The 110088-nt window shown below is 67.8% G+C and carries 111 protein-coding genes, 1 tRNA gene and 1 pseudogene (1 of these 113 cut by a window edge); 43 read left to right on the top strand and 70 right to left on the bottom strand.

Annotation, left to right across the window (positions count from 1 at the left end; all coding sequences use genetic code 11):
* Together FZ983_RS11960 and FZ983_RS11955 are read left to right on the top strand one after the other, a co-directional pair.
* Window positions 1-945 carry the 3' portion of a polysaccharide deacetylase family protein gene (locus FZ983_RS11960; protein ID WP_149223777.1) on the top strand. The gene continues 108 nt to the left of window position 1, outside the view, so 945 of the gene's 1053 nt are visible here — the last part of the coding sequence; its start codon lies off the left edge, out of view; the stop codon is at window positions 943-945.
* A 136-nt stretch (window positions 946-1081) separates the two neighbouring features.
* Complete coding sequence (locus tag FZ983_RS11955) at window positions 1082-1627, top strand: hypothetical protein (RefSeq protein WP_247883720.1); 546 nt, start codon at window positions 1082-1084, stop codon at window positions 1625-1627.
* A gap of 54 nt (window positions 1628-1681) precedes the next feature.
* Here FZ983_RS11955 and FZ983_RS11950 read toward each other — a convergent pair whose 3' ends face one another.
* Window positions 1682-1885: a hypothetical protein gene (locus tag FZ983_RS11950; protein WP_014249133.1), complete on the bottom strand. Its 204-nt coding sequence runs from the start codon at window positions 1883-1885 to the stop codon at window positions 1682-1684.
* A gap of 622 nt (window positions 1886-2507) precedes the next feature.
* Here FZ983_RS11950 and dnaK point away from each other — a divergent pair.
* The 3 genes from dnaK (at window position 2508) to FZ983_RS11935 (ending at window position 7145) form a co-directional block, all read left to right on the top strand.
* The gene (dnaK, locus tag FZ983_RS11945) at window positions 2508-4424 is read left to right on the top strand and encodes a molecular chaperone DnaK (protein ID WP_149223776.1); all 1917 of its coding nucleotides are present in this window, start codon (window positions 2508-2510) and stop codon (window positions 4422-4424) included.
* Between the two features lie 150 nt (window positions 4425-4574).
* Window positions 4575-5726: a molecular chaperone DnaJ gene (gene dnaJ / locus FZ983_RS11940; RefSeq protein ID WP_149223775.1), complete on the top strand. Its 1152-nt coding sequence runs from the start codon at window positions 4575-4577 to the stop codon at window positions 5724-5726.
* Between the two features lie 228 nt (window positions 5727-5954).
* Window positions 5955-7145 carry a GGDEF domain-containing protein gene (locus FZ983_RS11935; RefSeq protein WP_149223774.1) on the top strand — a complete coding sequence of 397 codons (1191 nt, stop codon included), beginning with the start codon at window positions 5955-5957 and terminating at the stop codon, window positions 7143-7145.
* Here FZ983_RS11935 and thpR read toward each other — a convergent pair.
* The 4 genes from thpR to FZ983_RS11915 form a co-directional block, all read right to left on the bottom strand.
* Window positions 7142-7684: an RNA 2',3'-cyclic phosphodiesterase gene (gene thpR, locus FZ983_RS11930; RefSeq protein WP_149223773.1), complete on the bottom strand. Its 543-nt coding sequence runs from the start codon at window positions 7682-7684 to the stop codon at window positions 7142-7144. The two genes, FZ983_RS11935 and thpR, sit on opposite strands and share 4 nt — an antisense overlap.
* A 211-nt stretch (window positions 7685-7895) precedes the next feature.
* The gene (locus tag FZ983_RS11925; RefSeq protein WP_149223772.1) at window positions 7896-8939 is read right to left on the bottom strand and encodes an NADP(H)-dependent aldo-keto reductase; all 1044 of its coding nucleotides are present in this window, start codon (window positions 8937-8939) and stop codon (window positions 7896-7898) included.
* A gap of 28 nt (window positions 8940-8967) precedes the next feature.
* Complete coding sequence (locus FZ983_RS11920) at window positions 8968-10119, bottom strand: FIST N-terminal domain-containing protein (RefSeq protein WP_149223771.1); 1152 nt, start codon at window positions 10117-10119, stop codon at window positions 8968-8970.
* A gap of 6 nt (window positions 10120-10125) precedes the next feature.
* Complete coding sequence (locus FZ983_RS11915) at window positions 10126-10746, bottom strand: arylesterase (RefSeq protein ID WP_149223770.1); 621 nt, start codon at window positions 10744-10746, stop codon at window positions 10126-10128.
* Window positions 10747-10858: 112 nt separating this feature from the next.
* Between FZ983_RS11915 and FZ983_RS11910 the strand changes: the two genes are divergently transcribed.
* From FZ983_RS11910 to FZ983_RS11900, 3 genes are all read left to right on the top strand, one after another.
* Window positions 10859-11641 carry an ABC transporter ATP-binding protein gene (locus FZ983_RS11910; RefSeq protein WP_014249143.1) on the top strand — a complete coding sequence of 261 codons (783 nt, stop codon included), beginning with the start codon at window positions 10859-10861 and terminating at the stop codon, window positions 11639-11641.
* Window positions 11642-11840: 199 nt separating this feature from the next.
* Window positions 11841-14366: an FtsX-like permease family protein gene (locus FZ983_RS11905; protein ID WP_149223769.1), complete on the top strand. Its 2526-nt coding sequence runs from the start codon at window positions 11841-11843 to the stop codon at window positions 14364-14366.
* Between the two features lie 145 nt (window positions 14367-14511).
* Window positions 14512-15237: a Bax inhibitor-1/YccA family protein gene (locus FZ983_RS11900; RefSeq protein WP_149223768.1), complete on the top strand. Its 726-nt coding sequence runs from the start codon at window positions 14512-14514 to the stop codon at window positions 15235-15237.
* Between the two features lie 80 nt (window positions 15238-15317).
* On the opposite strand, the gene FZ983_RS11895 is transcribed toward FZ983_RS11900, so the two are convergent.
* From FZ983_RS11895 to FZ983_RS11860, 7 genes are all read right to left on the bottom strand, one after another.
* The gene (locus tag FZ983_RS11895) at window positions 15318-16046 is read right to left on the bottom strand and encodes an SAM-dependent chlorinase/fluorinase (RefSeq protein ID WP_149223767.1); all 729 of its coding nucleotides are present in this window, start codon (window positions 16044-16046) and stop codon (window positions 15318-15320) included.
* 145 nt (window positions 16047-16191) lie between these two features.
* Window positions 16192-16896, bottom strand: a complete 705-nt coding sequence (gene phoB / locus FZ983_RS11885) for a phosphate regulon transcriptional regulator PhoB (RefSeq protein WP_063635613.1) — start codon at window positions 16894-16896, stop codon at window positions 16192-16194.
* Between the two features lie 96 nt (window positions 16897-16992).
* Window positions 16993-17835 (bottom strand): phosphate ABC transporter ATP-binding protein PstB, encoded by an 843-nt coding sequence (pstB, locus tag FZ983_RS11880; protein WP_149223766.1) that lies wholly within the window; start codon window positions 17833-17835, stop codon window positions 16993-16995.
* 7 nt (window positions 17836-17842) lie between these two features.
* The gene (gene pstA, locus FZ983_RS11875; protein WP_149223765.1) at window positions 17843-19168 is read right to left on the bottom strand and encodes a phosphate ABC transporter permease PstA; all 1326 of its coding nucleotides are present in this window, start codon (window positions 19166-19168) and stop codon (window positions 17843-17845) included.
* The gene (gene pstC, locus FZ983_RS11870) at window positions 19161-20543 is read right to left on the bottom strand and encodes a phosphate ABC transporter permease subunit PstC (protein ID WP_149223764.1); all 1383 of its coding nucleotides are present in this window, start codon (window positions 20541-20543) and stop codon (window positions 19161-19163) included. The genes pstA and pstC overlap by 8 nt, the downstream gene beginning before the upstream one ends.
* A gap of 28 nt (window positions 20544-20571) precedes the next feature.
* Window positions 20572-21615 (bottom strand): PstS family phosphate ABC transporter substrate-binding protein, encoded by a 1044-nt coding sequence (locus FZ983_RS11865; RefSeq protein ID WP_149223763.1) that lies wholly within the window; start codon window positions 21613-21615, stop codon window positions 20572-20574.
* Between the two features lie 107 nt (window positions 21616-21722).
* Window positions 21723-23381: an ATP-binding protein gene (locus FZ983_RS11860; RefSeq protein WP_247883719.1), complete on the bottom strand. Its 1659-nt coding sequence runs from the start codon at window positions 23379-23381 to the stop codon at window positions 21723-21725.
* A 159-nt stretch (window positions 23382-23540) separates the two neighbouring features.
* Here FZ983_RS11860 and FZ983_RS11855 point away from each other — a divergent pair, with 159 nt between their 5' ends.
* Both FZ983_RS11855 and FZ983_RS11850 read left to right on the top strand, forming a co-directional pair.
* A complete protein-coding gene (locus FZ983_RS11855) occupies window positions 23541-24146 on the top strand; it encodes an XRE family transcriptional regulator (RefSeq protein ID WP_149223762.1) in 606 nt (201 codons plus the stop codon).
* A gap of 68 nt (window positions 24147-24214) precedes the next feature.
* On the top strand, window positions 24215-24727 hold the full coding sequence (locus FZ983_RS11850; RefSeq protein ID WP_211102894.1) for a GNAT family N-acetyltransferase: 513 nt from the start codon (window positions 24215-24217) through the stop codon (window positions 24725-24727).
* 140 nt (window positions 24728-24867) lie between these two features.
* Here the strand turns inward: FZ983_RS11850 and FZ983_RS11845 are convergent, their stop codons facing one another.
* On the bottom strand, window positions 24868-27132 hold the full coding sequence (locus FZ983_RS11845; protein ID WP_149223760.1) for an NADP-dependent malic enzyme: 2265 nt from the start codon (window positions 27130-27132) through the stop codon (window positions 24868-24870).
* A 331-nt stretch (window positions 27133-27463) separates the two neighbouring features.
* Between FZ983_RS11845 and rph the strand changes: the two genes are divergently transcribed.
* Genes rph through FZ983_RS11825 form a run of 4 tightly spaced genes read left to right on the top strand, consistent with a single transcriptional unit; the run spans window position 27464 to window position 30511 of the window.
* On the top strand, window positions 27464-28183 hold the full coding sequence (rph, locus tag FZ983_RS11840; RefSeq protein WP_149223759.1) for a ribonuclease PH: 720 nt from the start codon (window positions 27464-27466) through the stop codon (window positions 28181-28183).
* 27 nt (window positions 28184-28210) lie between these two features.
* Complete coding sequence (rdgB, locus tag FZ983_RS11835) at window positions 28211-28810, top strand: RdgB/HAM1 family non-canonical purine NTP pyrophosphatase (RefSeq protein WP_149223758.1); 600 nt, start codon at window positions 28211-28213, stop codon at window positions 28808-28810.
* Window positions 28798-29982, top strand: a complete 1185-nt coding sequence (gene hemW / locus FZ983_RS11830) for a radical SAM family heme chaperone HemW (protein WP_149223757.1) — start codon at window positions 28798-28800, stop codon at window positions 29980-29982. The genes rdgB and hemW overlap by 13 nt, the downstream gene beginning before the upstream one ends.
* A gap of 34 nt (window positions 29983-30016) precedes the next feature.
* Window positions 30017-30511: a dihydrofolate reductase gene (locus FZ983_RS11825; RefSeq protein WP_149223756.1), complete on the top strand. Its 495-nt coding sequence runs from the start codon at window positions 30017-30019 to the stop codon at window positions 30509-30511.
* Window positions 30512-30539: 28 nt separating this feature from the next.
* On the opposite strand, the gene FZ983_RS11820 is transcribed toward FZ983_RS11825, so the two are convergent.
* The 7 genes from FZ983_RS11820 to FZ983_RS11790 form a co-directional block, all read right to left on the bottom strand.
* The gene (locus tag FZ983_RS11820) at window positions 30540-31451 is read right to left on the bottom strand and encodes a ParB/RepB/Spo0J family partition protein (RefSeq protein WP_149223755.1); all 912 of its coding nucleotides are present in this window, start codon (window positions 31449-31451) and stop codon (window positions 30540-30542) included.
* The gene (locus FZ983_RS11815; RefSeq protein ID WP_149223754.1) at window positions 31448-32245 is read right to left on the bottom strand and encodes an AAA family ATPase; all 798 of its coding nucleotides are present in this window, start codon (window positions 32243-32245) and stop codon (window positions 31448-31450) included. Before FZ983_RS11815 ends, FZ983_RS11820 begins: the two co-directional genes overlap by 4 nt.
* A gap of 65 nt (window positions 32246-32310) precedes the next feature.
* Window positions 32311-32925, bottom strand: a complete 615-nt coding sequence (gene rsmG / locus FZ983_RS11810) for a 16S rRNA (guanine(527)-N(7))-methyltransferase RsmG (protein ID WP_149223753.1) — start codon at window positions 32923-32925, stop codon at window positions 32311-32313.
* Complete coding sequence (gene mnmG / locus FZ983_RS11805; RefSeq protein ID WP_188092302.1) at window positions 32922-34817, bottom strand: tRNA uridine-5-carboxymethylaminomethyl(34) synthesis enzyme MnmG; 1896 nt, start codon at window positions 34815-34817, stop codon at window positions 32922-32924. The genes rsmG and mnmG overlap by 4 nt, the downstream gene beginning before the upstream one ends.
* Before the next feature lie 118 nt (window positions 34818-34935).
* Window positions 34936-36264 (bottom strand): tRNA uridine-5-carboxymethylaminomethyl(34) synthesis GTPase MnmE, encoded by a 1329-nt coding sequence (gene mnmE / locus FZ983_RS11800; protein ID WP_149223751.1) that lies wholly within the window; start codon window positions 36262-36264, stop codon window positions 34936-34938.
* A gap of 10 nt (window positions 36265-36274) precedes the next feature.
* Entirely contained in the window at window positions 36275-36634 is a 360-nt protein-coding gene (locus tag FZ983_RS11795; protein ID WP_149223750.1) for a (2Fe-2S) ferredoxin domain-containing protein, read from the bottom strand.
* Entirely contained in the window at window positions 36631-36882 is a 252-nt protein-coding gene (locus FZ983_RS11790) for a DUF6489 family protein (RefSeq protein ID WP_014249167.1), read from the bottom strand. The genes FZ983_RS11795 and FZ983_RS11790 overlap by 4 nt, the downstream gene beginning before the upstream one ends.
* Window positions 36883-37065: 183 nt before the next feature.
* On the opposite strand from FZ983_RS11790, the gene FZ983_RS11785 reads away from it, so the two are divergent.
* From FZ983_RS11785 to FZ983_RS11775, 3 genes are read left to right on the top strand one after another with little or no spacing between them, the layout of a single operon-like run.
* Entirely contained in the window at window positions 37066-39117 is a 2052-nt protein-coding gene (locus FZ983_RS11785; protein WP_149223749.1) for a thioredoxin domain-containing protein, read from the top strand.
* An 18-nt stretch (window positions 39118-39135) separates the two neighbouring features.
* Window positions 39136-39648, top strand: coding sequence for a methylated-DNA--[protein]-cysteine S-methyltransferase (locus tag FZ983_RS11780; protein ID WP_149223748.1), 513 nt, complete (start codon window positions 39136-39138; stop codon window positions 39646-39648).
* Window positions 39649-39689: 41 nt separating this feature from the next.
* The gene (locus FZ983_RS11775) at window positions 39690-40664 is read left to right on the top strand and encodes a quinone oxidoreductase (protein WP_149223747.1); all 975 of its coding nucleotides are present in this window, start codon (window positions 39690-39692) and stop codon (window positions 40662-40664) included.
* A 135-nt stretch (window positions 40665-40799) separates the two neighbouring features.
* Here FZ983_RS11775 and dnaQ read toward each other — a convergent pair whose 3' ends face one another.
* The 5 genes from dnaQ to FZ983_RS11745 are packed head-to-tail and all read right to left on the bottom strand — an operon-like array spanning window position 40800 to window position 44431.
* Window positions 40800-41483 (bottom strand): DNA polymerase III subunit epsilon, encoded by a 684-nt coding sequence (gene dnaQ / locus FZ983_RS11765; protein ID WP_149223746.1) that lies wholly within the window; start codon window positions 41481-41483, stop codon window positions 40800-40802.
* The gene (gene coaE, locus FZ983_RS11760; RefSeq protein WP_149223745.1) at window positions 41476-42120 is read right to left on the bottom strand and encodes a dephospho-CoA kinase; all 645 of its coding nucleotides are present in this window, start codon (window positions 42118-42120) and stop codon (window positions 41476-41478) included. The genes dnaQ and coaE overlap by 8 nt, the downstream gene beginning before the upstream one ends.
* A gap of 9 nt (window positions 42121-42129) precedes the next feature.
* Window positions 42130-42996, bottom strand: coding sequence for a shikimate dehydrogenase (locus tag FZ983_RS11755; RefSeq protein WP_149223744.1), 867 nt, complete (start codon window positions 42994-42996; stop codon window positions 42130-42132).
* Window positions 42993-43595, bottom strand: coding sequence for a Maf family protein (locus FZ983_RS11750; RefSeq protein ID WP_149223743.1), 603 nt, complete (start codon window positions 43593-43595; stop codon window positions 42993-42995). The genes FZ983_RS11755 and FZ983_RS11750 overlap by 4 nt, the downstream gene beginning before the upstream one ends.
* A complete protein-coding gene (locus FZ983_RS11745) occupies window positions 43592-44431 on the bottom strand; it encodes a pyruvate, water dikinase regulatory protein (protein ID WP_149223742.1) in 840 nt (279 codons plus the stop codon). The genes FZ983_RS11750 and FZ983_RS11745 overlap by 4 nt, the downstream gene beginning before the upstream one ends.
* A 502-nt stretch (window positions 44432-44933) precedes the next feature.
* Here FZ983_RS11745 and hemE point away from each other — a divergent pair.
* The 4 genes from hemE to rho all read left to right on the top strand — a co-directional run bounded on the left by hemE (window position 44934) and on the right by rho (window position 49249).
* On the top strand, window positions 44934-45959 hold the full coding sequence (gene hemE, locus FZ983_RS11740; RefSeq protein WP_149224037.1) for a uroporphyrinogen decarboxylase: 1026 nt from the start codon (window positions 44934-44936) through the stop codon (window positions 45957-45959).
* Between the two features lie 91 nt (window positions 45960-46050).
* On the top strand, window positions 46051-47154 hold the full coding sequence (gene hemH / locus FZ983_RS11735; protein WP_149223741.1) for a ferrochelatase: 1104 nt from the start codon (window positions 46051-46053) through the stop codon (window positions 47152-47154).
* 27 nt (window positions 47155-47181) lie between these two features.
* Window positions 47182-47610, top strand: coding sequence for a protoporphyrinogen oxidase HemJ (hemJ, locus tag FZ983_RS11730; protein WP_149223740.1), 429 nt, complete (start codon window positions 47182-47184; stop codon window positions 47608-47610).
* A 382-nt stretch (window positions 47611-47992) separates the two neighbouring features.
* Window positions 47993-49249: a transcription termination factor Rho gene (gene rho, locus FZ983_RS11725; protein ID WP_014249179.1), complete on the top strand. Its 1257-nt coding sequence runs from the start codon at window positions 47993-47995 to the stop codon at window positions 49247-49249.
* A gap of 175 nt (window positions 49250-49424) precedes the next feature.
* Here the strand turns inward: rho and secB are convergent, their stop codons facing one another.
* On the bottom strand, window positions 49425-49913 hold the full coding sequence (gene secB, locus FZ983_RS11720) for a protein-export chaperone SecB (protein WP_063635637.1): 489 nt from the start codon (window positions 49911-49913) through the stop codon (window positions 49425-49427).
* A 184-nt stretch (window positions 49914-50097) separates the two neighbouring features.
* The gene (locus FZ983_RS11715) at window positions 50098-50736 is read right to left on the bottom strand and encodes an FxsA family protein (protein WP_149223739.1); all 639 of its coding nucleotides are present in this window, start codon (window positions 50734-50736) and stop codon (window positions 50098-50100) included.
* 272 nt (window positions 50737-51008) lie between these two features.
* Between FZ983_RS11715 and FZ983_RS11710 the strand changes: the two genes are divergently transcribed.
* Window positions 51009-51689 carry a Tim44/TimA family putative adaptor protein gene (locus tag FZ983_RS11710; RefSeq protein ID WP_149224036.1) on the top strand — a complete coding sequence of 227 codons (681 nt, stop codon included), beginning with the start codon at window positions 51009-51011 and terminating at the stop codon, window positions 51687-51689.
* Between the two features lie 17 nt (window positions 51690-51706).
* Window positions 51707-52921, top strand: a complete 1215-nt coding sequence (locus FZ983_RS11705; RefSeq protein WP_149223738.1) for a murein transglycosylase A — start codon at window positions 51707-51709, stop codon at window positions 52919-52921.
* Between the two features lie 50 nt (window positions 52922-52971).
* Here the strand turns inward: FZ983_RS11705 and hslU are convergent, their stop codons facing one another.
* From hslU to FZ983_RS11690, 3 genes are all read right to left on the bottom strand, one after another.
* Window positions 52972-54315 (bottom strand): ATP-dependent protease ATPase subunit HslU, encoded by a 1344-nt coding sequence (gene hslU / locus FZ983_RS11700; protein WP_149223737.1) that lies wholly within the window; start codon window positions 54313-54315, stop codon window positions 52972-52974.
* Window positions 54316-54320: 5 nt separating this feature from the next.
* Complete coding sequence (hslV, locus tag FZ983_RS11695) at window positions 54321-54884, bottom strand: ATP-dependent protease subunit HslV (RefSeq protein ID WP_014249186.1); 564 nt, start codon at window positions 54882-54884, stop codon at window positions 54321-54323.
* A 100-nt stretch (window positions 54885-54984) separates the two neighbouring features.
* Window positions 54985-56499: a serine protease gene (locus FZ983_RS11690; RefSeq protein ID WP_247883718.1), complete on the bottom strand. Its 1515-nt coding sequence runs from the start codon at window positions 56497-56499 to the stop codon at window positions 54985-54987.
* A gap of 210 nt (window positions 56500-56709) precedes the next feature.
* On the opposite strand from FZ983_RS11690, the gene hisB reads away from it, so the two are divergent.
* The 7 genes from hisB to FZ983_RS11655 are packed head-to-tail and all read left to right on the top strand — an operon-like array spanning window position 56710 to window position 60905.
* Window positions 56710-57333 (top strand): imidazoleglycerol-phosphate dehydratase HisB, encoded by a 624-nt coding sequence (gene hisB, locus FZ983_RS11685; RefSeq protein ID WP_044550958.1) that lies wholly within the window; start codon window positions 56710-56712, stop codon window positions 57331-57333.
* Window positions 57334-57387: 54 nt separating this feature from the next.
* A complete protein-coding gene (gene hisH, locus FZ983_RS11680) occupies window positions 57388-58032 on the top strand; it encodes an imidazole glycerol phosphate synthase subunit HisH (RefSeq protein WP_149223735.1) in 645 nt (214 codons plus the stop codon).
* A 4-nt stretch (window positions 58033-58036) separates the two neighbouring features.
* A complete protein-coding gene (locus FZ983_RS11675) occupies window positions 58037-58579 on the top strand; it encodes a GNAT family N-acetyltransferase (RefSeq protein WP_149223734.1) in 543 nt (180 codons plus the stop codon).
* A 31-nt stretch (window positions 58580-58610) separates the two neighbouring features.
* Window positions 58611-59357 (top strand): 1-(5-phosphoribosyl)-5-[(5-phosphoribosylamino)methylideneamino]imidazole-4-carboxamide isomerase, encoded by a 747-nt coding sequence (gene hisA / locus FZ983_RS11670; protein WP_149223733.1) that lies wholly within the window; start codon window positions 58611-58613, stop codon window positions 59355-59357.
* Complete coding sequence (gene hisF / locus FZ983_RS11665) at window positions 59357-60154, top strand: imidazole glycerol phosphate synthase subunit HisF (RefSeq protein WP_149223732.1); 798 nt, start codon at window positions 59357-59359, stop codon at window positions 60152-60154. Before hisA ends, hisF begins: the two co-directional genes overlap by 1 nt.
* Window positions 60147-60506 carry a phosphoribosyl-ATP diphosphatase gene (locus FZ983_RS11660; RefSeq protein ID WP_149223731.1) on the top strand — a complete coding sequence of 120 codons (360 nt, stop codon included), beginning with the start codon at window positions 60147-60149 and terminating at the stop codon, window positions 60504-60506. Before hisF ends, FZ983_RS11660 begins: the two co-directional genes overlap by 8 nt.
* A gap of 30 nt (window positions 60507-60536) precedes the next feature.
* Window positions 60537-60905 carry a histidine triad nucleotide-binding protein gene (locus FZ983_RS11655; RefSeq protein WP_149223730.1) on the top strand — a complete coding sequence of 123 codons (369 nt, stop codon included), beginning with the start codon at window positions 60537-60539 and terminating at the stop codon, window positions 60903-60905.
* Window positions 60906-61126: 221 nt separating this feature from the next.
* Here FZ983_RS11655 and FZ983_RS11650 read toward each other — a convergent pair whose 3' ends face one another.
* The 12 genes from FZ983_RS11650 to FZ983_RS11595 all read right to left on the bottom strand — a co-directional run bounded on the left by FZ983_RS11650 (window position 61127) and on the right by FZ983_RS11595 (window position 70110).
* A complete protein-coding gene (locus FZ983_RS11650) occupies window positions 61127-61525 on the bottom strand; it encodes a helix-turn-helix transcriptional regulator (protein WP_149223729.1) in 399 nt (132 codons plus the stop codon).
* Between the two features lie 24 nt (window positions 61526-61549).
* Window positions 61550-62125, bottom strand: coding sequence for a Smr/MutS family protein (locus tag FZ983_RS11645; RefSeq protein ID WP_149223728.1), 576 nt, complete (start codon window positions 62123-62125; stop codon window positions 61550-61552).
* A 138-nt stretch (window positions 62126-62263) separates the two neighbouring features.
* Window positions 62264-63667, bottom strand: coding sequence for a c-type cytochrome biogenesis protein CcmI (gene ccmI, locus FZ983_RS11640; protein WP_149223727.1), 1404 nt, complete (start codon window positions 63665-63667; stop codon window positions 62264-62266).
* Window positions 63667-64149, bottom strand: coding sequence for a cytochrome c-type biogenesis protein (locus FZ983_RS11635; RefSeq protein ID WP_149223726.1), 483 nt, complete (start codon window positions 64147-64149; stop codon window positions 63667-63669). The genes ccmI and FZ983_RS11635 overlap by 1 nt, the downstream gene beginning before the upstream one ends.
* On the bottom strand, window positions 64149-64688 hold the full coding sequence (locus FZ983_RS11630) for a DsbE family thiol:disulfide interchange protein (protein WP_149223725.1): 540 nt from the start codon (window positions 64686-64688) through the stop codon (window positions 64149-64151). Before FZ983_RS11630 ends, FZ983_RS11635 begins: the two co-directional genes overlap by 1 nt.
* 13 nt (window positions 64689-64701) lie before the next feature.
* On the bottom strand, window positions 64702-66696 hold the full coding sequence (locus FZ983_RS11625; protein ID WP_149223724.1) for a heme lyase CcmF/NrfE family subunit: 1995 nt from the start codon (window positions 66694-66696) through the stop codon (window positions 64702-64704).
* 7 nt (window positions 66697-66703) lie between these two features.
* Window positions 66704-67168 carry a cytochrome c maturation protein CcmE gene (ccmE, locus tag FZ983_RS11620; protein ID WP_149223723.1) on the bottom strand — a complete coding sequence of 155 codons (465 nt, stop codon included), beginning with the start codon at window positions 67166-67168 and terminating at the stop codon, window positions 66704-66706.
* The gene (gene ccmD, locus FZ983_RS11615; protein ID WP_149223722.1) at window positions 67165-67398 is read right to left on the bottom strand and encodes a heme exporter protein CcmD; all 234 of its coding nucleotides are present in this window, start codon (window positions 67396-67398) and stop codon (window positions 67165-67167) included. Before ccmD ends, ccmE begins: the two co-directional genes overlap by 4 nt.
* Before the next feature lie 19 nt (window positions 67399-67417).
* Window positions 67418-68164, bottom strand: coding sequence for a heme ABC transporter permease (locus tag FZ983_RS11610; RefSeq protein ID WP_149223721.1), 747 nt, complete (start codon window positions 68162-68164; stop codon window positions 67418-67420).
* 235 nt (window positions 68165-68399) lie between these two features.
* Window positions 68400-68867 carry an EVE domain-containing protein gene (locus tag FZ983_RS11605; protein ID WP_149223720.1) on the bottom strand — a complete coding sequence of 156 codons (468 nt, stop codon included), beginning with the start codon at window positions 68865-68867 and terminating at the stop codon, window positions 68400-68402.
* Complete coding sequence (locus FZ983_RS11600) at window positions 68864-69298, bottom strand: VOC family protein (RefSeq protein WP_149223719.1); 435 nt, start codon at window positions 69296-69298, stop codon at window positions 68864-68866. Before FZ983_RS11600 ends, FZ983_RS11605 begins: the two co-directional genes overlap by 4 nt.
* 125 nt (window positions 69299-69423) lie before the next feature.
* Entirely contained in the window at window positions 69424-70110 is a 687-nt protein-coding gene (locus FZ983_RS11595) for a YafY family protein (RefSeq protein WP_149223718.1), read from the bottom strand.
* Between the two features lie 115 nt (window positions 70111-70225).
* Here FZ983_RS11595 and FZ983_RS11590 point away from each other — a divergent pair, with 115 nt between their 5' ends.
* The gene (locus FZ983_RS11590; RefSeq protein WP_149223717.1) at window positions 70226-70960 is read left to right on the top strand and encodes an SDR family oxidoreductase; all 735 of its coding nucleotides are present in this window, start codon (window positions 70226-70228) and stop codon (window positions 70958-70960) included.
* Between the two features lie 75 nt (window positions 70961-71035).
* Here the strand turns inward: FZ983_RS11590 and pnp are convergent, their stop codons facing one another.
* From pnp to FZ983_RS11495, 19 genes and pseudogenes are all read right to left on the bottom strand, one after another.
* A complete protein-coding gene (gene pnp, locus FZ983_RS11585; protein WP_149223716.1) occupies window positions 71036-73147 on the bottom strand; it encodes a polyribonucleotide nucleotidyltransferase in 2112 nt (703 codons plus the stop codon).
* Window positions 73148-73500: 353 nt separating this feature from the next.
* A complete protein-coding gene (gene rpsO / locus FZ983_RS11580) occupies window positions 73501-73770 on the bottom strand; it encodes a 30S ribosomal protein S15 (protein WP_085090536.1) in 270 nt (89 codons plus the stop codon).
* 14 nt (window positions 73771-73784) lie between these two features.
* Window positions 73785-74726, bottom strand: a complete 942-nt coding sequence (truB, locus tag FZ983_RS11575; RefSeq protein ID WP_149223715.1) for a tRNA pseudouridine(55) synthase TruB — start codon at window positions 74724-74726, stop codon at window positions 73785-73787.
* Between the two features lie 142 nt (window positions 74727-74868).
* A pseudogene (gene rbfA / locus FZ983_RS11570) lies at window positions 74869-75336 on the bottom strand (30S ribosome-binding factor RbfA); the annotation flags it as partial.
* A 48-nt stretch (window positions 75337-75384) separates the two neighbouring features.
* A complete protein-coding gene (locus tag FZ983_RS11565; protein ID WP_149223713.1) occupies window positions 75385-75762 on the bottom strand; it encodes a type II toxin-antitoxin system VapC family toxin in 378 nt (125 codons plus the stop codon).
* Window positions 75759-76067, bottom strand: coding sequence for a type II toxin-antitoxin system prevent-host-death family antitoxin (locus tag FZ983_RS11560; RefSeq protein ID WP_149223712.1), 309 nt, complete (start codon window positions 76065-76067; stop codon window positions 75759-75761). Before FZ983_RS11560 ends, FZ983_RS11565 begins: the two co-directional genes overlap by 4 nt.
* Before the next feature lie 122 nt (window positions 76068-76189).
* Entirely contained in the window at window positions 76190-79048 is a 2859-nt protein-coding gene (gene infB / locus FZ983_RS11555; protein WP_149223711.1) for a translation initiation factor IF-2, read from the bottom strand.
* A 21-nt stretch (window positions 79049-79069) separates the two neighbouring features.
* Complete coding sequence (locus tag FZ983_RS11550; protein WP_149223710.1) at window positions 79070-79870, bottom strand: RNA-binding protein; 801 nt, start codon at window positions 79868-79870, stop codon at window positions 79070-79072.
* 74 nt (window positions 79871-79944) lie between these two features.
* Window positions 79945-81504 carry a transcription termination factor NusA gene (nusA, locus tag FZ983_RS11545; protein WP_149223709.1) on the bottom strand — a complete coding sequence of 520 codons (1560 nt, stop codon included), beginning with the start codon at window positions 81502-81504 and terminating at the stop codon, window positions 79945-79947.
* A gap of 128 nt (window positions 81505-81632) precedes the next feature.
* Entirely contained in the window at window positions 81633-82133 is a 501-nt protein-coding gene (gene rimP / locus FZ983_RS11540; protein WP_063635668.1) for a ribosome maturation factor RimP, read from the bottom strand.
* A gap of 264 nt (window positions 82134-82397) precedes the next feature.
* Window positions 82398-83120, bottom strand: coding sequence for a tRNA (guanine(46)-N(7))-methyltransferase TrmB (locus FZ983_RS11535; protein ID WP_149223708.1), 723 nt, complete (start codon window positions 83118-83120; stop codon window positions 82398-82400).
* 108 nt (window positions 83121-83228) lie between these two features.
* The gene (gene metK, locus FZ983_RS11530; protein WP_149223707.1) at window positions 83229-84398 is read right to left on the bottom strand and encodes a methionine adenosyltransferase; all 1170 of its coding nucleotides are present in this window, start codon (window positions 84396-84398) and stop codon (window positions 83229-83231) included.
* Window positions 84399-84635: 237 nt separating this feature from the next.
* Complete coding sequence (locus FZ983_RS11525; protein WP_149223706.1) at window positions 84636-85130, bottom strand: helix-turn-helix transcriptional regulator; 495 nt, start codon at window positions 85128-85130, stop codon at window positions 84636-84638.
* Between the two features lie 130 nt (window positions 85131-85260).
* On the bottom strand, window positions 85261-86874 hold the full coding sequence (gene lnt / locus FZ983_RS11520) for an apolipoprotein N-acyltransferase (protein ID WP_247883717.1): 1614 nt from the start codon (window positions 86872-86874) through the stop codon (window positions 85261-85263).
* A 284-nt stretch (window positions 86875-87158) separates the two neighbouring features.
* On the bottom strand, window positions 87159-88115 hold the full coding sequence (locus tag FZ983_RS11515; RefSeq protein WP_149223704.1) for a hemolysin family protein: 957 nt from the start codon (window positions 88113-88115) through the stop codon (window positions 87159-87161).
* Window positions 88112-88618, bottom strand: coding sequence for an rRNA maturation RNase YbeY (gene ybeY / locus FZ983_RS11510; RefSeq protein ID WP_014249225.1), 507 nt, complete (start codon window positions 88616-88618; stop codon window positions 88112-88114). The genes FZ983_RS11515 and ybeY overlap by 4 nt, the downstream gene beginning before the upstream one ends.
* A complete protein-coding gene (locus FZ983_RS11505; protein WP_149223703.1) occupies window positions 88615-89709 on the bottom strand; it encodes a PhoH family protein in 1095 nt (364 codons plus the stop codon). Before FZ983_RS11505 ends, ybeY begins: the two co-directional genes overlap by 4 nt.
* The gene (gene miaB / locus FZ983_RS11500; protein ID WP_149223702.1) at window positions 89706-91100 is read right to left on the bottom strand and encodes a tRNA (N6-isopentenyl adenosine(37)-C2)-methylthiotransferase MiaB; all 1395 of its coding nucleotides are present in this window, start codon (window positions 91098-91100) and stop codon (window positions 89706-89708) included. The genes FZ983_RS11505 and miaB overlap by 4 nt, the downstream gene beginning before the upstream one ends.
* A 192-nt stretch (window positions 91101-91292) precedes the next feature.
* On the bottom strand, window positions 91293-91997 hold the full coding sequence (locus FZ983_RS11495; protein WP_149223701.1) for an N-acetyltransferase: 705 nt from the start codon (window positions 91995-91997) through the stop codon (window positions 91293-91295).
* A 455-nt stretch (window positions 91998-92452) separates the two neighbouring features.
* Here FZ983_RS11495 and apaG point away from each other — a divergent pair, with 455 nt between their 5' ends.
* From apaG to ybaK, 3 genes are all read left to right on the top strand, one after another.
* Window positions 92453-92845 carry a Co2+/Mg2+ efflux protein ApaG gene (gene apaG / locus FZ983_RS11490; RefSeq protein WP_149223700.1) on the top strand — a complete coding sequence of 131 codons (393 nt, stop codon included), beginning with the start codon at window positions 92453-92455 and terminating at the stop codon, window positions 92843-92845.
* 425 nt (window positions 92846-93270) lie between these two features.
* Window positions 93271-93906 (top strand): GTP cyclohydrolase I FolE, encoded by a 636-nt coding sequence (gene folE / locus FZ983_RS11485; RefSeq protein WP_211102896.1) that lies wholly within the window; start codon window positions 93271-93273, stop codon window positions 93904-93906.
* 74 nt (window positions 93907-93980) lie between these two features.
* Window positions 93981-94463 (top strand): Cys-tRNA(Pro) deacylase, encoded by a 483-nt coding sequence (ybaK, locus tag FZ983_RS11480; RefSeq protein ID WP_188092301.1) that lies wholly within the window; start codon window positions 93981-93983, stop codon window positions 94461-94463.
* Between the two features lie 28 nt (window positions 94464-94491).
* Here ybaK and FZ983_RS11475 read toward each other — a convergent pair.
* Window positions 94492-94568, bottom strand: a tRNA-Arg gene (locus tag FZ983_RS11475).
* A 72-nt stretch (window positions 94569-94640) separates the two neighbouring features.
* Complete coding sequence (locus tag FZ983_RS11470; protein ID WP_211102893.1) at window positions 94641-95354, bottom strand: sulfite oxidase-like oxidoreductase; 714 nt, start codon at window positions 95352-95354, stop codon at window positions 94641-94643.
* A 275-nt stretch (window positions 95355-95629) separates the two neighbouring features.
* Between FZ983_RS11470 and FZ983_RS11465 the strand changes: the two genes are divergently transcribed.
* Complete coding sequence (locus FZ983_RS11465; protein WP_188092300.1) at window positions 95630-97942, top strand: mechanosensitive ion channel domain-containing protein; 2313 nt, start codon at window positions 95630-95632, stop codon at window positions 97940-97942.
* A gap of 93 nt (window positions 97943-98035) precedes the next feature.
* Here the strand turns inward: FZ983_RS11465 and FZ983_RS11460 are convergent, their stop codons facing one another.
* A complete protein-coding gene (locus FZ983_RS11460; protein ID WP_149223698.1) occupies window positions 98036-98641 on the bottom strand; it encodes a DUF2244 domain-containing protein in 606 nt (201 codons plus the stop codon).
* Window positions 98642-98724: 83 nt separating this feature from the next.
* Window positions 98725-99201 carry a hypothetical protein gene (locus FZ983_RS11455; protein WP_149223697.1) on the bottom strand — a complete coding sequence of 159 codons (477 nt, stop codon included), beginning with the start codon at window positions 99199-99201 and terminating at the stop codon, window positions 98725-98727.
* Between the two features lie 282 nt (window positions 99202-99483).
* Between FZ983_RS11455 and nth the strand changes: the two genes are divergently transcribed.
* The gene (gene nth / locus FZ983_RS11450) at window positions 99484-100119 is read left to right on the top strand and encodes an endonuclease III (RefSeq protein ID WP_149223696.1); all 636 of its coding nucleotides are present in this window, start codon (window positions 99484-99486) and stop codon (window positions 100117-100119) included.
* Between the two features lie 83 nt (window positions 100120-100202).
* On the opposite strand, the gene FZ983_RS11445 is transcribed toward nth, so the two are convergent.
* From FZ983_RS11445 to FZ983_RS11430, 4 genes are all read right to left on the bottom strand, one after another.
* A complete protein-coding gene (locus FZ983_RS11445; protein WP_149223695.1) occupies window positions 100203-101063 on the bottom strand; it encodes a polymer-forming cytoskeletal protein in 861 nt (286 codons plus the stop codon).
* Window positions 101064-101170: 107 nt separating this feature from the next.
* Window positions 101171-101866 carry an EI24 domain-containing protein gene (locus tag FZ983_RS11440; RefSeq protein ID WP_149223694.1) on the bottom strand — a complete coding sequence of 232 codons (696 nt, stop codon included), beginning with the start codon at window positions 101864-101866 and terminating at the stop codon, window positions 101171-101173.
* A 96-nt stretch (window positions 101867-101962) separates the two neighbouring features.
* Entirely contained in the window at window positions 101963-103231 is a 1269-nt protein-coding gene (gene fabF, locus FZ983_RS11435; RefSeq protein ID WP_149223693.1) for a beta-ketoacyl-ACP synthase II, read from the bottom strand.
* The gene (locus tag FZ983_RS11430; RefSeq protein ID WP_149223692.1) at window positions 103228-103686 is read right to left on the bottom strand and encodes a helix-turn-helix domain-containing protein; all 459 of its coding nucleotides are present in this window, start codon (window positions 103684-103686) and stop codon (window positions 103228-103230) included. Before FZ983_RS11430 ends, fabF begins: the two co-directional genes overlap by 4 nt.
* Window positions 103687-103853: 167 nt before the next feature.
* Here FZ983_RS11430 and FZ983_RS11425 point away from each other — a divergent pair, with 167 nt between their 5' ends.
* The gene (locus FZ983_RS11425; protein ID WP_149223691.1) at window positions 103854-104849 is read left to right on the top strand and encodes an adenosine kinase; all 996 of its coding nucleotides are present in this window, start codon (window positions 103854-103856) and stop codon (window positions 104847-104849) included.
* A 77-nt stretch (window positions 104850-104926) separates the two neighbouring features.
* On the opposite strand, the gene FZ983_RS11420 is transcribed toward FZ983_RS11425, so the two are convergent.
* Window positions 104927-105406, bottom strand: a complete 480-nt coding sequence (locus FZ983_RS11420) for a hypothetical protein (RefSeq protein ID WP_149223690.1) — start codon at window positions 105404-105406, stop codon at window positions 104927-104929.
* A 141-nt stretch (window positions 105407-105547) separates the two neighbouring features.
* Between FZ983_RS11420 and FZ983_RS11415 the strand changes: the two genes are divergently transcribed.
* The 6 genes from FZ983_RS11415 to FZ983_RS11390 all read left to right on the top strand — a co-directional run bounded on the left by FZ983_RS11415 (window position 105548) and on the right by FZ983_RS11390 (window position 110080).
* Window positions 105548-106078, top strand: coding sequence for a hypothetical protein (locus FZ983_RS11415; RefSeq protein WP_149223689.1), 531 nt, complete (start codon window positions 105548-105550; stop codon window positions 106076-106078).
* A gap of 106 nt (window positions 106079-106184) precedes the next feature.
* A complete protein-coding gene (locus FZ983_RS11410) occupies window positions 106185-107102 on the top strand; it encodes a sulfite exporter TauE/SafE family protein (RefSeq protein WP_149223688.1) in 918 nt (305 codons plus the stop codon).
* Window positions 107102-107869 (top strand): TIGR02186 family protein, encoded by a 768-nt coding sequence (locus FZ983_RS11405; RefSeq protein WP_149223687.1) that lies wholly within the window; start codon window positions 107102-107104, stop codon window positions 107867-107869. The genes FZ983_RS11410 and FZ983_RS11405 overlap by 1 nt, the downstream gene beginning before the upstream one ends.
* A gap of 18 nt (window positions 107870-107887) precedes the next feature.
* The gene (locus tag FZ983_RS11400; RefSeq protein ID WP_149223686.1) at window positions 107888-108376 is read left to right on the top strand and encodes a universal stress protein; all 489 of its coding nucleotides are present in this window, start codon (window positions 107888-107890) and stop codon (window positions 108374-108376) included.
* Between the two features lie 163 nt (window positions 108377-108539).
* The gene (locus FZ983_RS11395) at window positions 108540-109097 is read left to right on the top strand and encodes a NifU family protein (RefSeq protein WP_149223685.1); all 558 of its coding nucleotides are present in this window, start codon (window positions 108540-108542) and stop codon (window positions 109095-109097) included.
* 65 nt (window positions 109098-109162) lie between these two features.
* Window positions 109163-110080: a DUF1848 domain-containing protein gene (locus FZ983_RS11390; protein WP_149223684.1), complete on the top strand. Its 918-nt coding sequence runs from the start codon at window positions 109163-109165 to the stop codon at window positions 110078-110080.
* The last annotated feature ends 8 nt before the right edge of the window (window positions 110081-110088 follow it).

Below are 110088 nucleotides of genomic sequence, written 5' to 3'. Positions count from 1 at the left end.
GGCGCCAGCGCGGTCGTCTTCGCCTATGACCGCTTCGGCGAGGACCAGAACCCCTCGATCAGCATCCGCATCGACCAGTTCGAAGCCCATCTGGACGAGCTGACTGACGGCGACTACCGCGTCCTGCCGCTGCCGAAGATCCTGGACGCCCTGCGCACCGGGAAGCCGCTGCCCGACCGCACGGTCGCCATCACCATCGACGAAGCCAGCCGCTCCGCCTTCACCGAGGCCTGGCCGCGGCTGAAGGCGGCCAATCTGCCCTTCACGCTGTTCGTCGCGACCGACGCGGTCGACCGCGGCTCTCCCACCCACATGACCTGGGGCGAAATCCGGCAGCTGGCGGCAGCCGGCGTCACCATCGGCGCGCTCGGCACCTCGACACAGTCGATGCTGGCGCGCAGCCCGGACCAATTGGCCGCCGACCTGCGCCGGATGTCCGACCGCTTCCAGACGGAGCTGGGGCGGCGCCCGACGATCTTCTCCTACCCGCAAGGGGAATATTCGCTGGCGGTGCGGCAGCTGGTGATCGACCAGGGCTTCACCGCCGCCTTCGGCCAGCAGTCGGGCGTGCTGCATGCCCAGGCTGATCCCTGGGGCCTGCCGCGTTTCGTTATGAACGAGACCTATGGCAGTGCCGACCGGTTCGAGCTGGCGGCCAACGCCCTGCCGCTGCCAGTGTCGGACCTGACCCCCGACGACCCGCTGGTCACCGTCAACCCGCCGCCGCTGGGCTTCACCATCGCCGACGGGGTGGGGGACAGTTCGAAGCTGGCCTGCTTCGCCACCGGCCAGGGCCGCACCGCGCTGGAACGCATCGCGGAGGACCGGGTGGAGGTCCGCATCAGAGACCCCTTCCCGCCGGGCCGCGCCCGCGTCAACTGCACCCTGCCGACCGCCGACGGCCGCTGGCGCTGGCTGGGCGTGCAGTTCCTGATTCCGGAATGACGGTCTGAGGCGTTTTCCCGGGGATTTCCCCAAAACCCAAGGGCTCCGATAGGGCATTGGCGGCACGGCCTGTGGCGCCTATGGTGCCGGCCCTGGCGCGCCGTTGCGGCGTGCGCGGCAAACCCGGGAGGGAGCGATGGCGCAAGGCCCCCAGATGCAGAATGGACAAGTGACGAATGGACCGGGATCCGACATCGGCTGGGCCGATACGGTGCGGTTCCGCCTGCCGCCGGGCTGGGCGGTCGATGTGGAAGAGCATGAGGGGCAGCCCGTCGGCACCTTCCGGCCGCCACCTCCGGCTGCCGGCGTGCTGCGGCTGGTGACCGACCGGGTGACGCCGCGGCCGGAGTCCGGCGGCGTGGCCGGCACCCTGCAGGAGATGGCCCTTCGCTTCGTCAGACCGCAGGATCCGCGGGCCGGCGACCGGACGGTGGAAAGCCGTGCCGACGGCGCTATGATCGCCCAGGCGATGATGCGGACGGAAGAAGACGGCCGGGCCGAGACTCATTACCTGTGGCTGGTCGGCGCGGAACGCGCGGAAGCGGCAGGGACCGTTGGGGGAGCAGTGGCCGCCGTCGCGATGTTCAGCTTCGCGCTGCCCGCCCTGATGGATGGCGACGACTCCTGCGCCGAAATGCTGGGCCGGATCGACGACGCCATCCGCAATGCGGAGATTCTGTAGATCCTGACGGCTGCCGCGCCCGAAACGCCGGTATGCCTAAAGCCGGGATACCGGTCAGCAGTGGCCGGCGCCGGTGGCCATCAGCGCCTTCAGGCGGACGGACTTCGGATCGTGGGCGACCGCCGCCTCTTCCGCGGCCAGGGCGGCGAGGCTGATGAAGCGCGCGAGGTCGTCCAGATCGCAACGCGTCGCGTCGCTCATCAGGCTGTCCAGGCAGGACTTGATGGCCAGGGCCACATCGCGTCGTTCGTCCATCATCGCGCTTCCCTTTCACACCTGTGTGACCAGCTTTGCATGGAACCGCATGCTGTGTTGGCCGCGACGCAGACGTCGCCGGCCCGACCCTTTGCGGTCATCCCCTATAGGGCAAAGGAGATAGCATATTTCTTTTGTGGTTTCACTAATAGATTTGCCGTTCCATGAATAAACACAGCAACCGCGAATTGATTCGAAGCAGCTCAGCACGCCGTTGCTTGTTAATGAAAGGTTAACTTCAGAAGATGGTTCATAGTCGAACTATTATTCACTTGTAACGCTTGTGACGAGTTGAATCAGATGCGATGAATATCGGGATATTCATCTTTGCGGATTTGAATACATCGGTATTCTACTGCCACGGGATGCGGATCGGCAACGCCAGCGGGAAGGACGAGACTGCAGCGTTTTTTCCCCGCTTTTGCAGACCGAAAGGCGCGCCACCCTGTTGCAGCCCGAAACGGCTCCGCCTATATCTCCGCCAGCACGGGCCGGACCTCATGGATCGGAACTCCATGGGCCGGACCCTCAAGCGCTCCACCGACGTTTCACCGACCCAATGGGGATCGCGGCGGTGCCGGACCAGACGGGCCGCCACGCATCTGCCGAACGAAAGAGGCTGAACATGAGCAAAGTGATTGGTATCGACCTCGGCACCACGAACTCGTGCGTCGCCGTGATGGAAGGCGGCAGCGCCAAGGTGATCGAGAACGCCGAGGGCGCGCGGACCACGCCGTCCATGGTCGCCTTCAGCCAGGGCGGCGAGCGGCTGATCGGCCAGCCCGCCAAGCGCCAGGCGGTCACCAATCCGGAAAACACCCTCTTCGCCATCAAGCGTCTGATCGGCCGCCGTTTCGACGATCCGCTGACGAAGAAGGACCAGGGCCTGGTTCCCTACCGCATCATCTCCGGCGACAACGGCGACGCCTGGGTCGAGGCGCACGGCAAGAAGTACAGCCCCAGCCAGATCAGCGCCTTCATCCTCACCAAGATGAAGGAAACCGCCGAGAACTATCTGGGCGAGAAGGTCACGCAGGCGGTCATCACCGTCCCGGCCTACTTCAACGACAGCCAGCGCCAAGCCACCAAGGACGCCGGCAAGATCGCCGGCCTGGACGTGCTGCGCATCATCAACGAGCCGACGGCCGCCGCTCTGGCCTACGGCATGGAGAAGAAGGGCACCGGCACCGTCGCGGTCTATGACCTGGGCGGCGGCACCTTCGACATCTCCGTACTGGAGATCGGCGACGGCGTGTTCGAGGTGAAGTCGACCAACGGCGACACCTTCCTCGGCGGCGAGGACTTCGACAGCCGGGTCATCGAATATCTGGCCGACGAGTTCAACAAGGAGCAGGGCATCGACCTGCGCAAGGACAAGCTCGCGCTGCAGCGCCTGAAGGAAGCTGCGGAAAAGGCGAAGATCGAGCTGTCGTCCACCACGCAGACCGAAGTCAACCTGCCCTTCATCACCGCCGACCAGACCGGTCCGAAGCACCTGAACATCAAGCTGACCCGCGCCAAGCTGGAAGCCCTGGTGGACGACCTGGTGCAGCGCACGATCGAGCCCTGCAAGGCGGCCCTGAAGGATGCCGGCCTGAAAGCCAGCGAGATCGACGAGGTGATCCTGGTCGGCGGCATGACCCGCATGCCCAAGGTCATCGACGCGGTGAAGCAGTTCTTCGGCCGTGAGCCGCACCGCGGCGTGAACCCGGACGAGGTGGTCGCCATCGGCGCCGCCATCCAGGGCGGCGTGCTGAAGGGCGAGGTCAAGGACGTCCTGCTGCTCGACGTCACCCCGCTGTCGCTGGGCATCGAGACGCTGGGCGGTGTCTTCACCCGTCTGATCGACCGCAACACCACGGTCCCGACGAAGAAGAGCCAGACCTTCTCGACCGCCGAGGACAACCAGAACGCCGTCACCATCCGCGTCTTCCAGGGCGAGCGCGAGATGGCGCAGGACAACAAGATGCTGGGCCAGTTCGATCTGGTCGGCATCCCGCCGGCCCCGCGCGGCGTGCCGCAGATCGAGGTGACCTTCGACATCGACGCCAACGGCATCGTCAGCGTCACGGCGAAGGACAAGGCGACCGGCAAGGAGCAGCAGATCCGCATCCAGGCCTCGGGCGGCCTGTCGGACGCCGACATCCAGAAGATGGTCAAGGACGCCGAAGCCCACTCGGCCGACGACAAGAAGCGCCGTGAGCTGGTCGACGCCCGCAACCATGCCGACGCCCTGATCCACACCACCGAGCGGACCATCAAGGAGAACGGCGACAAGATCCCGGCCTCCGACAAGACCGCCGCGGAGGCTGCCGTCGCCGAGCTGAAGTCGGTGCTGGACAGCGAGGATCTGGACGGCATCAAGGCGAAGACCGACGCGCTGGCCCAGGTTTCGATGAAGCTGGGCGAGGCGATGTACAAGGCCGGCCAGGGCGAGGCCCCGGCTGCGGGCGGCGAGGCGCCGGGCGCCCAGCCGAACGAGCCGGGCGTCGTCGACGCCGACTTCGAAGAGGTCCAGGACGACAAGAAGAAGTCGGCCTAAGGCTCGGCAAGCTTCTTTTTGATACGGATCTGACGCGAGCATCGATGGCCCGCCGCCTTTTCCCGGCGGCGGGCCTTCGGTATGCTGGGCTCAGGTTCCGGCACGACGCGGACAGTTTGGACCAGAACGACTCAAAGGCGGTCGGCCCCCATGGCGAAACAGGATTATTACGAGCTGCTCGGTGTGGCGAAGAACGCCAGCGCGGATGAGCTGAAAAAGGCTTATCGCAAGATGGCGATGCAGTACCACCCGGACCGCAACCAGGGTGACAAGGACGCCGAGCAGAAGTTCAAGGAAATCAGCGAAGCGTATGACGTCCTGAAGGACGATCAGAAGCGCGCGGCCTACGACCGGTTCGGCCACGCCGCCTTCGAGGGTGGCCGTGGTCCGGGCGCGGGTGCCGGGGCCGGCGGCTTCAACTTCGACTTCGGCGGCGGTGGCGGCTTCGCCGACATCTTCGACGAGATGTTCGGGGAGTTCATGGGCGGGCGCCGCGGCGGCGGCGGTGCGTCCGGCCGCGGCCAGGACCTGCGCTACAACCTGGAGATCGGGCTGGAGGAGGCCTTCAAGGGCACCCAGACCACCATCCGCGTGCCCACCACCGTGCAGTGCGACGGCTGCAACGGCTCCGGTGCCGCGGCGGGGACCCAGCCGATCACCTGCCCGACCTGCCAGGGCCACGGCAAGGTGCGGGCGCAGCAGGGCTTCTTCACCATCGAGCGGACCTGCCCCGGCTGCCATGGCGCCGGCAAGGTCATCAAGGACGCCTGCAAGACCTGCGGCGGCTCCGGCCGTCTGCGCAAGGAAAAGACCCTGCAGGTCAACATCCCCGCCGGCGTCGAGGACGGCACCCGCATCCGTCTGGCGGGGGAGGGCGAAGCGGGATTGCGCGGGGCACCGGCCGGCGACCTCTACATCTTCCTGGCGATCGGGCCGCACCCGATCTTCCAGCGCGACGGCGCCAACATCCACTGCCGGGTGCCGATCCCGATGACCACGGCGGCGCTCGGCGGTTCGGTGGAGGTTCCGACCATCGACGGCACCCGCACCAAGGTGACGGTGCCGCCGGGCACCCAGTCCGGCCACCAGTTCCGCATCAAGGCCAAGGGCATGTCGGTGCTGCGCAGCGCCCAGCGCGGCGACATGTACATCCAGGCGGTGGTGGAGACCCCGGTGAACCTGACCAAGCGCCAGCAGGAACTGCTGCGCGAGTTCGAGGGCGCCGCCAAGGAAGGGTCGAATCCGCAGTCGGAAGGCTTCTTCGCCAAGGTGAAGGAGCTGTGGGAAGACCTGAAGGACTGAACCGAGGAGCCTTTCCGCTCTCCGGGACGGGCGTTGTGAACGGGCGGCGTGTCGGTGACGCACCGCCCGTTACTTTTTGTCGCATGGCCGGAGCTTTCCGTGCTTTCCGAAGGCCGAAAGGCCATTTCCACGCGAAAGCCGTTGAAGGGATGGTCATGCGCGTGTAATCACCCATCATGGCTAACTCTTCGGCGACATGCCCGGCTCAAGCCGGGGGCAGGCGGCTGCATGCGGGTTGACAGGCTCCTCGCCGCCCTGTTCGACGCCTTCGTCCGGGGCGACGAACTGCCCACGCTGATCCATCCGGTCAACCACACGCCCATCCTGCAACGGCGACGCGCCGCGATGATCCAGTCGCGCGTGCGGATGGTGGCGCTGATCTTCGGCATCCTGACCCCGCTGTGGATCGCCATCGACGTCACCGTCTTCGAATGGTCGCTGGCCATCTGGCTGATCATCCTGCGCCTGACCGCCAGCGCCGCCTTCCTGGCGCTCGCTTTCGACCGCCGGTCGTGCGAGGACATGGTCTGCGCCTGGTGGCGGCTGGCGGCGCTGCTGGCGATCCCGACGCTGTTCTTCGCCATCTCGCATCCGCTGCTCTACAACCAGGGCGTCGACGATCTGCGCATCGCCGTCAGCGCCGGCTACGGCTATCTGCCTTTCGTGATGGTGGCGGGTCTCAGCGTCTTTCCGCTGACCGCGCTGGAAGGCGCCCTGTTCGCCGCTCCGATGCTGGGCGCCCATCTGGCCGCCGGCTTCTATGGGTCGCTGGTGATGCCGTTCCCCTCCTACATCAGCGCGCTCTGGCTGCTGGCGCTGATCGCGGTGGTGGCGACGCTGGCGGCGATCAGCCAGCTGCATTTCATGATCGCCCTGCTGGAGCAGGCGGCGCACGACGCGCTGACCGGCGCCTTTTCCCGTCGCATCGGCGAGGAGTTGCTGAAACTCCAGGTCGCCCATGCCGAGCGGGCATCGCAGCCGCTGACGGCGATCTTCGTCGACCTGGACGATTTCAAGGCGGTCAACGACCGCTATGGACATGAAGAGGGCGATCGGGTCCTGCGCCATGCCGCCAACACCATCCGCAGCCTGCTGCGCCAGTCCGATGCGCTGGTCCGCTGGGGCGGGGAGGAATTCCTGATCATCATGCCCGACACCCCGTTGGACGGCGCGATGATCGCGGTGGAGCGGATGCGCCGCGCCGGATTCGGCAAGCGGCCCGATGGCAGCCTGCAGACCGCCAGCATCGGCATCGCCGAGCAGACCACCGACCGCCCCGCCGATTGGGAAGCCCTGGTGGAACTGGCCGACCAGCGCATGTACCGCGCCAAGCAGGACGGCAAGAACCGGGTGATCGGACCGGGCGACGGCATCAGACCTGACTCCGACCCCCAGCCCTGGGATGAAATCCTCGCCTAAGCGGCATCGAGCGGATATTCACGCAGAGCCTCATACACCGCACCGCCGTTGCCGAGATGACTGCGGTAGAGCGTGACATGCTCCACCGGCATCGGGCCGGCGCGGAACAGGCCGCGGTCGGACAGGAAGCGGCCGATACGGTCGGCCGGCGCGTCCTTCAGCCGGGCAAGCGTGACGTGGGGTGAGAATTTCCGCTCCTCCGCCGGCAGGCCGCAGCGGACAAGCGCGGATTCGACCTTGGCCTGCAGATGGGCCAGCGCCTCGCTGCGCTCCACCCCCGCCCATAGAACCCGCGCCCGGCGCGCGCTGCCGTACACGCCGACCCCGTCGAGGGTAAGCGGGAAGGCCGGTGCCCGGACCTCCGCCAGCGCGGCGTCGATGTCCATCGCCTGATCCTCCGGCACCTCGCCGATGAAGCGCAGGGTAAGGTGCAGGTTCTCGGGCTCGGTCCAGCGCGCACCGGGCACCCCGCCGGCCAGCCCCGCCAACCGCTGGCGAACTTCCTCCGTCAGGTCGAGGGCGACGAACAGGCGGAGCATGGGACACCTCCGGGGTTGCTGCAACGGCGGCGGATTGCCCCCTCCCTGACCCTCCCCCACCTTCGGTGGGAGAGGGGACTGCCGCCGCTTCGCGAACAAGTCACGTCACCAAGCTTCCTACCCCCTCTCCCGCGATCGGACCGGCCTTCGGCCGGCCGAGAGCAGGGGAGGGATGGGGAGGGGGCGAACGATGCGACACCTTACCGACACCTTACGGACACGGATCCGGCATGCGGTTGTGCACGGCGTCGATCTCCGCCATCACCTCCGGTGACAGGGTCAGGTCGATGGAGTCGATGTTGGAGATCAGCGTCTCCATCGTCGTCGCCCCGATCAGGGACGAGGTGACGAAGGGCTGCTGCACCGTGAAGGCGATGGCCATCTGGTTGGGCGCCAGACCATGGCGGCGGGCGATGTCCAGATAGGCTTCCGTCGCCGCATCCGCATTGACGGTGGCGTAGCGCGACGGCCGGTGGTCGAGCGCGCGGCGGCTGCCCGGCGGAATGGCACCGTTCAGATACTTGCCGGTCAGCGTGCCGGCGGCCAGCGGCGAATAGGCCAGCAGCCCGACATCCTCGCGCAGGGCCACCTCCGACAGACCGTTCTCGAAGGTCCGGTTCAGCAGGTTGTAGGCGTTCTGGATCGAGGCGACGCGCGGCAGGCCGGCGTCCTCGGCAGCGCGCAGGTAGCGCATCACGCCCCAGGGGCTCTCGTTCGACAGGCCGACATGGCGGATCTTTCCGGCCTGGACCAATTCGGCCAGCGCTGCCAGCGTCTCTTCGATCGGCACGCCGTCATGCTGCGGCTTGTGCTGATAGGTGCGGACGCCGAAGCGGTTGGTGACGCGGTCCGGCCAGTGGATCTGATAGAGGTCGATGTAATCGGTCTTCAGCCGCGACAGGCTGGCCTCGACCGCCGCGAAGAGGTTGGCGCGGTCCAGCAGCGACTTGCCATCGCGTATCCAGCCGAAGCCGCCGGCCGGCGCGCCGATGATCTTGCTGGCGAGGATAACCCGGTCGCGCTTGCCGCGCGATTGGAACCAGCTGCCGATCACCTCCTCCGTCTTGCCGTAGGTGTCGGCCGTGGGCGGGATCGCGTACATCTCCGCCGTGTCCCAGAAATTGATGCCGCGGTCGAGTGCCGCGTCCATCTGGGCATGGCCTTCGGCCTCGGTGTTCTGGCGGCCCCAGGTCATGGTGCCCAGGCCGATGGCGCTGACCGACAGGCCGGTTCGGCCGAGCGGACGATACTGCATCCGGAACGTTCCTTATTCGAAGTGATCTTTACAGAAAGAGCGTCAACACGCCGGTGTAGCCATAGAGCCGGTTGTGCGACACCTCGCCCGACGCGAAGAAACCCGTCAGCGGGATGTCGCCGAAGGTCTCACGGATCATCGACAGCTCGGCGTCGGCGGTGCCGAACAGGCTGGGACCGCGGGCGATGCAGCTGACATACACCGCGCCCTTCGGCGTCGCCTTCACCCGTTTCCTGAGGCTGTCCAGCATCCGGCGCATGTCGGCGGCGGCGGTTTCGGGATCGCGGCGGGTGAACATCACCGCTTGGCCGGTCGTCACCCGGTCCGCGATGGAGATCCAGCCGGCGCGCGGGTCGATGGCGATCAGGTCGCGGACCAGATAGTCCTGGGTGTCGGAGCCGACGATGGGCAGCCCGGCGCAGATCAGCCCGGACACCTGCCGCAGGTCGGCGGCAAGCTCCGGACCGATGTCCTCCTTGAAGACGTCCAGCGCCGGGCGCCCGTCGATCTCCAGGATCACGTTGTCGTCGCTGGCGGTGACGGTGCGGGTCGGCCCGATGGGTCGGCAGCCCTGGGTCAGGGCGGTGGCGACCGGCAGGTTGGGCGCGAACAGCACCCCCGACACGCCGCCGTCGGTGACCGGATCGCCATCCTCGGCCCCGGCGGCGATCTGCGGGAACTCCCCGCGCGAAGCGGTCAGCCCGCCGACCAGGAAGACGCCGGCCTCCTCCGACAGGCGGGACACCAACCCGGCCATGTCGGCATGGTGCGGATCGACATGGACCAGCGCCAGCGCCGCGCCATGCTTGTCCAGCCAGCCGCCGGCACTGCCGCGCAGCGGCTCCAGCCCGTCGGTCAGGGTGGGGAACAGGCGGAAGCTGTCCTCCGGCAGGCGGGCGGCCATGATCGCCAGCCCCGGCTCGTCGAACAGGGCCTCACCGTTCGCCATCACGCCGATGCCCACGGTGCCGACCCAATGGCGGATGCCGGTGACGCCGCGCAGCAGGGTGACGATGCTGGTCGCATGCTCCGCCAGCCCGTCGGTCAGGTAGAGGAAGCCCAGGTTGCAGCCGGCGACCGGCCCCAGTTTGTCCAGGCAGGCCTTGACCGTCGGTCCCCACTCCGCCCCGGCGGCGCAGGCGGCGTGAAAGCGGGTGTCGCTGTCCAGGGTCACGGTCATGATGGGTCAGCCTCCGGGTTTTTCGGTAGTCTTCTGGATTTGCGGCAGACTGTCGAGCAGGGCGGTGACGGAAGGCAGGATGCGCTCCACGATCATCGCCACGCCCTGGGCATTGGGATGCAGCCCGTCCTGCTGGATGAGTGCCTGCTGCAACGCCACCCCGTCGAGGAAGAAGGGGTAGAGCGGCAGGTCATAGGTCTTCGCAAGGTCGGGATAGATGGCGTTGAACTTGTCGGTATAGGGTTTCCCCAAGCTGGGAGAGGCGTACATGCCGGCCAGCAGAGTCGGAATCCTGCGATCCTTCAGCGTCTTCAGGATGACGTCGAGGTTGTCCTTCGCCTGGGCGGGATCGAGCCCGCGCAGCATGTCGTTGGCGCCCAACTCCACGATGGCGGCGTCGGGCTTGTCGGCCAGCGCCCAGTCCAGCCGTGCCCGGCCACCGGCGGTGGTGTCGCCCGACACGCCGGCATTGATGACGGTGACGCTGTATCCCTTGTCGGCCAGCGCCTTTTCCAACTGGCGGGTGAAGCCCTGCGGTTCCGGCAGGCCGTAGCCGGCGGTCAGGCTGTCGCCCAGCGCCAGCAACTTCACCGGCTGCGCCGCCTCTGCGCGGGTCGGAACGGTCATCTGTACCCCTGACGCAAAAACGAAGGCGAGTGCGGCGCCGATGGCGGCCATGTTGAAAGCCCGGCGGGTCGTGCCATATGGCGATGGTCCGTTCCGCTTGTGCGAGAGTCGCATGTCCAAAGTCCAATCCTCTGCAACGTCGTCCAATTCCATCGCCCGACCCCTCCCCGATTCAATCGGCAACGATTCCATCGTGGAACTCGACGACGTCCACTTGAGATTGGACAGCGGTGCCGGGCCCGTCAACATCCTGCGGGGCGTGAATCTTCAGGTGGCGGCCGGGGAGCGGGTCGGCGTCGTCGGCCCCAGCGGTTCCGGCAAGTCGACCATGATGATGGTGATGGCCGGCCTGGAACGCCCCAGCGGCGGCACCGTCCGCGTCGCCGGACAGGAGCTGAACCGGCTGGACGAGGACGGATTGGCGCGCTTCCGCCGGCAGCATGTGGGGATCGTCTTCCAGGCTTTCCATCTGGTGCCGACCATGACGGCGCTGGAGAATGTCGCCATCCCGCTGGAATTCGCCGGGGTCGCCGACGCTTTCGACCGCGCCCGCATCGGGCTGGAGCAGGTGGGCCTGGGCCACCGCATCCACCATTATCCCGGCCAGCTATCGGGCGGCGAGCAGCAGCGCACGGCATTGGCCCGCGCCTTCGTGACCGAGCCGTCGCTGCTTCTGGCCGACGAGCCGACCGGCAACCTCGACATCGACACCGGCGCCACCATCGTGAAGCTGCTGTTCGATCTGGCCGAACGGCGCGGCACGACACTGGTGCTGATCACCCACGACCCGAGCCTCGCCGCCCGCTGCGACCGGACGGTCCGGCTCGCCGACGGCCGCATCGCCGACGACGGGCAGGCGGCACGGCGCGCAAGGCTGCAGGCGGCGGGGGAGTGAGGGGGATGACTGGACTTACGCAAGCCGTTTCCCCCTCTCCCCCCCGGGGAGAGGGTAGGGGTGAGGGGGATGCACCGCGTGGCGTCATTCGGCGTGCGATACTCTCGTCACGGACACAATCCTCGCCATGCGTCCCCTTCACCCTAACCCTCTCCCCGGGGGGGAGAGGGGATAAGCGCGGGTACGAGGGGGCAACGCGATGACCAACCTCAGCCTCGCCCTCCGCCTCGCCCGGCGGGAGCTGCGCACCGGCCTGAAGGGCTTCTGGGTCTTCCTCGCCTGCCTGGCGCTGGGCGTCGCCGCCATCGCCGCCGTGCAGTCGGTGTCGAGCGGCTTGCTCGACGGGCTGGCCAATGACGGACGTTCGATCCTGGGCGGCGACGTCGCGTTGCGGCAACTCTACAATCCGCCGGAAGGCGGGCAGATGGCGGCGCTGACCGCAACCGGCCGGGTGTCGACCTCCGCCGAGATGCGGGCGATGGCGCGGGCCGATGATGACGTCCGCTCTTCGCTGGTCGAGCTGAAGGCTGTCGACGACGTCTACCCGCTCTACGGCACCGTCACCCTGGTCGGCGGCGGCGACCTGCGCGACGCGCTGGCGCAGAAGGATGGCCGCTGGGGTGCGGTGATCGAGGCGAGCCTCGTCGACCGATTGGGCGTGAAGACCGGCGACACCATCCATGTCGGCGAGGGTGCCTATCGTGTCGCCGCCGTGCTGGACCGCGAGCCGGACCGCGCCTCCTCAAACGCCTTTTCGCTGGGGCCGCGCCTGATGGTGGCGTTGCCGTCGCTGCAGGACACCGGGTTGCTGCAACCCGGCAGTCTCACCTGGTGGAGCGCCAAGGTGGCGCTGCCGCCGGAAACCGACCTGAAGGCGTGGCAGGAGGATTTGCGCGCCCGCTTCCCCGACGCTCCCTGGCGGATGCGGGACTACACCAACGCCTCACCGCAGATCGAGCGCTTCATCGACCGCATGACGCTGTTCCTGACGCTGGTCGGGCTGACCGCACTGCTGGTCGGCGGCGTCGGGGTAGGCAACGCGGTGCGCAGCCATCTGGACTCACGCGCCCGCACCATCGCCATGATGAAGTGCATCGGCGCGCCGGGCGCCTTGGTGTTCCAACTCTATCTGGCGCAGATCCTGGCGCTCGCGCTGCTGGGCATCGTCATCGGGCTGGCGCTGGGTGCCGTTGCGCCGCTGGCGCTGGGCCGGCTTCTCGACGGCGTTCTGCCGGTGTCCGCCCATATCGGCGTCTATCCGGGTGCATTGGCGCTCGCCGCCCTCTATGGCGTGCTGACGGCGCTGACCTTCTCGCTCTGGCCGCTCGGCCGGGCGCGGGAGGTGCCGGCCGGCGCCCTGTTCCGCGACGTGATCGCCCCGGCCGCCGGCCGGCCGCGCATGCCCTATACGTTGGCGATGATCGCGTCGGCGGTTGCGCTCGCCGGACTGGCGGTGCTGACCGCCCATAACAAGCTCTTCGCCCTGTGGTTCGTGGGCGGCTCCATCGCCACCTTCATCGCCTTCCGCGCCGCCGCGGCGCTGGTCACCTGGGGGGCGAAGCGGGTAGGGCGCGTCCGGCGGCCGGGGCTGCGGCTGGCGCTCGCCAACCTGCACCGGCCGGGCAACCCGACGGCGGCGGTGGTGCTGTCGCTCGGGCTCGGCCTGACGGTGCTGGTCGCCATCGCGCTGATCCAGGGCAATTTCTCCCGCCGGGTGTCGGAGACGATACCGCAGGACGCCCCCAGCTTCTTCTTCGTCGACATCCAGCGCGACCAGTTCGATCCCTTGCGCGGCCTCGTCACCGGCATCCCCGGCACCAGCGCCTTCGAGGCGGTGCCGAGCCTGCGCGGCCGGATCGAGCGGGTGAACGGGCAGGATGCCGAAAAGGCGCTGGTCAATCCGGAGCAGGCCTGGATCCTGGCCGGCGACCGCGGCATCACCTATTCGGCGACGCTGCCGAAGCATTCCACCGTCACCGCCGGCAGCTGGTGGGCGACCGACTATGCCGGCCCGCCGCTGATCTCCATCCACCAAAGCGTCGCCGAGGCCTTCGGCATCGGCCCCGGCGCCACGCTGTCGATCAACATCCTGGGCCGCAGCATCGAGGCCACGGTCGCCAATGTCCGCGCCGCCGATTTCAGCAGCATGGCGATCAATTTCACCATGGTCTTCGCCCCCGGCACGCTGGAAGGCGCGCCGCAGACCTGGGTCGCCACGGTCCGCGCCACGCCGGATGCCGAAACGCAGGTGCAGCGCGCCGTGCTGCAGCGCTTCCCCAACATCACCATGGTGCGGATCAAGGACGCGCTCGACACGGTGTCGGAGATGCTGGGCCATATCGGCACGGCGGTGCGCATCGTCGCCGGCATCACGCTGGCCGCCGGCACGCTGGTGCTGGCCGGCGCGGTCGCCGCCGGGCATCGTCGCCGGGTCTATGACGCGGTGGTGCTGAAGGTCCTGGGGGCGACGCGCGGCGACGTGCTACGCGCCTTCCTGTTGGAGTACGGGTTGCTGGGCCTTCTGACCGCGGTCATCGCCGGCTGCATCGGCACGCTGACCGCCTGGGCGGTGCTGCGCTTCCTGATGCATTGGGAGTGGAGCTTCCTGCCGTCGGCGGTGGTCACCACGGCCTTGCTCAGCACGGCGATCACTCTCGCTTTCGGGTTCTATGGTACTTGGCGGGCTTTGGGCCAGCCGTCCGCGCCATTGCTTCGCAACGAGTGATTCCCGCGGCAGAAAGCGGTAGCAAAAACGAAACGTGAAAGCTTTTTCATCTTGGAGAACCGCTGCCGATTCCTATTGAACCGAATTGCGGACTCGCCAATATGTCATCCCGACGGGATCACCCTATTCCACCGAGGAAACCAACATGGCAGACCCGACCTATAACCGCTTCGCGACCGCAGGCCGCGCGACAGATCGGGGATACTTCGACGAAGGCCTGCGCCAGCACATGCTGCGCGTGTACAACTACATGGGTGCCGGCCTGATCCTGACGGGCCTGGTCGCCGCGCTCGTGTCGTCCAGCCCGGCCATGATGGCGGCCATCTTCGGCACGCCGCTGAAGTGGGTGGTGATGCTGGCCCCGCTGGCGTTCGTGATGGTGCTGTCCTTCGGCATCCAGCGCCTGTCCTTCGCATCGGCACAGATGGTCTTCTGGGCCTATTGCGGCGCGATGGGGCTGTCGATGTCGGCCATCTTCCTGGTCTTCACCGGGGCGTCGATCGCGCTGACCTTCTTCGTCACCGCCGCGACCTTCCTGGCGATGAGCCTGTACGGCTACACCACGAAGGCCGACCTGTCGAAGATGGGCTCGTTCCTGATGATGGGCGTCATCGGCCTGGTCATCGCCGGCCTGGCGAACATCTTCTTCCAGTCGCCGGCCCTGCACTTCGCGATCTCCGCCATCGGCGTGCTGATCTTCACCGGCCTGACCGCCTACGACACCCAGGCGATCAAGGAAAGCTACGCCGAGGGCTACGATCACGAAAGCACCGGCAAGCTGGCCCTGATGGGCGCCCTGACGCTGTACCTGGACTTCATCAACCTGTTCCAGTTCCTGCTGCAGTTCCTGGGTCAGCGCAACAACGACTGAGCCTGAAGACGCCTGATCGGACAAGCGCCTGATCGACGCAGCAACCGCCCGGAAGCGCCCGCTTCCGGGCGGTTTTCGTTTCAGGACCCGACCGTCACCGCATCGCCGACCTTGAGACCCAGCGCCTCGTCAGCCCGCCCGCGGTTGACGGCGATCTCCGCCAGCCCGTTGGAGTTCTCGTACCACAGCGGCTCCCCCGGCCCGACGGCGCCGAAGGTACGGGCACGGGCGATGTGGGTGCCGGCGACGGTCAGCACCGCATCGGCGGGCAGGGCGGATGCCCGCATCCCGGTCATGGCGTTGCCGTAGACATCGACATAGACGATGCGGGCCAGTTCGTCCGGCCAGTCGGGGCGGTCGATGGCGGCGAGGGGGAGGGGGCTGCGCTGCACCGGCCGGCCGGCCGCCAGATCGGCGGCAACGGGGGCGAACAGGTCGCGGCCATGGAAGCTGGCGGACAGCCGATCCGGAATCCAGTCGATGGTCCAGGCGTTTAGCGACGTTGCGCGGCGGGCGAGCAGGGCGAAGAGGCCGTTGTCGGGACCGATGAACCAGCGCCCGTCCGCCTCCACCATCACCGGCCGGCGGTCGGTGCCGACACCGGGATCGACGACGCAGAGAAAGACGCTGCCGGCGGGGAAGGCCGGGACGTAGGCGGCCAGGAGATAGGCCGACAGCTGCGGGTCGAAGGCGGGGGCGTCGGCGAACAGGTCGATGATCGGGACGGTTGGCGCCTGTTGCGCCAGCACCGCCTTCATCTGGCCGGTGTAGGGGCCGGAGAGGCCGAAGTCGGTGAAGAGCAGGATCATGGGGGAATCCTCACCAGTGCCGCTGCGTTAGTCCCCCACCCTAACCCTCCCCCGCTGGGCGGGGGAGGGGAGTGCTTGGGCGGGAGAGTGGCGGCAGTCCCTCCCCCGCCCAGCGGGGGAGGTTAGGTGGGGGTCTAACGTCGCATTACACCGACTTCGTATCCAGCGCATACCCCGCCGACCGTACGGTGCGGATCAGGTCCAGCTCGTCCTCTTCGTTCATCGCCTTGCGCAGGCGGCGGATGTGTACGTCGACCGTACGCGGCTCGACGTACACGTCGTGGCCCCACACCAGATCGAGCAGCTGTTCGCGGGAGAAGACGCGGCCTGGATGCTGCATGAAGTGGCGCAGCAGGCGGAATTCGGTCGGGCCCAGATGTACGTCCCGGCCGTTGCGGCGTACGCGGTGGGCGGCCAGATCCATCGTCACGTCGGCGAAGGTCAGCACCTCGTCCGTCATGCCGGGGGAGGCGCGGCGCAGCACCGCGCGCATGCGCGCCACCAGCTCCGTCGGGGAGAAGGGCTTGGTGATGTAGTCGTCGGCCCCGGAATTCAGGCCGCGCACCCGGTCGCCTTCCTCGCCGCGGGCGGTCAGCATGATGATCGGGATGTCGCGCGTCTTGGCATTGCGGCGCAGCTGGCGGCAGACCTCCAGCCCGCTCATCAGCGGCAGCATCCAGTCGAGCAGCACGATGTGCGGCGTCTGTTCGCCGGCGGCCAGCAGGGCCTCCTCGCCGTCGCTGGCGGTGGCGACGCGGAAGCCTTCCTTTTCCAGGTTGTACTTCAACAGCGTCAGGATGTCGGCCTCGTCCTCGACGACCAGGACGAGCGGCTTCAGGGCCGCGTTCATGGAGGCTCCGTTCACAGCGCGCGTCTCGACGTTAACCGGCATGGGACAGCCTTTTCAACAAAGGAGGGAGGGGGGCGCATAGGTCGGCGGATGGTTTCAGCCGTAGCGGCCGGTGATGTAGCCCTGGGTGCGCTCGTCGCGCGGGTTGGTGAAGATTTCCTCGGTGTCGTCGCATTCCACCATCTCGCCCAGATGGAAGAAGGCGGTGCGCTGCGACACGCGGGCGGCCTGCTGCATGTTGTGGGTGACGATGACGATGGTGTAGTTGGCCCGCAGCTCGTCGATCAGCTCCTCGATATGGGCGGTCGCGATGGGGTCGAGCGCCGAGCAGGGCTCGTCCATCAGGATCACCTCGGGGCTGACGGCGATGGCGCGGGCGATGCACAGCCGCTGCTGCTGGCCGCCGGACAGGCTGGTGCCCGGCTCGCGCAGGCGGTCCTTCACCTCGCCCCACAGGCCGGCGCGCTTGAGGGACGTCTGCACCACCTCGTCCAACTCGTCGCGGCCTGAAGCGAGGCCGTGGATTCGCGGGCCATAGGCGATGTTGTCGTAGATCGACTTCGGAAACGGGTTCGGCTTCTGGAACACCATGCCGACGCGGGCGCGCAGTTGCACCGCATCCACGGCCTTGCCGTAGACATCCTCGCCGTCCAGCGCGATCCGTCCCTCGACCCGGCAGCCCTCGACGGTGTCGTTCATCCGGTTCAGGCAGCGCAGGAAGGTCGACTTGCCGCAGCCGGACGGGCCGATCAGCGCCAGCACCCGGTTCTCGTGGATGTCGAGGTCGATGCCCTTCAACGCCTGCTTCGCGCAGTAGAACACCTTGACCCCGCGCGCGGTCATCTTGGCCGGCAGATCGGCGCTGGAACGCTGCTCCGCCCGTCCATCGCCGCGGGGACGAAGCTTCAGCGGGCTCGGGATGCCGCTTGTAATGCTCATGGGGCGCTCACCACCGTCTCTCGAAAATCTTGCGCAGGATCACGGCCGTCCCGTTCAGAAGGATCAGGACGCCGAGCAGGATCAGGATCGCCGCGGAGGTGCGCTCGGTGAAGGCACGCTCCGGGCTGTCGGCCCACATGTAGATCTGCACCGGAAGCACCGTGGCGCTGTCGGTCAGCCCATGGGGCACGTCGACGATGAAGGCGACCATGCCGATCATCAGCAGCGGCGCCGTCTCGCCCAGCGCGCGGGCCATGCCGATGATGGTGCCGGTCAGGATGCCGGGCATCGCCAGAGGCAGCACATGGTGCAGCACCGTCTGCAGGGGCGATGCGCCGATCCCCAATGCTGCCTCGCGGATCGACGGCGGAACCGCCTTCAGCGCGACGCGGGCCGAGATGATGATGACCGGCAGCGTCATCAGCGCCATCACCAGCCCGCCGACCAGCGGCGCCGAGCGCGGCATGCCGAAGAAGCCGAGGAACACCGCCAGACCCAGCAGGCCGAAGATGATCGACGGCACCGCGGCGAGGTTGTTGATGTTCACCTCGATCAGGTCGGTCCAGCGGTTCTTCGGCGCGAATTCCTCCAGATAGACCGCGGCGGAGATGCCAACCGGCACCGACAGCGCCATGGTCACCAGCAACGTCAGCAGCGAGCCGACGATGGCGCCGCCGATACCGGCCTGTTCCGGCTCCCGGCTGTCGCCGGCGGTGAACAGGGTGGTGTTGAAGCCCTGCGCCAGCGCGCCGGAGGCCAGCAGCGCATCGGCCGCGGCGATCTTGGCATCGCTGAGCCCGCGTTCGCTCTCCGGCAGGTCGCGGCGGTAGCGGCCCTTCACCAGCTGGTCGATCTCGTCGTCGGCGCGCACCCAGACGGTCAGAGTGGTGCCGACCAGCGCCGGGTTCTTCGCGACCATCGCCTCCAGCTCGTAAGGCGCGCCCGACGACAGCAGGTCGTTCAGCACGCGCTTGCCGGCGCGGTCGGTCACCTGCGGGAACTGGGCATGGAGCGCCCGGCGCAGGATGGGGGCATAGTTGCGCTCGGCCACCTCCGCCGGGTCCAGCGTCACCTCCAGCCGGATCCGCGCTTCCCAGAAGGCGGTGCTGCCCTTGGCAACGATGGAGCCCAGAAGCACCACCAGCATCAGCGCCGCCAGCGCCACCGCTGCGGCGCCGGCCAGCCGGAAGCGGCGTTCGGCGACATGGCGGGCGCGCAGGCGGCGGGCGAAGGCCTCGCTCCTGACGCGCGATTTCACTGGAGTGTTGGAGCCGGAGGAGGAGGCAGGGGAGGGCGTCACGGCCGACACGTCCTGCTCGACGAGGTCAGTCATATTTTTCCCGATAGGTCCGGACCACCCGCAGGGCGACCATGTTGAGGCAGAGCGTGACGAGGAACAGCACGAGGCCGAGGCCGAAGGCCGACAGCGTCTTCGGGCTGTCGAACTCCTGGTCGCCGACCAGCAGCGTGGCGATCTGGGTGGTGACGGTGGTCACCGCCTGCAGCGGGTTGGCGGTCATGTTGGCGGTCAGGCCAGACGCCATGGTGACGATCATCGTCTCGCCGATGGCACGGCTGACCGCCAGCATCACCGCGGCGACGATGCCCGGCAGCGCCGCCGGCAGGACCACCTGCTTGATCGTCTCCGACCTGGTGGCGCCGAGGCCGTAGGAGCCGTCGCGCAAGCTCTGCGGCACCGCGTTGATGACGTCGTCCGACAGCGAGCTGACGAAGGGGATGATCATCACCCCCATGACGATGCCGGCCGCCAGCGCCGATTCCGAACTGACGTCCAGCCCCAGCGCCTCGCCCACCGACCGCACGAAGGGCGCCATGGTCAGCGCGGCGAAGAAGCCATAGACCACGGTCGGGATGCCGGCCAGAATCTCCAGAGCCGGCTTCAGCCAGGTGCGCACGCCGCGCCCGGCATATTCCGACATGTAGATCGCCGCCATCAGCCCCACCGGCACCGCCACCAGCATGGCGATGACCGTGATGAGAAGCGTGCCGGCGAACAGCGGGATCGCGCCGAAGGAGCCGCTGGAGCCGACCTGATCGGCCCGCATCGCCATCTGCGGGCTCCAATGGGTACCGAACAGGAAATCCAGCGGCGAGACGACGGTGAAGAAGCGCAGCGCCTCGAACAGCAGCGACAGGACGATGCCGACCGTGGTCAGGATGGCGACCATCGAGCAGACGATCAGCGCCACCCGCACCACCCGCTCCACCGCCGGGCGGGCCCGCAGGTCCGGGCCGATGCGGTGGCGGCCCCAGGCGAGACCGGCGACGGCGAGGCTGGCGCCGACGGCCAGCAGGCTCCAGTCGGCAAGGTCGCGCAAGCCCGCATAGCGGCGGGCGGCATCCTGCACCAGGGGATCGGGCTCGCGCCCGGTGGCAATGCCGCGGGCGAGGTTGAGGATGTCGGCTTTCAGCAGGGCGACCGACTGGCCGTCGCCGGTGGTCAGCCGCTCCGGCAGGGAGGACAGGACCAGCTGCATGGCGAGCCAGCCTTCCGCCGCGGTCCAGGCCACGAACAGCAGCAGCGCCGGCAGCCCGGCCCACAGCGCCACATAGACGCCGTGGTAGGAGGGGACCGAATGCAGTTCCGCCACCCGCCCGCCGACGGACGCCGCTGCCCGAGACCGGCCGGTCATGAAACCGATCACGGTGAGCAGGGCCAGGATCAGGGCGAGAAGGGTCAGCTGCATGCGGGATGCCCGGAGGGAGAATGGATGGTCAGAACTGCAGCGGCGTCAGCCCGACCGCCTGGGTCCGGGCGGCGTCGCGCAGGGCCTTCGGTTCCGGGATCAGGCCCTTGTCGACCAGATAGCCGTCCTCGCCCACCGCGCGTTCGGAGGTGTATTCGCCGATGAACTCGCGGATGCCCGGAATGACGCCGGCATGGGCGGTCTTTACATAGATGTAGAGCGGACGCGCCAGCTCATACTGGCCGGCCGCCACCGTCTCTGCGGTCAGCTCCACCCCGTCCATCTTCGCCGCGCGCAGCGTGTCGCGGTTCTGGTCGAGATAGCTGTAGCCGAAGACGCCGAAGGCGTTGGGGTTGGCCGTCAGCTTCTGGACGATCAGATTGTCGTTCTCGCCGGCTTCGACATAGGCGCCGTCCTCGCGGATGGTCATGCAGGCACGCTCGCGCGCCTTTTCGTCTGGAACCGCCTTGGCGACCTCGGCCACCTTCTTGCAGCCCTCCAGCATCGCCAGCTCGTTGAAGGTGTCGCGGGTACCGGAGGTCGGGGGCGGGCCCAGCACCTCGATCGCGGCCTTGGGCAGTGTCGGGTCGATGTCCGACCACAGCTTGTACGGGTTGGCGACCAGGGCGCCATTCACCGGCACCTCCTTCGCCAGCGCCTTCCACAGCACGATGGTCGACAGCGACACCGGGGCGGCCTTCTTGGATGAAGCCAGGGCGATGCCGTCATAGCCGATCTTCAGCTCGGTGATCGTGGTGACGCCGTTGGCGGCGCACTGGTCGACCTCCGACTTCTTGATGCGGCGCGAGGCGTTGGCGATGTCGGGATGGCCCGGGCCGACGCCGGCACAGAACAGCTTCAGCCCGCCGCCGGTACCGGTCGACTCGATCACCGGCGTCTTGAACTTGCCGGTCTTGCCGAAAGCCTCGGCCACCGCGGTGGTGAAGGGGAAGACGGTGGAGGAGCCGACCGCGCGGATCTGGTCGCGCGACTGCGCCGAAGCGGGGGTGGCGGCGAAGCTCAGGGCCAGGGCAAAGGCGCTCGCGGCGATGACAGGCGTCCGGGTGGTCACGGGTGCCCCTCCTTGAGGAAACGGAGACTGCTCCATTGGAATGGCGCGGACCATAGACCCGGAGGGCGACCGATTGATTGCGTTTTTATGACACTTTCATGACACGGTCACAGACACGCTTCACCCCTCTCGCACACTGCCAAGTCCCCTCTCCCCCCCGGGGAGAGGGTTAGGGTGAGGGGTCGCGCGGCGGCTCTTTCGCGAGAATCCTGCCACGCTTCCCCCTCACCCCGTCCCTCTCCCCGGGGGGGAGAGGGAGAAGCAACCTCTCCCACCACGGGCAGATAGACCGTGAAGGCGCTGCCCACCCCCACCTCGCTTTCGATGGTCAGGCGTCCACGATGGCGATTCAGGATGTGCTTGACGATGGCAAGCCCCAGCCCGGTACCGCCCATGGCACGGGACCGCGCTGCATCGACGCGGTAGAAGCGCTCGGTCAGGCGGGGCAGGTGGGTGCGGGCAATGCCGTCGCCATGGTCGCGCACCGAGACCGACACCATCGCCGTGCCGCTGCGCACCACGCGCTTGTCCTTCGCCGTGGCGCCGGTGGGTGTAGGAAGCCCCGCAAAGCCCACCGCCGCGCCGTCGGCCAGCGCCACGGTGACGGTCACGTCCGTATCCTCGCGCGTGTATTTGATCGCGTTGCTGACCAGATTCTGGAAGACCTGGGTCAGCTGGTCCTCGTCGCCGATGACATAGGGCAGGGATTCCGGCGCTTCCAGCCGCAGGCGGATGCGGCGCTGGGCGGCCTTCAGCTCCAGCGCGGCGATGACGTTCTCCAGCTCCTCCACCACATCGACCCGGCCGTTGGGCGGCATATGCTCGTCCAGTTCGATGCGGGAGAGGGAGAGCAGGTCGTTGACCAGCCGGGTCATGCGGCTGGCCTGGTCGTGCATGATCGACAGGAAGCGGTCCTGCGCCTCCGGATCGTCGCGCGCCGGACCGCGCAACGTCTCGATGAAGCCCAGCAGCGAGGACAGCGGCGTGCGCAGCTCGTGGCTGGCGTTGGCGATGAAGTCGGCGCGCATCTGCTCCGACCGGCGGGCGGCGGTGACGTCGTGCAGGGTCAGGATCGCCATGCGGGCGACGGTGGGCGGACGCGGCGCCGGTTCCTCCTCGATCTCGCCATCCAGCAGAGAGGGATCGGGTTCCGGCACCAGCCGCTGGAAGGGCTTCACCTGCGCCTCGAAGCTGCGTTCCACCGGCACCGGCAGCGTGAATTCGATGATGCGCGACGCACCCCCGCGCAGGACCGAATCCACCGCCTCCAGCACCGTCGGCGTGCGCAGGGAGGAGGCAAGGTCGCGGTCCACCACCTTGTCGCCGAACAGCTCCCGCGCAGTCTGGTTGGCCCGCACCACCTGCCGCTCCGCATCCATCAGCAGCAGCGGGGCGGGCAGGGCGTCGATCACCGCTTCATCCGCATCCAACTGCATCCGCACGCTTTCCGCCCGGCGCAGGCCGACCCGGTGCAGCCGGCCGATGGTCGCGGTCAACGCCTTCAGGGCGGGGGGCGTTCCGATAGGGGCCAGCGGCTCGTCGGCCTCCGCCAGCCGGGCGGCATAGTCGGTCATCGCATCGGCATCGCGCCGGTAGGTGCGCAGGACCAGCACCGCGCCTGTCAGCGCCAGCGCAGCCGCGACCAACGCCAGCCCGCCATGCAGCGCCCCGACATGAACCGCCCAGGCCAGCACGCCCAGCAGGGGCACCAGCATCAACAGGATCGCGGTCAGCAGCGGGGTGGGCGGCGACGCCTTCAGGCGCATGGGAAAGGCACCGGGTCAGGGGTGGATGGGGCAGGAAGCGTGACGATCAGCCCTTCTACACCATCGTCGCGCATGCCGCGCGGCGGTCATAAAAGATTCATGTGCGGTACTGTGCGGTCCTTCGTTGACTCCAATATAGTGGACCGACATTCTACCATCATGGATGACCCGACAGACGACATCGACAGCCGCCTTGCCGCCCGCCTGCGTGCCTTGAGGGCGGACCGTGGCCTGACCCTCGGCGGCTTGGCCGAACGGTCGGGCGTCAGCCGTTCCATGATCTCGCTGGTGGAGCGGGGGGAGAGCAGCCCGACCGCCTCCGTCCTGGACCGGCTCGCCGCCGGGCTGGGCGTGACGCTGGCGGCGTTGTTCGCGGAGGCCGAACGGGAAGACGCCAACCCCGTCGCCCGCCGCACCGATCAGGTTGCCTGGACCGACCCCGCCACCGGTTACCGCCGCCGCAACCTGTCGCCGCCGGGCTTCCCGTCGCCCATCGAACTGGTGGAGGTGGAGCTTCCGCCGGGCGCCCGCGTTTCCTACGACAGCGGCAACCGCGCCGCGACGGTGGAGCAGCAGGTTTATCTTCTGGACGGCACCATCGCCCTGACGGTGGGAGAGGTGACGCACCGCCTGTCCACCGGCGACTGCCTCGCCATGCGGCTCGACCGCCCGACCGGCTTCCACAACCCGACGGACCGGACGGCCCGCTACATCGTGGCGCTGACCACCGACGGGCGCCCAACCCTAAACGCCGTTAAACGCTGAAGGAGCATGCCATGGACAGCGCTTGCCTGGACTCCGGACGAGTGAATAGGGGAAGCGGAGCCGCCGCCGTGACGGTTCGCATGCTGTCGGCTCCGCAAGTCCATGCCGCCGTGCCGGGGCTGACGGACGTGCTGCTGGATTGCGTGGCGGGCGGTGCCTCGGTCAGCTTCATGGCACCGCTCGACCGCACCACTGCCGAAGACTTCTGGCGGAACGTGGCGTTGGAGGTGGAGCAAGGCGACCGCATCCTGCTGGTGGCTGAGGACGGGGAGGGCGTGCTGGGCACCGTCCAGTTGGTGATCGGCCAGCCGCCGAACCAGCCCCACCGCGCCGACCTCTCCAAGATGCTGGTCCACCGCCGCGCCCGCCGCCGTGGCGTCGGCGCCGCCCTGATGCAGGCCGCCGAGGATGCCGCACGCGCCGCCGGCAAGACCCTGCTGGTCCTGGACACTGCCTCGCCGGATGCCGAACGCCTGTACATCCGCGCCGGCTGGGTGAAGGTCGGCGTCATCCCGCACTACGCCCTGTGGCCGGAAGGCGGGTTCTGTGACACGACATACTTCTACAAGACGTTGGGGTGATGGATGACTCTCCTTCTCCCCCTGGGGAGAAGGTCGGGATGAGGGGTTCGGCGTAGCCGAAGACACTCCGGCCTATGCGTCCCCCTCACCCAAACCCTCTCCCCAGGGGGAGAGGGGATTTTTAGAAAGAGCGTCTCAACTCACCACGGCAGCGAGTCATGCGCCGCCAGGGCCGCGGCGGTGACGATGTCGTTCACCGAGGCGCCCATGCTGACGATCTGCGCCGGCTTGTCCAAGCCGATCAGCAGCGGGCCGATCATCTGGCCGCCGGCCATCTTGTTCAGCAGCTTGGCCGAGATGTTGGCCGAATGCAGGCCGGGCATGATCAGCACGTTGGCCGGTCCGGACAGCCGCGAGAACGGGTAGACCCGCTTCATCAACTGGTAATCCAGCGCCACGTCGGCCGACATCTCGCCGTCATACTCGAAATCGACCCGGCGGCTGTCGAGGATCGACAGGGCCTCGCTCAGAGGATCGGTGTTCGGGTGCGGCGTCTGGCCGAAGTTGGAGAAGGACAGCAACGCCACCCGCGGCTCGTGCCCCATCTGCCGGGCCTTGGCAGCGGCACCGACAGCGATGTCGGCCAGCGTCTTGCCGTCGGGACGGACATGGACGGTGGTGTCGGCGATGAAGACGGTGCGGTTGCGGGTGATGAACAGGTGCAGGCCGAACACCGGCTCGCTCGCCTTCGGGTCGATGACGCGACGGAGTTCCTCATAGGCGACGCCGAAGCTGCGGGTGAGGCCGGTCACCATGGCATGGGCATCGCCCTGCGCAACCATGCAGGCGGCGAACACGTTGCGGTCCTGGTTGACCATCCGCTGGCAGTCGCGCAGCAGGGCGCCCTTACGCTGCAGGCGGCGGTAGAGATGGTCGGCATAGCGGCGGTTGGCATCCGACAGGCGCGCGTTGTGGATTTCGAACTGGACGTTGGGCTGTCCCATCGCCACCAGCTGTTCCCTGATCACCTCCTCGCGGCCGATCAGCACCGGCGTTCCATAGCCATGGGCGCGGAAGGCCATGGCGGCGCGGATCGTCCGCTCCTCCTCGCCCTCGGCGAAGACGACGCGGCGCGGGTTGGTCCGCACCTTCTCCAGGATCAGTTCCAGGCTGTCGGCCGTCGGGTCCAGCCGGGTGCGCAGGCTGTGCTTGTAGCTGGTCAGATCGAGGATCGGTTTGCGCGCCACGCCGCTTTCCATCGCCGCCTGGGCGACGGCGGCCGGAACGGTGACGATCAGGCGCGGATCGAAAGGCACCGGGATGATGTAGTCCGGACCATAACGCAGCCGGCGCCCGGAATAGGCGGCATCGACCTCGTCCGGCACATCCTCGCGCGCCAGCGCCGCCAGCGCCTTGGCGGCGGCGACCTTCATCGCCTCGTTGATGGTGGTGGCGCGGACATCCAGCGCGCCACGGAACAGGTAGGGGAAGCCCAGGACGTTGTTGACCTGGTTCGGGTAGTCGGAGCGGCCGGTCGCCACGATGGCGTCGTTGCGCACCGCCTTCACCTCTTCCGGCGTGATCTCCGGATCGGGGTTGGCCAGCGCGAAGATGATCGGCTTGGCCGCCATCGACTTCACCATCTCCGGCGTCATCGCCCCCTTGGCCGACAAGCCGACGAACACGTCGGAGCCCGCCACCGCCTCTTCCAGCGTGCGCTTGTCGGTGTCGACGGCGAAGGACGACTTCCATTGGTTCATGCCGCTGGTGCGGCCGCGATAGACCACGCCCTTGGTGTCGCACAGGATGATGTTTTCACGTGAAACACCCATCGTGCAGAACAGCTCGGCGCAGGCGATGCCCGCGGCACCAGCGCCGTTCACCACCATCTTCACGTCTTCGATTCGGCGGCCGGTGATGTCGCAGGCGTTGATCAGGCCGGCAGCGGCGATGATCGCGGTACCGTGCTGGTCGTCATGGAAGACCGGAATGTCCAGCAGCTCGCGCAGCCGCTCCTCAATGATGAAGCAGTCGGGCGCTTTGATGTCTTCCAGGTTGATGCCGCCGAAGCTGGGGCCGAGGAAGCGCACGCAGTTGACGAACTCGTCCACGTCGCGGGTGTCGACCTCCAGGTCGATGCCGTCGACGTCGGCGAAGCGCTTGAACAGCACCGCCTTGCCTTCCATCACCGGCTTGCCGGCCAGCGCGCCGAGGTCGCCCAGCCCCAGCACCGCCGTGCCGTTGGAGATGATGGCGACGATGTTGCCCTTGGCCGTGTAGTCGTAGGCGAGGGACGGATCCTCGGCGATGCGCAGACAAGGCACCGCCACGCCGGGCGAGTAGGCCAGCGCCAGATCGCGCTGGGTGGTCAGCGGCTTGGTCGGGGTGATTTCCAGCTTGCCGGGCCGGCCGCTGGAATGCAGCAGCAGGGCCTCTTCGTCGGTGACGCGCTTGGTGTCGGACATGGATGTCGTGTTCCTCAACGGAGTGTGCAGCCCGTCGGTCGTCGTTGATGCCTTTTTGTGCGGTGCGCTGCCGACGGTGGGGCAGCGATGGTATACGCCGAACGCGCAACTCGCCAAGCCTGGATCGGCACCGTTTTGTACGAATCATGCATTTTCCTGCCAATTAACGACACATCCAGTTTGTTTGCCAGCCCATCCAATTCGTCTCCGCCCCGTCCGACGCCGCGTCCCCGCCCCGCTGCCGGCGGGCAGGCGGGACGCCATGCTGGACGGGAACGGGCGGAGCCGGTAGCTTGCCGCCCGATTGCAACCGACCTTCGGAATGATGCCCATGCGCCCCTCCGGCCGCGCCTTCGACCAACTGCGCACCGTCTCCCTCGAACCCGGCTTCAGCCGCTACGCCGAGGGCTCCTGCATGGTGCGCTTCGGCAACACGCATGTGCTGTGCACGGCCAGCGTCGACGAAACTGTGCCGCGTTTCCTGAAGAACACCGGGCTCGGCTGGGTCACCGCCGAATACGGCATGCTACCGCGCTCCACCCACAGCCGCACCGACCGCGAGGCGGCCAAGGGCAAGCAGTCCGGCCGTACCCAGGAAATCCAACGCCTGATCGGCCGCGCACTGCGCGCCGTCACCGACCGTTCGGCGATGGGTGAGAAGCAGATCAAGATCGACTGCGACGTCATCCAGGCCGACGGCGGCACCCGCACCGCCGCCATCACCGGCAGCTATGTCGCCCTGCATCTGGCCTTCCAGCACCTGATGCAGATCGGCGCGCTGAAGACCATGCCGCTGACCGATCAGGTCGCCGCCGTGTCCTGCGGCCTGTTCCAGGGCAATGCCGTGCTCGATCTCGATTACGACGAGGACTCCAAGGCGCAGGCCGATGCCAATTTCGTCCTGACCGGCAGGGCCGGCATCGTCGAAATCCAGGGCACCGCCGAGGAAACCCCCTTCTCCGAGCCGCAGTTCATGGAGCTGCTGGCGCTCGCCCGCAAGGGCGTGAACGAGCTGGTGGCGTTGCAGAAGCAGGTTCTCGGCATCAAGTAAGGCCGTATCAGCCAGAGGTTCATCACCATGTCCGCTCCCCGCCGCTTCACCGGCGACACCCTCGTCATCGCCAGCCACAACAAGGGCAAGGTGCGCGAGATCGCCGACCTGCTCGGCCCCTATGTCGCCACCTTCACCTCGGCCGGGGAGCTGGGCCTGCCCGAACCGGAAGAGACCGGAACCACCTTCATCGCCAATGCGGAGCTGAAGGCCAAGGCTGCGGCCGCCGCCGGCCATGTCGCGCTTGCCGACGACAGTGGACTGGTGGTGCCGGCGCTGAACGGCGATCCCGGCATCTACTCCGCCCGCTGGGCCGGCCCGGCCAAGGACTTCGCCATGGCGATGCAAAAGGTCGAGGACGGTCTCGCCGAGCAGAGCGACCGCAGCGCCTATTTCGTCTGCGCCCTGTCGCTCGCCTGGCCGGACGGCCATGTCGAGACGGTGGAGGGCCGCTGCTACGGCACGCTGGTGTGGCCGCCGCGCGGGCCGCACGGCTTCGGCTATGATCCGATGTTCCTGCCGGACGGCCACGGCCTGACCTTCGGCGAGATGGATCCGGCCAAGAAGCACGAGATGAGCCACCGCGCCGACGCCTTCCGCCAGCTGGTGGAGCGGTGTTTCCGGTGAGTGCGTCCGATCATGGTTATGAGGGGCCTGGTTTCGCCGTCTACGTCCATTGGCCCTTCTGCAAGTCGAAGTGCCCCTATTGCGATTTCAACAGCCATGTCCGCGAGCGCGTCGACCACGACCGCTGGCGGGCCGGGCTGCTGCGCGAACTGGACCATTACGCCGACCTGACCGCCGGGCGCACCGTCACCTCCATCTTCTTCGGCGGCGGCACCCCGTCGCTGATGGAGCCGGCAACGGTGGGCGCCATCATCGACCGCGTCACTCAACGCTGGCCGGTCGCCGAGCGGCTGGAGGTGACGCTGGAGGCCAACCCGACCTCCGTCGAGGCCGACAAGTTCCGCGCCTTCCGCACCGCCGGGATCAACCGCGTTTCTCTCGGCATCCAGGCGTTGGACGACGCCAGCCTGAAGTTCCTTGGCCGACAGCACAACGCGGCGGAGGCCACCGGCGCCATCGAACTGGCGGCGCGGACCTTCGACCGCTTTTCCTTCGACCTGATCTATGCCCGTCCCGGCCAGACGGTGGCGGCTTGGCAAGCGGAACTGGCGCGGGCGCTGGATTACGCCGTCGGCCATCTCTCGGTCTATCAGCTGACGATCGAGGAGGGGACGGCCTTCTACCCGATGCACGCCCGTGGCGATCTGGTGCTCCCCGACGAGGATCTCGCCGGCGATCTCTATGAAGCCACGCAGAGCCAGCTTACGGCGGCGGGGCTGCCGGCCTACGAGATTTCCAATCACGCCCGTCCGGGCGAGGAAAGCCGCCACAACCTGACCTATTGGCGCTATGGTGATTATGTCGGCATCGGGCCCGGCGCGCATGGGCGGCTGACGCTGGATAACGAAAAGTTTGCGACTCGCGCCCATCGTGCCCCGGAAATCTGGCTGGAGCGGGTGGAACGCGACGGCCATGGCGCCTCCACTCCCAACCCGATCGGCCGCGATGCCCGTGGCACCGAGCTGCTGATGATGGGGCTGCGCCTGAGCGAAGGGGTGCGGCTTGCCCGTCTGGTGGAGGAATCCGGCCGGACGCTGGACGATTTCGTGGAGCCGGCGGCGTTGTCTCGCCTGATCGAAGGCGGCTTCCTGACCCGCGATGCGCATCGTCTCTCTGCGACATCGGAGGGGCTACAGCGACTGAACGCGGTGCTCAGCGCAATTTTGGCGTAAGATCTGCCCGATCTGAACCGCGAAAGGGCAGGGGATGCGCATCAGTCTGATTGTGGCCGCTGCGATGAACGACGTGATCGGCCGCGATGGTCGATTGCCCTGGACTCTTCCCGGTGATCTGCGCCGGTTCAAGCAGCTGACCATGGGCAAGCCGGTGCTGATGGGCCGCAAAACCTGGGAGTCGCTGCCGCTGCGCCCGCTTCCCGGCCGCGACAACCTCGTCCTCAGCCGTCAGACGGCGGTCGGGGAGCATGACGGTGCCCGCTGGTTCTTCGGGTTGGGAGCCGCCGTGTCCTGGGCGCAGGAGTCCGGTGCGGCGGAGCTCTGCGTCATCGGCGGCGCCGCGCTATTCCGCGAGGCTCTTCCCATCGCCGATTGCCTGCATCTGACCCGCGTGGAGAGCGCAGTGAACGGCGACACGCTGATGCCGCCCATCGGCGCGGAGTGGGTCGAAGTCTGGTCGAGTGCACCCATGGAAGAGAACGGACTGTTCTACCGCTACATCGACCTGGAAAAGGCGCGGGTATAGGGGCGAGCCAGTTCCCCCCGAGGCCCCCTTACTCCTCTCCACCCAGACGGTGCAGCACGTCGTCGAGCTGGTCGAGCGTTTGATAGTGGATGGTGATGGTTCCCCGCTGTCCCTGAGGATTGATTGCGACCTTCAGCCCGATGCGGGCGGAGATCTCCTCCTCAAGATTGATCAGGTCGACATCCTTCATCGCCGGGGCGGCGCCGGATCCGTCGTTCGCGGCCTTGCCCTTCTTCGCCTTCGGCTGGTCGCCGCGCATGAGGTCTTCGGTCTGGCGGACGTTCAGGCCGCGCGTAATCACCTCGCGGGCGACTGCGGCCGGATCCGGGGCGGTCAGCAGGGCACGGGCATGGCCGGCGGTCAGCGCACCGTCCTGCACCATCGATTTGACCGGATCCGGCAAAGCCAGCAGGCGCATCATGTTGGCGACATGGCTGCGGCTCTTGCCGACGGCGCGGGCCAGATCCTCCTGCGTATGCTCGAACTCCTCCATCAGGCGGCGGTAACCCTCCGCCTCTTCCAGAGGGGTCAGATCCTGGCGTTGGATGTTCTCGATCAGCGCGATTTCCAGCGCCTCGCGGTCGCTGAGATCGCGGATGATGACCGGCACCTCGTGCAGGCCAGCGATCTGCGCGGCGCGCCAGCGGCGTTCGCCGGCGATCAGCTCGTAGGAATTGGCGTCCTCGGCGTCGCGGCGCACCAACAGCGGCTGAAGGATGCCCTTGTCGCGGATGGACTCGACAAGGCCGCTGATCGCCTCTTCGTCGAACTTCCGCCGCGGCTGGTATTTGCCGGGGTGGACGAACTCGATCGGCACCTGCTTGGACTGCCGCACCTTGTCGAGTGCCGAATAATCCTCGGTCGCCTCGCCGAACAGGGCGGAAAGGCCGCGGCCCAGGCTGGCGCGGCGGGCGCCACCTTGCTTGGTGTCGTCGATCATGCGGTCAGTCTCTTCTCACGGCGCAGCACCTCGCCCGCCAGATGGATGTAGGCCTGGGATCCGGGGCAGCGCATGTCGTAGATCAGCACCGGCTTGCCGTGCGACGGCGCCTCGGAGACCTTGACGTTGCGCGGGATCACGGTGTCGTACACCTTCTCCCCGAAGAAACCACGAACGTCCGCCGCCACCATGTCCGACAGGTTGTTGCGCTTGTCGAACATGGTCAGCACGACGCCGTGGATGTCGAGGTTCGGGTTGAAGGCGCGCTTCACCCGCTCGATGGTGCGGACCAGATGGCTGAGACCCTCCAGCGCGTAGAACTCGCACTGCAGGGGAACCATCACGGCATGCGAGGCGACCAGCGCGTTCAGCGTCAGCAGCCCGAGTGCCGGTGGGCAGTCGATCAGGACATAGTCGTATTCGAGCGCACTGTTGGCGACCGCTTCACGCAGGCGGAACTCGCGCCGCTCGGCACCGACCAGCTCGATTTCCGCACCCGACAGATCGACCGACGAGGTGATGATCGACAGGTTCGGCACGGAGGAGGGGGTGGCGGCATCCTCCAGCGACACGTCGTCGAACAGCACGTCATAGATGCCGACGCGGCGGTCCGAACGCGGAATGCCGAGACCCGTGGACGCATTGCCCTGAGGGTCGAGGTCGATCACCAGAACCCGCTTGCCGATGACGGCGAGCGCGGTGGCGAGGTTGATCGTCGTCGTGGTCTTGCCCACGCCGCCCTTCTGGTTGGCAATCGCAACCACGCGGGCAAGGGGACGGGTGACGGCAGACATGGCAGCCTCTCGGGAGTCCGGTTGGCGGGAGGAGGGCGGGGGAACAACAGTGTCAGGCACGGTCTTCACACACGCTCAAGGTAACTCACACGCAGGATGGTTCCGCTGGGATCGGTGCGGCTGTCAAATCGCTCGGATTCCATTGTCCAATATTGCGTGGTGGCGGTCAATTCGTCGTCCAGCGCCGCACCCTTCAGGAACAGGCACTTGCCGCGCGCTCCGATGAAAGGATGAGCCCAGGTGAAGAGGTCTGCCAGCGGTGCCAACGCACGGGCGGTGACGACATCGGCCTCGATGCCGGTGACGGTCTCGATCCGCTTGGTATGAACGGTGACCGGCGCTTCGCAAACGCGGGCGACCTCGCGGAGGAAGGCGCATTTGCGCACATCGCTCTCGATCAGATGCACCTGCGGCACACCGAGAATGGCGAGCACCAGACCGGGGAAACCGGCACCACTGCCGAGATCGACCAGCACCCGCGTACCCTCCGGCAACAACGGATGGAGCTGAGCGGAGTCGAGGAAGTGACGTTTCCAGGCATCGGGCAGAGTGGAAGGGCCGACCAGATTGATCTTCGGCTGCCACTTGCGCAGCAGCGCCTCGTAGGCGATCAGGCGGTCGAGTGTTTCACGTGAAACACCGGTGGCTTCCTGAAATGCGACGGCATCGAACCCACTCATTCCGCAGCCACCCCAGAGGAAACCGCTTCGCGACGTTTCACATGACGGAGCAGGGCGACCAGAGCGGCCGGGGTCATGCCGGGTATGCGGGCCGCCGCACCCAGGGTCGCCGGGCGCGACTGGCGCAGCTTCTGCCGGATTTCGGCGGAAAGGCTGCCGATGCCATCGACGTCCAGATCATCGGGCAGGGCAAGGGACTCGTCCTTGCGGAAGGCCCGGATGTCGGCCTCCTGCCGACCGAGATAGCCAGCGTATTTTCCGTCGATCTCCAACTGCTCGGCGATCTCCGAGGCAATCTCCCCCAACTCCGGCCACAGGCGGGTTAGGGCGGCAAGATCAATGTCCGGATAGCGCAGCAGGTCGGCGGCACTGCGGCGCACGCCGTCCTGGTTCACCGCGACCCCCTGGCGAGCGAGTTCGGCCGGCGTCGCCTGCAGCGAGGCCACCAGCACGCGACCAGCCGACAGTGCCGCACTCTTGGCGGCAAAGACGTCACGACGCTCGGAGCCGACGCAGCCGATGGCAACGCCCTTGTCGGTCAGCCGCTGGTCGGCATTGTCGGCGCGCAGCAGCAGCCGATATTCGGCGCGCGAGGTGAACATACGGTAGGGCTCGTTGGTGCCCCGGCCGATCAGGTCGTCGATCAGCACGCCGATATAGGCGTCGGCACGGTCGAGCACGAAGCCATCGCGGTTGCCGCTTGCTGCCAGAGCAGCGTTGATCCCGGCCATCAGGCCCTGGGCCGCCGCCTCTTCATAGCCGGTGGTACCGTTGATCTGGCCGGCCAGGAACAGCCGCGGCGCCCGGCGGGTCTCCAGCGTCGGCTTCAGCTCGCGCGGATCGACATAGTCGTATTCGATGGCATAGCCGGGGCGGATCATCACCACCTTCTCCAGACCCGGCATGCTGGCGAGGATGCCAAGCTGCACATCGCGAGGCAGGGAGGTGGAGATGCCGTTCGGGTAGACGGTGGGATCGTCCAGCCCTTCCGGCTCAAGGAAGATCTGGTGCTTCTCCTTCTCGGCGAAGCGGACGACCTTGTCCTCGATGGACGGACAATAGCGCGGACCGGTGCCGGTGATCTGCCCGGAATACATCGGCGCGCGATGCAGATTGGCGCGGATCAGCGCATGGGCCTCCGGCGTCGTCCAGGTGATCGCGCAGTCGATCTGCGGCGTGTCGATCCGCTCGGTCATATAGGAGAAGGGCGGGGGCGGGGTGTCGCCCGGCTGCTTCTCCAGCGCATCCCAATCGATGGTGCGGCCGTCGAGCCGCGGCGGCGTGCCGGTCTTCAACCGGCCGAGCGGGAAGCCCAACCGGGCCAGCGTGTCGGACAGGCCGATGGACGGCGCCTCTCCGACCCGGCCGGCGGGAGTGCGTTCCTCGCCGATGTGGATCAGACCGCGCAGGAAGGTTCCGGTGGTCAGCACCACCGCACCGGCGCGGATGGTCTCGCCGGCCCCGGTCACGACACCGGTGATCCGCTGCCCAGAAGTACTGGAATCCGCATCGACGATCAGGTCTTCGGCACCACCGGCTTCGATGAACAGATTCTCCTGCTCGGCCAGCAGCGACTGCATCGCCTGGCGATAGAGCTTGCGGTCGGCCTGGGCGCGCGGGCCGCGAACGGCGGGACCCTTGCTGCGGTTCAGGATGCGGAACTGGATGCCGCCGCGGTCGATGGCCTTCGCCATCACGCCGTCCAGCGCATCGATCTCCCGCACCAGATGGCCCTTGGCCAAGCCGCCGATGGCGGGGTTGCAGGACATCTCGCCAATGGTTTCGACCTTGTGGGTCAGCAGGAGCGTGCGCGCACCCATGCGCGCGGCCGCCGCAGCCGCCTCACAGCCGGCGTGACCGCCGCCGACAACGATGACATCAAAGCTTCGCATGTGCGGGACCATAGCGGAATGAACGCGGGGATCCAAGAGGCGGGGCAGGGAAATCGTGGGGTGGGGAGTGGTTGAATGTCCTTCTCACCCCACCCGCTGTTTCACGTGAAACACGCCCTCACTTCCCGATGCAGAAGTCCCGGAAGATCACGTCCAGCAGATCCTCCACATCAACTCGTCCGGTGATGCGTCCCAGCGCCCGGCTGGCGAGACGCACATCCTCCGCCGCCAGTTCGGGAAGCGGCGCATCCAGCGCACGCACTAGCGACTCACGGCATTCGGTCAGCGCCGCACGGTGACGGGCGCGGGTCAGGGAGGGCGCACTGCCGATCGCAAGGCGGTCGGCGCTGAACTCCGTCAGCTTCTCCTCCAAAGCCTTCAGCCCAGCCCCGGTCTGGGCAGAAACCAGAATCGGGGACAGATCCGGCCGCAGGTCGGTGGCCGTAGCAAGGTCTGACTTGTTGAACACCACCACCGTATCGCGGTCGATCAGGTCCAGCGTCGCCGGATCGAGATCGGGCAGGGTGGTGGCGTCGAACACCGCCACCTTCACGTCGGCGCGCGCCGCCCGGTCTCGGGCGCGGCGGATGCCTTCCTCCTCCACCTCGTCGGCGGCGGCCTCACGCAAGCCGGCGGTGTCGGCCAGCACGACCGGATAGCCGCCGAGGTCGAGATGCACCTCGATGATGTCACGGGTGGTGCCGGCGCGGGCAGACACGATGGCGGCGTCACGGCGGGCGAGGGCATTCAGCAGGCTGGACTTGCCGGCATTGGGCGCACCGACGATGGCGATGTGCAGCCCTTCGCGTAGCCGCTCGCCGCGACCGCCGTCGTCGAGATGGGCGGCGATCTCGTCGGCCAGCCCGGCGATCACCGGACGGACGGCGTCGGCGACACCGCCCGGCAGATCATCCTCGGCGAAGTCGATGTCCGCCTCGATATGGGCCAACGCCCGGGTCAGCCGCTCGCGCCAGCCGTCATAGAGCCGGCCAAGCGCCCCCTCCATCTGCCGCAATGCCTGACGGCGCTGGGCATTGGTCTCGGCATCGATCAGGTCGGCGACTGCCTCGGCCTCCGTCAGGTCGAGCTTGCCGTTTTCGAAGGCGCGGCGGGTGAACTCGCCGGGTTCTGCCAGCCGCAAGCCGGGCAGGCTGGCGAGCGCCTCGATCACCCCGGCGACGACGGCGCGGCCGCCATGCAGGTGCAACTCCACCACATCCTCGCCGGTGAAGCTGGCGGGGGCGGCGAAGCGTAGGACCAGCGCGTCGTCGAGCATGTCGCCAGTCTTTGGGTCGCGCAGCTTGGTCAGCACAGCACGGCGTGGCGCAGGCAGGGGACGGCCGGTCAATGCAGCGAGGGCGGATCCGGCCTCAGGTCCCGAAATGCGAACCACCGCCACACCGGATCGGCCGGGGGCGGTGGCGAGCGCAAAGATGGTGGTGAACATCGCTGTCGGATCAGCCGAGCTGCTCGGGTCGCAGCTCCCGCTGCTCCGTCGTCAGCATCAGCCGCTCGACGCGGCGGCCTTCGACCAGATGGGTCTGCAGGATTTCGTCCACGTCGCCGGTGCTGTGATAGGTGTACCAAACGCCTTCGGGATAGATCACCAGCGTCGGGCCCAGCTCGCACCGGTCGAGGCAACCGGCCGAGTTGATCCGCACCTTGCCGTCGAAGCCGAGTTCGCGGGCGCGGGCCTTCATATAGTCGCGCAGCTTCTCTGACCCTTGGGCGGCGCAGGACCCGCGCTTGTGCCCGTCGGGGCGGCGGTTGGTGCAGCAAAAAACATGGGCTTCGAAATACGGCTTCGGATCGGTCACTTTCTTCCTTCCTGCCCCAGGGCCGATGCCATCTGGGACCAAAACATCTTCTGCATCTGCTCCATGCCCTGGATGCCGGCGGGAAGCCAGGTCTTCAGCATGGTCTCCGGGTCCATGGCCTGGAGGTTCGCACGCATCCGCTCCTGGATCTCGTGCATCATGGCATCCTGCATCGGCTTTACGTCGGGCAGGCCGAGGAAATGCCGAGCCTCATCCGGGGTGCAGTCGATGTCGACGGTGATTTTCATGGGACCCCCTCCAGACCGGGAGCCGGGCACCGGATCCGGCACCGGTCCAGGCATTGGCCGTGTTGATTTTGGGGTTGAGCGCCGCAGCGGCTCATGCCCCACTATACAGATAGGATGCACTGGCGCAACGCCACCCCGGCGCCACCTATTGATTCACGACACACCAACAGATCGGACACCGCCATGCCCGCCACTCCGTTGGGCGCGAACCTGCTAGGCCGGGAGACGAGCCCCTATCTGCTGCAGCATAAGGACAACCCGGTGCATTGGATGCCCTGGGGACATGATGCTTTCGCCCGCGCGAAGGCGGAGAACAAGCCGGTGCTGCTGTCGGTCGGCTATGCCGCCTGCCACTGGTGCCACGTGATGGCGCACGAAAGCTTCGAGAACCCGGAGATCGCCGGGCTGATGAACGAGTTGTTCGTCAACATCAAGGTGGACCGGGAGGAGCGGCCGGATCTCGACACCATCTATCAGTCGGCGCTTGCGCTGCTGGGACAACAGGGCGGCTGGCCGCTGACCATGTTCCTGACGCCAGATGCCGAACCCTTCTGGGGCGGCACCTATTTCCCGCCGGCCCCACGCTATGGCCGCGCCGGATTTCCCGACGTGCTGCGCGGCATCGCCGGCACCTATGCCAATGAGCAGGACAAGGTCGGCAAGAATGTCGATGCGCTGAAATCGGCGCTCGCCGGTATGGGAGAGAACCGGTCGGCCGGCGCCGTCGATGCCGGGGTGCTGGATCAGGTGGCGCAAAGGCTGCTGCGGGAGGTCGATCCGATCCATGGCGGCATCGGCACGGCGCCGAAGTTCCCGCAGGTGCCGTTGTTCGAACTGCTGTGGCGGGCCTGGCAGCGCACCGGCCGCGAGCCCTTCCGCGAGGCGGTGACCCACACGCTGGCCAACATGGCGCAGGGCGGCATCTACGACCATCTCGGCGGCGGCTTCGCCCGCTATTCGGTCGATGAACGCTGGCTGGTGCCGCATTTCGAGAAGATGCTCTACGACAACGCGGAGCTGCTCGACCTGATGACGCTGGTCTGGCAGGAGACGCGCGACCCGTTGCTGGAGACCCGCATCCGCGAGACGGTCGGCTGGCTGCTGCGCGAGATGATCGCCGACGGCGGCGGCTTCGCCGCGACTCTGGACGCCGACAGCGAAGGCGAAGAGGGACTCTTCTATATATGGAACGAGGAGGAGGTCGACCGGCTGCTGACCCCGGCCCTGGGCGCAGACGGGCTGGCGACGTTTAAGCGCGTTTACGAGGTGCTACCCCAGGGCAATTGGGAAGGCGTCACCATCCTGAACCGGCTGGGCGGCCTGTCGCTGGCCGACGACGCCACCGAGGCGACGCTCGCCAAGGGCCGGGAGATTCTGCTGCGGGCACGGTCTAAGCGGGTCCGGCCGGGTTGGGACGACAAGGTGCTGGCCGACTGGAACGGCCTGATGATCGCGGCACTGACCCACGCCGCCCTGGCGCTGGACGAGCCGGAGTGGCTGGACGCCGCCGGCCGCGCCTTCGCCTTCGTCCGCGACCGGATGGATACGAACGGGCGGCTCTGCCACAGCTGGCGACACGGGCAGGGCAAGCACACGGGCATGCTGGACGACTATGCCCATATGGCGCGCGCCGCCCTGGCGCTGCATGAGGCGACCGGGGATCCGGCGGCGCTCGATCAGGCCAAGCTTTGGGTGGCGACGCTCGACGCCCATTTCTGGGACGGCGCCAACGGCGGCTATTTCTTCACCGCCGACGATGCGGAAGGGCTGATCGTCCGCACCAAGACCGCCTACGACAACGCCACCCCCAGCGGCAACGGCACCATGCTGGCGGTGCTGGCTACCCTGTTCCAGCGCACCGGCGAGGATGCCTATCGCGAGCGGGCGGACGCGCTTGCCGCCGCCTTCTCCGGCGAGCTGACCCGCAACTTCTTCCCCCTGACCACCTTCCTGAACTCCGTGGAGCTGATGACGGCGCCGCTGCAGATCGTCATCGTCGGACCGCCCAAGGCGGCGGAGACGGAGGCGCTGCGACGGACGGTGCTCGACCGTTCGCTGCCCAACCGAATTCTGACCGTGTTGGCTCCGGGGGCGGATCTGCCCGCCGGTCATCCGGCACAGGGGAAGGGGATGCGCGACGGGAGGGCCACCGCCTATGTCTGCCGCGGCATGACCTGTTCGGCGCCGGTGAGCGCGCCGGCGGATCTGGCCGCCCTTCTGGCAACGGGAAACTGACTTCCGGGGAGAAAAGCTATGGCGCGTCTATCCATCGACAGCCCGCTAGGGCCCCTGATGCTGACCGGGGACGGATCCGCCCTGACCTCGGTCGGCTGGGGCCGCTTCGATCATGACGAGCCCGACGCGGTGCTGGTCGAAACGGCGCGCCAGTTGGAGGCCTATTTCGCCGGCCGGCTCCAGCGCTTCGACCTGCCGCTGAAGCCGGCAGGCACCGCCTTCCGGCGGAGCGTGTGGGACGCGATGCTGGCGATCCCCTATGGCGGCACGGCGACCTATGGCGGGATGGCGAAGATGTTGGGCAGTGGGCCGCGCGCGGTCGGCGGGGCTTGCGGCGCCAACCCGATCCCGATCGTCATCCCCTGCCACCGGGTGCTGGCCAGTGGCGGGGCGCCCGGTGGCTATTCCGGCCATGGCGGGCTGGACACCAAGGCGTGGCTGCTGGCACTGGAACGCCGGCATGCCGGATCAGGGGAGTCCGGCAGAGGGCAGGGCAACGGTGCGGCGGCGGAGCAGTTCGCGCTGCTCTGAGACGCACGAGAACTCCAAACAAGAAGGGAGACCACACCACCATGGTTCACGCGATCCGCATCCATGAGCACGGCGGGCCGGAGGTTCTGCGCTGGGACGAGATCGAGGTGGGAGAACCCGGCCCCGGCCAGGTGCGTATCCGCCAGACCGCGGTCGGGCTGAACTACATCGACACCTATCACCGCTCCGGCGCCTACAAGCTGCCGGATCTGCCGGCGGTGATCGGTATGGCCGGCACCGGCGTGGTCGAAGCGCTGGGCCCGGACGTCACCACGCTGAAGATCGGCGACCGGGTCGGCTACGCCATGTCCATCGGCGCCTACGCCGAGAGCCGCCTGATCGCCGCCGACCGGCTGGTGCCGCTGCCGAGCTGGCTCGACGAGCAGGCGACGGCGGCCACGCTGCTGCAGGGGCTGACCGCGCAGTATCTGCTGCGCAGCACCTATGCGGTGCAGCCCGGCGACACCATCCTGGTGCAGGCCGCGGCCGGCGGGGTCGGGCTGCTGCTGTGTTCCTGGGCGCGGCATCTCGGCGCCACGGTGATCGGCACGGTCGGGTCGGCGGAGAAGGCCGAACTGGCCAAGGCCCATGGCTGCCACCACACCATCGACTACACCCGCGAGAATTTCGTCACCCGGGTGAAGGACCTGACGGACGGGCAGGGCGTGCCGGTGGTCTATGACGGCGTCGGCAAGACGACCTTCCTGGACGGGCTGGATTGCCTGCGGCCGCGCGGGCTGATGGTGCTGTTCGGTGCCGCGTCCGGCGCGCCGGCACCGCTGGATCTGGGGCTGCTGGCGGCGAAAGGATCGCTCTACGTGACCCGGCCGACCCTGGCGACCTACACCGCCAAGAGGGAGGATCTGATGGCGTCCGCCGCGGATCTGTTCGACGCGGTGAAGAATGGCGGCGTGACCTTCACGGTCAACCAGCGCTTCGCGCTGAAGGACACCGCGGAGGCGCACCGGGCGCTCGAGGCGCGGGCGACGACGGGGTCGACGGTGCTGGTGCCGTAAGGTTTCGGCCGGCGATTGCCCCCACCTATCCTCCCCCGCTGGGCGGGGGAGGGACTGCCGCCACTCTCCCGCACAAGCACTTGCTCCCTCCCCCGCCCAGCGGGGGAGGGTCGGGGAGGGGGCAAGCGATGCGGACTATTCCACCGCCCAAAGCGGGTTCTTCATCTTCTTCAGCATCTCGGCATGCGCTGCGGCTTCCTCGTCGCTGACGGCGAAGACGCGGGCTTCGCGGAAGGGGCGGTCGATGCGGACCGGGCCGGCAGATCCGCCCTTCGATGCCGGACCGCCGGCGAAGGACAGGCCGGTCTGCCGCCCGCCCAGAAGCTCCAGATAGACCTCGGCCAGCAACTGGGCGTCGAGCAGCGCGCCGTGCAGCGTGCGGTTGGAGTTGTCGACACCGAAGCGCTTGCACAGCGCATCCAGCGTGGCGGGCGAGCCGGGGAATTTCTGCCGGGCCATCAGCAGCGTGTCGATGGCGCGGTCCTTCGGCATCACCGGATAGCCGGCGATCTTCAGCTCCCAATTCAGGAAGTGCATGTCGAAGGCGGCGTTGTGAATCACCAGCGGGGAGTCGCCGATGAAGGCGACGAAATCGGCGGCGACATCGTTGAACAGCGGTTTGTCCGCCAGGAACTCGGTGCTCAGCCCGTGAACGGCGAAGGCCTCCGGCGGCATGTCGCGTTCGGGATTGAGGTAGACGTGGAAGCGTTCGCCGGTGGCCAAGTGGTTGACCAGCTCGATGCAGCCGATCTCGACCAGCCGATGGCCCTCCTCCGGCTTGAAGCCCGTGGTTTCGGTGTCGAGAACGATTTCACGCATGATGGATTTGCCCTGGTTGATAGCCGCGCGGCGGCCAATGCCTGCCCGGCCGCCGCATCACGTCCCGCACAATGCCCTGAAGTGCCCGCCGCGTCACCAGCCGACCGGCGCCTGTCGGTACGACATGGTCGGCACGCCGCCGCTTCTCGGCATCCGGCATCTGGCGGGCAAGGATGCCGGCGAACTTCTCCGCCGTCATGCCCGGCCGCGCCAGCACGCGGGCGCGCTGCACGGCGAAGGGGGCGGAGACGACAATGGTGGCATCGACCCGCCGCTCGCCATGGGTCTCGAACAGCAACGGGATGTCTAGCACGGCGATCTTCGCACCGCGACGGGCGGCACGGGCGAGAAAGTCGCGCTGCGCCGCCTGGACCATCGGGTGCAGGATGGCCTCCAGCCGTTTCAGCGCATCCGGATCACGGAACACCGCAGCGCCCAGCGCCGGCCGGCTGACCGCCCCGTCGATCACCACGCCGGGGAAGGCGGCATCGATGACCGGCACCGCCCGGCCGCCGCGGCCGAGCAGCCCATGCACCACCGCATCGGAATCGCAGACCGGGGCGCCCATGGCTTGCAGCATACGGGCGGCGGTGCTCTTGCCCATGCCGATGGAACCGGTCAGGCCCAACACGATCATGGCCGTGCCTCAGCCTTCCAGAACGAAGCGGGTCAGTTCCGCCGTCACCTGCGGCTCAATGCCGAACCAAGCCTTGAAGCCCGGTCGTGCCTGGTGCAGCAGCATGCCGATGCCACCGGCCACCGGATTGCCGCGCATCCTGGCCTCGGCAAGCAGAGGGGTTTCCAGGGGCACATAGACGATGTCGTTGACGACCGCCGAGACGGGCAGGGCGCGCAGGGACAGGTCCAGCGCCGGCTGACCCGCCATGCCCTGGGTGGTCGTGTTCACCAGCAGCCCGGCACCGTCGAGCGCCGTTTCACGTGAAACCCAATCCAGCACTGTCACGCCGCCGGAAAACCCGACGGCGGCCAGATCCGCCGCCAGATCCTCGGCGCGGGCACGGGTGCGGTTGACCAGACGGACCTCCGGCGCACCGGCGTCGAGCAGGGCGACCACCACGGCACGGGCGGCTCCGCCGGCGCCGATCACCACGGCCGGGCCGTTCTCCGCCGTCCAACTTGGCTGTTCGGCGCGCAAGTTCTCGATGAAGCCGAAGCCGTCGGTGTTGCCGCCTTCCAACGCGCCATCGTCCGCCACCACGATGGTGTTGACGGCCCCCATCCGGCGGGCGGTCTCGTCCAGACGGTCGACGGTGCGATAGGCGATCTCCTTCAACGGAACGGTGACGTTGCAGCCGCGAAAGCCCAGCGCGGGCAGGGCGCGGATCGCCTGCTCGGCGCGCTCCGGCACCACCGCCAGAGGGACATAGGCGCCGTCGATCCCATACTGCCGCAGCCAGAATCCATGCAGCCGGGGAGACCGCGAATGACCGATCGGCCAGCCCATCACACCGGCGACCTTTGCCTTGCCACTGATTGAACCGACCGTCGTCATTCCTTGCCCACCCCATGCACGCGCAGAAACCCGAGCAGCGGCAGAAGCGGAAGCCCGAGGATGGTGAAGAAATCACCCTCGACCCGCTGGAACAGCTGCGCGCCCAGCCCTTCCAACTGATAGGCGCCGACGGAGTGCAGCACGTCGTCGCCGACGCGGTCCAGATAGTCGTCGAGGAAATCTTCGGTGAAGTTGCGCATGGTCAGGCGGGCGCTGTCGACCTTGTGCCACATCCGCTCGCCGTTGCGCACCACAACGGCACAGCTGACCAGCCGGTGGGTCTTGCCCCGCAGGTCCAAAAGCTGTGCACGCGCCGCCGCCCGGTCGGCCGGCTTGTCGAACCAGCGGCCCTCGCATTCCAGCATCTGGTCGGCGCCGACCACCAGCGCGCCGGGATGTCGGCGGGTGATGCGCTGGGCCTTCAGCTCGGCCAGGGCCTCGGCGACCGCATCGGCCGGGACGCCTTCCGCCCGGCCGGCAGCCTTCACCTCGTCCTCATCGATCAGCGGCTTGTCGAGGATGGCGCTGACGCCGGCCTGCTCCAGCATCGCCGCCCGCGTGCGCGAGCCGGACGCCAGCACCAGAACGGGCGCACTCACGTCTTCTTTCCTTCCGGGCTGAAGGTGCCGCTCTGGCGGCGGGCCAGCAGCATCATGATTTCGGCGGCCGTCTCCTCGATGGAGCGGCGGGAGACGTCGATCACCGGCCAGCCGCGCCGGCTGAACAGACGCCGCGCCTCCTGCACTTCGGAGCGCACCAATTCGGGATCGGCGTAGCTGGAGCCCTCACCCTGGTTGAGCAGCTTCAGCCGGTTGCGGCGGATCTGCACCAGCCGGTCGGGGTCCTTGGTCAGCCCGACGATCAGCGGCCGGGTCAGGAGATCGACCTCGGCCGGCAGTGGACTGCCAGGCACCAGCGGGATGTTGGCCGCCTTGATGCCGCGGTTGGCCAGATAGATGCAGGTCGGCGTCTTGGAACTGCGCGACACGCCGATCAGAACCACGTCGGCCTCGTGCAGGTCCCAGTTCGACTGGCCGTCGTCGTGCGACAGGGCGAAATCGACCGCATCGATGCGGCTGAAATACTCGGCGTCCAGGACATGCTGGCGGCCGGGCTGGCGCTGCGATTCCACGCCCAGGAAGGCGGCGAGCGCGTTGATCAGCGGATCGAGCACGGGGATGCAGGGAACCTGCATCTCGCGGCAGAAATCCTGCAGGCGGCGGCGCAGCGTCTCGTCGACCAGCGTGAACATCACCAGCCCGTGATTGTCCCGGATCCCCTCCAGGACGAGGTCGAGCTGGCGGTCGGTCCGCACCAGATTCCAGAAATGCTCGATCGGCCGAACGTCGTCGAACTGGATGACGCAGGCGCGCGCCACGCTGTTGATGGTCTCGCCCGTCGCATCGGACACGAGATGTAGGTGGAACTCTTTCATCCGTCCCCAACATTCTGTGGAGAACCCGGCCCAGATCTGTGGACAACCGGATCCGCCTGCGTTTCATCCCGACCGGGGGACTCCTCCTCCCCGATACGGCCAAGGGGAGGACAACTCCGCCGACCGCTTCGGAAGCTGGGAAGATCCGGCCCCGCCCGCGCTGTTATCCACGGGACTCCCATTCGTCCAGCTATAGCATTTCAGCCGTTTCCGGCGGTAGTGCTCCGAATCGTCCACAGATCCGCGCACATGTCCGCACAAGCCCCCGGATCTGTGGATAGATTCGCGCTGCCCGGGGATCACCGTTATCCACAGCCATCCACCTCATCCTCTTCCTTTCTCCCTTTAAAAAATATAGTGAAGAAGAGGGGATAAACCCGTCCGAGATTCCGCGCCCGATTCCGTGTTGCAATCGCGGAATCGAGATTCGCATTCAGGGGAACGCACCGCCTTGTCCGATTCCAGCTCCGCCGTCCAGAATCCGAAGTCCCTGCTGAAGCCGATGCTCGCCGCCCTGGCGGGAGAGGTGCGGACGCGTCCGCCCTTCTGGCTGATGCGTCAGGCCGGGCGCTACCTGCCGGAGTACCGGGAACTGCGGGCGAAGGCGGGCAGCTTCCTTGACCTCTGCTACAATCCCGACTTCGCGGTCGAGGTGACCTTGCAGCCGCTGCGCCGCTACGGCATGGACGCTGCGATTCTGTTCTCCGACATCCTGGTGGTACCGCATGCCCTGGGCCAGCCTCTCGCCTATCTGGAAGGGGAGGGGCCGAAGCTGGATCCGGTCCGCAACGTCGAGGACCTGAAGCGCCTGTCGCGCGACCGCTTCCACGAGACGCTGGCGCCGGTCTACGAGACGGTGCGCCGGCTCTCCACCGCGATCCCCCGGGATACGACGCTGATCGGCTTTGCGGGGGCTCCCTGGACCATCGCCTGCTACATGGTCGAAGGGGCAGGGTCGAAGGAGTATGCGCACGTCAAGCGCTGGGCCTACGGCGACCCGGTGGGATTCGCCCAGCTGATCGATCTGATCGTGGAGGTCACTGCCGACTATCTCTGCCGCCAGATCGAGGCGGGGGCGGAAACGGTGCAGCTGTTCGACAGCTGGGCCGGCGTCCTTCCGGTCGGCGAGTTCCGCCGCTGGGTGATCGAGCCGACGCGGCGGATCGTCGCACTGGTGAAGGCCAAGCACCCGAACACGCCGATCATCGGCTTCCCGCGCGGGGCCGGCCACGCCTATGAGGATTACATCGCCGATGCCGGCGTCGACGCCGTCGGGCTCGATACCACCGTCTCGCCGGTGTGGGCCGCCCGTACGCTGCAGCCCCGCCTGCCGGTGCAGGGAAACCTCGACCCGATCATGCTGGCCACCGGCGGCAAGGCGCTGGAGACGGCGACCCTCGGCATCCTGGAGGCGTTGGCCGACCGGCCCTTCGTGTTCAACCTGGGCCATGGCGTGATCCAGTCCACCCCGCCCGATCATGTGGCGGCGCTGACCCGGATCCTGCGCGAGTGGCCGAACCGCGGCTGACGGCTTTTCGGGCGGCGGGTCCTGACGGGCTGAAAAAGCGACGGCGGGGGTCTGGACACAAGCACGGCGACGCTCCAGTTTAGCGGGCACCATGATCCAGCAACCTCCCCAGACATCCGCCTCGCAATCCCTTCCCGGCGGCCGACCGCGCCGCGTGGCCGTCGTGCTGTTCAACCTCGGCGGTCCCGACGCGCCGGAATCCGTACGGCCCTTCCTGTTCAACCTGTTCGCGGATCCGGCCATCATCCGGCTGCCGAACCCGTTCCGCTTCCTGATCGCCAGCCTGATCAGCGGGCGGCGGGCGAAGCCGGCGACGGAGATCTACGCCCAGCTGGGCGGCAAGTCGCCGCTGCTGGAGAACACGGAGGCCCAGGCTGCGGCGCTGGAGGCGGTACTGGCGGCGGATCCAGCCGCGGATGGCGCGGAGACCAAGGTCTTCATCGCCATGCGCTACTGGCACCCGATGAGTGCCGAGACGGCGGCCCGCGTGAAGGCCTACGACCCGGATCTGGTGGTTCTGCTGCCGCTCTATCCGCAATTCTCCACAACCACCACGGCCTCCAGCGCCAAGGTGTGGCACGAGGCGGCGAAGACCGTCGGGTTGGCGGCGCCGACCCGGCTGCTGTGCTGCTACCCGACCCAGGCCGGCTTCATCGATGCGTCGGCCGACCTGATCCGTCCGCTGTACGAGGCCGCCAAGGCCCATGGTACGCCGCGCGTCCTGTTCTCCGCCCACGGCCTGCCGAAGAAGGTGGTGACCGGCGGAGACCCCTATCAGTGGCAGTGCGAGCGTACGGCCGAATCCATCGCCGCGGCGCTGGGCATCGAGCATCTGGATTGGGTGAACTGCTACCAGAGCCGCGTCGGCCCGATGGAGTGGATCGGCCCCAGCACCGACGCCGAGATCCGCCGCGCCGGCCAGGACGGCGTGCCGATCCTGGTGGTGCCGATGGCCTTCGTATCGGAGCATTCCGAGACGCTGGTGGAGATCGAGATCGAATACCGCCATCTGGCCAAGGAAGCAGGGGTTCCGCACTTCACCCGCGTTCCGACGGTGGGGGTGCATCCCGGCTTCATCGACGGGCTGGCCCGGCTGGTGAGGCAGATGATTGCGGGAAAGGCGGCGGTCTGCGCCCAGAACGGCGACCGGATCTGCCCGCCCAACTTCCCCGGCTGCCCGCAGGCGCGGCGCTGAACCGCAACGAAAGAGGGGACACGCCCGGTGCTGTATGAATGGATCAAGGCGCTGCACGTCATCAGCATCATCGCCTGGATGGCGGGGCTGCTCTATTTGCCGCGCCTGTTCGTCTACCATTGCGAGGTGGCGGCCGGATCCGACACGTCGGAACGCTTCAAGGTGATGGAGCGCCGCCTGCTGCGAGCCATCATGAACCCGGCGATGATCGCGGCGTACGTGTTCGGCATCGGCATGATCGTGTTGACGCCGGAATGGATGAAGCAGGGCTGGCTGCACGCCAAGCTGCTGTTCGTGCTGCTGCTGACCGCCAGCCACATGATGATGGCCAAGTGGCGCCGGGAATTCGCCGAGGACCGCAACACGCGGCCGCAACGCTTCTACCGCATCGCCAACGAGGTGCCGACCCTGCTGATGATCGGCATCGTCATCTTCGTGATCGTCAAGCCCTTCTGACCGGCGGTACGTGATCGAACAGTCTTCCACACCCCGGAAAAAGCGGAATCCGCGACCGGTGCGGGTTTCGCTTTCGTTTGACTTGCGCCCGCCGATCCGATAACCATGTCAGGACCACGGGGTTTTCGCCCCGCGGCCTCCCACGCCCACATCTGCCGATCCGACGCTCTGTTCTTGAGCCGGGCCTGGTGGCTGGCGACCCGCTCCCGTGCGACCATTTTCCGGACGCCCTGGCGCGTGATCGTCAAAGCGCCACCCGCTGCCCACCCGACGCGACCGCGTTGCGGCTCCCGCCGCCTCCAACCGCCGTCCGCCGGGGTTCCAGGCACTTCCCATCCCCTTAGGGTCACCTCCCCCGCATGACGATTTCACAGGCAATCCGATGCATCTCCAAGAGCTGAAGTGCAAAAGCCCCGCCGAACTGCTGGCGTTCGCGGAGGAGCTGCAGATCGAGAACGCGAGCACGCTGCGCAAGCAGGACATGATGTTCGCGATCCTGAAGCAGCTAGCCGAGAACGACATTCCGATCTTCGGCGACGGCGTTTTGGAGGTGCTGCAGGACGGGTTCGGTTTCCTGCGCTCGCCGGAAGCCAACTATCTGCCGGGTCCCGACGACATTTACGTCAGTCCCAGCCAGGTGCGCCGCTTCGGCCTGCGCACCGGCGACACGGTGGAAGGGCAGATCCGCTCGCCCAAGGACGGTGAGCGCTACTTCGCCCTGCTGAAGGTCAACACCATCAATTTCGACGCGCCCGACAAGGTCCGTCACCGCATCAACTTCGACAACCTGACGCCGCTCTATCCGGAAGAACGCATCCGGATGGAGGTCGAGGACCCCACCAAGAAGAACCTCACCGGCCGCATCGTCGACCTGGTGGCGCCGCTCGGCAAGGGGCAGCGCGGGCTGATCGTGGCGCCGCCGCGCACCGGCAAGACGGTGATGCTGCAGAACATCGCCCACTCGGTCGCCACCAACCACCCCGAAGCCTATCTGATCGTCCTGTTGATCGACGAGCGTCCGGAAGAAGTGACGGACATGGCCCGCTCGGTCCGCGGCGAGGTCATCAGCTCCACCTTCGACGAGCCGGCCACCCGCCACGTGCAGGTCGCCGAAATGGTGATCGAGAAGGCCAAGCGCTTGGTTGAACACAAGCGCGACGTGGTCATCCTGCTGGACAGCATCACCCGTCTGGCCCGCGCCTACAACACGGTGGTGCCGTCGTCCGGCAAGGTGCTGACCGGCGGTGTCGACGCCAACGCCCTGCAGCGGCCCAAGCGCTTCTTCGGCGCCGCCCGCAACGTGGAAGAGGGCGGGTCGCTCACCATCATCGCCACCGCGCTGATCGACACCGGCAGCCGCATGGACGAGGTGATCTTCGAAGAGTTCAAGGGCACCGGCAACTCGGAAATCGTGCTGGACCGCAAGCTCTCCGACAAGCGCACCTTCCCGGCCATCGACATCTCCAAGTCGGGCACCCGCAAGGAAGAGCTGCTGGTCGACAAGGGCACGATGTCGAAGATGTGGATCCTGCGCCGCATCCTGATGCCGATGGGCGTGACCGACGCGGTGGACTTCCTGGTCGACAAGCTGAAGCACACCAAGTCGAACAACGAGTTCTTCGAAAGCATGAACCAGTAGGGGACGGATCCGGGTCCTGGCAGATCTCCCGAAGCTGGAAAGGATCCCCTCTCCCCCCGGGGAGAGGGGGAATGGCCGGGAAAAGTCGGGTGGTTCGAAGAAGAGCATGAAAAAGGGCGGGGGCCTTTCGGCCACCCGCCCTTTTCTTTTCGGCTCCGTCCGATCCGGCTGTGGATCAGAACGGGGGCTGCTGCGGCTGTTCGGCCTGCTGGGCCGACTGGCGGTGATACAGCTCGGCGAAGTCGATCGGGTTGATCATCAGCGGCGGGAAGCCGCCTTCGCGGGTCGCGCTGGAGACGATGGCGCGGGCGAACGGGAAGATCATCCGGGCGCCCTCGATCATCAGGACCGGGCGGTGATGCTCTTCCGGCAGGCCGGGGAACTGGAACAGGGCGCCATAGGACAGCTCGACCAGGAAGGCCACAGCCTCGCCCTGACGGGCTTCGCAACGCAGGTTCAGCGTCAGCTCGTAGATGTCTTCGCCGACCTTCTGACCCTGGACGTCGACGCCGATGTTCACCTGCGGCTGCGGCTGGTTGGGCAGCAGGCTCTGCGGGGCGTTGGGGTTCTCGAACGAGAGGTCCTTCACATACTGCGCGAGGACATGCATCGGCAGCGAGGACGCCTGCTGCTGCTCGGCGCCGTTGCTCATCTGATCGGACATAACGGACTCCTAATCGCCGGCCTTCCTCCCGGCCCGGGTCCCGGCTTGGAACAGGGCAGGGGCGGCTGGCCGACCCGGATGTGAGGTGACAGGGTTTGGTTCGCGACGGTTGTGCCTTCGCCCAATGGGCTGGCTATCACGGATCGGCCGTCCTGCCAACGGAAACCGCCTGCAATCCTGCGGCTCAGCGGCGCTCATCCGGGCGGTGCTTCCCCCATTGGGAATCGGTCAGCCGCGGCGCGTCGGCATCCTCCTTTCCGTCGCCCGTTCCGCCCTCGCCAGGCGTGACGTCCTGGTAATCGGCGTCGATCACGCCGGGCGCGGGGCGGAAGGGATCGTCGGCGCGGCGGGCATTGCCGGGTCCGAAGCCGGGCTCGCCGAAACTACGGTCCGCCGTGCCGCCGAAACTGCCGCTTCCGAAACCGGGTCGCCCGCCGGCGGCGGTCCCGCCCATGGTGGTGAAGACCGGCATGCCGGCGCCGATGCGGCCGAGCAGCCAGCGGCCGATACCTCGGCGCAGCGGACCGATCAGCAGCACCAGACCCAGTATGTCGGTCAGGAAGCCGGGAATGATCAGCAGGATGCCGGCCAGAACGGCGCAGAAGCCGTCCAGCACCGTACCGATCGGCGCCTCGCCGCGGGCCGCCGCTGCCTGCGCACGGGTCAGGGACGCAAGGCCGCGGTGGCGGACCAGCAGCACGCCCACCACCGCCGACAGGGCGAGAAGCCCGATGGTCGGCCCGGCGCCGATCCAGTCGCCGACCTGGATGAATCCGACGATCTCCAGGATCGGCAGAAGAAGGATCAACAGCAGGGGATTCATGGTGTCCTTGCTCTTCGGGCTCGCTGCCCCTATCTAGGTTTGGATAGGTCGTCCGGTCGAAAGGCCGGCGGCTCCATCCGGGATGGCGGTTTCTGACGGGCAAGCAACACGTAATGCCGCCCATCCGCAAGGTCCAGGGGTGGGGCAGGCGGTGACGCCGCGGCCGCAGCCGGATCTTTCATCGGATCCGCCGCCGGATCCGCCGTCTCAAGGCCGCTTCCGCAGGTCAAATCGCTCAAGTCGTTGGCTCAAGTCGTTGGAAGGAACAGATGATGGGAGATGGGTTCGTGTTCATCGAGATCGTGATCTTCGCGATGATCGCGGCCTTCCTCGTTTATCGGCTGCGCAGCGTCTTGGGCCGCCGGACGGGGGAGGAGCGTCAGCGCCCCAACCCGTTCACCCCCGCCCCCAGCACCGCGAAGCCCGATAACGTCGTGCCGCTGCCGGAGCGCAATAGGCCGCGTCCTGATGTCGCAGTCTCTCCGGATGAGCCGCTGTCGCTGGCCGCCTCCATCGAACAAATCCGCGCCGCCGACCCGACCTTCGAGGAGAAGCATTTCCTGGAGGGCGCCAAGGCCGCTTTCGCCATGATCGTCGATGCTTTCGCCCGCGGCGACACTGCGACGCTTCGCCCGCTGCTGGCCGACGATGTGTACGAGAGCTTCGCCCGCGTCATCCGCGACCGCCAGGCCGCTGGCGAGCAGCACGAGGCCCGTATCGAGTTCGTGCGCGAGGCCGAGGTGGTGGAAGCTCGCCTGGATGCCGGCCGCACAGCCTTCGTCACCGTCCGCCTGGTCACCGATCAGGTCAATGTGGTGCGCGACCGCGACGGCACCATCATCGACGGCGATCCCAAGGCGCTGGTGGAGAACGTCGACGTCTGGACCTTCGCCCGCAACATCCGCTCGCGCGACCCGAACTGGTCGCTGGTCGAGGTGCGGCCGGTTCAGTGATCGGACGACCGCCAGGAATGAACACCCGTCATCGGACCGGTTTCAGCGCCATCGCCCTCTTCGGGGCGGTGGCGTTGCTGTTTTCGGCCTGCACGCCGAAGGACGAAGCTAAGCGGGAAGAGGCCAAGCCGCCGCCCGATGCCCTGACGCTGGCACCACTGTCCTTCGCCGAGCTTCCGGGATGGCGGACCGATCCGGTCGCCCAGGCGATCCCGGCGCTCGCCCGCTCCTGTGCCCGTTTCAGGACGCAGCCGGCGGACCGGCCGGTCGGGCCGAACGGGGTGGCCGGCACCATCGGCGACTGGCAGGGTCCTTGCGCCCAACTGGCGGATCTGCCGCCCGGAGACGATGCCGCCCGCGCCTTCTTCGAAGCCAACTTCACCCCCTATGCCGCCGGCAACAACGGCACGCGTGAAGGGCTGTTCACCGGCTATTACGAGCCCGAGCTGGAGGGCAGCCGCCGGCCGGATCCGGCCTATCCCGTGCCGCTCCATCGCCAGCCTCCGGACTTGGTGATGGTGGATCTCGGCGAGTTCTCAGATCGCTGGAAGGGGGAACGCACCGCCGGTCGGGTGGTGAACGGCCGGCTGAAGCCCTATGAGGACCGCGCTGCCATCGCCGCCGGCGCCCTCGAGGGCAAGGGGCTGGAACTGGTCTGGGTGAAGGACCCCATCGGCGCCTTCTTCCTACAAATCCAAGGGTCGGGGCGGATCCGGCTGGCAGACGGCAGCGAGATGCGCGTCGGCTATGCCGCCCAGAACGGCCACAAATACGTCGCCATCGGCAAGGAGCTGATCGACCGCGGCGCGCTGAAGCGGGAGGAGGTCTCGCTCCAGACCATCCGCGCATGGCTGCTCGCCAATCCCGACCAGGCGGCAGCTGTGATGAACGTCAACCCGTCCTACGTCTTCTTCCAACCGCTGACTGGCGATGGTCCGAACGGCGCCCAGGGCGTGGCGCTGACGCCGGGGCGCAGTCTGGCTGTGGACTCCAAGTTTATGCCATACGGCGCACCGGTCTGGCTGGATGCCGAGGATCCGCTCGACGGCCGGCAGCGGCTGCAGCGGCTGCTGATCGCCCAGGACACCGGCGGCGCCATCCGCGGGCCGGTGCGCGGCGATGTCTTCTGGGGTCATGGGACGGAAGCGGAACAGAAGGCCGGGGTGATGAAGAGCCGCGGCACCTACGCGCTGCTGCTGCCGAAGAGTGTGAAGGTGGCGGCAGGCGGGTAGGGGAATGTTTCACGTGAAGCGGGGCGCCCGACGCGGGCGCCCCCACCCCCTCACAGAATGAACTTCGACAGATCCGCGTTCTTCGCCAGCCCGCCGACACGCTCGCGCACCAGGGCGGCGTCGATGGTGATGGTCTCTCCCGCGCGGTCGCTGGCGGCGAAGCTGATCTCCTCCAGCAGGCGTTCCAGCACGGTGTGCAGGCGCCGCGCGCCGATGTTCTCGACGGAGCTGTTGATCTCCGCCGCCAGCCGCGCCAACTCGTCGATGCTGTCGTCGGTGAAGACGAGATCGACCTCCTCCGTCTTCATCAGGGCCTTGTACTGGCGGATCAGGCTGGCTTCCGGCTCGGTCAGGATGCGCTTGAAGTCGTCCTGGCTCAGCGCCTTCAGCTCGACGCGGATCGGCAGGCGGCCCTGGAGTTCGGGCAGAAGGTCCGACGGCTTGGCGATGTGGAAGGCGCCGGACGCGATGAACAGGATGTGGTCGGTCTTGACCGGACCATGCTTGGTCGAGACCGTCGTTCCCTCGATCAGCGGCAGCAGGTCGCGCTGAACGCCCTCGCGGCTGACGTCGGCGCCACGCGCGTCCGAGCGGGCGGAGATCTTGTCGATCTCGTCGAGGAAGACGATGCCGTTCTGCTCGACCGCGCGGATCGCCTCCGCCACCACCTTCTCCTGGTCCAGCAGCTTGTCGGACTCCTCGGCCATCAGCACGCCGTGGCTCTCGGCGACCGACATGCGGCGGGTCTTGGTGCGGCCGCCCATCATCTTGCCGAACATGTCGTTCAGGTTCAGCATGCCCATCTGGGCGCCCGGCATGCCGGGGATGTCGAAGGTCGGCATGTTGCCGCCGCCGGTGTCGGCCACTTGGACTTCGATCTCCTTGTCGTTCAGCGTGCCTTCGCGCAGCATCTTGCGGAACTTGGCGCGGGTGTCGGCACTGGCGCTGTCACCGCACAGCGCGTCGAGAACGCGTTCCTCGGCGCGCAGTTCGGCCTTGGCGGCGACCTCCTTGCGCAGCCGCTCGCGGGTCAGACCGATGGCGGCCTCCACCAGATCGCGGACGATCTGCTCGACGTCGCGGCCGACATAGCCGACTTCCGTGAACTTGGTCGCCTCCACCTTCAGGAAGGGGGCCTGGGCCAGTTTGGCGAGACGGCGGGCGATCTCAGTCTTGCCGACGCCGGTCGGGCCGATCATCAGGATGTTCTTCGGCAGCACCTCTTCCCGCAGGCCCTCCGGCAGCTGCTGCCGGCGCCAGCGGTTGCGCAGCGCGATGGCGACCGCGCGCTTGGCGTCGTTCTGGCCGACGATGTAGCGGTCGAGTTCGGAGACGATCTCGCGCGGGCTGAAGGCGGCGGTGTCGGCGGACACGGAAGCGGTCTGGATCGTCATGGCGCTCACAGCTTTTCCAGGGTGACGTTTTCGTTGGTGTAGACGCAGATGCCGGCGGCGATCTTCATCGCCTTGCGCGCCACTGCCTCCGCATCCATCCCGTCGATGTCGATCAGCGCGCGCGCCGCCGACAAGGCATAGGACCCGCCGGAACCGATGCCGATCAGCCCATCCTCCGGTTCCAGCACATCGCCGTTGCCGGTCAGCACGAGGCTGACGGACTTGTCGGCCACGGCCATCATCGCCTCCAGACGGCGCAGGTAACGGTCGGTGCGCCAGTCCTTGGCCATCTCGACACAGGCGCGGGTCAGTTGGCCGGGATACTGCTCCAGCTTGCCTTCAAGCCGCTCGAACAGGGTCAGCGCGTCGGCGGTGGCGCCGGCGAAACCGGCCATCACCGTGCCGCCGGCCAGCCAGCGGACCTTGCGCGCATTGGCCTTCATCACCGTCTGGCCGACCGAGACCTGCCCGTCGCCGGCGATCACCACCTGACCGTTCTTGCGCACGGACAGGATGGTGGTACCGTGCCATTGGATGGGATCGTGTGGATTGGACGCTGGGTAGGTCATGCGCAAACCATGCTGGAAAAGGGGAGCCGCCCGCCGCCCCGGAAAGGCGCACCATATACAGGGCGCAAGCCCATGGAGCCGCGGCGGCAGGGCATCCGGTCTATGTGGGAGGGGCGCGGTCCCCGTCAAGAACATCGCCGTCAAGCTCCTCGTCCTCTGCCCAGGGATCGGCCAGATCATCGGACGGAATGCCGCGGCCCAACCGGTTCCGTTCCGCCTTCCAAGCGGTGTTGCGGCCCATTCGATCCTGTTTGGATGGCGGAGAAGAAGCGCTTGGTGCGACCGGTTCCGGACCTGCTGGATTTTGGCTTGTCGGATCCGCCCCCAGCCGGTCGAGCAGCGGACCGATCGCCAGGAACTCGACCAGCCCCGCCGGCGTGGCGACCGAGCGGCCGGCGGACGGCGCCACACCGACCAGCATGCCGTCGCCACTCAGCAGCGGGTCGCCGGCCTCCGTCACTGCCGTGAACAGGGCGGCGGAGCCCAGATCCGCCTGGATCAGCGTGGCACCATGGCCCTCTCCTGATTGCAAGCCGCCGACGATCCCCTCGATCTCCTTGCCCCGTCCGCCGGGGATCGCCCGCACCGGTTCGCTGACGCGCAAGGTCCGGGTGCGGACGGGAAGGGCGGTCAGCCGCGCCGGCACCCTCACCAGGGCGAAGCCGCTCGCCGCATCGCGCCCAACCACCCAGCCGGTCAGTTCCACGCCGCGCGCGGGCCGAACGGTGACGGTGGGATCGGATCCGGGGAGATGAGCCAGCAGCACCGCCTGTACCTCGTCCGCCACATCGGTCTCGCCGATGACGAACCCATGGGAAACGCCCGACGATCCAGCGACAGCCACCCGCGCCGACGCGACCCGGCCGGATCCGCCTCCGGTTCGCAGCAGAAGCCGGCCCGCCGATGGGTAAACGGATGCCGCACCCGGAGCAGCAACCGCCGGCCCCAGTGGGATCGGCCCGGATCCGGACGGCGTTGCTGTGGAAACCATCGCCGCCGTCGTCGCCGCCGCGGCGGGAAGGGTGCCGCCCGACAGCAGGGCGCGGAACCCCGCATCGGCGGCGAGCACCTCCACCGCGGCGGCGAAGGCCTCCTCCATCAACATGGTATCGCCCTGAGGCACGCCGCGCTCCTGGGTCGTCACGCCGGTGGTGACGATGCGTTGGACCAGCCCGCCGCTGCGCGTGTCGTAGACCGTCCATTCCACCTTGACGCTGCCGGTGCCGGAACTGCCCTTGCTGCTGCCGGTCAGCCAGTTGACGCGATTGCACAGCTCCAGCTGCACGTCGCGCAGGTCGCCCTGCACGGTGAAGCGGGCGCGGCTACGGTTGCCGTCGGGGTTGTCGGGACCGCCGGGCCGTCCGACCACGTCGAAACCGGCGGCCGTCATCACCTCGGCAAACCGCTCCTCGAAGGTGGAGCCGCGGCGCATGTTGACGCCGCTGGTCCAATAGACGTCGTCATACGGTGGGGCACAGTCGATGCCCCAGACATGGCGGCCGATCTGCATCCCGCGCCGCATCGATCCGATGGCAAGCTCGCCGAAGCGGAAAGGGGCGGTGGTCCCGGCAGCCACCGGAGGAGCGGCTTTGCCGGCCTGCGGCGGCGGGGACATGCCGCCGCATCCGGCCGGCAGCAGGCCGAGAAGGAGCAACAATGCTGCGGCGAATGAACGCGGGAAGATCGTCATAAGCGGATATGCACGCAGGAAGTGTATAGAACTGTACCCCGCACACCTTCGTAGGACAATCGTCGGAATGGACAAGCCGCGCATCAATCGTGCCGGAAGCTGGCGCGCAGGGATGCTTCCTGCTACAAAACCGCCATGGACCAGACCCCCATCAACGGCGGCCGCCGCGCCTCGATCGAGCGGAACACCACCGAGACCCGGATCCGGGTCGCGCTGAACCTTGACGGCACCGGCGTCTACGACGTCAAGACAGGGGTCGGCTTCCTCGACCACATGCTGGAACAGCTGTCGCGCCACAGCCTGATGGACCTGACCGTCCTGGCCGACGGCGACCTGCACATCGATTACCACCACACGACCGAGGACACCGGCATCGCCATCGGCATGGCGGTGGCGAAGGCGCTGGGCGACCGCAAGGGTATCCAGCGCTACGGCCATTCCTATGTCCCGATGGACGAGACGCTGACGCGGGTGGCCCTGGACTTTTCCAACCGGCCCTACCTGATCTGGAAGGTGAACTTCACCCGCGACAAGATCGGCGATTTCGACACCGAGCTGTTCCGTGAGTGGTTCCAGGCCTTCGCCATGGCCGCCGGCGTGACGCTGCACGTCGAAAACCTGTATGGCGAGAACAACCACCATATCGTGGAAAGCTGCTACAAGGCGCTTGCCCGCGCACTGCGCGCCGGGGTGGAGATCGACCCGCGCAAGCGCGATGCGGTGCCCTCCACCAAGGGCACGCTCGGCGGATCGCTCTGACGGCGGGGACCTGAACTCCCCCTCCGCCGTCCTATCGGAAGGTTTGTCACGTTCATGGAAACGGTCGCGCTGATCGATTACGGCTCCGGCAACCTGCGCTCCGCCGCCAAGGCGATCGAGCGCGCGGCCGGCGAAGCCGAAGCCTCCTACACTGTTCTCGTCACCTCCGACGCCGACGCGGTCCGCCACGCCGACCGTGTGGTTCTGCCGGGCGTCGGCGCCTTCGCCGACTGCAAGCGCGGCCTGTCGGAAGTGCCGGGCATGCTCGAGGCGCTGGAGGAGGTGGTGCACCGCCGCGGCCGGCCCTTCCTGGGCATCTGCGTCGGCATGCAGCTGATGGCCGAACGCGGGCGCGAATATGGCGTGACCGAGGGGCTGGGTTGGATCCGGGGCGAGGTGGTGAAGCTGGAGCCAGCGGATCCGGCCCTTAAAATCCCCCATATGGGCTGGAACGAGCTGAACATCCGCCACCAGCACCCCGTCCTGGCCGGGCTGCCGGAGGGCGCGCATGCCTATTTCGTCCATTCCTACCAGTTCAAGCTGGACGATCCCGACACGCTGATCGCGTCGGCCGACTATGGCGGCCCCTTCGCTGCGGTGGTCGGGCGCGACAATCTGGTCGGCACCCAGTTCCACCCGGAGAAGAGCCAGGCGACCGGGCTGGCGCTGATCGCCAACTTCCTGCGCTGGAAGGTCTGACGCGATGGCCGAGATCGCCATCGACAAGGTCGATGCGCTGAAGACCGCCGACCTGCATGACCTGTGCGACGCCGCCGACGACGCCATCCGCGCCGGCGGTGGCTTCGGCTGGGTCGAGCCGCCGCCGCGCGACGTGATGGAGCGGTTCTGGAAAGGCGTGCTGGTGGTGCCGGAACGGGTGCTGTTCGTCGCCCGCCTCGACGGGGTGGTTGCCGGATCCGCCCAGCTGGTCAAGCCGCCGCGCAACAACGAGGCGCAGGCCCACGCCGCCCAGCTGACCACCAGCTTCGTCGCCCCCTGGGCGCGCGGCCACGGGCTTGCCCGCCGGCTGACCATGGCGGTGGTGGACGAAGCCTGCGCCGCCGGTTTCCAGGTGTTGAACCTGGATGTCCGTGTGACGCAGGAGGCGGCCATCGCGCTCTATGAATCGCTCGGCTTCAGGCGCTGGGGAACCCATCCCTTCTATGCGCTGGTGCAGGGCAAGCCGCTCGCCGGCCATTTCTACTGCAAAGACCTCCAGCCTGCCCACCAGCCGCCAGCCCTTTAACCGCCAGCAACGCCATAGGAAGACGCCAGCGATGATCATCTACCCCGCCATCGACCTCAAGGACGGTGCCTGCGTCCGCCTGCTGCGCGGCGAGATGAGCCAGGCCACGGTCTTCAACACCGATCCCGGCGAACAGGCCCGCCTGTTCCAGAGCCAGGGCTTCGAATGGCTGCATCTGGTCGACCTCAACGGTGCCTTCGAAGGCAAGCCGGTGAACGGCGCCGCTGTCGAGAGCATCCTGAAATCCGTCACCATCCCGGTGCAGCTCGGCGGCGGCATCCGCGATCTGAACACCATCGGGATGTGGCTGGAAAAGGGCGTCAGCCGCGTCATCCTGGGCACGGTGGCTCTGCGTGACCCCGATCTGGTGAAGACCGCCTGCCGCGAGTTCCCGGGCAAGGTCGCCGTCGGCATCGACGCCCGCGAAGGCTATGTCGCCGTGGCCGGCTGGGCCGAGACCTCCGACATCAAGGCGCTGGACCTGGCGCTGAAGTTCGAGGATTGCGGCGTCTCCGCCATCATCTACACCGACATCAACCGCGACGGCGCCATGGGCGGCGTCAACGTGGAATCGACCTCCGACCTCGCCTACCATCTGACCACCCCGGTGATCGCGTCGGGCGGCGTGTCGTCGATCGACGACCTCAAGGCCCTGAAGATCGAAGAGGACGCCGGGATCGAGGGCGTGATCTGCGGCCGTGCGCTGTACGATGGCCGGATCGACCCTAGGGAAGCGCTGGCCCTGCTCTCCGCCACCGCCGTCGAGGACGCCGACTGATGCTGAAGATGCGTGTCATCCCCTGCCTGGACGTCAAGGACGGCCGCGTGGTGAAGGGGGTCAACTTCGTCGATCTGGTCGATGCCGGCGATCCGGTGGAACAGGCCCGCGTCTACGACCGCGAAGGTGCCGACGAACTGACCTTCCTCGACATCACCGCCAGCCACGAGAACCGCGACACCATCTTCGACGTGGTGCGGCGGACGGCGGAGCAGGTCTTCATGCCGCTGACCGTCGGCGGCGGCGTGCGCACGGTGGATGACATCCGCAAGCTGCTGCTGGCCGGTGCCGACAAGGTGTCGATCAACACCGCGGCGATCCACCGCCCGGAGTTCGTGCGCGAGGGCGCAGAGAAGTTCGGCGCGCAATGCATCGTCGTCGCCATCGACGCCAAGAAGGTCGCGCCCGGCAAATGGGAGGTCTTCACCCATGGCGGGCGCAACGCCACCGGCATCGACGCGGTGGAATGGGCGAAGCGGATGGAATCGCTGGGGGCCGGAGAAATCCTGCTGACCTCGATGGACCGCGACGGCACCAAGAGCGGCTTCGACCTGGAGCTGACGCGCACCGTGGCGGACTCGATCCGCATCCCGGTGATCGCGTCGGGCGGCGTCGGCACGCTCGACCATCTGGTGGAGGGCATCCGCGAGGGGCACGCCACCGCGGTGCTCGCCGCCTCGATCTTCCATTTCGGCACCTACACCATCGGTCAGGCCAAGGCGGCGCTGAGTGCCGCCGGCATCCCGGTGCGCCCGGCTCGGGCGGCGAATGCGGCGGTGGAGACGGCAAATGGGTGACAAGAAGTCTGCCGAGAAGGCGCCGGCCCCGCTGAGCGCCGAGGTGCTGGACCGGCTGTTCGTCACCGTCCAGGGCCGCAAGGGCGCGGATCCGGAAACCTCCTACACCGCGAAGCTCTACAGCCGCGGCACCGCCAAGATCGCCCAGAAGGTGGGCGAAGAGGCGGTGGAGGCGATTCTGGAGGCGGTGCGCGGCGACAAGGCGGCGCTGGCTGCGGAATCCGCCGACCTGCTCTATCACCTGCTGGTGCTGTGGGCCGACCTGGGGCTGGATCCGGCGGAGGTCTGGATCAAACTCGCCCAGCGCGAGGGCACCAGCGGCATCGACGAGAAGAAGTCCCGCAAGGCTTGAGCGGGATTCCCCACCAAGAGGACGCACGCGATGGCCAAGAGCTATGACGACAGCAATGTGTTCGCCCGCATCCTGCGCGGCGAAATCCCGTGCAAGAAGGTGCACGAGACCGAGCATGCGCTCGCTTTCCACGACATCGACCCGCAGACGCCGACCCATGTGCTGGTGATCCCGAAGGGCGCCTACATCGACATGGACGACTTCACCGCCCAGGCCTCGGAGGCGGAGATCGCCGGCCTGTTCCGCGCGGTGGGCGAAGTCGCCCGCATGGTCGGCGCCGATGGTCCCGGCTACCGCATCCTGTCCAACTGCGGCGAGGCCGCGCACCAGGAAGTGCCCCACCTGCACATCCACCTGTTCGCCGGGCGCGACCTGGGGCGGATGATCGGGAAGGCTTGAGGGCGGCTGCGCCTTTGCTGAGTGAGACCCCCACCCCATCCCTCCCCCGCTCTCAGCGGACCTATGGTCCGCCTGCCGCGTCAGCACAAAGCGGAGCTTTGTGCGAGAGCTGGGCGGGGGAGGGGGCAAGTGCTTGTTTGGAAAGGCGGCGGCAGTCCCTCCCCAGCGAAGCGGGGGAGGTTAGGTGGGGGCAATCGCCAGCCGACACCCCCACAACCCCATCACCTCCGCCGCACCCCCACCCGCCGCCGCCCGGCCTTCTTCGGCGGCACCGCGTCCAGGATCGCCAGGATCGCGTCGATCCGCTCCTCGTCAAGGTCGCCGATCCGTTCCGACAGCCGGTTGGCCAGCTCCGTCGCTTTCGCGCTCAAGCCCGCGGTGTCGACCGTCACGCGGGGATGGGACAGATCCGCCAGCCGTTCCAGTTCCTCCGCCTCATCCCAGATGATGCCGAAATAGGCGCAGATCTGCCGGACCAGCTGCGGCGAGGGCTGGCCGCGCTTGCCGTGTTCCAGCGCCGACAGATAGGCGGACGAGATGGACAGATCCGTCGCCATCTGCTTCAGCGTCACGCCCTTGGCGTCGCGCAGCGACCGGACCCGTTCGCCGAACGGAGTCATGGAAAGTCCCTGATTGTTTGGGACTCAGTCCTTACGGTCGCGCCGCCGTTTGATCAAGACATACAGCGCGCCGTCGCCGCCATCCTTAGGACGGGCCGGCTGGATTGCCAGCACCATCGGGCGCAGGGCCGGATCCGCCAGCCAGCGGGGGGTCGCCTGACGCAGGACGCCCAGCCCGCCGAAGCTGCCCTTGCCGGTGATGACCAGGACGCAGCGCCGCCCCTCGTTCCAGGCGCGGTGGACGAAGGAGGCGAGGGCGGTATGCGCCTGCGCCTGGGTCATGCCATGCAGGTCGATCCGGCCGTCGATTTCCAGCTCGCCACGGCGGAAGCGGTCGCCGGTCCGGCGGTCGATGTTGGCGGTGGAGCCCGGCGTCAGCGGCGGATGGGGTGCGCGGACCGGCCGGGGCGGGGAGGGATGCTGCCTTGCGGTCGGCGGCGGGGCGAGGCTGGTCGCCACCGGCTCCTCCACCAGCTCCGCCATCGTCGCCAGGGGCTCCGGCTCGGTCTCGATCTGCCGGCCCGGCATCGGTTCGGCGTCGCGCATGGCGATCCGCCACAAGCGCCGCTCGTCGGGCGTGGGCAGTCGTCTGCGGGTCATCGGCGCGGAACCTTCTGCGGAAAGGAAAAAGGGGCTGCGCCGTGGGATAAAGCCCGCCGACGCGCCCCTGTCAATGTGTGTCGCCGCAACGCGAAAGAAAAGGCGTAGGGAGAAATGGAAGGGGGCAGGCGGAAAGCCTCAGCCGCCCGCCTTCAACGCGTCCAAACGCCCCTTCAACAGGGTGTATTCCGGATCGCTCGGCTTGAACTGGGCGATCAGCTTGCCCCAATGGGCGGCGGCCTCGTCCTTGCGGCCCGACATCATGGCGTCGAGGCCCAGCAGCCACAGCGCGTCCTTGTTCTCCGGCTCCGTCTTCAGCGCCAACCGCAGGGCGGAGGTCGCCTCCTCCGGCAGGGGCTTGGGCTTCTCGTTGCGCGGCTGGGTCTGCAGCACGGCGTTGGCATAGACCACCTGCACGTCGGCGCGGTCCGGTGCCCGCTCGCGCGCCTTGCGGGCCGCTTCCAGCGCCTTCTCCGGCTCACCCAGCACACCGTAGGAGCGGGCGAGCTTCAGCCAGCCTTCGACGTCCGATGGGTCGGCGTCCAGCTTGGCGGCGAGGCCGGCGACCATGCCGCGGATCATCTCGTCCTGGCTCTGGCCCTCGGCCGCCTGACTGTTCTGGCCGCTCTGCCCCTGTGCAACAGGGCCGGCGGGCTTCTGCTCCGCGGGCAGCGGCTGCGGCGTCACCTTGGCGGGATCGAGGTCCAGCGCAATCGCGGCTTCGCGGATCTGGTCGCGCAGGACCGGCACCCACGGCGCGTCGGCCGGCGATTCCGCCATCAGCGAGGCCCAGCGGTTCAGCGCATCCTGGCGGTCGCCGGCCTGATAGCGCGCGAGCGCCGCGAAGAAACGGGCGCGCGGATCCTTCGGCTCCTTCGCCAGCACGGCGTCGAAGGCCTTGACCGCCTCTTCAGGAACCATGCCGTCGTTGGCCGACACCAGAGTCTCGCCGAACAGGCCCTGCAGCTCCACATCGTCCTTGTTCAGGGCGACGGCGTGGCGCAGGGCATCCGCCGCGTCGGCGTTGCGGCCCATCTTGGCATAGGCCTGACCCAGGATCAGCCAGCCCTGCAGGTCGCCCGGGTTCTCCGCCAGCTGCGCCTTCAGCTTGTCCATAGCCGCCAGCACGGTCTTGGGCGGGCCGCCGCGTTCCTGCTCCAGGTTGCGCGACGCCAACGGCTGCGCCGGCAGATCCGGGCGGCCATACAGGCCATAGACGCTGAGCGCGCCCAGCGGCACCACCAGCGCCAGCAGCACCGCCAGCACGCGCGCGCTGCGCGGGGTCGCGGGGGCCGCGGCGGAACCGCTTTTCTCCGCGGTTGCCAGCATGCGCCGCGCGACCTCGGCCTTGGCGGCCTCGGCCTGGGCGTCGTTGATCAGGCCGCGCGCGCGGTCGCGTTCCAGCTCGTCCAGCTGGTCGCGGTAGACCTCGCGGTCGAAGGCATCGCGATCGGGAGCGGCGGCACCGGACCGCAGCAGCGGCGGTACGATCAGCAGCAGCACGGCCGCGGTCAGGACGGCGGCGAGAATCCAGAACAGCATCAGTCGTCTTTCCGCAGCAGGGCATCCAGCCGCCGCCGCTCATCCGCGCTCAGGGGAGCGGTGTCGGTGCCGGCGGTCACGCCGCGCCGCCCGCGCAGGAACAGGAAGGTGCCGATCGCCCCCAACAGCAGCACGGCGAAGGGGCCGATCCACAGCACCAGCGTGGTCGCTTTGAAGGGCGGGCGCAGCAGCACATAGTCGCCGTAACGGTCGGTGACATACTCCATCACCTTCGCGTCGCTGTCGCCGGCCTGCAGCCGGTCGCGCACCAGAACCCGCAGGTCGCGGGCCAGCGGCGCGTTGCTGTCGTCGATCGACTGGTTCTGGCAGACCAGACAGCGCAGCTCCTGGCTGATGGCGCGGGCGCGGGATTCCAGCGCCGGATCCGGCAGGACCTCTTCGGGCTGGACGGCCAGGGCCGGGGTCAGCGCCGGCAGGGTCAGCGACAGCGCCAGCAGGGCGGCGGGAAGGATGCGCGTCATCAGCCCTGCCTCAGATGCTTGACCATGGGGAGAAGCTGCTCCTCCACCACCTGCGGAGTCAGCGGGCCGACATGCTTGAAGCGGATCCGGCCCTGGCGGTCGATCAGGTAGCTTTCCGGCACGCCGTAGACGCCCCAGTCGATCGACACCCGGCCGTCCTGGTCGGCGCCGATGGCGGCATAGGGGTTGCCGTTGCGCGCCAGCCAGGTCAGCGCGTCCTCCGGCTTGTCCTTGTAGTTGATGCCGAAGACCGTCACCCCCTGCTCGCGCGACAGGCGGGTGATGACGGGATGCTCCGCCTTGCAGGGGATGCACCAGGAGGCGAAGACGTTCACCAGCGTCACATCGCCGGTCAGCTTGGCCGAGGACAGGCCGCCCGTCGCCGGCTGGCCCGGAATGGCCGGCAGGTCGAAGGTCGGCGCCGGCTTGTCGATCAGGGCCGACGGGATGTCGCGCGGGTCGCGCTGGAACCCCAGGTAGAAGGCGATGCCCACCCCGATGAACAGCAGGAAGGGCAGCAGGTACAGAAGGCGGCGCATGGTGTCTTGGTCCTCATTCGGCCGGAAGCGGAGCCGACTTGCCGGCCGTACGGCGGCGTTCCGGCGCGCCGATGCGGAACCGGCGGTCGGTCAGGCTCACCAGTCCGCCCAGCATCATCCCCGCGCCGCCGATCCAGATCCACGGCACCAGCGGGTGGTGATAGATGCGGACGATCCAGGCGGTGCCGTTCTGCGTCGGGTCGCCCAGCGCCACATACAGGTCGGAGAAGACCGTGGTGTGGATGGCCGATTCCGTGGTCGTCATCCGGGTGGTGCTGTAGCTGCGGCGTTCCGGCGTCAGGGTGGCGATGGACCGGCCATCCTTGGTGACGGTGAAGACGCCGCGTTCCGCTTTGAAGTTCGGGCCGTCGACCAGACCGATGCTGTCGAAGCGGAACTCGTAGCCTGCGACGGTGGTCTGATCGCCCGGCTTCATCGCCGTGATCGATTCCGTCTGCCAGGCCGAGGTGCCGGTCATGCCGAGGATCGACAGGCCGACGCAGGCGTGCGCGATGGTCATGCCCCAGGCGCTGCGCGGCAGATGCACGGCGCGGTGCCAGCTGTTGCGGAAGGAGGTACGGAACAGGGCGATGCGGTCGGCGAACTCCACCAGCGAGCCGACGAAGGCCCAGGCGGCGAGTGCGATGCCCACCAGCGCCAGCAGCGGCCCGCCGCCCGCCTTGACATAGGCGGTGATGGCGACGGCGACCACCACGGCGACGCCGGCGATCCACAGCCGGCTCAGCGCCGCCCACAGATCCGCCCGCTTCCAGGACAGGAAGGGGCCGACCACCATGGCGACGATCATCGGGATGGCGACGGGTATGAAGGTGGCGTTGAAGAAGGGGGCGCCGACCGACACCTTGCCCAGGTTCAGGATGTCGAGGAACAGCGGATAGAGCGTGCCGATGAACACCGTCGCCGTCGCGGTCGACAGCAGCAGGTTGTTCATCACCAGCGCGCCCTCGCGGCTGATCGGCGCGAACAGGCCGCCGGCCTTCAGCGACGGCGCGCGCAGGCTGTAGAGCAGCAGCGAGCCGCCGGTGGCGATCGCCAGCAGCACCAGGATGAAGACGCCGCGCTTGGGATCGACCGCGAAGGCATGGACCGAGGTCAGGATGCCGGAGCGCACCAGGAAGGTGCCCATCAGCGACAGCGAGAAGGTGACGATGGACAGCAGGATGGTCCAGCTCTTCAGCGCGTCGCGCTTCTCCACCACGATGGCGGAGTGCAGCAGCGCGGTGCCGGCCAGCCAGGGCATGAAGGACGCGTTCTCCACCGGGTCCCAGTACCACCAGCCGCCCCAGCCCAGCTCGTAATAGGCCCACCAGGACCCCATGGCGATGCCCATGGTCAGGGTCGACCAGGCCGCCAGCGTCCAGGGCCGCACCCAGCGCGCCCAGGCGGGATCGACCCGCCCCTCGATCAGGGCGGCCACGGCGAAGGAGAAGGCCATGGAGAAGCCGACATATCCCGCATAGAGGAAGGGCGGGTGGAAGGCGAGGCCGGGGTCCTGCAGCAGCGGGTTCAGGTCGTTGCCGTCGATCGGCGCCGGGACCACGCGGATGAAGGGGTTGGAGGTGATGAGGATGAACAGCAGGAAGCCGACCCCGATCAGCCCCTGGACCGCCAGCACCCGGGCCTTCAAGGTCGGCGGCAGGTTGCGCCCGAACATGGCCACGGCGGCGCCGAAGACCGTCAGCATGACGATCCACAGCATCATCGAGCCCTCGTGGTTGCCCCAGACGCCCGACACCTTGTAGAGCATCGGCTTGGCCGAGTGGCTGTTCTGCACCACGTTCAGCACGCTGAAGTCGGACACCACATGCGCCCAGGTCAGGGCGGCATAGGCGACCAGCACCAGCAGCATCTGGGCGATGGCCGCGGGCACCGCGACGTTCATCCAGGCACCGTTGCGGGTGGCGGCGCCGACCAGCGGCGGCACCGACTGCACCAGCGCGACGAACAGCGCCAGCACCAGCGCGTAATGGCCGAGTTCGGGGATCACGGTCCCGCTACTCCTTCTTCGCGGTCTTTGTCTCGGACTCAGCCGGGTTCTTGTAGACGCCTGCCTGCTTCAGCGCCTCCGACACCTCGGGCGGCATGTAGTTCTCGTCATGCTTGGCCAGCACCTCGCGCGCGACGAAGACGCCGCCGGTCAGCTTGCCCTCGGCCACCACGCCCTGGCCCTCGCGGAACAGGTCGGGCAGCTGGCCGCGATAGCGGACGTCGATGGTGTGGGCGGTGTCGGTGACGCGGAAGGAGGTGGTGAGGCCGTCCGGCGTCTTCTGCACGCTGCCTTCCTCGACCAGCCCGCCCAGGCGGAAATTGCGGTCGCCGACCTGCTGCGTCTGCAGCTGGGTCGGGCTGTAGAAGAAGACGATGTTGTCCTGGAAGGCGGTCAGCGCCAGGGCGGTCGCCGAGCCCAGCCCCAGGAGGGCGAGGCCCAGCATGTACAGGCGGCGTTTCTTGCGGGTCATCCTTCGCTCGCTTCCACCGGCGTTCCGGCGTTCTGATCGGCCGCTTTGCGGCCGGCGTTGCGGGTGCGGCGGCGGGCCGGGCGGGCGCTTTCCAGTGCCTTCAGCGTCGCCTCGGCGTTGCGCAGCCCCTTCCAGGTGGCGACCAGCAGGCCCAGCAGGACAAGGGTGGCGATGCCGTAGGCCGGCCAGACGTAGGCGGCGTACCCGCCCATGTGGAGGAATTCGTTCATCGTCTTGCTCCCTGCGCCCTTAGCCCTGCATCCCGTCCGTCACGGCGCCGTCGCCGGCAACCGACAGCCGCAGCGTCTGTATTTTGCGCTGGGCGATCTCCGTGCGCACGCGCAGCAGGACCACCGACAGGAAATAGGCGGTGAAGGCGCCGGCCATCACCAGAAGCGGCGTCAGCATGGTGGGGTCGATGCTGGGGCCGCCCATGCGCACGACGCTGGCGGGCTGATGCAGCGTGTTCCACCAGTCGACCGAGAACTTGATGATCGGCACGTTGACGATGCCGACCAATAGCAGGACGTTGCCGGCCTTCATGCCGCGCTGCGGATCGTCGAAGGCGTTCACCAGGGCCATGTAGCCGAGATACAGGAAGAACAGGATCAGCACGCTGGTTAGCCGGGCGTCCCACACCCACCAGGTTCCCCACATCGGCGCTCCCCACAGCGACCCGGTCACCAGGCACACGAAGGTGAAGCCGGCGCCGATGGGGGCGGCGGCTTTCGCGAACAGGTCGGCCAGCGGGTGCTTCCACACCAGGCCGCACGCCGCGGCGATGGCCATGTTGGTGTAGACGAACAGGCTCATCCAAGCGGCGGGCACATGGATGTACATGATCCGCACCGTCTCGCCCTGCTGATAGTCGGGCGGCGAGCCGAACAGGCTGAGCCACAGCCCGAGGATCGTCAGGATCACGGTCGCCCCTGCGCACCACGGCAGAAGCACGGCCGACAGGCGCAGGAAACGGGCGGGATTGGCGAAGCGATGCATAGAACGATGGCCCCGGTACAGGTGACCTTGGTCAGGCTTGCGGACGATATAAGCGCATGTATGGCGGACTGCGAGGGGTTTCGCCTTGATCTCGGTCAGGAAGAACCGCCGTTCGTTCGTACTCTGACACCAAGGTATGAGTGGTCCCAAGCCCCTGGAGGCGCTCGGTTCATCGACTGTATAGACGCCGGGGGAGGGGTTTTTCATCCCGTCCCGCCGGCGGATCTTTTTTCGGTCAGGCGGCCAGTTCCTCCCGCATCCCCTCACAACCGGCCGCCTGCATCGCCCCGGCGATCAGATCGAAATCGCGGGGGCTGACCGGCAGCAGTCCGAAGCGGAAGGGATAACCCCAGTTCCGCACTCCGGCGGTCAACTCCAGCCGGTCCAGCAGCGGTTGGATCGGTGCCTCCTCCGCCGGCCACCATGACACGTCGCGCCGGAAGGGGATGAAGCCGCCGCCCATGTCGAAGGCGTAGGGCTCTCCCGGCAGGACGGTGCCGATAGCGGTGAAGGATTTCAGCCCGTCCGCCGCGCCGAACCGATCGGTGGGGGAGTAGTAGACGACGCGGTCGCCCGGCCGGATCCGCCGCAGCGGCGCCGCCTTGCCGTGGCAGACCTGCATGAAGCCGCCGGCCCGGCCGCGCCGCACATGCTCGGCGCTGGCCACCGCGATCCAGCTGCCGGTCCGCGTGCCGCCGCTCACGACCGCACCTGCTCGGACCGGGCTTCTTCCTGGTGGGGGGCGAACACGCGCAGCCGGTGACCGTCGGGGTCGCGTGCAACGAAGGTATGACCGAAATCCATTGCGGTCGGCGGCTGCAGGATGGTCAGGCCGCGGGCGCTCCAGTCGGCGTGAAGGTCGCGCACCGCGGCCTCGTCGGCGACGGTGAAGGCGATCTCGCTGCCCCCCGGCATGGTCGCCGCCGGCTCCACCGTGTGGCGCGACCACAGGCCCAGCATCAGCCCCTCGCCCGCCTTGAACATGGCGAAGGTGGGGGAGGCTTCCACCGGCGGCCGGCCCAGCAGGTCGGCGTAAAAGGCGGCGCTGGCGGCCGGGCTGTCGACATGGAGCAGGACGAAATCGAGGGCGAGCTTGGCGGTAGCGGTCTTGGTGGTGGTCTGGGTCGCGGTCATGGCTGGCTCCGGTCTTGAAGGATTGGGGTGGGGCGGTTCCGTTCGCCGCCCTCACCGGCACAGCCAAGACTAGGCCCACATGCTGACAGTTTCCGTCAGCATGCTGTCAGCCCCCACCTCAATCGCTACTGCGGGATACCCTCCGCCGCGCGCCACTCCTTCAGCATCGCCTGCCGGCGACGGGGATAGCGGGTGTCGCTGGCGGTCAGCGCAAGGATACGGTCGGTGCGGAAATGGCGGAAGGACTGGCGCAGCTCGCACCACGCCACCATCACCCGCACCCGGTCGAAGAATCCCAGCGCGAAGGGCCAGACGATGCGCCGGCTTTCCGACCCGTCGCGGTCGCGATAGGCGATCTCCAGCTTGCGCTCCGTCCTGATGGCGCTGCGGATGGTCGCCAACTCGGCATCCCCTGCGGCGATCGGTTCACCCGGACCCACCAGCAGGGTGGAGCCGTCCAGGCCCTCCCGCTTGTCCGGCGGCAGCACCGCGGCGATCTTGGCGAGCGCGTTGCGCGCCGCCCCGCCAAGCCGGCTGTCGCCGCGGTCCACCACCCAGCGCGACCCCAGCACCAGCGCCTCCAGTTCCTCCTCGGTGAACATCAGCGGCGGCAGCAGGAAGCCGGCGCGCAGCAGATAGCCCACCCCCGGCTCCCCCTCGATCATCGCGCCCTGCGCCTGCAGCGTGGCGATGTCGCGATAGAGCGTGCGCAGGCTGACCCCCAGCTCGTCGGCAAGCGACTTGCCGCTGACCGGCTGCCGGTGCCGCCGCAGAACCTGCATCAGATCGAGGAGACGTTCGGCGCGCGACATGAAACCGGAGGGTGAGGGACAGGGGCAGCGATGGAAAGCACCGCTTGTTCGGGGTGTTCACCCGGTTCGGGCAAGCATACTGTCGCAGTGGTTGAGGCTCAATCCAGAGGGAGTCATGAAAGCCATCCTTATCACCGGCGGCGGGCGCGGGATCGGAAAGGCCACCGCTATTCTGGCCGGCAGCCGCGGCTGGTCGGTGGGCATCAATTATATCGGCAACGAAGCCGCCGCCGATGAAACGGCCGACGCGGTGCGGGCGGCGGGCGGCCGGGCGGTGACGCTGCGCGGCGACGTGGCGGTCGAGGCGGATGTCGTCGCCATGTTCGAGGCGGCGGAACAGCAGCTTGGACCGCTCGACGGCGTGGTGGTGAACGCCGGCATCGTCGCGCCATCCTGCCCCTTGGCCGAAATGAGCGCAGAGCGGATGCGCCGCGTGTTCGAGGTGAACGTCTTTGGCGCCTATCTCTGCGCGCGGGAGAGTGCGCGCCGTCTGGCGCCGCGGGGGGCGGGTTCCATCGTCCTGATGTCCTCGGCGGCGGCCCGGCTCGGCTCGCCCTTCGAATATGTCGACTACGCCGGATCGAAGGCGGCGCTCGACACGCTGACGATCGGGCTGTCGAAGGAGTTGGGGCCGCAGGGTGTCCGCGTCAATGCGATCCGCCCCGGCCTGATCGACACGGAGATCCACGCCAGCGGCGGACAGCCAGGCCGCGCCCAGCGCCTGGGCGTCAACGCTCCGCTTGGCCGGGCCGGGCGGGCGGAGGAGGTGGCCGAGGCCGCCGTCTGGCTGCTGAGCGATGCCGCGTCCTACACGACCGGCGCGATCCTCGACGTGTCGGGCGGCCGCTGACGGCGCCGCAGAAAGAAAAAAGCCCCGGCTCCTGCGAGCCGGGGCTTTTTCGTTACCCGAACCGGGAGAGACGGATCACTCCGCCTTCTTGGTCAGGTCTTCGCCGGTGGCCTGGTCGACCTGCTTCATCGACAGCTTGACCTTGCCGCGATCGTCGAAGCCGATGACCTTGACCTTCACCGAGTCACCCTGCGACACGACGTCCGACACCTTGCCGACGCGCTGCTGCGCCAGTTCGGAGATGTGGACGAGACCGTCGCGCGAGCCCAGGAAGTTCACGAAGGCGCCGAAATCGACGACCTTCACGACCTTGCCGGTGTAGACGACGCCCATCTCCGGCTCGGCGACGATGCCCTTGATCCACTCGATGGCGGCGTCCGACTTCTTCTGGTCGACGGCCGAAACCTTGACGGTGCCGTCGTCGTCGATGTCGATCTTGGCGCCGGTCTGCTCCACGATCTCGCGGATCACCTTGCCGCCGGAGCCGATCACGTCGCGGATCTTCTCCTTCGGGATGTTGATCACGGTGATGCGCGGGGCGTTCTCGTTGACGCCTTCGCGGGCGCCGGTCAGCGCCTTCGACATCTCGCCCAGGATATGCAGGCGGCCGTCCTTGGCCTGGCCCAGCGCGATCTTCATGATCTCCTCGGTGATCGAGGTGATCTTGATGTCCATCTGGAGCGCGGTGACGCCGACCTCGGTGCCGGCGACCTTGAAGTCCATGTCGCCCAGGTGGTCTTCGTCACCCAGGATGTCCGACAGGACGGCAAAGCCGTGGTCTTCCTTGATCAGGCCCATGGCGATGCCGGCGACCGGACGGGCCAGCGGGGCACCGGCGTCCATCAGCGACAGCGAGGTGCCGCAGACGGTGGCCATCGAGGAGGAGCCGTTGGACTCCGTGACTTCCGACACGACGCGCAGCGTGTAGGGGAAGTCTTCCTTCTTCGGCAGCAGCGGGTGGATGGCGCGCCACGCCAGCTTGCCGTGGCCGATCTCGCGGCGGCCCGGGCTGCCCATGCGGCCGGCTTCACCCACCGAGTACGGGGGGAAGTTGTAGTGCAGCATGAAGTGCTCGCGGTACTCGCCTTCGAGCGCGTCGATGATCTGCTCGTCCTGGCTGGTGCCGAGCGTGGTCACGACCAGCGCCTGGGTTTCGCCGCGGGTGAACAGGGCCGAACCGTGGGCGCGCGGCAGGATGCCGACTTCCGACACGATCGGGCGCACGGTCTTGGTGTCGCGACCGTCGATGCGGCGGCCGGTCTTCAGGACGGCGCCGCGCAGGATGTCGGCCTCAAGCTCCTTGAACTCGAAACCGATCGACTGGGCGTCGAATTCCTCGGCCAGCGTCTCGAGCGCCTTCGCCTTGGCGGCGCCGACCTTCTCGTAGCGGCTCTGCTTGACCGTCTCGGTGTAGGCAGCCTCGACATCCGACCCGACGGTCTCGCGCAGGCGAGCCTTCAGGGCCTTGCGGTCATAGGCCGGCTCCGGCAGATCCCACGGCTCCTTGGCGGCTTCCTCGGCCAGATCGATGATCATCTCGATCACCGGCTGGAAGTTGGTGTGGCCGAACATGACGGCGCCCAGCATGACCTCTTCGGTCAGCTCCTTGGCTTCCGATTCGACCATCAGCACGCCTTCGACGGTGCCGGCGACGACCAGGTCCAGATCGCTGTCCTCGACCTCGTCCATGGTCGGGTTCAGCACATACTGGCCGTTCTTGTAGCCGACGCGGGCGGCGCCGATCGGACCCAGGAACGGGATGCCGGAGATCGTCAGGGCGGCCGAGGCGCCGACCATCGCCACGATGTCCGGATCGTTCTCCAGATCATGGCTCAGCACGGTGCAGACGACCTGCGTCTCGTTGCGGAAGCCATCGGCGAACAGCGGACGGATCGGACGGTCGATCAGGCGGCTGACCAGCGTTTCCTTCTCGGTCGGACGGCCTTCGCGCTTGAAGAAGCCGCCGGGGATCTTGCCGGCCGCGAACGCTTTTTCCTGGTAATTGACGGTCAGCGGGAAGAAATCGACGCCCGGCTTCGGCGCCTTGGCAGCGACGGCGGTGCACAGGACGGTGGTGTCACCATAGGTGACCAGAACCGCGCCGTTGGCCTGGCGGGCGATCTTGCCCGTCTCGAGGACCAGCTTGCGCCCGCCCCATTCGATTTCTTTACGATGAACAGTAAACATGGATTCTTTCCTTCCATCCGACACCCTGCAACGGCCGGATTGCCGCCCAAGGCCGGGGCCATCGGTCGTAGGACCCCGCGAGAAAACTGGTGATATGGTGTTCGACAACAGGAATGAACGAATCAAGATAGAGGTGCCGTGGATGCAAAAAAGGCCGGTCCCCGAATAAACGGGCCGGCCTGTCCATCACGAAACGCTCAAGATCGAGTTTCTATTGCCAATAACCAATGAGGTGTTCCGGAACGGTACAGGTGAACGAAGACTTTTCCTTGTTCCGCTGCTCCGGTGGGAAGCCCCCGGCCGGAGGTGGCCGGCCAGGGGAACCCGAACCCGTCAGCGGGACGGCGCAGCCGTTAGCGGCGCAGGCCCAGACGCTCGATCAGAGCGGCGTAGCGCGACTGATCCTTCTTCTTCAGGTAGTCGAGCAGACGGCGGCGCTGACCGACCATCACCAGCAGACCACGGCGGGAGTGGAAGTCCTTCTTGTGGCTCTTCAGGTGTTCGGTCAGGTTGCTGATGCGCTCCGTCAGGATCGACACCTGAACCTCGGGCGAGCCGGTGTCGGCCTCACCGCGCGAATATTCCTTGATCAGCTCTTGCTTGCGCTCGGGCGTAATCGACATCGGGGTCTCCTAAATCACGTGAGGTTGAGCACGCGCACCGGACGGACCTCCGCCCCCTCGACACGGGCCAACGCCACCGGCGTTCCGCCGAAAAGCGCAATAACGGTGCCATCCCCACCGTCAGCACCCTGAACCGCCATCAGGCGGTCACGATCCTGCCGGGTGAGGAGAGCCACCGTCTGGCCGTGCCTCAGTCGGTGCGCTTCCGCTTCCGTCAGGGCCAGCGCCGGGATGTCGTCCAGCGCGGTCTCGATCGGCAACAGAAGTCGTTCGACGGCCGCACCTTGCTCCATGGCGGCCAGTTCGTCCAGGGAAATCGCGCGGTCCAGCGTGAAGGATCCGACGCGCAAACGGCGCAGAAGCCCGACATGGCCGACCGTTCCCAGCGCTTCCGACAGGTCGCGGGCCAGCGAGCGGACATAGGTACCCTTGCCGCAATCGACCTCGAACACCGCATGGTCGGTGTCCGGCTCCTCGACAAGTTCAAAGCGGTCGATGCGCACGGTGCGGGCGGCCAGATCGACCGCGTCGCCTTCGCGCGCGATGTCGTAGGCGCGCTCGCCGTCGATCTTGATGGCGCAGAACTGCGGCGGCACCTGCTGGATCTCGCCCAAGAAGGCGGGCAGGGCGGCGCGGATCGCATCCGTGCTCGGCCGGTGGTCGGAGCGGTCGATCACCGCGCCCTCGCGGTCGTCCGTGGTCGTCCGCTCGCCCCAGCGGATGGAGAAGCGGTAGGTCTTGGCCCCATCCATGGCGTAGGAGACGGTCTTGGTCGCCTCGCCCAGCGCGATCGGCAGGATACCGGTCGCCAGCGGGTCCAGGGTGCCGCCATGCCCCGCCTTCTCGGCGTTCAGCAGGCGGCGCACCTTCGACAGCGCCTGGGTGGAGGTCATGCCTTCCGGCTTGTCCAGCACGACCCAGCCATGGATCGGCGTGCCCTTCCGCTTACGAGCCACGACGGCCGCCCCGGCTCTCACCCCGGCTCTCGTCGTCGCCTTCGCCCTTATCCGCACCCTTGTCCTCGTCATCGAGCATGGCGCGGTCGTCATCGTCGAGGTCGTCGTCCTCGTTCGCCTCGTCGGGGCCGAGATCGTCCTCCTCATCCCAGGAGTCGTCCTCGTCCTCGTCATGGTCGTCGTCGCCGTTGACGCGGCCCAGCGGATGTCCGCTCAGGTCGCGGGCGACCTCCGGGCTGTGCAGGATGCTGTCGATGCGGTGGGCATAGTCGAAGGAGGTGTCGCCTTCGAAGCTCAGCGTCGGGGCATGGCGCAGGTTGACCATGCGCGCGACCTGTCCGCGCAGGAAGGCGGCGGCCCGGCGCAGGGCGACCTGGGCCTCCTCCATCCGCTCGCCGCCCAGCGTCGAATAGAAGACGGTGGCGTTGGATAGGTCGGGGCTGATCCGCACCTCGGTGACCGTGACGTTCAGCGAGGCCAGCTCCGGATCGTGGAAGTCACCGCGGCGGAACAGGTCGGCAAGCGCGTGGCGCAACTCCTCGCCGACGCGCAGTTGCCGTTGGGACGGGGGCTTGCCGGCGGTGAACGCGCCGCGCTTCTTGCTGGCCATGATACGTGTCTTTCGTCGATGTCTGCTACCCGTGCGGTCCGACGGCGGTCAGGACCAGAGAACGGGCACGTCGTAAAGTCTTATGGTTCGGTCGGCACTTACCAGCGTCAAGCCATCCGCCTGCGCCTGTGCGATCAGCATCCGGTCGAAGGGATCGCCATGGTGCCGGGGCAGGCTGTCCAACCTCTCGATGTGACGGACATCTATGGCAAGGATCGTCAGTCCGTTCTCGACCAGAAGGCGATGGAACCCGCTGGGCAACGTCAACTTTCCGAGACCAACCTTGATGGTGAGTTCCCAGAGCGATGCGATGCTCGCCAGAACGGTGCTGGAGCCGTCGGCGATCACCGTCCGGACGGCAGGGCCGAGCTTCGGGTCGTCGGTGGCCAGCCACAGCAGCACATGGCTGTCGAGCAGCAGCTTCACCCCGGCATTCCTTTCCACTGGTCCGGCCACTCCTCATCCGGAGCGAGACCGTAGAAACTCTTCAACAGGTCGTCCGGCAGCGGAGCGTCGAAATCATCGGCGATCCGGATCTGGCCCTTGGCGAAGCCGAACCGTATCGGTGGCTTACCGGTCGGAACGCCTTCGGACTGCGCGTATTCGGCGACGGGCACCAGCTTCACCGCCGGCTTTCCGTCGCGAAGGATGACGATCTCTTCGCCATTCTCCACACGGTCGATCAGTTCGGCCATGTGCCCGTCGGCTTCGGATAGCGGAATGCGATCCATAGCGTCACCTCCAGGTAGGCTTCACCACCTTCGTCCGGAAAATGTCCGGAAAACGAACCGCCCGGCCCGCTCCGGTGATCCATCGTAAGATGGGCCGGAAGGGGCCGGGCGGGCCGTCGGATTTACAGCTCGCGGGCGATTTCCTCGATCTCGAAGGCTTCGATCTGATCGCCGGCCTGGATGTTGTCGTAATTCTCGAAGGCCATGCCGCACTCGTAGCCCTCGCGCACTTCCTTGACTTCGTCCTTGAAGCGCTTGAGCGTCTTGAGCGTGCCTTCGTGAATAACGACGTTGTCGCGCAGCAGGCGGACGCCGGCGCCGCGCTTGACGACACCCTGCGTGACCATACAACCGGCGACCTTGCCGACCTTCGTGATGTTGAACACCTCGCGGATGGTCGCGTAGCCGATGAAGCGTTCCCGCAGCGTCGGAGACAACAGACCGGTCAGCGCCGCCTTCACGTCGTCGATCACGTTGTAGATGATCGAGTAGTAGCGGATTTCGACGCCGTCGCGCTTGGCGAGGTCGCGGGCCTGCGGGTTGGCGCGGACGTTGAAGCCGATGATCATCGCGTTGGACGCATTGGCCAGCGTGATGTCGGACTCGTTGATCGCACCGACCGAGTTGTGCAGGACGCGGACCTTGACCTCGGTGTTCTCGGCCGTGAGCTTCTCCAGCGAGCTGGCGATGGCTTCGATCGAGCCCTGCACGTCGCCCTTGATGACGACCGGCAGTTCCTTGGCCTCGCCGGCCTGGATGCGGCTGAACATGTCCTGCAGCGAACCGCGGGCCGACGCCGCCACCACCGCTTCGCGCTTCTTGCGCTGGCGGAACTCGGCGATCTCGCGGGCACGGGCTTCGGACTCGACGACGGTGAAGTCGTCGCCGGCCATCGGCGTGCCGTTCAGGCCCAGGACCTCGACGGGGACAGCCGGGGCCGCCTCGTTGACGTTCTGGCCGCGGTCGTTGATCAGCGCACGGACGCGGCCCCATTCGGCACCCGTCACGAACACGTCACCGACCTTCAGCGTGCCGCGCTGGACCAGAACGGTGGCGACCGAACCACGGCCACGCTCCAGCTTCGCCTCGATGACGACGCCTTCGGCGGCGCGCTCGGGGTTGGCCCGCAGCTCCAGGATTTCGGCCTGGAGGAGGATGGCCTCTTCCAGCTTGTTCAGGTTGCGCTTGGCCTTGGCCGACACTTCGACGTCGAGAACGTCGCCGCCCATCTCCTCGACCACCAGCTCGTGCTGGAGCAGTTCCTGACGGACGCGCTCCGGCTTGGCATCGGGCAGGTCGCACTTGTTGATGGCGACGATGATCGGAACCTTGGCCGCCTTGGCGTGGCGGATGGCTTCGATCGTCTGCGGCATGACGCCGTCGTTGGCGGCCACCACCAGCACGACCACGTCGGTGACGTTGGCGCCGCGGGCACGCATCTCGGTGAAGGCGGCGTGACCCGGCGTGTCGATGAAGGTGATCTTCGCACCCGACTCCAGCTGCACCTGATAGGCGCCGATGTGCTGGGTGATGCCGCCGGCTTCGCCCGACACCACGTCGGTCTGGCGCAGCGCGTCGAGCAGCGAGGTCTTGCCGTGGTCGACGTGGCCCATGATCGTGACGACCGGAGGACGCGGGACCAGGATGGCACCCTCTTCCTCGGTGGCACGCAGGCCGATCTCGACGTCGGACTCCGACACGCGGCGGACGCGGTGGCCGAACTCGGTGATCAGCAGCTCGGCGGTGTCGGCGTCGATGGTCTGGTTGATGGTCGCCATCACGCCCATGCGCATCAGCGCCTTGATGACGTCGGCGCCACGCTCGGCCATGCGGTTGGCCAGCTCCTGGACGGTGATGACTTCCGGCAGCACGACGTCGCGGGTGACCTTCGCCGTCTCCTGGCGGCTCATCTGGCGCAGGCGTTCACGCTCGCGGGCACGGCGGACGGCGGCCAGCGACCGGGTGCGGTCGCTGCCGTCGTCGCTGAGCGCCTGCGAGACGGTCAGCTTGGTGCCCTTGCGGCGGTCGGCACCGGCGGGAGCCTTGGCGGCCGGACGGGCCGGAGCGGCCTTGGCCGGGGCGCCGCCACGGCCACCCTTGCGGCGGTTGTCGTCCTCTTCCTCGACGGCGCGGGCCGGCGGGGCACCTGCGCCCGGCAGGGTACGGCCGGGAGCGGCGTCGCCGGCAGGACGGGCGGAGGCACCGCCGGGGCGCTGATCGCCAGCCGGACGGGCACCGGCGGGACGGGCACCGTCACGGGCGGCGCCATCGCGGCCACCGTCACGGCGCGGCGCCGGTTCGGCATCGCGGCGCTTGGCCTCCTCGGCTTCCTTGCGCTTGGCCTCTTCCTCCTTGCGGCGGCGTTCGGCCTCTGCGGCGATCTTGCGCTCTTCCTCCTGGATGGCGCGCATCTCGTCCAGCTCGCGCTGGCGCAAGGTGTCGGCGTCCAGGATGATCGGCGGCATTTCCGGCTCGGCCTGAGCCGGAGCGTCGGAGACGGTCGGAGCGGCAGCGGTATCGGATGCGGCGGCAGGAGCGGCGGTTGCCTCTTCGGCGGCACGGGCGGCGGCCTCGGCGGCGCGCGCTTCCGCGCGGACCGCTTCTTCCTCGGCCTCGATCCGGCGCTGCTCTTCGAACGCCGCGGCGCCACGAAGCGCACGCAGGCGGGATTCCAGCTCCTCGCGGGTCAGTTGGCGCCCGGCAGGGGCACCACCGCCGCGGGGCCGCTGGCCCTGCGCGCCGCGCATGGGCAGGCCCTGGGCAGCTTGACGCGCAGCGGCGCCGCCGTCGGCAACGCCGGGCACGGCGCCCTTTTCAACATGACGCTTGCGCTTGACCTCTACGGTCACCGCTTTTGACCGGCCATGGGAGAAGCTCTGCCGGACCTGGGTCTCGACCGGCTTCTTCGACTCCAGCTTTCCTTTGCTGGCGCCGGTTAGGTGCAAGACTTTCTTCTGGTCCTGGTCGTTGCTATCGGTCATCGGTTCCCGAGTGGTCAGACGTTACATCGCAGGCCGGCCGGCCGTATCGCCGACTCCCGAGCCCTTATCAGAATCCTGGTGCGCATCCCGATCCCCTGGGGGATCTTTCAGGTCCAGGTGCCTCCGGGGACCTTTCAGCCCCCTCAAGCGTGCCGCTTCGCGGACCAGCCCAGCGGCCAGCCTGCCTCGCGCCACCACGGCATGCACCGCGTGATCGCGTCCAAGCGCCGCGGCCAAGGCCGAGGACTCGAACAGATCGATCACCGGCAGCGACGGCGCGAGCGCCGTCACCTTGCCGCGCTGGTCCAGCGAGCCGTCCGCGGCTTCCACCAGCAGGGCCGGCGGGGGACCCGCACGGCCGACCTGGTTGGCCTTCAACGCCTCGCGCACCTTCTCGTACCCCGCCAAAACGTGCCCGGCACGGCGGGCAAGGCCCAACGCGTGCAGACAACGCCGTTCCAGCAGCCGTTCCAGCCTCTCGGCCAGATCGGGCGGTACTTTCACCGCCCGACGGGCCGCTTTGGCGAAAACGGATTTACCCATGGCCTTCGCCAGGGCATCCCGGTCGGCCGTGACCCAAAGGCCGCGGCCGGGCAGACGTTCCTCCAGGTCGGGAACCACCTCACCGTCGGGGCCGATCACGAAGCGGATCATGCTCTCCTTCGGCCCGACCGTGCCCGACGCGATGCAGCGGCGCAGAGGCCCCTTCTCGTCGTCGGCCGGCAGGCGGTCCGTCCCGGCACCTTCGTCCTGTACCAATTCCTGATCCGGCACCGCATCCGCGGCGGCGGTCGGTGTCCGTTCGTCGTTCCGTTCGGTCATCCGATCGTCATCCGCTCGCGCGGTCCCGAATAATCGTTCCTGTCGGGCGCAGTTCCAACCGGCATTGCTGCCGGTCAGGCCTGCGCGCCCTGACCACCGGCGCTGCCATCTGCCGCAGGGGCCGCGGCGGCGCCGTCCTGTTCCTCACCCTCGAACCAGTGGGCGCGCGCGGCCATGATGATCGCGTTCGCCTCTTCCTCCGAGGGCGCGTCCTTGGCGCCGTCCTTGGACAGGATCTCGACCAGCTCGTCACCGGCCAGATCGGCCAGATCGTCCAGCGTCTTCACGCCGTTCTCGCCCAGCTTCACCAGCTGCGTGGCGGTGAAGCCGGTCAGCTCGGCGACGATGTCCTCGACGCCCAGTTCCAGACGGCGTTCGTTCGCCTGCTCGTCCTGCACTTCCAGGAAGGCGAGGGCGCGCTGCTTCAGCTCGTCGGCAACCGACTCGTCGAAGCCTTCGATCTCCGCCAGCTCCTCGGTCTCGACGAAGGCGATCTCCTCGACCGAGGTGAAGCCTTCGGCAACCAACAGGTGGGCGATCACGTCGTCGACGTCCAGCGCCTTCATAAACAGGGCCGAACGGCTGTGGATTTCCTCCGACCGGCGCTCCGACTCCTCCTGTTCGGTGAGGATGTCGATGTCCCAGCCGGTCAGCATCGAGGCGAGGCGCACATTCTGGCCGCGGCGGCCGATGGCCAGCGACAGCTGGTCGTCGGGCACCACCACCTCGATGCGGTGGTTGTCGTCGTCGAGCACGACCTTTGCGACCTCGGCCGGGGCGAGCGCGTTGACGACGAAGGTCGCCGCCTCGCCCGACCACGGGATGATGTCGATCTTCTCGCCCTGCAGCTCGCCGACGACCGCCTGGACGCGGCTGCCGCGCATGCCGACGCAGGCGCCGACCGGGTCGATGGAGCTGTCGTTGCTGTGGACGGCGATCTTCGCACGGCTTCCCGGATCACGGGCGACCGCCCGGATCTCGATGATGCCGTCGTAGATTTCCGGCACTTCCTGGGCGAACAGCTTCGCCATGAACATGGGATGCGTGCGCGACAGGAAGATCTGGGGCCCGCGCGGTTCCTCGCGGACGTCGTAGATATAGGCGCGCACACGGTCGCCGTTCTTGAAATGCTCGCGCGGCAGCAGCTCGTCGCGGCGCAGGATCGCTTCGGCGCGACCCAGGTCGACGGTGACGTTGCCGTATTCCACGCGCTTGACCAGACCGTTGACGATCTCGCCGTTGCGGTCCTTGTACTCGTTGAACTGGCGCTTGCGCTCGGCGTCGCGCACCTTCTGCACGATCACCTGCTTGGCGGTCTGGGCGGCGATGCGGCCGAAATCGATCGGCGGCAGCGGGTCGACCAGGAAATCGCCGATCTTGGCGCCGGGCTTGCGGCGCTGGGCGTAGGGCAGGGTGACCTGCGTGGCCTCGTTCTCCACCGTCTCGACCACCTCCAAATGGCGGGTCAGATGGATGTCGCCGGTCTTGCGGTCGATCCGGGCGCGGATGTCGTGCTCGTGGCCGTACTTGGAGCGGCCGGCCTTCTGAATCGCCTGCTCCATCGCCTCCAGGACTTCGTCCCGGTCGATGTTCTTTTCGCGGGCGACCGCGTCAGCGACTTGCAGCAATTCCATCCGTTACACTTCCTGGCTCGGTCTTGTGTGATGCCGGTCTTGCGTGATGTCCGGTCGGTTCGGCGGGATATCGGTTCGGCTTTCGGGGGCGGGCATCCTGTCGGCGTGTCCTTGGCGGACCCGGGCCGTCAGTTCTGCGGGCCTTCCTGCTGCTCCTGGCTGGCGCGGATCAACTCGTCCGTCAGCACCAGCTTGGCGCGCAGGATGTTGTCGAACTCCAGCCGGGCCGGTCCCTGTTCGGTGTCGACGCACACGAGGCCGTCCTCGACGCCCTTCAGCATGCCCTTGAAACGCTTGCGGCCGTCGATAGCCATGCGGCTCTCCAGCCGGGCTTCGAAGCCGGCGAAGCGCTCGAAATCCTTGAGGCGGGTCAGCGGCCGGTCGATGCCGGGTGAGCTGACCTCCAGCGTGTAGGCTTCGCGAATCGGGTCTTCCACGTCCAGCAGGGCCGAGACGGAGCGGCTGATGTCGGCGCAATCCTCGACAGTCATGGGCGCGCCGTCGGCGCGCTCCGCCATGATCTGGAGAACCGACCGCTGGCCGCCTGAGATCTGAACGCGCACGACCTCATAGCCCATGGCTTCGACCGACGGCGTGATGATCTGTTCGATGCGACCTGTAGCGTCCATTCCACCTGACCCAAAGCCTGCGGCCGGGATCGAACCGGACGAGGTTTCCACAACAGAAGGTTCAAAAAGCGCATGTTTCCACACGCTGATAAAAAAATAAGTGGGCAAAAGCCCACCCGCAAAGCGTCTCGCCGGCCCGGTTGCCCGGGCCGCCGATCCGTATGGGTTCTCAGAGGCTGAATATAGTCATTCCGACCGATGCCGCAAGCCTTTTCGGTCCTGATCGGCTTTGCTGGTCGGATTCTCAAGCGGAACGGGTATGCGTCAGCTTCGCGGGCGACGGACGAACCGCATGAAGACCGGCTTGCGGCCGGCGGCGATAGCCTTTTCCTCGTATCGGGTCGCCGGCCAGTCGTCGGGCCGGACGCGCCAGTCCGACGGGCGTCGCGCCGTCCATTCGAAATCGGGATGCTTGACCGTGTGTTCAAGCATCCAGCGCACCAGACCCATGTCGTCGCTGGCCAGGCGCAGCTCCGCGCCGTCCTTCAGCACGCGGGCCAGCCGCGGCAGGTTCTCCGGTCCGATGAACCGGCGGTCGGCATGACGCTTCTTCGGCCATGGGTCGGCGAACAGCACGAAGGCGCGGCCGATTGAGGCGTCGGGCAGGGCGTCCAGCAGCGGCCGGGCGTCGTCGGGCTGGATGCGGACATTGCTCAAGCCCTCGTCCTCGATCATGCCCAGCAGGCCGGCGATGCCGTTGATGAAGGGTTCGGCACCGATGAAACCGACATCCGGATTGTGTCCGGCCTGCCAGGCCAGGTGATGGCCCATGCCGAACCCGACCTCCAGCCAGACCTCGCGCTTGGGTGTATCGAACAGCCCGGCGGGATCCAGGCTGTCGCCGGGCTTGGGCAGTGCGATCTGAAGCTGCGGCAGCAGGGTGTCGATCAGTTCCGTCCGGCGCTTGCGCAACGGCCGGCCCTTGCGGCGCCCGAAGAGGCGGTTGGAGCTTTCGGAAAGGGGTCCGGAGGTGCTGTCGTCGGTCATGTCGGAACGCTGCATGGAAATGAGGAAAGCGCAAAAGAAAGCAGGGGCCGTTTCCAGCCCCTGCCGTTTTTTCCGCATCGGCTGCGGATACTATGCCGCGAAGGCGCCTTAGAGGAAGGCGTTCCGCAGGTCGCCGACCAGATCGGTCTTCTCCCATGAGAAGCCGCCGTCGACCTCCGGCTCGCGGCCAAAATGGCCGTAGGCGGCGGTGCGGGCGTAGATCGGCTTGTTCAGGCCCAGATGCGTGCGGATGCCGCGCGGGGACAGGTCCACCAGCTGCTGCAGGATGTCGGACAGACGGTCCTCGTCGACGTTGCCGGTGCCGTGGGTGTCGACATAGACCGACAGCGGCTTCGACACGCCGATGGCGTAGGAGACCTGGATCGTGCACTTCTCCGCCAGTTCCGCCGCGACGACGTTCTTGGCGAGATAGCGGGCGGCATAGGCGGCCGAGCGGTCGACCTTCGTCGGATCCTTGCCGGAGAAGGCGCCGCCGCCGTGCGGGGCCGCGCCGCCGTAGGTGTCGACGATGATCTTGCGGCCGGTCAGGCCGGCGTCGCCGTCCGGGCCGCCGATGACGAAACGGCCGGTCGGGTTGACGTACAGGTTCTTATCGTCGCACATCCAGCCTTCCGGCAGGCAGTTGACGATGTGCGGCAGGACGATCTCGCGCACGGCGTCCTGCTCCAGCCCCTCGGCGTGCTGGGTCGACAGCACGATGGCGGTGGCCCGCATCGGCTTGCCGTCGATGTACTGCAGGGTGACCTGGCTCTTGGCGTCCGGGCCCAGCTGCGGGGCGGCGCCGGAATGGCGCGCCTCGGCCAGCGACTTCAGGATGGCGTGGCTGTAATAGATCGGCGCCGGCATCAGGGCCGGGGTCTCGCGGCAGGCATAGCCGAACATGATGCCCTGGTCGCCGGCACCCTCGTCCTTGTTGCCGGCGGCGTCGACGCCGACCGCGATGTCGGCGGACTGGGAGTGGACGAAGCACTTGACGTCCATCTTCTCCCAATGGAAGCCGTCCTGCTCGTAACCGATGTCCTTCACCGCGGCGCGGGCGACCTCGACCAACTGGTCGGCCTTGATGCTGTCGGGGCCGCGGACTTCGCCGGCCAGAACGACCTGATTGGTGGTCGCAAGCGTCTCGACGGCCACGCGGGCCTGCGGGTCGTGCGAAAGATAAAGATCGACGATGGCGTCGGAAATGCGGTCGCAGACCTTGTCGGGATGACCTTCCGACACGGACTCGCTGGTGAAGACGTAGTTGAGCTTTGCCACGGGAAACCTCGGCATTCGGCGGCACGCTATTTCATGAGCCGAAACGGCAGACCGGTACAGCGGCCGCAGACACCGGTCCAAAACCGGTTTTGACAAGGAATTCACCCGCGGTCAAGAAGACTACCAGCGGTAAGGGATCGGACCAATCAGCGCACATGCCACACTAAGGGGGAGCGCGGGCGCGCCGCGCCGTCCCCTTTCGGTGGGTATCACATGCCGTGCATCAACCGGCAGGAGTTACTCCGCCGCTTCCGCGACGGCAGCGCTGGCGACCGCTTTCGTCAACTCGAACAGGCGCTTGCGCACGGACGGGTCGCTGATCTTGTAATAGGCGCGGACCAGCTCCAGCGTCTCGCGCTTGGCCATCGGATCGGGCTCGTAGGCAGCGACGGCCCGCTCGTCCGAAGCACCCGCCTCATCGTCGTCCTCGACACGGGCGGCGGCGGCATCGGCCGGCATGTCGTCGAAGAAGAAGGAGACCGGCACGTCGAGCACACGGCTGAGATCGAACAGACGCGACGCACCAATGCGGTTGGCACCGCGTTCGTACTTCTGCACCTGCTGGAAGGTCAGGCCGATCGCCTCGCCCAGCTTTTCCTGGCTCATGCCGAGAAGTGTGCGGCGGAGACGGACGCGGGATCCGACATGGACATCGATGGGATTCGGCTTTCCGGTCTTCGGACGGCCCGCACCCGCACGGCGCCCGCGCGGCGCCCCAGTTTCAGTCTGCATCTCGTTTATCCCTGTAACGGTTGTGCAACCTAGTTACGACATATCCACGTATGCAGTCAAGTCCGCTCCGGTCAACCCGGTTGCACGAAATTGTTCTGCCTATGGCGGGCCTATTGCCCGTAATGCTGCGTCACCGGTGATATCGCGAGGCCAAGGCCGCCAGAAAACAGCCCAGAAGCCCTATGCCGAAAATCCAGTCGCCCATGCGGGCATAGGCTGTGACGCCGGATGGCGCATTCGGCAACGTGGTATCGATGAAGCCCCGCTCACCCAGACCGAGCAATTGTTGCACACGTCCGTACGCATCCACCACCCCGGATATTCCCGTATTCGCCACCCTGACTAGCGGCAGCCCTTCCTCCACCGCGCGGACCTGATTGATGGCGAAATGCTGGTGGGGGCCGGCGGTGCGGCCGTACCAGGCGTCGTTGGTCAGGTTCAGCAGCCATTGGGGGCGGTCGGCGGTGTCGACCACGGCACCTGGGAAGATACTCTCGTAGCAGATCAACGGGCTGAAGGGCGGCAGACCGGCGGCACTGCCTGCAAGATGCAGGGTGCGCGGTCCCGGCCCGGCGGAGAACTCCGCCCCGTTGCCGGCGATGGCACCGACCGGCAGCCACTGCCGCAGCGGCATGTACTCGCCGAAGGGGACGAGGTGGAACTTGTCGTAGCTGGCGACCGCGGCGCCGCTGCCGTCCACCGCCACCATGCCGTTGTAGTAGCGCCGCTCGCCGTCCTCGCCGACGGTGGTGCGGGGCGCTCCGGTGATCAGCAGCCCGCCGGACGGGGTGACGGATGCCATCGCCTGCCGCACGCGCGCGTCGTCCTCGATGAAGAAGGGGACGGCGGTCTCCGGCCAGATGACGACGTTTGGCGGCGGGGCGGCGGGATCGGCCGGCGGGGCGGCCGACAGGGCGAGGTGGCTCTGGAAATTCTGCACCCGTTCGCCGGGAGCCCATTTCAGCCGCTGGTCGATGGCCGCCTGGACCAGCCGCAGCCTGACGCCGGGCACCGGCTCGTCGACCGCACCCGCCAGCCTCCAGGCTCCCCAGCCGCCGAGCACGGCCAGCAGCGCCAGCCCGGCGGCGACGCCGGCCCAGGCGCGGGGCGGCGTGGTGTCGCGGTCGGGCAGGGCGGCGGGCAGCGAGGCGACCAGCACCGTCACCAGCGTCAGGCCATAGATGCCGAACAGCGACACGCTCTGCAGCACCGGCAGCACCCCGACCCAGCCATAGCCGATCAGGTTCCATGGGAAACCGGTGAAGACATGGCCGCGCAGCCATTCCCACAGACACCAGCAGGCGGCGAACAGCAGCGGCCGCGCCAGCCCGGCGCCGAAGCCGCGGCGGCGCAGAAGGTGGAATGACAGGGTGGCGCCGCCGCTGAACATCGCCAGCAGGATCGGCAGTCCGGCCGCGGACAGCGGCAAGGCCCACCAGAAACGCTCGATATCCGTGAACAGCGCGGCGCTGACCCAATAGAGGCCCAGCAGGTGATGGCCGAAGCCGAAGAACCAGCCGATCGCGAAGGCGCCCTTTTTCGTCTCCACTCCGTCCAGCAGCCAGATCAGCCCGGGAAACGCCACCAGCAGCACCGGCAGCAGATCGGCCGGCGGCAGCGCCAGCGTGGCGAGCCCACCCAGCACCAACGCGGCGGCAATCCGGCGCCATCCGGTCAGCGCGGACAGCCGCGCGGAGACGCGGCCCAGCCGGGCCGGGACGGGCATGGTGTCGGTGGCGGTCAAGGCGGAAACTCCGGCAGCGGCAAGGGCAGGCGGCGCCATAGGTAATGCGGCCGGGCAGGGGCGCCAAGGTGCTTGTGGGCGTGGCTGGGTTGTGGAAGGGGGGCGTCGTTGCGGGGTGCCCCCTCCCCATCCCTCCCCCGCTTGTCAGCGGCGGAGGGGGTAGAACGCTCGATGGCGTGATGTCATCGCGAAGCGGCGGAAGCCCCCCCCTCTCCCGCTCTCGGCTGACCGAAGGTCCGTCCGATGGCGTGGGAGGGTCAGGGAGAGAGCAGCATGGCTGACCCTTAGGCCGTCTCCGCCAACTCCGAACTGTTGGCCGGGACGTTGTGGACGCGCAGGCGCTTCAGGCGGCGAGAGTCGGCATCGACGATCTCGAACTCCAGGCCCGAAGGGTGGACCAGCCGTTCGCCCAGCCCCGGTACGCGGCCGGCGATGGAGACGACCAGACCGCCGAGCGTATCGATGTCCTCGCGCTCTTCCTCGGACAGGACCGGGCCGACGCGGTGCTCGAAATCCTCGATGGGCAGGCGGGCATCGGCGATCAGGCTGCCGTCGGGGCGTTCGACCAGACGCGGCGCCGCGGTTTCGTCATGCTCGTCCTCGATCTCGCCGACGATCTCTTCCACCAAATCCTCGATGGTGACGAGTCCGTCGATGCCGCCGAACTCGTCCACCACCAGCGCCATGTGCTGGCGGGTCTGGCGCATCTGCACCAGCAGGTCGAGCACATGCATGGAGGGGGCGACGATCTTCGCCTCGCGGATGATGCCGGTCAGGTCCGGCCTGTGGCGCAGGCCCTCCGGCGAGATCGCCTGCTTCGCCAGCAGGGTCAGCACATCCTTGATGTGGATGATGCCGACCACGTCGTCCAACGTGTCGCGGAACACCGGCAGGCGGGAATGGCCTTCCTCGGCGACGCGCTGGACCAGGGTGGGGAAGGGCGTGTCGATCTCGACCGCGACGATGTCGGCGCGCGGCACCATCACGTCGGCGACGGTGCGGTCGCGCAGCTTCAGGATGTTGGTCAGCAGCGCACGCTCGCCGGAGCCCAGCGAATCCTCGCCGTCCTCGCTGGCGGCATCGTCCAGGCCTGCGATCAGTTCCTCGATCGTCCCGCGCAGGGATGTGTCCTCGCGGCCGCCCCAGACGGTGCGGAGCCACCCCTTGAACAGGTGGCCCAGGGAATGGTCTTCGGCCCCGTGGTCATCACGGGGCGTGCGACTGTCGGATATTTCGCTCATCGGTCCGGCGGTTGGTGGTTGGCGGCATAGGGGTCGGCAATTCCGAAGCTGGCGAGCAACCGGGTTTCCAGCGCTTCCATCTCCTCGGCCTCGTCGTCCGTCTCGTGATCATAGCCCAGCAGATGCAGAACACCATGCATCACAAGGTGAGTCATGTGGTCTTTGAAGTTTTTCCGCTGCTCGGAGGCTTCGCGGGCGACCGTTTCATAGGCCAGGATGACGTCGCCCAGCATGACGGGCATGCCGTCTTGCGCTTCCGGCTCCTCCGCTTCGGTCAGGGCGAAGGACAGCACATTGGTCGGCTTGTCCTTGCCGCGATACTCACGGTTCAGCCTGTGGACCAGCGCGTCGTCGGCCAGGACGACCGACAGCTCGGCCGGTCCTTCCTCGTCGTCATAGGCGGCGCCCAGCGCGGCGAGCGCTGCGCGCTCCGCCAGCCACTCGGCGTCCTCGGCCCAGTCGCCGGCTTCACGTGAAACAGTGATGTCGACGGCGCTGGTCATTCCTCCTCCCCAACGATACCGGCCTCGCGGTCGGTCGTTTCGGGTGTGGAACCGGTACGGCGGGCCTGCTTGCGCGCCGCCTCGCGGACATCGGCCTGGTCATAGGCGCGGATGATGCGGGCCACCATCGGGTGACGGACGACGTCGGCATCGGTGAAGCGGACGAAACGCACGCCTTCCACCCCGCGCAGGATGTCCAGCGCGTCACGCAGGCCCGACCGGGTGCCCGTCGGCAGGTCGATCTGCGAGATGTCGCCGGTAACGACCATCCGCCCGCCTTCGCCGAGACGGGTCAGGAACATCTTCATCTGCATGGGCGTGGTGTTCTGCGCCTCATCCAGGATGACGAAGGCGTTGCCCAGCGTCCGGCCGCGCATGAAAGCCAGCGGCGCGATCTCGATCTCGCCGGACTCCAGCCGCTTCTTCACCTGTTCCGCCGGCAGCATGTCGTGCAGCGCGTCGTAGAGCGGACGCAGGTAAGGATCGACCTTTTCCTTCAGGTCGCCGGGCAGGAAGCCCAGACGCTCACCCGCCTCCACGGCCGGGCGCGACAGCACGATGCGGTCGACCTGACCGGTGGTCAGCAGCGCCACTGCCTGCGCCACCGCCAGATAGGTCTTGCCGGTGCCGGCCGGACCGAGCCCGAAGACCAGTTCGCTCTCCGCCAGTGCTTGCAGATAGGCGGCCTGGGTGGGGGTGCGCGGGGTGATCGGGCCGCGCCGGCGGGTGCGCAGCGCGATCTCGGCGCGGGTGATGGTCGCCTGCGGGCCGGGCGCGCGCGGCTCCTCACCGGCGGCCACACCGGCGAAACCGACGTCGGCGGTCGCCATGCGGACAGCGCCGTCGACCTCGCCGCCGTCGATGGTCTGGCCGCGGCTCAGCCGGCCATACAGGCCGTTCAGCGCCGTGCGCGCCGTCTCGGCAGCTTCCGGCGGGCCGGAGATGGTCAAGGTGTTGCCGCGGGAGATCAGCGACACGCCCAGAAGGGATTCGATGCGGGCGAGGTGGCGGTCATGCTCCCCGTACAGCATCGGCAGCAGCCGGTTGTCATCGAATTGAACGTCGATACGCCGTTCGGGCAGACCGTTCAAGCGCTTGCCTCCAAGGTTACGGCAGGCTGGAAGGGAGAGGCGGTGATATACTCGCCGGTCACGACGGTGCCGGCGAGGCTGTTGGCAAGGGCGGCATCCACCTGCACCTCGACGATGCGGCCGAGCAGCCGTTCGTCCGCCTCGGCATGGACCGACTGCATCCACGGGCTGCGGCCCAGCAGCTGGCCGTCGCGACGGCCAACCCGGTCGAACAGCACCGGGACGCTACGGCCGACGAAGCTGTGGTTGAAGGCGACCTGTTGGGCGTTCAGCAGCTGATGCAGCGCCGCCAGCCGTGCCTCCTTCACCTCTTCCGGCACCTGGGATCCCTCGACCGAAGCCGGGGTGCCGGGGCGCGGGCTGTATTTGAAGGAGTAGGCCTGGGCATAGCCGATCTCGGTGACCAGCTTCAGCGTCGCGGCGAAATCGGCGTCGCTCTCGCCGGGGAAGCCGACGATGAAGTCGCCGGACATCGCCAGATCGGGCTTGGCGGTGCGTAGCCGGTCGACCAGACGGCGGTAGTCGTCAGCGGTGTGCTTGCGGTTCATTGCCGCCAGGATGCGATCCGATCCCGCCTGCACCGGCAGATGCAGGTAGGGCATCAGCTGCGGCACCTCGGCATGGGCGCGGATCAGGTCGTCGGCCATGTCGCGGGGATGCGAGGTGGTGTAGCGGATGCGCTCCAGCCCGTCGATCTCCGCCAGTTCGCGGACCAGCCGCCCGAGGCCCCAGGTGGTGCCGTCCGGCCCGTCGCCGTGCCAGGCGTTGACGTTCTGGCCCAGCAGGTTGATCTCGCGCGTGCCGCCGGCGACAAGCCGTTTCGCTTCCGCAACGATCTGGTCTGCGGGGCGGGAGAACTCGGCTCCGCGGGTATAGGGCACGACGCAGAAGGTGCAGAACTTGTCGCAACCCTCCTGCACGGCCAGGAAGGCGGACACGCCCTGGCTGCCGGCTTCCTCCGGCAGGAAGTCGAACTTGGATTCGGCTGGGAAATCGGTGTTCAGCACACTGCCGGCGGCGCGGCTGGCCTTCGCCACCATCTCCGGCAGGGTGTGGTAGGTCTGCGGGCCGAAGACCATGTCGACGAAGGGGGCGCGGGCGACGATCTCCTCGCCTTCGGCCTGGGCGACGCAGCCGGCGACCGCCAGGATCATCCGGCCGTCCTCGGCCTCCGCCTTGCGGTCCTTCAGCTGGCGCAGCCGGCCAAGCTCCGAGAAGACCTTCTCGGCCGCCTTCTCGCGAATGTGGCAGGTGTTCAGGATCACCATGTCGGCGCCGTCCGGCTCATCGACCGGTTGGTAGCCCAGCGGTGCCAGGACGTCCGCCATCCGGGCGGAGTCGTACACGTTCATCTGGCAGCCCCAGGTCTTGATGAACAGCTTCTTGGTCAACCCGCACCCTTCCGCTCAGAACAAAAACGAATAGCGCGCTCACGATGCTGCGTGGCGCGCGGCACGCCGTCCATCCGGCGTCGCTCCTGAAAAGATGGTATCGCGTGTGGGGCGAATCGAGTCAATCCCGCTTCGCCCCACCCCTATTTGCAAACAGGGCGTTTCCGCAATCCGAACCAAGGGCCCAAATGCTCACGCCGCCCCGGCCTGCAGTCCGCCGCGCCAGAACCAGTCGGTCCGCCGCACGCGGTCAGTCCAGATTCGCTCCGCCGCCGTCCGGCTGAACAGGGCACTGAAAGGGACGGGGGTGTCTCCCGTCTGGATGCCGGTCGGCATGTCGAGGGCCTGCACCAGCACCGGAGTGGTGCCGATGGCGGAGTCCTGGACATCGGCCGGTTCCGGCTTGCCGATCATGCCGGCGGCACCCGACAGCGCGCCCTCGACCAGTTCCAGTCCCAGCAGCCGGTTCATGTCGACCGGACCCGGCATCTCCATGCCAAGCGTCAGGGCGCGGGAGAAGCCGAACCGCTCGTAATAGGGGGCGTCGCCGACCAGGATCACCGACTTGTGGCCCAGCGCCACCGCCTTGTTCAGGCTCATCCGGATCATCTTGCTGCCCAGCCCGCTGCCCTGCAGGTGGGCGGCGACCGCGATGGGGCCGAGCAGGATGGACTGGACGGTGCCGCCGACCAGGATCGGCCAGTAGCGGATGGTGCCCACCACCACCTCGCGCCCATGCTCGTCATGCTCGATGGCGACGAGGTTCAGGGCGGGGATCGAGTCGACGCCGTCGCGCAGCCGGTAGGCGGTCTTGGTGAAGCGGTCCGGGCCGAACGACGCGTCCAGCAGGGCCTCGATGGCGGCGGCGTGCTTCGGCTCTTCGACGGTGATGATCATGCGTGGGGCTCCCGGCGGGAAGAAGGTCTTCTCAGAAGGCTTCTGAAGGGCGGATCGCGCCGCCGCCGGAAGGCCGGGGTGTCAGATCCCCGTTGTGCCTTTGGCGTTCGCACGCGACCCAAGGACGGCCGCAACCGCAATGCGCGGTGCGAGGCTCCGTCGTCGGATGCGAAGGGCGTGCGAACGAGACATGGACAAGGCTCTTCGGCCGTTGCTGGGACTTGCGCATATATCATCGTCGCCCCCCCGTCGCAAGACCGTGGAGACCCGGCGATGATGCATGACTGTATCCAACCCAGTGCGGGGATGTCGCAGGATTGTCCGGCCGGGTTCTGGACAGTGGGGGAGGGCGACTTTATTCTGCGCTGAACCGCCGCCCAGCCACCCGGACTCCCCAGCCGCCGGCCCTTTTTCAGCCGGCGTCGTCTTCGGAACGTCTGCCAGGATCGTCTGCCATGTACACCGCCGTCACCAACGACATCCGCGTCACCGTCCAGCCCGTGTTCCTGGAAGACCAGTCGGCTCCGGCCGAGGGCCGCTTCGTCTGGGCCTATCATGTCCGCATCGAGAACGAGGGCAGCGAGACGGTGCAGCTGCGCACCCGCCACTGGCGCATCACCGACGCCATGGGCCGCGTGCAGGAGGTGCGGGGTCCCGGCGTGGTCGGCGAGCAGCCGGTCCTGGAGCCGGGCGACCATTTCGAATACACCAGCGGCACGCCGCTCGGCACGCCGTCCGGCATCATGGCCGGCACCTACGGCATGGAAGGAGCGGACGGCCGCGCCTTCGACGTGACGATCCCCGCCTTCTCACTCGACAGCCCGCACCAGCCGATGCAGCTGAACTGATACGGGAAACTCGCCGGCCGGCAGTTTCCGATGCAGACGAATAATACAATAGAATGTGTGTGGATATTGGAAGAATTCCACACGCAGCTTTGACAATCCGCATGGCTGCCCGTACTTTGTCCATAGCTTGAAGGCCATAGGGTTGGTCCCATCTAGGGATTTCCGAAAGGCTCCAGGCGACGGAAGCGGCGATAGGTGCCGCCGCTTCGGTCATACGCGGTTCCTTTCGTATTGTGAGCCGTTCGGTTGATCCGCCGAGGCTTCGGCTCCGTAATGTCGCTAGACACGAGTGACGCTAGACACGATGGGCGTGTTGCGCGGCAGCCGTCGGTTCGCGACCGATGGTCAATGCAGGGCGTTTTCCCAGTTATGGAAAGGATGTTCCCGTGACGGCTACCAAGACCCCGCTCGTCAAGCCCCAGGGCGTGGACAACGTGCTTCGCGGCCCCGGCCGTCCCCTCCCTGAGGCGGTCGCCCGTCCGTCGCGCGCGGAAGCGGAGGAAGCCGTGCGGACCCTGATCCGCTGGGCCGGCGACGATCCGGCGCGCGAGGGTCTGGTCGGCACGCCCGACCGCGTCGTCCGCTCCTACGAGGAGTTCTTCGCCGGCTACGGCATCGACCCGGTGGAGATCCTGTCGCGCACCTTCGAGGAGACCGACGGCTACGACGAGATGGTCGTGCTGCGTGACATCAGGGTGGAATCCTACTGCGAGCACCACATGGTGCCGATCATCGGCAAGGCGCATGTCGCCTATCTGCCGCGCCGCCGCGTCGTCGGCATCTCCAAGCTGGCGCGGCTGGTCGAGGCCTATGGCAAGCGCCTGCAGATCCAGGAGAAGATGACGGCCCAGATCGCCAACACCATCGACGAGGTCCTTCAGCCCGAGGGCGTCGCCGTCGTGGTCGAGGCGCAGCACCAGTGCATGACCACCCGCGGCGTGCACAAGACCGGCGTGACCATGGTGACCAGCCGCATGCTGGGCGCCTTCCGCACCGACCCCTCCACCCGCCGCGAATTCCTGACGATGATCGGCAACCCGTCCTCGCGCGGGATGGAGTGAGGTCCAGAGGGCTTTACACCCACAACGCCGCCTGCCAAGCTCCCGTCGCTGTTTTCCAGTGAGCGGTGTGGGGCATGGCGGCGAAGGTGACACCGGCGGTCAACGCGGTGAAGGCGGCGGGCGTCGCCTTCCGGCTGATGGAGTACGAATACGATCCGTCGGCCGACGCCATCGGCCTGCACGCCGCCGAATCGCTCGGGCTCGACCCCGCCATCGTCTACAAGACCCTGATCGTCCAGCTGGAGCCCAAGGCGCTGGCCTGCGCCGTCATTCCGGTCGCGGCCAAGCTGGATTTGAAGGCCATCGCCGCGGCGGCCAAGGCGAAGAAGGCCGACCTTGCCGACCCGGCGCTGGCGGAAAAGACCACGGGCTTCCTGGTTGGCGGCATCAGCCCGCTGGGCCAGAAGAAGGCGCTGCCGACCTTCATCGACGCGAGCGCCGAAGCGCTGCCGGAAATGGTGGTGAATGGCGGCAGGCGCGGCCTGCAGATCGTGCTGGCGCCGGCCGATCTGGCGAAGGCGACGAGAGCGACGGTTTGCCCCATCGTCGCGCATTGATCGCTGCGCACTGAAACCGCAATGGTGGTGGTGACCCCGGCAGGACTCGAACCTGCTGCCTCAAGTTTAGGAAACTCGCGCTCTATCCTGATGAGCTACGGGGCCACTTGCGCCGCACCTTAACGGTTTCGTCGGCAAGGTGAAAGTGGCTTTTGGGGGAAGAGCCGCTTCACGGCGTCAGTCGGAATAGCGCTCCTCCAGCCACGGGTCGGCGTGGTTGTTGTAGCCGCGGACCTCCCAATAGCCTTTGCGGTCGCCGGCCAGCAGCTCGATCCGCTTCACCCACTTCGCACTCTTCCAGAAATACAGCTTGGGCAGGACGATGCGCACCGGCCCGCCATGGTCGCGGCTGATCGGCTGGCCTTCCCAGGTCGTGGCGAGCAGCACGCCGTCGTCGTCGAAATCGGACAGGGCAACGTTGGTGGTATAGCCGTCGAAGGAATGGAAGACGACGAAGTGCGCCTCCGGCTTCGGCCGGGCCAGTTCCAGCAGGCGGCGGGCGCTGACGCCCTCCCATCGGTTGTCGTAGCGCGACCAAGTGGTGACGCAGTGGATGTCGGAGACGAAACTCTCCTGAGGCTGGGCCTGGAAATCCTGCCAGTTCCAGGACAGCGGGTTCTCCACCAGCCCGTCGACCGCGAGCGTCCAGTTCGCCGTCGTCACTTTCGGCGTGATGCCCAGGTCCAGCACCGGCCAGTCGGTGACAAGCCGCTGGCCGGGCGGCAGCCGCTCGCGTGCCGGGTCGGCGGCATGGCCGGTCAGGGCGCGGCCGTCGCGGGCCCACTGCTCCTTCGTGGCGACCAGCTTGTCGCGGATTGCGCCTTCCTGCCCGACCTCCCGGTCCGGTTCCAATCCGGTGGTCCGCTCCGGGTCGGGGGGTGTATCGCTCATGGCTCGTCCTCTTCTGCGTGTCCGGCCGGTCCGGCAGGGGTCCCGCTTAAAAAAGGAACAGACAGTCGGGTTGGCAAGCGGAAGCGGGAGAACTAACTTCCCGAAACCCGGCATATTGGAGCCACAGTTCCACGCCAGGGTGCCGGCCGGCCGCAGTCCGCCGCCCCGTTCCATACCGCCCGCTTCCCGATGACCACCCGAGTGATTTGCCGATGATCCGGTCTGCAACGCCCGCCGCAAACCCCCCTGCACGCGTTTGGGCACGCGCTTGGCGTTTGTTCCTGTCCGGCGGCCTTGCCGTCCTGCTGCTCGCGGCCCTGCTGGCCGGAGCGGGGCCGGCCGCGCTGGCCGCCTCGCCCGTGCCCGGCGCCGTTCCGGCACCCGCCGCCGCGCCCGCCCCCGCGGCTGCGGCCCCGGTTGTGGTCGATGAGGCGACCGTGCAGCAGCTGGAGGCGCTGGTCGGCACGCTGGAGAACCAGGACGCCCGGTCGCAGCTGGTCACGCAGCTGCGCAACCTGATCACCGCCCAGCGCGGGCTGGCCCAGGCCAAGGAGGCGGAGGGCGAATCGGCGCTGCCGCAGACCATCGGCGCCCGGGCGCTGGCCTTCCTGGCGGCGCGCATGGACGTGGTCAGCCGCCAGCTGGTGCAGGTCGCCAACGTCTTCGCCGACCTGCCGGGGGCCCTGTCCTGGGTGCAGCGGCAGGTGCAGGACGACATGGCGCGCGAGCGCTGGGTGCAAATTGCCGTCCAGCTGGCGATGATCCTCGGCATCGGCGCCATTGCCGCCCGCGGCATCGCCTGGCTGCTCGCCCGGCCGCGCCATGCGCTGGCCTCCCGCCATGTCGGCTCCGCCCTGCTGCGCATCCCCATGCTGCTCGGCCGCGCGGTGCTGGAACTGGCGCCGATCGTCGGCTTCATCGTCGTCGCCTACACCATCCTGTCGGTGACAGAACCGGCGCCGCGGGTGCGGCTGGTGGCGCTGGCGGTGGTGAACGCCACCGTCATCACCCAGGCGCTGCTGATCCTGGTGCGGATGACCTTCGCCCCCGACGCGCCCAACCTGCGGCTGGTCCAGACCAGCGACACCGGGGCGCGCCGCTGTTACGTCTGGTCGCGCCGCCTGATCGCGGTCGCGGTCTACGGCTATTTCCTGGCGGAGGGCGCCTATGTGCTCGGCCTGCCGCTGGGTGCCTATGGCGCGCTGCTGAAGCTGCTGGGCGTGGTGCTTGCCGCCATGACGATCGTGCTGATTTTGCAGAACCGCGTCGCCGTGGCCGAGTGGATGCGCGGCAACCCGCTGTCGGGCGACGGCGACCCGCTGGCCACCGCCCGGCGCGAGGCGGAAGGGCAGGGGGCGGTCCTGCGCACCGCGCGCCGCCGCTTCGCCGAGATCTGGCACGTCCTTGCCATCCTCTATGTCGTGGTGACGCTGGGCGTCTGGGTGCTGAACGTCTACGGCGGCTTCGAATATCTGGCCCGCGGCACCGTGGTGACGGTGGTGGCGGTGGTGGTGGCCCGGCTGCTGGTCGGCGGGCTGAACCGGGCGCTGCGCCGCGGCCTGACGATGAACCGCGATCTGGCCGGCAACCTGCCGCAGCTGCACACCCGCGCCTTCCACTATCTCCCGATCGTCCAGCGCATCGGCAAGATCATCATCTGGCTGGTGGCGCTGGGCGCGGCGCTGAACGGCTGGGGCGTCGACACGCTGGGGCTGGTCGAATCCGCAGCTGGCCGCCGCATCGTCGGCAGCACCATCTCCATCGGCCTGCTGCTGGCCGGCGCCATCGTCGCCTGGGAGGTGGTGAGCGCGCTGATCGAGCATCTGCTGCGTGCCACCGACAAGAACGGCACCCGCATCGAACGCAGCGCCCGCATGCGCACGCTGCTGCCGCTGCTGCGCAACGCCTTCCTGATCCTGCTGGTGACGATGGTGTCGCTGATCACCCTGTCGGAACTGGGCGTCAACATCGCACCGCTGCTGGCCGGCGCCGGTGTCGTCGGTCTGGCCATCGGTTTCGGATCGCAGACGCTGGTCAAGGACATCATCACCGGCCTGTTCATCCTGTTCGAGGACACGGTGTCGGTCGGCGACGTGGTCGATGTCGGCGGCGGCCATTCCGGCACGGTGGAGGCGATCTCGATCCGCTCGATCCGGCTGCGCGACGGCGCCGGCGCCGTCCACTCCGTGCCGTTCAGCGCCGTGACCACCGTGAAGAACATGAGCAAGGACTTCTCGGTCACGCTGTTCACCGTCACGGTGTCCAACCGCGAGGATCCCGACCGCATCATCTCCGTGCTGAAGGAGACGGGTGCCGAGGTGCAGGCCCAGCCGCAGTTCGCCGCCGATATCCTGAACCCGCTGGAGGTGCTGGGCGTCGACAAGCTGTCCGACACCGGCATCAACATCCTGGCCCAGTTCAAGACCCGCCCGACCCGTCAGTGGGGAGTGAGCCGCGAGTTCAACCGCCTGCTGAAGAAGAAGTTCGACGAACTGGGCATCGCCATGCCGACCCAGTCGATGCAGCTGGTCGTCGGCCAGAACCAGCAAGACCGCGCGCTGGCGGAGGCGCTCAGCCAGGGGTCGTAACGCGGACTCCAGCCTCAGGGACAGGAAAACGCCCGGCACTGCCGGGCGTTTTCTTTGGTGCCTTTTCCTTGTCGCCTTCGCTCCCCGACATCCTTACCCGGCCGGGGCCGGCGGGCAGGGCGGGTGGCGCCAGCGGCGCAACGCGTCGTCCAGAGCGCGGGCGAAGCTTGAGCGCTCGTCCGGCGTCAGGAAGCTGCCGACGCCCACCGACTGGCCATGTGAGGTCAGCGTGACCTGACCGGCCGGACCGCGGCGGTCGTGGTCGGCGCGCTCGGTGTGGGTGATCCGCAGCCAGTGGGGATGGAAGGACCAGCGCCGCTCCGGCGCCTTCCAGTGAACCCGCTGGACCGTCAGGGAGGTTTCGGTCAGCCGCACCCGCTCATACTGGCGGGCGGAGCGGTAGCTGACGCGGAAGGCAAGCCACAGCGCCAGAACGTCCAGCCCGCAGAAGGGAACCACCGGCCAGGCGCCGTTGGCGACGAAGATGCCGGCGACGACCAGATTCAGCAGGATCACCACCGCCATCACCGCCCGGTAGCCGTTGCGGCCCAGACTGCGGTGGGGATGGAGGATGGCATCGAAGAACACGCGCACGGGACCGCTGCCGGCGTGATCCCCCTTGGGAGCGTCGCCGGCCTGGCCGTCCGGCCGGCCGGGGGGCTGGTCGCCGGGCCGGGAGTCGGAGATGTCGATGGGCATGGCGGCAATACTAGACGACCGGTGCGCCGCTGAAAACCGCCCGCTGAAAAGCGCCCCGCCGAATAAGTGTTGGAACGGCGGGGTTATGCCGCTTTCGACACCATCGGCACCACGCCGCCGTGCACCACCCAGGCCATGGCGCTGTCCATCCTGGTGAAATCGCCGGCCGGCATCCCGTCGGCGGGAGCCTCTTCCAGCGCATCTGCGGTATCGCCTGCCGCCTGAACGAAGATCCGTGCCTGATCGTCGGTGCCGGCGGCGATCATCGTATCGGCCATCACCGAGGCCCAATGCCAGTCGGTCATCACCACCGCGCAGCGCAGTTGGCCGCAGCGCCGGGCCAGCTTCATAAGGGCGACGACGATCTCGGGTCGGAAGTCGTCGATTTCGAAACGGTCGAACTCGATCAGGCTGCTCCATGGCGTGCCGCGGCTGTCCAGGTTGGCGCACTGCACCTCCACCTGGCGGGCTACGGCATCGCGCTGGTCGATCGACAGCGACCCCTGCAACCGGACGTGCAGTCCCCAGTCCGTGACTTCCACAAGATAAGAAGCGGTCATATCCATACACCCTTATCCCGGCCGAGCAATACAACCACGAAGATCCATGGCTCGAGCGGAGGTGTTCGGCCGGTGTCTTGCCGACCAGCAAATCATACGCCACCGCTGGATCCGGGGAGAAGGGCCATTCCTGCGACGAATTCTGTTGGATTGGCGTGATTTCTCTCCATTTCTGTCGCAAAATGCGATGCAGCGCTGCAGTTTGGGTCGGTTCGCCGCATCCCGGCACCTTGCTTCCCCGGCTCTGGCGCAACCCCGGCCGTTGCGGCTATGGTGGCGGCCATGAAGCCCGCCGCCGTCCAGGAATTCTTCCGCCGCCTGTCCGCCGCCAACCCGGAACCCCGGAGCGAGCTGGAATACGTCAATCCTTACACGCTGCTGGTCGCCGTCGTGCTGTCGGCCCAGGCGACCGACGTCGGCGTGAACAAGGCCACCGGCCCGCTGTTCAAAATCGTCACCACGCCCGAACAGATGGTGGCGCTGGGCGAGGAGGGGTTGCGCCAGTACATCAAGACGATCGGCCTGTTCAACACCAAGGCCAAGAACGTCATTCGCCTGTCGGAACTGCTGATCGAACGCCATGGCGGCGAGGTGCCGCGCGACCGAGAGGCGCTGGAACAGCTTCCCGGCGTCGGCCGCAAGACCGCCAACGTCGTCCTGAACGTCGCCTTCGGGGAGGAGACGATCGCGGTCGACACCCACATCTTCCGCGTCGGCAACCGCACCGGGCTTGCTCCCGGCAAGACGCCGGACGCGGTGGAGGCCAAGCTGCTGAAGGCGGTGCCGAAGCTCTACCGCCGCCATGCCCATCACTGGCTGATCCTGCACGGCCGCTATGTCTGCAAGGCCCGCAAGCCCGACTGTCCGATCTGCCCGGTGGCCGACCTCTGCGCCTTCAAGGACAAGGTCATCGCCTGACCTCTTGCCCCACAAACGAAGTCGGGGGCACGAAAAAGCCCGGCATGGCGGAGCCAGCCGGGCTTTTCTGTGTCCGGTGCGGTTCAGACCGCTTCGGCCGTCGGGGCCTGCTCGACCTGGGCGGGGGCCGGGGCGGCGGCCGGCTTGGTGCCCGCGCCGTAGATCTGGACGTCGCCGATCAGCTGGCCGCCGGCATCGACCGCCAGCTCGCCGAAGCGGATCGACCCGGTGATCTTGCCGGTGGAGCGCACGGTCAGACGGCCGCGGACGGCGATGTCGCCCTCGAACCGGCCGGCGATGTCCGCCTCCTCGATGTCGACCGAGCCCCTGAACAGGCCGGACTCCGCGATCTCGACCAGACGGCCCTCGCGCAGCTTGGCCTCAACCGTGCCCTCGACCACCAGAACGTCGCAGGACCCGATCTCGCCGGTCAGGGAGATGTCGCGGCCGACGGTCAGGCGGCGCTGCTCCGGCATTGCCGGGGCAGGGGCCGGGGCGGGCGGCACCGGAGCGGCGGCGACCGGCATCGACGGCTGGCGCGGGGCCGAGCCCGGCATGTCGACGACGCGGCGCGGCACATCGGTCTTGAAACCGGCGCCGGGCACGGACGGCGCGGTCGGGGGCTTGGGAATGCTGTTCATGTCGGGTCCCTTCGAGGCGGAAGGCATATCGGGATAAGCCGGTGCGGCGTGCTGCGCATCGGCCAGCGCGTGGGCCATGCTGGGTGCGGCGGCGCCGGCCGCGACGGCGGACGTCGGGTCGCCGCCCTGCATTTGTCCGGGCATGTGCCCAGGGATTTGGCCGGGAACCGGAGTGTTCAGCGAGGCGAGCGGCGACGAGACGGCGCCGGCCTCGCCCGGTGCGTACGGACGGGCACCCGGCTGCGGTGGGGCGGGGCTGTCGGCCTTGGGAGCGGCGGGCGGAGTCTTTCGTCCGAACAGCATGAGCGGTTCCCCCAATCTGGACTACGGGTGGCGGGATGGGCCGGAGGGCTGGAGGCCCGGTGCCGGAAGGGCGCCGCCGGGCAGGCGACGGTGTGCGGCCGTGCCGCCTAGCGGCGTATCACGGTCGTCCGGCCCGCCGCAAGGGGAGCCGACATGGACTGTAGGACATGAACCATGAAGGCGCTGGCGACGACCGGGACCAGCAAATTGACGAAGGGGATTGTCGAAAGAAAGGCGATGGCGACCCCGGCCAAAAAAGGTTTCAGCGGCCGGGCCCGCCGCAGCATCCGCGCTGACGTCCGGTCCAGCCGCCGGTGGGCGACCATCTCGAAATACTCCCGGCCCAGCAGATAGCCGTTGACGGTGTAGAAGACGATCAGGTTCAGGCCCGGCGCGAAGATGTAGATCGGCAGCGCCACCAGGTTGATCGCCAGAACCAGGATCAGGAAGCGCAGTGCCGTCGCCAGTTCCTCGAGCAGGCCTGCCTGGCGCGGGGCGGGCAGGGCGGGATAATGGCGCGCCTCCACCCGTTCGACCACCTCGTCCAGGAAGAAGCTCGACACCATGCCGACGGTGGCCGGAAACAGCAGCCACGCCACCACCAGCACCCCCAGCCCGCCCAGCAGGTCGATGATGGTGTCGAGCCAGACATAGCCGCTGAGCGGCGTCACCGACAGCGCCCACCACGTCCCGCCGGCCAGCAGCGCATAGGCGAGCGCCGAGACGAACACCCCGGTCCACACCACCCGGCGCACGCGGGGATCGGTCAGCTGGGAGAAGGCAAGAAAAAGGGCGCGGATCATCGGCGGTCCGTCAGGCGGTGGGGGAAGGGCGCGCGGCCGCCCGCATATCTACGGTGGCCGGGCTCCAGGTTCCAGTCCCCCCTTCCGTCACCCCCGTCACGTCACGGGGCTGAACACCAGCGCGGCGTTGGTTCCGCCGAAGCCGAAGCTGTTGGACAGGACATGACGGATACGCCGCTCCTTCGGCCGCAGCGGCACCAGATCCAGGTCGCAGCCCTCCGACGGCGCGTCCAGGTTGAGGGTGGGCGGGGCCACCTGGTCGCGCAGGGCGAGGATGGCGAAGATCGCCTCCACGGCACCCGCCGCCCCCAGCAGATGGCCGGTCGCCGATTTGGTCGAGGACATGGAAAGGCCGGCCGCCGCCGGACCGAACAGCCGCTTGACCGCCGCGATCTCCACCGGGTCGCCGGCCGGGGTGGAGGTGGCGTGGGCGTTGACGTAATCGACCTCCTCCGGCGCCAGCCCGGCCCGCTTCAGCGCAGCGCGCATGGCGCGGAAGGCGCCATTGCCGTCCTCCGCCGGGGAGGTGATGTGGTAGGCGTCCCCCGACAGACCATAGCCGGTGACCTCGGCATAGATCGTTGCTCCGCGCCGTCGGGCATGCTCCAGTTCTTCCAGCACCAGCACGCCGGCTCCTTCGCCCATCACGAAGCCGTCGCGGTCGCGATCCCAGGGGCGGGACGCGCGGGCCGGGTCGTCGTTGAAGCCCGTGGACATGGCGCGGGCGGCGCAGAAGCCCGCGAGCCCGAGCCGGCAGAGCGCCGCCTCGCTGCCGCCGGCCAGCATGACGTCGGCGTCGTCCATGGCGATCAGCCGGGCCGCGTCGCCGATGGCGTGCGCCCCCGTCGCGCAGGCGGTCACGACCGCGTGGTTCGGTCCGCGGAAGCCGTAGCGGATCGACACGTGGCCCGATGCGAGGTTGATCAGCATCGACGGCACGAAGAAGGGCGAGATGCGGCGCGGCCCCTTCTCGTGCAGGGTCAGCGCCGTCCCGGCCAGTGCCGGCAGGCCGCCGATGCCGGAGCCGATCAGCACGCCGGTGCGCTCCTGCGCCTCCGCGTCCGCCGGACGCCAGCCGGCATCGGACACCGCCTCCTCCGCGGCGGCGAGCGCCAGCAGGATGAAGCGATCCATCTTGCGCTGGTCCTTCGGCGGCACGATCGCATCCGCGTCGAAAGCGGCATCGGAAGCCGGATCGCCGCTTTCCGGCACCTGGCCGGCGATGCGGCAGGGCAGGTCGGCGACATCGATCCCGGTTATCGCCCGTATGCCGCTCCGCCCGTCCAGAACGGCGCGCCAGCTCGGCATCACGCCGGCACCGAGCGGTGTGACCGCCCCCAGACCGGTGACCACGACTCGTCTCATTGCGTTTCGTCCTTTGCAGGGATCGTCAATTCCGGACGCAGCCGCTCCGGCCGGACCGCTTCGCCGCTGTTCCGGTCGATCAGCACCGGGTCGACGGGCTGCCCGGTCTCGCGGTCGACCAGCCGGAACGTTCCGCCGGGCAGCAGCCAGCGGCTGCCCCAGTCGGCCATGGCGACCAGCACCGGCAGGAAATCCCGTCCCTTGTCGGTCAGATGATAGCCGTGGCGCAGCGGGCGTTCCTGGTAGGGCCGCTTCTCCAGCAGCCCGGCCTCGACCAGAGCCTGCAGGCGGCGGGTCAGCATGTTGGTGGCGAGCCCGATGCTGCGCTGGAACTCGTCGAAGCGTGTCAGGCCGCGCATCGCATCGCGCAGGATCAGCAGGGACCACCATTCCCCGACCTCGTCGAGGCCACGGGCGATCGGACAGGGGACATCGGTCAGTCGGGTGCGTCGCATGGCGGCGACAGTGGCATAGTCACTTTCATCATGCAAGCCGCTGCCGCCACGGGCGCAGCCGGGAAACATCGGGAGTGCTTCCAGGAGCCGCACTTGTGATGTGGGCGCCCGCGGTTATACTCGCGCCGCAACATCGCCTTCACCGCCAGACCTTATCAGGAGAGCCCATGGCCGCGTCCGCCTACGACGTCACCGGCATCGGCAACGCCATCGTGGACGTGATCGCCCACGCCGACGACGCCTTTCTCGCCGCCAACACCATCGAGAAGGGGGCAATGACGCTGATCGACGCCGCCCGTGCGGAGGAGCTCTACGGCCGCATGGGACCGGGCGTCGAGGTCTCCGGCGGCTCGGCGGGCAACACCATGGCCGGTATCGCGATGCTCGGCGGCCGCGGCGCCTATATCGGCAAGGTCGCCAAGGACCAGCTGGGCGACGTGTTCCGCCACGACATCCGCGCCTCGGGCGTCGCCTTCGACAGCGCGCCGCTGGTTGCCGGGGCGCCGACCGCGCGTTGCCTGATCCTCGTCACGCCGGACGCCCAGCGCTCGATGAACACCTATCTCGGCGCCTGCGTCGAGCTGGGGCCGGAGGATATCGACGAGGCGGTGATCGCCGGCTCGCAGGTGACCTATCTGGAAGGCTATCTGTGGGATCCGCCCCGCGCCAAGGAGGCCTTCCGCAAGGCGGCCGAGATCGCCCATGCCGCCGGACGCAAGGTGTCGCTGTCGCTGTCCGACAGCTTCTGCGTCCACCGCCACCATGCCGAGTTCGTCGATCTGGTGGAGCGCCACGTCGATATCCTCTTCGCAAACGAGCACGAGATCGGCGCCCTCTACGGCACCGACCGGTTCGAGGACGCGCTGGCCGCGGTGAAGCGGCTTGGCAAGACCGCGGCGCTGACCCGCAGCGAGAAGGGCGCCGTCATCGTCTCCGGCGGCGAGGTGGTCGAGGTGGCGGCGGAGCCGGTCGAGCGTGTGGTCGACACCACCGGCGCCGGCGACCTCTATGCCTCCGGCTTCCTGTTCGGCTACACCCGCGGCCTGTCGCCGGCGGTCTGCGGCCGTCTGGGCGCCATCGCCGCGGCGGAGATCATCAGCCATGTCGGCGCCCGGCCGGAGGTGAACCTGCGCGATCTGGTCGCTTCGAAGGGCGTTCTGTAAGCGCGAATTGCACGTCATTTCGCGACCACGTTGCCGGCCGCGTTGCATTCTGCAACTGCGGCCGGTTCCGTTTTGGACTAATTCAGCTGGTCGTCCAGCACCGGCCTTTCCGGCACGGTGATCCTGGCGCACAGCAGCGCCATCGCCGTTCCGCTGTCCGGGGCGGCCACCGCCCAGCGTTCCGGGCGGTCCGGCCGCGGGACGGTGAGCAGCCACAGCCGGTCCTTGTCGCCGAACCGTTCGTTCAGCAGCGTGTATTCCCTGGGGCCGTGGCGGCGAAGGTCGTTCAGCCGGCTCTGCAGTTCCGCCGCCTGTGCGGCGCGCACGGCGATGGCCTCTTCCGTCTGGCGCAGTTCGGCCTCATGGCGGCGCATGTCGCGGCGCAGCGCCTCGGTGGTCTGGGTCAGCTCCGTCCGTCCCTGGCGCAGCTGCGACTTGCGGCGCTGGACGGCGGCGATCCGGTGGCCGATCCGGATGATCGACACGGTGATCCAGCTGAGGCAGGCCATCAGGATCACCATCTCCAGGACAAGCAGCAGCGGCGCGTCCGACGTCATCGCCCCGTCCCCCGTGTCTTGCCGTCCGCGCGCAACCCATTGCCCATCCGTCCCTCCGGCACGCTCCTTGCTGCGTGCTTGTCGGCGGTTCAGCAACGGACGTGCCAAAGGCAAGCATGAAGGCGCAGGGATGGTGCGGTGATGGAGGCGGTGCGGACGATCCTCGACTCGGTGGTCCCGCTGGTGGCGGCGCTGGCGGTGCTGTGCCACCTGAGCTGGGTCGGCTTCCGACGCGGCTGGGAACGGGCGGCCGGGCTGGAACGGATGCGGCGCTCGGTTCTGCCGCTGAAGGAACGCCAGCGCGCGGAGGCGGAGGCGCTGGCCGACCTGACCTGCCGGCTGGAGGAGGCGACGGGCCGCCTGTCCGCCGCCGAACAGCGGGTCAACCATCTTCAGCGCCAGATCGATACGCTGGACAAGGAGCCGCCGGTCTTCCTGCGCATCCTCGGCACCCCCGCCGCCAACCGGCGCGTTTTCCGGGCGGAGGTGCAGTACGACACCACCGTCGCCGCCGCCGCCCGCGCCGCCGGGAAGCCGGTGAACCCGGCTTGGCGCTATGGCAACCGGATCGTGGTGCATGCGCTGGACATGCAGTCCGCCCGGCGCGAGGCGGAGCATGTCTTCCCGCACAAGGCGGGCTATCAGGTGTTCTTCCACGCGGCGGTGTCCTGAGGTCGTGTCCTGACGTCTAGCCCCAAAGGCCGCCGCTGTGGTCTTCCGCCACCGCGCCGGCTCGGGTAAGCTGCCGGTCCCGCCGCTTCCGACAGATCGCCCCTCCATGCAAGTCTACCTGCCGATTGCCGAGATGTCGGTCAACGCGCTGCTGGTGCTCGGCATGGGCTGGCTGGTGGGTTTCCTGTCGGGCATGTTCGGGGTGGGCGGCGGCTTCCTGATGACGCCGCTGCTGATCTTCATCGGCGTTCCCCCCGCCATCGCCGTCGGCACCCAGGCCAACCAGCTGGTGGCCGCCAGCGTGTCGGGCGTGCTCGCCCACTGGCGGCGCGGCAATGTCGATGTGAAGCTGGGCGTCGTCATGCTGGGCGGCGGCGTGGTCGGCACCGCGGTGGGTGTATGGATCTTCGGCATCCTGCAGCGGCTGGGCCAGATCGACATCGCGATCACCCTGTCCTACGTCTTCTTCCTGGGCACCATCGGCGGGATGATGCTGGTGGAAAGCAGCCGCGCCATCCTGCGCCGCCGTGCCCCCACGGCAAAGCGAGGCAAGCTGCACCGCCACATCTGGCTGCACGGCCTGCCGTTCAAGATGCGGTTCCAGCGGTCCAAGCTCTACATTTCCGCCCTGCTGCCGGCGGGGATCGGGGCGGTCGGCGGCATGCTGGTGGCGATCATGGGCATCGGCGGCGGCTTTCTTCTGGTGCCGGCGATGATCTATCTGCTGAACATGCCCGCCGGTCTGGTCGCCGGCACCTCGCTGTTCCAGATCATCTTCACCACCGCGGCGGCGACCCTGCTGCAGGCGGCCACCAACCAGACGGTGGACGCCATGCTGGCGCTTCTTCTGCTGATCGGCGGCGTGGTCGGTGCCCAGTTCGGCACCAAGGCCGGCAGCCGCCTGCGCGGCGAGACCGCCCGGCTGGCGCTGGCGACGATCGTGGTGGCGGTGGCGCTGAAGCTGGCCTTCGACCTGTTCTCGCGCCCCGACGACCTGTTCACCCTGACCATGGGGGTGCGGTGATGGCCGGCTTGAGCAAACGCAGGCTGGTCCAGGGGGCGGCAGCGCTGGCCGGGCTGCTGCTGGGCGGCACGGTTGCGGCGACGGTGTGGGCGCAGCAGCTGGTCGCCGACCTGTCCAGCCACCTGATCGCCATCACCACCGGCTTCACGGGCACGGAAGTCGTGCTGTTCGGCACCACCGACGGGGCGGGTGACGTCGCCATCGTCGTCACCGGCCCGCGGGCGCCCGCCACCGTCCGCCGGAAGGAGCGGGTGGCCGGCATGTGGATGAACACCGACAGCCTGCGCTTCGACCAGGTGCCCAGCTTCTACACGGTGGCGGTCAGCCGCCCGCTCGACCAGCTGGTCGGCCGCCCGGTGCTGGAGCGCCACCAGCTGGGCCTGCCGCAGCTGCAGCTGCCGGCCGACGCCACCCTGCCGCCGGAACAGCTTGCCGCCTACCGGAGCGCGCTGATCCGCAACAAGCAGCGCCAGGGTCTGTATGCCATCTCCATGGGACAGGTCGCCTTCCTGGGCGAACGGCTGTTCCGCACCAACATCTATTTTCCGGCCAATGTCCCGACAGGGCTGTACAATGTCGAAGCCCTGCTGATTCGTGACGGCGACGTGGTCAGCGCCCAGACCACGCCGCTGGTGGTATCCAAGATCGGGTTCAGCGCCGAAGTGTCGGACTTCGCCCGCAACCGCCCGGTCACCTACGGGGTGGCTGCCGTCATCGGCGCCATCGCGGCCGGCTGGGCGGCCGGCGCCGCATTCCGCCGGGTCTAAGCCGAGAGGGTAACCGAGATGACCGACGCGACGCAGACTCCCCCGCCCGTGCGCATCTTCCTGGTGGTGGTCGACGACAGCCCCGAACTGAAGGTGGCCTTGCGCTATGCCTGCCTGCGCGCCCGCAAGTCGGGCGGCAAGGTGGCGCTGCTGACTGTGCTGGAGCAGGGCGAGATGCAGCACTGGCTGGCGGTGGAGAACCTGATCCGCGAGGAACAGCGCGCCGAGGCGGAGCAGAAGCTGCAGAAACTGGCGCGCGAGGTCAACCAGCTGACCGGCACCCTGCCGGCGCTCTATGTCCGCGAAGGCAACCGGCTGGAGGAGGTGCTGGCCCTCATCGCGGAGGAGCCCAGCATCTCCATCCTCGTCCTCGCCGCCGGCACCGACCCGGAAGGTCCCGGCCCGCTGATCTCCTACTACACCGGCCGCGGGCTCGGGCGCCTGCGCATCCCGCTGACCATCGTCCCCGGCGGCCTCAGCAACGAGGCGCTCGACGCGATCACCTGACGCCACGCAGGTAAGGATAGCGGCGCATGCCGGATGCCGAATACCCACACAGCCCGGGTCCTTGATCCGCCCGGCGTTTCGGCCCAAATTTCCCCCAATCGTGCCGCGGCCCAATCCCGGGCGCGCCGGCGGTTCCATTCCGCCGCCGATGGAGGACCAGACCATGTTCATTCAGACCGAGCAGACGCCCAACCCGGCGACTCTCAAGTTCCTGCCGGGGCGTGACGTGCTCGGACGCGGCACCGCCGACTTCACCAGCCGCGAGGATGCCGCCCGTTCGCCGCTCGCCCAACGCCTGTTCGAGATCGAGGGCATCGTCGGCGTGTTCCTGGGTGCCGATTTCATCACCATCACCAAGACGGACGCGCGCGACTGGTTCCTGCTGAAGCCGTCGATCCTCGGCGTCATCATGGAGCATTTCACCGCCGACCGCCCGGTCCTGCTGGAGGACGGCGGCGACGGCCATGCCGCGGCGTCGAACGCCGACGACGAGGAGATCGTCGAGCAGATCAAGGAACTGCTGGACACCCGCGTCCGCCCCTCGGTCGCCCAGGACGGCGGCGACATCACCTTCCAGGGCTTCGAGAAGGGTGTGGTCTATCTGGCGATGAAGGGGGCCTGCTCCGGCTGCCCCAGCTCCACCGCCACGCTGAAGCACGGCATCGAGAACATGCTGCGCCACTACATCCCCGAAGTGGTCGAAGTCCGCGCCGTTCAGTAAGGTCCGCCTGTGGATGATGCCGGCCCGCCCTTGATGCGGCGGGCCGGCATTCCCATGCTGGCTGCATGATCATCTCCGCCAGCTACAAGACCGACATTCCCGCCTTCTACGGGCGCTGGTTCCTGAACCGCCTGGACGCCGGCTTTTGCCGGATGGTCAATCCCTATGGCGGCCAGACCTACCGCATCGACCTGACCCGGCCGGCGGTCGACGGCTTCATCTTCTGGACCAAGAATCTGGGGCCGTTTCTCGGCGCGCTCGACAGGGTGGCGGAGCGCGGCTTTCCCTTCGTCGTGCAGTACAGCGTCACCGGCCTGCCGACTGCGCTGGAGCGTTCGGTTCCCGCTTGGGAAACCGCGGTTGGCCATATGGCGCGGGTGCGCGAGCGCTGGGGACCGCGCGCGGTGGTCTGGCGCTACGACCCCATCGCGTTGACCGAGGCCACGCCGTCGGACTGGCACCGTGAGACCTTCGCCCGGATCGCCCGCTCACTGCGCGGCGTGTCCGACGAGGTGGTGGTGTCCTTCCTGCAGCCCTACCGCAAGACCGCCCGCAACCTTGCCGCCGCCGGCATCGGCTGGCGCGACCCGGAGGCGGGGGAGAAGCGCGCGTTGTTGGCGGATCTGGCCGGGATCGCTGCGGGGGAGGGGATGGCGCTGACGCTCTGCACCCAGCCGGAGTTGGTGGACACCCCCGGCACGGCGTCGGCCCGCTGCGTCGACGCGGTCCGGCTGTCGGATGTGGCGGGGTATCCGGTGGCGGCAAGGGAGAAGGGTAACCGGTCCGGCTGCCTGTGCGCGGAGAGCCGCGACATCGGCGATTACGACAGCTGTCCGCACGGTTGCGTCTACTGCTACGCCGTTGCCGACCGTGGTAAGGCACAGCAGCGGTTCGCGGCGCATGACCCGGAGGGGGAGTTTCTGGTGGCGCGGCGGATACCCCCTCTGCCCAAAGTCCCCTCTCCCCCCCGGGGAGAGGGTTAGGGTGAGGG

This window comes from Azospirillum sp. B21, assembly GCF_008364825.1.
In the GTDB taxonomy this organism is placed as follows: domain Bacteria; phylum Pseudomonadota; class Alphaproteobacteria; order Azospirillales; family Azospirillaceae; genus Azospirillum.
This window is presented reverse-complemented; position numbering and strand designations above follow the sequence as displayed.

What these genes read in the sequence shown, in the direction of transcription:
- FZ983_RS11955 (WP_247883720.1), top strand. Translation starts at nt 1,082, where the DNA reads ATGGCGCAAGGCCCCCAGATGCAGAATGGACAAGTGACGAATGGACCG.
- FZ983_RS11950 (WP_014249133.1), bottom strand. Translation starts at nt 1,885, where the DNA reads ATGATGGACGAACGACGCGATGTGGCCCTGGCCATCAAGTCCTGCCTG.
- dnaK (WP_149223776.1), top strand. Translation starts at nt 2,508, where the DNA reads ATGAGCAAAGTGATTGGTATCGACCTCGGCACCACGAACTCGTGCGTC.
- dnaJ (WP_149223775.1), top strand. Translation starts at nt 4,575, where the DNA reads ATGGCGAAACAGGATTATTACGAGCTGCTCGGTGTGGCGAAGAACGCC.
- FZ983_RS11935 (WP_149223774.1), top strand. Translation starts at nt 5,955, where the DNA reads ATGCGGGTTGACAGGCTCCTCGCCGCCCTGTTCGACGCCTTCGTCCGG.
- thpR (WP_149223773.1), bottom strand. Translation starts at nt 7,684, where the DNA reads ATGCTCCGCCTGTTCGTCGCCCTCGACCTGACGGAGGAAGTTCGCCAG.
- FZ983_RS11925 (WP_149223772.1), bottom strand. Translation starts at nt 8,939, where the DNA reads ATGCAGTATCGTCCGCTCGGCCGAACCGGCCTGTCGGTCAGCGCCATC.
- FZ983_RS11920 (WP_149223771.1), bottom strand. Translation starts at nt 10,119, where the DNA reads ATGACCGTGACCCTGGACAGCGACACCCGCTTTCACGCCGCCTGCGCC.
- FZ983_RS11915 (WP_149223770.1), bottom strand. Translation starts at nt 10,746, where the DNA reads ATGACCGTTCCGACCCGCGCAGAGGCGGCGCAGCCGGTGAAGTTGCTG.
- FZ983_RS11910 (WP_014249143.1), top strand. Translation starts at nt 10,859, where the DNA reads ATGTCCAAAGTCCAATCCTCTGCAACGTCGTCCAATTCCATCGCCCGA.
- FZ983_RS11905 (WP_149223769.1), top strand. Translation starts at nt 11,841, where the DNA reads ATGACCAACCTCAGCCTCGCCCTCCGCCTCGCCCGGCGGGAGCTGCGC.
- FZ983_RS11900 (WP_149223768.1), top strand. Translation starts at nt 14,512, where the DNA reads ATGGCAGACCCGACCTATAACCGCTTCGCGACCGCAGGCCGCGCGACA.
- FZ983_RS11895 (WP_149223767.1), bottom strand. Translation starts at nt 16,046, where the DNA reads ATGATCCTGCTCTTCACCGACTTCGGCCTCTCCGGCCCCTACACCGGC.
- phoB (WP_063635613.1), bottom strand. Translation starts at nt 16,896, where the DNA reads ATGAACGCGGCCCTGAAGCCGCTCGTCCTGGTCGTCGAGGACGAGGCC.
- pstB (WP_149223766.1), bottom strand. Translation starts at nt 17,835, where the DNA reads ATGAGCATTACAAGCGGCATCCCGAGCCCGCTGAAGCTTCGTCCCCGC.
- pstA (WP_149223765.1), bottom strand. Translation starts at nt 19,168, where the DNA reads ATGACTGACCTCGTCGAGCAGGACGTGTCGGCCGTGACGCCCTCCCCT.
- pstC (WP_149223764.1), bottom strand. Translation starts at nt 20,543, where the DNA reads ATGCAGCTGACCCTTCTCGCCCTGATCCTGGCCCTGCTCACCGTGATC.
- FZ983_RS11860 (WP_247883719.1), bottom strand. Translation starts at nt 23,381, where the DNA reads ATGCGCCTGAAGGCGTCGCCGCCCACCCCGCTGCTGACCGCGATCCTG.
- FZ983_RS11855 (WP_149223762.1), top strand. Translation starts at nt 23,541, where the DNA reads ATGGATGACCCGACAGACGACATCGACAGCCGCCTTGCCGCCCGCCTG.
- FZ983_RS11845 (WP_149223760.1), bottom strand. Translation starts at nt 27,132, where the DNA reads ATGTCCGACACCAAGCGCGTCACCGACGAAGAGGCCCTGCTGCTGCAT.
- rph (WP_149223759.1), top strand. Translation starts at nt 27,464, where the DNA reads ATGCGCCCCTCCGGCCGCGCCTTCGACCAACTGCGCACCGTCTCCCTC.
- rdgB (WP_149223758.1), top strand. Translation starts at nt 28,211, where the DNA reads ATGTCCGCTCCCCGCCGCTTCACCGGCGACACCCTCGTCATCGCCAGC.
- FZ983_RS11825 (WP_149223756.1), top strand. Translation starts at nt 30,017, where the DNA reads ATGCGCATCAGTCTGATTGTGGCCGCTGCGATGAACGACGTGATCGGC.
- FZ983_RS11820 (WP_149223755.1), bottom strand. Translation starts at nt 31,451, where the DNA reads ATGATCGACGACACCAAGCAAGGTGGCGCCCGCCGCGCCAGCCTGGGC.
- FZ983_RS11815 (WP_149223754.1), bottom strand. Translation starts at nt 32,245, where the DNA reads ATGTCTGCCGTCACCCGTCCCCTTGCCCGCGTGGTTGCGATTGCCAAC.
- rsmG (WP_149223753.1), bottom strand. Translation starts at nt 32,925, where the DNA reads ATGAGTGGGTTCGATGCCGTCGCATTTCAGGAAGCCACCGGTGTTTCA.
- mnmG (WP_188092302.1), bottom strand. Translation starts at nt 34,817, where the DNA reads ATGCGAAGCTTTGATGTCATCGTTGTCGGCGGCGGTCACGCCGGCTGT.
- mnmE (WP_149223751.1), bottom strand. Translation starts at nt 36,264, where the DNA reads ATGTTCACCACCATCTTTGCGCTCGCCACCGCCCCCGGCCGATCCGGT.
- FZ983_RS11790 (WP_014249167.1), bottom strand. Translation starts at nt 36,882, where the DNA reads ATGAAAATCACCGTCGACATCGACTGCACCCCGGATGAGGCTCGGCAT.
- FZ983_RS11785 (WP_149223749.1), top strand. Translation starts at nt 37,066, where the DNA reads ATGCCCGCCACTCCGTTGGGCGCGAACCTGCTAGGCCGGGAGACGAGC.
- FZ983_RS11780 (WP_149223748.1), top strand. Translation starts at nt 39,136, where the DNA reads ATGGCGCGTCTATCCATCGACAGCCCGCTAGGGCCCCTGATGCTGACC.
- FZ983_RS11775 (WP_149223747.1), top strand. Translation starts at nt 39,690, where the DNA reads ATGGTTCACGCGATCCGCATCCATGAGCACGGCGGGCCGGAGGTTCTG.
- dnaQ (WP_149223746.1), bottom strand. Translation starts at nt 41,483, where the DNA reads ATGCGTGAAATCGTTCTCGACACCGAAACCACGGGCTTCAAGCCGGAG.
- coaE (WP_149223745.1), bottom strand. Translation starts at nt 42,120, where the DNA reads ATGATCGTGTTGGGCCTGACCGGTTCCATCGGCATGGGCAAGAGCACC.
- FZ983_RS11755 (WP_149223744.1), bottom strand. Translation starts at nt 42,996, where the DNA reads ATGACGACGGTCGGTTCAATCAGTGGCAAGGCAAAGGTCGCCGGTGTG.
- FZ983_RS11745 (WP_149223742.1), bottom strand. Translation starts at nt 44,431, where the DNA reads ATGAAAGAGTTCCACCTACATCTCGTGTCCGATGCGACGGGCGAGACC.
- hemE (WP_149224037.1), top strand. Translation starts at nt 44,934, where the DNA reads ATGCTCGCCGCCCTGGCGGGAGAGGTGCGGACGCGTCCGCCCTTCTGG.
- hemH (WP_149223741.1), top strand. Translation starts at nt 46,051, where the DNA reads ATGATCCAGCAACCTCCCCAGACATCCGCCTCGCAATCCCTTCCCGGC.
- rho (WP_014249179.1), top strand. Translation starts at nt 47,993, where the DNA reads ATGCATCTCCAAGAGCTGAAGTGCAAAAGCCCCGCCGAACTGCTGGCG.
- secB (WP_063635637.1), bottom strand. Translation starts at nt 49,913, where the DNA reads ATGTCCGATCAGATGAGCAACGGCGCCGAGCAGCAGCAGGCGTCCTCG.
- FZ983_RS11715 (WP_149223739.1), bottom strand. Translation starts at nt 50,736, where the DNA reads ATGAATCCCCTGCTGTTGATCCTTCTTCTGCCGATCCTGGAGATCGTC.
- FZ983_RS11710 (WP_149224036.1), top strand. Translation starts at nt 51,009, where the DNA reads ATGGGAGATGGGTTCGTGTTCATCGAGATCGTGATCTTCGCGATGATC.
- FZ983_RS11705 (WP_149223738.1), top strand. Translation starts at nt 51,707, where the DNA reads ATGAACACCCGTCATCGGACCGGTTTCAGCGCCATCGCCCTCTTCGGG.
- hslU (WP_149223737.1), bottom strand. Translation starts at nt 54,315, where the DNA reads ATGACGATCCAGACCGCTTCCGTGTCCGCCGACACCGCCGCCTTCAGC.
- hslV (WP_014249186.1), bottom strand. Translation starts at nt 54,884, where the DNA reads ATGACCTACCCAGCGTCCAATCCACACGATCCCATCCAATGGCACGGT.
- FZ983_RS11690 (WP_247883718.1), bottom strand. Translation starts at nt 56,499, where the DNA reads ATGTCCCCGCCGCCGCAGGCCGGCAAAGCCGCTCCTCCGGTGGCTGCC.
- hisB (WP_044550958.1), top strand. Translation starts at nt 56,710, where the DNA reads ATGGACCAGACCCCCATCAACGGCGGCCGCCGCGCCTCGATCGAGCGG.
- hisH (WP_149223735.1), top strand. Translation starts at nt 57,388, where the DNA reads ATGGAAACGGTCGCGCTGATCGATTACGGCTCCGGCAACCTGCGCTCC.
- FZ983_RS11675 (WP_149223734.1), top strand. Translation starts at nt 58,037, where the DNA reads ATGGCCGAGATCGCCATCGACAAGGTCGATGCGCTGAAGACCGCCGAC.
- hisA (WP_149223733.1), top strand. Translation starts at nt 58,611, where the DNA reads ATGATCATCTACCCCGCCATCGACCTCAAGGACGGTGCCTGCGTCCGC.
- hisF (WP_149223732.1), top strand. Translation starts at nt 59,357, where the DNA reads ATGCTGAAGATGCGTGTCATCCCCTGCCTGGACGTCAAGGACGGCCGC.
- FZ983_RS11660 (WP_149223731.1), top strand. Translation starts at nt 60,147, where the DNA reads ATGGGTGACAAGAAGTCTGCCGAGAAGGCGCCGGCCCCGCTGAGCGCC.
- FZ983_RS11655 (WP_149223730.1), top strand. Translation starts at nt 60,537, where the DNA reads ATGGCCAAGAGCTATGACGACAGCAATGTGTTCGCCCGCATCCTGCGC.
- FZ983_RS11650 (WP_149223729.1), bottom strand. Translation starts at nt 61,525, where the DNA reads ATGACTCCGTTCGGCGAACGGGTCCGGTCGCTGCGCGACGCCAAGGGC.
- FZ983_RS11645 (WP_149223728.1), bottom strand. Translation starts at nt 62,125, where the DNA reads ATGACCCGCAGACGACTGCCCACGCCCGACGAGCGGCGCTTGTGGCGG.
- ccmI (WP_149223727.1), bottom strand. Translation starts at nt 63,667, where the DNA reads ATGCTGTTCTGGATTCTCGCCGCCGTCCTGACCGCGGCCGTGCTGCTG.
- FZ983_RS11635 (WP_149223726.1), bottom strand. Translation starts at nt 64,149, where the DNA reads ATGACGCGCATCCTTCCCGCCGCCCTGCTGGCGCTGTCGCTGACCCTG.
- FZ983_RS11630 (WP_149223725.1), bottom strand. Translation starts at nt 64,688, where the DNA reads ATGCGCCGCCTTCTGTACCTGCTGCCCTTCCTGCTGTTCATCGGGGTG.
- ccmE (WP_149223723.1), bottom strand. Translation starts at nt 67,168, where the DNA reads ATGACCCGCAAGAAACGCCGCCTGTACATGCTGGGCCTCGCCCTCCTG.
- ccmD (WP_149223722.1), bottom strand. Translation starts at nt 67,398, where the DNA reads ATGAACGAATTCCTCCACATGGGCGGGTACGCCGCCTACGTCTGGCCG.
- FZ983_RS11610 (WP_149223721.1), bottom strand. Translation starts at nt 68,164, where the DNA reads ATGCATCGCTTCGCCAATCCCGCCCGTTTCCTGCGCCTGTCGGCCGTG.
- FZ983_RS11600 (WP_149223719.1), bottom strand. Translation starts at nt 69,298, where the DNA reads ATGACCGCGACCCAGACCACCACCAAGACCGCTACCGCCAAGCTCGCC.
- FZ983_RS11595 (WP_149223718.1), bottom strand. Translation starts at nt 70,110, where the DNA reads ATGTCGCGCGCCGAACGTCTCCTCGATCTGATGCAGGTTCTGCGGCGG.
- FZ983_RS11590 (WP_149223717.1), top strand. Translation starts at nt 70,226, where the DNA reads ATGAAAGCCATCCTTATCACCGGCGGCGGGCGCGGGATCGGAAAGGCC.
- pnp (WP_149223716.1), bottom strand. Translation starts at nt 73,147, where the DNA reads ATGTTTACTGTTCATCGTAAAGAAATCGAATGGGGCGGGCGCAAGCTG.
- rpsO (WP_085090536.1), bottom strand. Translation starts at nt 73,770, where the DNA reads ATGTCGATTACGCCCGAGCGCAAGCAAGAGCTGATCAAGGAATATTCG.
- FZ983_RS11560 (WP_149223712.1), bottom strand. Translation starts at nt 76,067, where the DNA reads ATGGATCGCATTCCGCTATCCGAAGCCGACGGGCACATGGCCGAACTG.
- infB (WP_149223711.1), bottom strand. Translation starts at nt 79,048, where the DNA reads ATGACCGATAGCAACGACCAGGACCAGAAGAAAGTCTTGCACCTAACC.
- FZ983_RS11550 (WP_149223710.1), bottom strand. Translation starts at nt 79,870, where the DNA reads ATGACCGAACGGAACGACGAACGGACACCGACCGCCGCCGCGGATGCG.
- nusA (WP_149223709.1), bottom strand. Translation starts at nt 81,504, where the DNA reads ATGGAATTGCTGCAAGTCGCTGACGCGGTCGCCCGCGAAAAGAACATC.
- rimP (WP_063635668.1), bottom strand. Translation starts at nt 82,133, where the DNA reads ATGGACGCTACAGGTCGCATCGAACAGATCATCACGCCGTCGGTCGAA.
- FZ983_RS11535 (WP_149223708.1), bottom strand. Translation starts at nt 83,120, where the DNA reads ATGACCGACGACAGCACCTCCGGACCCCTTTCCGAAAGCTCCAACCGC.
- FZ983_RS11525 (WP_149223706.1), bottom strand. Translation starts at nt 85,130, where the DNA reads ATGCAGACTGAAACTGGGGCGCCGCGCGGGCGCCGTGCGGGTGCGGGC.
- FZ983_RS11515 (WP_149223704.1), bottom strand. Translation starts at nt 88,115, where the DNA reads ATGAGCGAAATATCCGACAGTCGCACGCCCCGTGATGACCACGGGGCC.
- ybeY (WP_014249225.1), bottom strand. Translation starts at nt 88,618, where the DNA reads ATGACCAGCGCCGTCGACATCACTGTTTCACGTGAAGCCGGCGACTGG.
- FZ983_RS11495 (WP_149223701.1), bottom strand. Translation starts at nt 91,997, where the DNA reads ATGATCATCACCGTCGAAGAGCCGAAGCACGCCGCCGCCATCGAGGCC.
- apaG (WP_149223700.1), top strand. Translation starts at nt 92,453, where the DNA reads ATGTACACCGCCGTCACCAACGACATCCGCGTCACCGTCCAGCCCGTG.
- ybaK (WP_188092301.1), top strand. Translation starts at nt 93,981, where the DNA reads ATGGCGGCGAAGGTGACACCGGCGGTCAACGCGGTGAAGGCGGCGGGC.
- FZ983_RS11470 (WP_211102893.1), bottom strand. Translation starts at nt 95,354, where the DNA reads ATGAGCGATACACCCCCCGACCCGGAGCGGACCACCGGATTGGAACCG.
- FZ983_RS11460 (WP_149223698.1), bottom strand. Translation starts at nt 98,641, where the DNA reads ATGCCCATCGACATCTCCGACTCCCGGCCCGGCGACCAGCCCCCCGGC.
- FZ983_RS11455 (WP_149223697.1), bottom strand. Translation starts at nt 99,201, where the DNA reads ATGACCGCTTCTTATCTTGTGGAAGTCACGGACTGGGGACTGCACGTC.
- nth (WP_149223696.1), top strand. Translation starts at nt 99,484, where the DNA reads ATGAAGCCCGCCGCCGTCCAGGAATTCTTCCGCCGCCTGTCCGCCGCC.
- FZ983_RS11445 (WP_149223695.1), bottom strand. Translation starts at nt 101,063, where the DNA reads ATGCTGTTCGGACGAAAGACTCCGCCCGCCGCTCCCAAGGCCGACAGC.
- FZ983_RS11440 (WP_149223694.1), bottom strand. Translation starts at nt 101,866, where the DNA reads ATGATCCGCGCCCTTTTTCTTGCCTTCTCCCAGCTGACCGATCCCCGC.
- fabF (WP_149223693.1), bottom strand. Translation starts at nt 103,231, where the DNA reads ATGAGACGAGTCGTGGTCACCGGTCTGGGGGCGGTCACACCGCTCGGT.
- FZ983_RS11430 (WP_149223692.1), bottom strand. Translation starts at nt 103,686, where the DNA reads ATGCGACGCACCCGACTGACCGATGTCCCCTGTCCGATCGCCCGTGGC.
- FZ983_RS11425 (WP_149223691.1), top strand. Translation starts at nt 103,854, where the DNA reads ATGGCCGCGTCCGCCTACGACGTCACCGGCATCGGCAACGCCATCGTG.
- FZ983_RS11420 (WP_149223690.1), bottom strand. Translation starts at nt 105,406, where the DNA reads ATGACGTCGGACGCGCCGCTGCTGCTTGTCCTGGAGATGGTGATCCTG.
- FZ983_RS11415 (WP_149223689.1), top strand. Translation starts at nt 105,548, where the DNA reads ATGGAGGCGGTGCGGACGATCCTCGACTCGGTGGTCCCGCTGGTGGCG.
- FZ983_RS11410 (WP_149223688.1), top strand. Translation starts at nt 106,185, where the DNA reads ATGCAAGTCTACCTGCCGATTGCCGAGATGTCGGTCAACGCGCTGCTG.
- FZ983_RS11405 (WP_149223687.1), top strand. Translation starts at nt 107,102, where the DNA reads ATGGCCGGCTTGAGCAAACGCAGGCTGGTCCAGGGGGCGGCAGCGCTG.
- FZ983_RS11400 (WP_149223686.1), top strand. Translation starts at nt 107,888, where the DNA reads ATGACCGACGCGACGCAGACTCCCCCGCCCGTGCGCATCTTCCTGGTG.
- FZ983_RS11395 (WP_149223685.1), top strand. Translation starts at nt 108,540, where the DNA reads ATGTTCATTCAGACCGAGCAGACGCCCAACCCGGCGACTCTCAAGTTC.
- FZ983_RS11390 (WP_149223684.1), top strand. Translation starts at nt 109,163, where the DNA reads ATGATCATCTCCGCCAGCTACAAGACCGACATTCCCGCCTTCTACGGG.